Raw genomic sequence first — 115,343 nt, forward strand, 5'->3', positions numbered from 1 at the left:
AAACCGGCCAAGAACTGGGATCAAGAATAAATCCCCCAATGCCTGGCAAATGGTCGCGCTAATTAAGCCCGCAACCAGCGAGTAGTTATTGTTCATTCTTTGTTTGGTCAATTATCGAGTATGACATTTTTGAATATGCCACTACGTTGAGAATACATCGATGCTAAGAATTGAATTTGAGGAGCCGACCGAGTCAGTCTGTAATTGCTGCCAAAATGCGATAGTCAGACTGACACGATTTGTATACAAAGATGACGATGCGTTCGCAGTCTACTATGCACAATATACGCATGGGCACAGCGAGAAGCGTCTCATCGGCATAATCAGCTTAGGCGAGTGGGGCAGCGATGAGGTCGGCGCGGAAGCCAGGTTGGCGTTCCCATTCCAGATTTGGATGAATGGCGACAATTTCCAAGTTGGCTTGGTTGATGCGAGAGACTCCCCCTGGAGCCATGTGACCTTCTTAGGCCGGATACTTGACCGCACAGAAGCGCTGGCACATGAGTGGATTAATGATGTATTCCACATCACTGACCACATGGTTGAGGATGATAAAGAAATCGTGGAGTACTTCAGTTAATATCGGCCAATTTTGGTGGTTTTGAAGGTGACGCCGACTTGCTTGCTCGTAGTGCGTTGGTTTTGAACCCGAGCTATGCGGCAGAGTTCGGCCAAAAGCCGCCGATTCCATTTTTTGAGGAGCTGATTATGACAATGTTGGAACGCGCAATTGCAATTGCAGCAGCGGCTCACGCAGGACAGGTAGACAAGGCAGGACAACCTTATATCTTGCATCCGCTACGGGTTATGTTACGTGTTACATCGGTGCATGAGCGAATGGCAGCAGTGCTTCACGACGTCGTCGAGGACACAAGCGTGTCGCTGCAGCAGCTTATTGCTGAAGGATTTCCGCCACAGGTCATCGCGGCCGTAGATGCACTAACCAAGCGACCTGGTGAATCGCGCGCGCAGGCAGCGCAAAGAGCATCTACCAACTTAATTGGACGCGAAGTGAAATTGGCAGATAACGCGGAGAACATGGACTTAACTCGTATTCAGAACCCATCGGCCCGTGATTTCGCTCGAGTTGAAGAATATAAGGTTGTGCGTGAAATTTTGTTGAAGGGTGGAACTGTAAGTTGAAAGAAGCATTCGGCTTCTGAACTGCGAAAAACGGGCACTCGCTCTTTGTTAAATTCGTAGAAAATCAATATCTAAATACAGAAAAATGGACCATCAATTCCACTTTGATATTCGCCTAAAAGAGCTGGAAGAAAAGGCGACTGGAAGACTCCTTATGGCAGATGTGTTTAATAACACTGCCTTTGACGACTTGTATTCCTATGCCTGTGCAAAAGCAGTCGAACTAAAAACTGAGTTTGTTATCCCCAGACAGTACTTAGCATCCATTTTGGACGCTGCGAATGCTATTCGTAGCCGTGCGGAGTATTTACCTGAGGTGAGATTGCATTTGAACGTTGCTCATAATTTCGATGTGCTTTTAAGTCTTATTGCAAAGGGCGAGGCTCCCGGGGATAGAAAACCTGGGGTGCCGACGATACTTTGAGCTTCAGGGCATTCATATCAGCTAGTAATGGCTGCCTGAAAGTAGAGGTAGATTACCAAATTTGAATGGATAGTTTAGAGAAAACGCTATATCGCCTTTGGGTCGAAATCGACCTGTTGCGGCCGGCTCAAAACGGCCAGAAGCGGTCGTTTCTGAAAGAGCTTTTTTTGCGGAATGCAGCATGCGATGATAAAGACGCGAATCACAATTACATTAATTTGACTCCAAGATGAGAATCTTTCCGCCAGTTGAAGAGAAGATTAAGGCTACATTCCCAGCTCAAGAAGCCGAGGTAGCTATTTCTGCATTGTCTGGTATGACAACGCCGCCTCTCGACAAGGAGTGGACGACGACCCGTGCACGTGTTCAGGTGGCGATTTTTATGTCATCTAAGTCGGACCTTGAAAGACTATTGGTCGGTGTTGCCAGTGCAGAAATTGATTGGCGAGATATTTTAGTGAATGGTGGTCTTGCCGAGTCAAATTGGCCGAGGGTCGCAAAAGATGCAGGCTTTGATATCCAGATAGACGAAACGACCTAGCTTATTTCCAAGTCCGTAATCGGCCAGAAGCGGTCCTCTGGCATCAAGCCATCAAGCTACGGTTCGGTTAAGCCCCAAAACAGACGTTGGGTACTTTCATATAGACGCTTATGAGGATCCACATGATTCAAATGAAACAACCCGAAGACGCACCTCATGCGTTTCAAACCGCCTGGAACAATCACGACATGCAATCCTTCGGAGCACTGTTCCATGAGGATGCGACGTTCGTTAATCGGTTCGGGCACTATGTGCGCGGTGTCGATGAGATCGTCAAGCTGCATGCGCCCATCCACGCAACGATCTACAGCGATTCCATGCTTGAGAACGAGCTAATCGATGTAGTCGCGATCAGCGACGACGCGGCGGTCCTGCACTTCTGGAGCCGCCTCGCGGTCGGAGCGGCTCATCCGGCGGGGCCACACGCTGTCGATACGGTGATCCTTGCCGTGCTGACGCGGCAGGCATCTGAGTGGCGAATCAAGGCACTCGAGAACGTAACTCTGACGAATCCACGCACGGGAGAAATTGTGTTGAGAGACGGACGGGATTCATGATCGAGCGGGAAAAAATTCTTCCGCACCGCACAGGGGCGTAGCGGATACCCGCTTCGAATCGAAAGTGATCGTCTTCTATCGGTCAAAAACATGCAGTCGGAGACATGCACTGGACCCGATTTCGATTGTGACACAACCAAATATCATGCGAAATGATCAAGCTAATTTCATTTTTTCTGCTGCTGATTGCGAGTTATTTTGGCTGGTGGGCCATCACTTATGCCGCCGTAGAGTGGTGGTGCGGGACGTTCCTGCTTGCTGCCTGTGCGGTAGGTCTACTGTTGCGCTGGAAGGCAGCGAAGTACTTTTGGAATACTATCGCTCTTGTCGCAAGTTTGGGCTGGTTGATCTCGATCGTGCGCCTTGTGCTCAAGGGATGGCCTACAGGCGACTATCTTGATACTGTCATTTCGCTCATCCCTGGTGCGTTGCTGTTGACAGTTTGCTTCGCCGGAAGCCAAGCCGTAGCGGCGCACTACCGGGTGAGTGGCAAAACGGAAAAGCCATAACTGATATTTGGTTGCTGTGGGTTGTAGATTCAACCCGCCGCAACCGGCCAAGAGCAGCCGTCCCACTCGACATCATAATTGGGAGATACAGCGCAATGCATTACACCGGCCACCTGAATGGACACGAAGCAATCCTCGCTATTTGTGGTCTTATAGGCGTTTTAATGGTTTCATTTTGGTTTGTTCCAAGAATACCCCGGAGCTTAGAGAAAGAAAAACTAGCTGAGCTCTCGTGTAGAGCTTTTATCGTGTTTGGTCCTTCGTGGTTGAAACAAGGGGGGCAATTTTATCGAGTCTCAGTTTATGAAGATTTTCTTCTGTTCGTGTTTTGGGGTACACAAAAAATCCACTACAGAGATGTCAAGAACCTCGATATTCAAACTGGCAAGAATGTCACGATGACCGTGCATGGAGTGAAGGTCAAGATTTTTGGCTCCAGCGGTCAGATGAGATTGCTTTACTCTCAATTGCAGGTCCGCATTCATTACTAAGCGTCGGAAATCGGCGGCGGAAACGGACGCTCGATAACGGCGTCTAAATTGTCGGTAATCGGCTTTCGTTGTTGGGATTTTCCCTTGCTTATCGGCTGAGGCTTTAATCTATCAAACACGGGAAAATTTTTTAACGTATCCTCCTAAAATCCCATTTTCTGGCTGGATGGAGATCCCATGGCTTTCATATATGACGACATAAATCGCAAAGCTCACGATCCTGAACGAGATGTGACCATCGTGCCTTCGACGAAATTTTATGACACATCGGAATTACCGTATTGCTACGAAAGTAAACAATGCAACTTCACTTTCCTGTCATCTTTCAAGTACGAGACCAAGACAGTTACTCTCAAGAACGGCAAAATTTCTGAAGCAAAAATTCCAATAGAAGCACATATTCAGGAAAAGCCGTTGTGGATGACTTTCGCTTTAAGCGGGTGTGGCATCGAATTCGCCAAACTGCATTACGACTCAGTTAAGAACGCCATCGAAGAGGGGATGTTTTGCTTGGAAATGCACGGCGAAGAATGTTTATCTACCGTTCCAAAATTCAGGGTTGTATTCGTGCCCGATTGACGCCTTTGGACAACGCACATCGTTGCAATCAAAAACAGCAAGACCATCATGCTGAGCGACTGCTTTAGGCAATTCCGAAGGTCCCTTTCGGGTCGTAAGCACCCATCCAGCAATGCCAGATCGGCCAAATGCGGAAGTACATACACTCGCTTTATTTAGCGTTGATTGCGTACCTTATTCATGGCAGCATAGGCAAATTCTTTACGCACGGCAATCTGACCGGGTGTTTGATGCTCAAGCACATGGGGGAATAATGGGATTTGGCAGGAAGTTCCTGGTTTCCGGACTGGCTTATGCGCTCCTCGGACTGGCGTTCGGGATTTGCATGGGCATAGCAGCGCTACGATGAGTACCATTGATAATCTAATAATTTATACCAGGGAAAACAAATCATGAAAAAACAGATATTGAGCATTTCGCCGGTCCAAACTGCCAAGGTAGTAGCCCTTCTTTACTTTGCTATTTCCTTCCCGATCTTTGTTCTGATGAGCCTGTTTTTCCTGATTGTCCCAGGAACCAAAGCGCCAATGATGGTTCCGATGCTCGTGCTTCCCTTTATTTATCTAGTCGTTGGTTTTGTTTTCACCGTTATTGGCGCGTGGGTTTACAACCTCATTGCAAAATGGGTCGGCGGCATTGAATTTACCACCGCAGATATTGAAAATTCCTGACACGAATATTCACGCGGGCCTGCGCAGATAAACTTCCGCGCAGTCCCGCCACGATCAGCCAAGCATGCCTTATGCGTTGAAACGCACCGCTTGCCTTGCCAGCAGGCGCCAATGGCCGCTATCCTTTTTCCACACCATCAGGATTTTCAGGGATACATTGCCTGGCTTGCCTGAGTCGTTGGTGACCGCCACCAGGGTATGACGCACCACTGCGGTATCGCCCGAGATCTTGACGCTCTGATCCGACAGGGCGATGCTGGTGAAGTCTGATGCGCCGCTGACCAGCGCGCCTATGAATTCCGCCTTGTCCTGCACCTTGCCGTTCGAGTGGCCATAGCTCAGTTCGTCCAGCGCCAGCCGGTCAAGCGCTGCGCGGTCGCCGGGATGGAGCATTGCCGCCCGCAATTGCTCGACTTGCTCTGCTACTCTTTCTTCATCGGGGGCTGCAGCCGCTCCGTGGGCGATGCTCATGGAGCAGATCACCGCAGCGCATAAATGCATCCATTTCTTAAACATTCAGATCTCCTTGGTGGCTTGTTTTCTTATCAGTCATCATACAACTTGAAGTGATTTCCACAATGCCGGATTTTCGTCAGTTATTCCAATCAAATAGGTGATTTGACAAGGACGGCACGGACAAGAGATAATCGTTCAAGTTGTATGACAACGTATAACATCAGACGGAAGCATGGTCAAGGGCAGCACCGCCGCAGATACGCGACAATGCCTGCGATCTCTCTCAAATCGACACGGGACACGGCATGAGCGACAAGACAAATAATGTAGAAGGCGGCGCGCGCTACCAGCGTCTGTTATTGACCGGCGCCGGCGGCGGCCTGGGCAAGGTATTGCGGCCAAGGCTGGCGGCGTTTGCCGCCACCGTCAGGGTTTCCGACCTGGCTGCGACGTTGACAGAAGACGGCGCGCCGCATGAAGAAGTACAGCCCTGCGATCTGGCCGACCGCGCCGCGGTCGATGCGCTGGTGGCCGGCTGCGACGCCATCGTGCATCTGGGCGGGGTGTCGGTGGAGCGGCCGTTCGAAGAAATCCTGGAAGCCAACATCAAGGGCGTGTTCCACATATACGAAGCGGCGCGGCGCCATGGCGTCAAGCGTGTCGTCTTCGCCAGCTCCAACCATGTCACCGGCTTTTATCGGCAAGACCAGGTGATCGACAGCCATGACCTGCGGCGCCCGGACGGTTATTACGGCTTGTCCAAATCCTACGGCGAAGACATGGCGCAGCTGTATTTCGACCGTTACGGCATCCAGACAGTCAGCATCCGCATCGGCAATTCCTTCCCGACCGCGAAGGACCGGCGCGCGCTGGCCTGCTGGCTGAGTTATGACGACCTGACGGAGCTGCTGCGCTGCAGCCTGTTTACACCGCAGGTGGGACATACGGTGGTGTACGGGATGTCGGACAATAACGGCGTCTGGTGGAATAACCGCCATGCTGCGCATCTCGGTTATACGCCGCGCGACAGCTCGGAACAATTCCGCGCTGCGGTTGAAGCTCAGCCTCTGCCCGCCGCCGACGATCCTCTGCGGATATACCAGGGCGGTATGTTTACCGTGGCGGGGCCGTTCGATCTGCAATAAATATAGATGATGCGTGGATAATGAATCTATAGTCGTTATATTGCAACCACCGCCAGGCAGCGGTGGTTGCCCGCATCATCAAGCCGCCACGAACTCTCCGTCTACCAAACGCGACAAGCCTGATGGATTGCCATCCTGGAGTTCGATCGGCAGCAGCGCCCCCGGCAAGTCCTGGTAGCACACCGGCCGCAGGAAGCGGTCGATGGCAGTGGCGCCGACCGAGGTGCTGCGGCTGTCGGAGGTCGCCGGGAACGGGCCGCCGTGCACCATCGCATATGACACTTCCACACCAGTCGGAAAACCATTGACCAGGATGCGGCCGGCCTTGCGCTCCAGCGTCGGCAGCAGCTTGCGCGCCAGCGCGTGGTCTTCTTCATCCAGTTGCAGCGTAGCGGTCAGCTGGCCGGCCAGGTGTTCGGCGACGGCGCGCATTTCGTCTTCGTCGCGGCAGGCGACCAGCAGCGAGCTGGGGCCGAAGATTTCATCTTCCAGCTGCTCGGTGGCGAGGAAGGTAGCGGCGTCGGTAGAGAACAGCGTCGCCTGGGCTGCGCATGGCGCTGCCGGCGCCTGGCCCTGGCCGAGCGTATCGACGCCGGCCAGCGCGCCCATGCGCTCGACGCCGGCGACATAGGCGTCGTGGATGCCGGGCGTCAGCATGGTGCCTGCCGCCTTGGTCTTCAATGCCTGCAATGCCGCTTCCTGGAACTGCACCAGATGTTCGCCAGCCAGGCCGATCACCAGGCCGGGATTGGTGCAGAACTGGCCGACCCCCATGGTCAGCGAATCGACGAAAGCCGTGCCGATTTTTGCTGCACGCGCAGCCAGCGCATGCGGCAGCAGGAACATCGGATTGATGCTGCTCATCTCGGCGTACACAGGAATCGGTTCACGCCTTTGCGCCGCTGCGCGCACCAGCGCCAGTCCGCCCTGGCGCGAGCCGGTGAAGCCGACCGCCTTGATCGCAGGGTGGCTGACCAAGGCCTGGCCGACTTCGTTGCCGGCGCCGATGACCAGGGAAAACACGCCTTCGGGCAGTTTGCAGGCAGCGACCGCCTGCTGGATCGCACGTCCCACCAGTTCCGAGGTGCCGGGATGGGCATTGTGGGTCTTGACCACTACCGGGCAGCCGGCCGCCAGCGCCGAGGCGGTGTCGCCGCCGGCCACCGAGAACGCCAGCGGGAAATTGCTGGCGCCGAACACCGCGACCGGGCCGATGGCGATCTTGCGCAGGCGCAGGTCGGAGCGCGGCGGAGTCCGTTCCGGCAGCGCCGAATCAAGGGTGGCGCCGAGGTAATTGCCGGCGCGCAGCACGCTGGCGAACAAGCGCAACTGGCCGACGGTGCGGCCGCGTTCGCCTTCCAGGCGTGCGGTAGGCAGGCCGGATTCCTGCGCGGCGCGTTCGATCAGCGCCGGTCCCAGCGCCAGGATGCCGCCGGCGATTTCTTCCAGGAATTCCGCGCGCTGCTGCGCGGTGGTTGCGCGATAGCTGTCGAAAGCCTGTTGCGCCAGGGTGCAGGCGCGATCTACCTCAGTGACGCCGCCGGCGCCGAAATCCGGGCCGATCTTTTCATTGGTGGCGGGATTGACGGCACGCAGCGTGCCTTCCGCGCCGCGCACTGCAGATTGGCCGATGAGCATTTCACCAGTGATATTCATTGATATTCCTTAGTTCGATTTCTGGCATTTGGTAGGGTGGGCACGTTTTTGTGCCCACGCTGTTGATACGCGTGGGCACAAAAAACGTGCCCACCCTACAGATAGTGCTTTTGTGAGCGCACTGATATTACTGCGGTCCCTGCGCCAGAATCAGTGCCTTCAGCTGTTCCCGTTCTTCCACATTGAGATCAATCAGCGGTGTGCGCACCGGCCCGCCGTCATGGCCGACTATGGTGGCGCCGGCCTTGACGATACTGACCGCGTAACCGGCTTTCTTGTTGCGGATCGCCAGGTAAGGCAGGAAAAAATCGTCCAGCAGGCGGCCGGTGGTGGCGTGGTCGTCGTTCTTGATCGCGCTGTAGAAATCGATCGCCATCTTCGGCAGGAAATTGAATACCGCCGAGGAATACACCGGCACGCCGAGCGCCTTGTAGGGCGCGGCAAACAGTTCCGCTGTCGGCAAGCCGCCGAGATAACTCAGGCGATCGCCCATGCGGCGCCGTATCGACACCATCAGTTCGATGTCGCCGATGCCGTCCTTGAAGCCGATCAGGTTAGGGCAGCGCGCCGCCAGCAGTTCTACCGAATCCGCATTCAGGCGGCAGATGCCGCGGTTGTACACCACCACGCCGAATTTCACCGAGTTGCAGATGGCTTCCACATGCGCGACCAGGCCGTCTTGCGAAGCTTCGGTCAGGTAGTGCGGCATCAGCAGGATGCCTTGCGCGCCGAGGCGTTCGGCTTCCTGCGCGAAAGCGATCGCGGTGCGGGTCGGGCCGCCGGCGCCGGCCAGGATAGGCACTTTGCCGCGGCAGGTTTCGACCGCCACCCGCACCACGTTGGAATACTCCGCGGTCGTCAGCGAAAAGAACTCGCCGGTGCCGCCCGCCACAAACAAGGCGCTCGCACCGTAGGGCGCCAGCCAGTCGAGCCGAGCTGCATAGGTGCTGGGGCGGAATTCGCCTTGCGCATCGAAATCGGTGATCGGGAAGGACAGCAGGCCGGAGGAAAGCGTTTGTTTGAGTTCTTGAGGAGTCATGGTCTAGGGATGAAGTAGTGCTGCGGTTGATAATCGGATGCTTGCGCCGCAAGAAGGCGTCCGGCATCCGGGTGATTGAGTTATCAGTCATCGTACAACAAAGATTTGCAGTATGCAAGCCTGGAAATGTTGTTTGTTTAATTGGAGAGAGAGAAAAACGGCGGCAAAAGGCTGGTAGGGTGGGCACCTGTGCCCACGCGTGAATTCACGCCACGTACATGCCATTCCGATACCACGCGGATGTAATTCGGTTATCTCGGTTACGCGTGGGCACAGGTGCCCACCCTACTGGCCGCTGAGTTACGACGCTAGCGCCATGCTGTCCTGCACCTTGCGCAAACGCTCGCGGCTGTTGCTCAGGTGGGTGCGCATCGCAGCCCGCGCAGTTTCCGGATCCTGGCGCACGATGGCATTATAGATATCTTCGTGTTCGCGGTGGACGCGGTCCAGGTAAGCCGCCGGATCGTCATGCGCCAGCTTGGCGGAATTGATCCGGGTGCGCGGAATGATGGTGGTGCCGAGGTGGGTCAGGATGTCGACAAAATAACGGTTGCCGGTGGCTTGCGCGATGTGCAGGTGGAACTGGACATCGGCCGCGACCGAGTCGCCGTGCTCATGGGCGCTCTTCTGGAAGGCGTCCAGCGCCATCCGCATCTGCGCCAGCTGCTCGTCGCTGCGGCGCGCCGCAGCCAGCCCGGCAGCTTCCGCTTCGAGGCTGATGCGCAGTTCCAGGATGGCCAGGATATCGCGCATGGTGATCACGGTTTCCGGATCGATGTCGAAGTTGCTGGAGCTGCTGGCCGCCAGCACAAAAGTGCCGATGCCGTGGCGCGTCTCTACCAGCCCCGACGCCTGCAGGTGCGAAATCGCCTCGCGGATCACGGTACGGCTGACGCCCTGGGTGCGCATCAGCTCGGATTCGGTCGGCAGCTTGTCCCCCGGCTTGCTGCTGCCGCTGCGAATACTGTCGGCAATATTGGCGACCACGCTCTGCGCCAGGTTGCGATGCTTCTTGCGCGGTGCGCCAGGATCGGGCTGCGCCGTGAGCGATGTATTGAGCGGTGTATTCATAGGTGGGGGCCGCGAGAAAGGTAAATCTAGTTGCTAAAATATTTTTCGCTGATTATACTACGATTCAAGTTGTAGGATGACTGATAACATCACGGTAGTTTAACGCAAGTTAAACATCAAGAATAATAAGAACGGCGCCTTGTAACAAGCCCTCGGCCTGGACCCGCAGCACGCGGTGCGGGCCGCGAGTGGCGGAAGCTGCGCATTCCAGGCCGCTTTGCCGCAGGCGCCGACTCTGGCGAAACAGGAGACGTAAGTGAATAACGATAAAACGGCGGGGCCGGCAATAGCCCCGCGCGGCAAGCTGCGCTACATGATTTTGTTCATGCTGTTTGCGGTGACCACTTTCAATTACGCTGACCGTGCGATTCTTTCCATTGCCGGCACGGCGATGAAGGGCGAGCTGGGCTTCGATGCGGTCACCATGGGTTTCATCTTCTCGGCTTTCAGCTGGGCCTATGTGCTGGGGCAATTGCCGGGCGGCTGGCTGCTTGACCGCTACGGTTCGAAACGGGTGTACGCCGCCAGTATCTTCATCTGGTCGCTGTTCACCCTGCTGCAGGGCGGCGTGCATTTCCTTGGCGTGCTGTGGGCGGTGCCGGCCTTGTTCATGCTGCGTTTCATGGTGGGCCTGGCGGAAGCGCCGTCGTTTCCCGCCAACGGCCGCATCGTCGCCGCCTGGTTCCCGACTACCGAGCGCGGCACCGCCTCGGCGATTTTCAACTCCGCGCAATATTTCGCCACGGTATTGTTCGCGCCCCTGATGGCCTGGATCACGCACGCCTACGGCTGGTCGGAAACGTTCGTGGTCATGGGCGCGGCCGGGCTGGTGCTGAGCATGGTCTGGATGCAGGTGATGTACAGCCCGAAAGACCATCCGCGCATGACGCCGGCGGAACTGGCGCATATCCGCGACGGCGGCGGCCTGGTCGACATGGATCAGGGACTGGGGCAGAGACAAGGACGTGCGGCAGGCAAGGGCCCGCAGGTGAACCGCGGCGTCAAGCTGGGTTATCTCAAGCAGCTGCTCAGCAACCGCATGCTGGCCGGCGTCTACCTCGGCCAGTACTGCATCAATACCATCACCTATTTTTTCCTGACCTGGTTTCCGATCTATCTGGTGCAGGAGCGCGGCATGTCGATCCTGAAGGCCGGCATCGTGGCGTCGCTGCCGGCGATCTGCGGTTTCCTGGGCGGGGTGCTGGGCGGCCTGATTTCGGACCGGCTGATCAAGCGCGGTTTTTCGCTGACCTGGGCGCGCAAGATTCCCATCGTCGCCGGGCTGCTGCTGTCGACCACCATGATCTTGTGCAATTACGTCGATACCCAGTGGATGGTGGTCGGCATCATGGCGCTGGCGTTTTTCGGCAAGGGCGTCGGCGCCCTCGGCTGGGCAGTGGTGGCGGATACTTCGCCGAAAGAAATCATCGGCCTCACCGGTAGCCTGTTCAACATGTTCGGCAACATCGCCGGCATCACGGCGCCGATCGTGATCGGCTATATCATCAAGCAGACCGGTTCCTTCGAGTGGGCGCTGGTGTACGTCGGCGCCAATGCCTTGCTGGCCGTGATCAGCTACCTGGTGATCGTGAAAGACATCAAGCGCGTCGAGCTCAAGCCGCTGGACGATGCAGGGCAGCCGTACAAGAAATTATCTGGAGTGGAATCATGAGCAAGGCAGCAACCGACAGTAACGCGCCGTTGTATATCCGCATGCAGGAGCAAGACAACGTCGCCATCGTCGCCAACGACGGCGGCTTGCCTGCCGGTTCGGTATTTCCCTGCGGGCTGGTGCTGCGCGACAAGGTGCCGCAAGGCCACAAGGTTGCCCTGGGCGAGATTGCCGAAGGCGAGGCGATCGTGCGCTACGGCGTGGTGATCGGTTATGCGCAGCGGCCGATCGCGCAAGGCAGCTGGATTGACGAATCGCTGGTCAGGATGCCGCCGGCGCGGGAACTGAGCAACCTGCCGATCGCCACCCGCACTCCTGCAGTGGCGGCGCCGCTGGAAGGCTATACCTTCGAAGGTTATCGCAACGCCGACGGCTCAGTCGGCACCCGCAACATCCTGGCGATCAGCACCACGGTGCAATGCGTGTCCGGGGTGGTGGAGCATGCGGTCAAGCGCATCAAGGCCGAGCTGCTGCCCGCTTATCCGCATGTCGACGATGTCATCGGCCTGGAGCACACCTATGGCTGCGGCGTGGCGATCGACGCGCCGGGCGCCGAGATTCCGATCCGCACCCTGCGCAACATTAGCATGAATCCGAATTTCGGCGGCCAGGCGATGGTGGTCAGCCTGGGCTGCGAAAAACTGCAGCCGGGACGGTTGTTCCCGCAGGGTTCGATTCCCATCCAAAGCACCGGCGGCAGGGAAGACGGCTTGCGCGTGGTGTGTCTGCAAGATGCAGAGCATGTCGGTTTCGAATCGATGATCGTGTCCATCATGGCCACGGCGAAGGAACAGCTGGCTGAACTGGACAAGCGCCGCCGCGTTACCTGCCCGGCGTCGGAGCTGGTGGTCGGCGTCCAGTGCGGCGGCAGCGACGCCTTTTCGGGCGTGACCGCGAATCCGGCGGTAGGCTTCGCCAGCGACCTGCTGGTGCGCGCCGGCGCCGCCGTGATGTTTTCCGAAACCACCGAAGTGCGCGACGGTATCGACCAGTTGACCGCGCGCGCCGCCAGCGCCGAGGTGGCGCAAGCCATGATCCGCGAGATGGCGTGGTATGACGATTACCTGACCCGCGGCGGCGTCGACCGCAGCGCCAACACCACGCCCGGCAACAAGAAGGGCGGCCTGGCCAACATCGTCGAAAAGGCCATGGGCTCTATCGTCAAATCCGGCAGCAGCGTGATTTCCGGCGTGCTGTCGCCAGGCGACAAACTCAGGCAAAAGGGTTTGATCTACGCCGCCACGCCTGCCAGCGATTTTGTCTGCGGCACCTTGCAGCTGGCGGCCGGCATGAACCTGCATGTCTTCACCACCGGCCGCGGCACGCCCTACGGCCTGGCCGCGGTGCCGGTGATCAAGGTCGCCACCCGCAACGACCTGGCGCGGCGCTGGCACGACCTGATGGACATCAACGCCGGCCGCATCGCCAGCGGCGAGGCCAGCATCGAAGACGTCGGCTGGGAACTGTTCCACCTGATGCTGGATGTCGCCAGCGGCCGCAAGCAGACCTGGGCCGAGCATCACAAACTGCACAATGCCTTGACGCTGTTCAATCCGGCGCCGATCACCTGACAGGATAAAATGCATCAATATTTCTGCCGTCTGTGTCTTTCCCTGGGGTTCATGATGATGAACGTTTCGGCTTTGGCTTCGGCCAAAACCATGGTGTATGTGTCGAACGCCGACAGCCGCGACATTTATGTCATGGAGCTGAGCCAGTCGGACGGCAGCGCCAGCCTGGTGGAGAAGGTGGCGACCGGCGGCACGGTCATGCCGCTGGCGGTCAGCCCCGACCGCCGCTTCCTGTACGCCTCCTTGCGTTCGCTGCCGTATTCAGTCAGCAGTTTCGCCATCGACCGCCAAAGCGGCAAGCTGAGCCTGTTGTCGACCGTGCCGCTGGCCGACAACATGGCCAACCTGGCGACCGACAAGACGGGCCGTTTCTTGCTGGCGGCGTCCTACACCGGCAACAAGATTTCCATCAACCCGATTGCCGACAAGGGCGATGTAGGAGCGCAGCCGCTGGCGGTGATTCCGACCCGGGAAAAAGCCCATGCGATAGCGACCGATCCGGCCAATACCTACCTGTTTGCCAGCAGCCTGGGTGGCGACGTCATCCTGCAATATCGCTTCGATGCAAGCAGCGGCCAGGTCACGCCCAACGTTCCGCCGTATGTGGAAACCAGGCAGGGCGCCGGCCCACGCCACTTCGTGTTCGACCGCCGCGCCCGTTTCGTCTACGGCACCAACGAACTGGACGGCAGCCTGAATACTTATCGCTACGATGCCGGCAGCGGCGTCTTGACATTGCAGGCTTCGGTGTCCCTGCGGCCCAAGGATTTCCAGGGCGCGGCGCTGGCGCCGGCCGACCTGCACCTGACGCCCGACGGTCGTTTTCTGTACGCCTCGGAGCGCACCTCCAGCACGCTGACCGGCTTTGCCGTCGATCCCGATAACGGCGCATTGACCCTGATCGGCACTTTTCCCACCGAGACTCAGCCGCGCGGCTTCAATATCGATCCAGGCGGCCGCTACTTGCTGGCGGTCGGCCAGAAATCGAACCGCATGAGCAGCTACGCCATCGACCAGAACAGCGGCGCCCTGCGTTTGCTGCATCAGTACGATATGGGGGCAAATCCCAACTGGATCGAGATCGTCGACCTGCCATAGCCGATGCGGCTGGCAAGGCCGGCCGCCTATCAATGCATCTGGAACATGCGGCCGGCCCGCCGCGTTGCTGCCGCCAGGTACAGCGGCGACGGCGCGCGCAGGTTTTCGCAATAGCAGGTGTAGACCATCTTGATCACATGGTCGTCGTCGGAAGCGATGGCGGTGGTGAACAGGTCCTGCCAGGTGTCCGGGCTGTCGGCCAGGGTTTCCTCGTCATCGAGTGTCGCATTCGATGTTGCCAGGGGCGGCGCGCCTATCGACACATATGCAGCGCAAAGCGCCACCCACAACTCCGGCAGCAGGCGCTGGACCAGCGCTGCCGGCAAATGGGACAGCACCCGGCGCGCCGCATGCAGGCCGGTGACGATATGCAAGGCGGTGAAATTATTGGTCTGCCAGTACAGGGCAATTACCGCCCGCGCCATGTCGTCCAGCAGCTGCGGCTGTGCCGGCGCGGCCGGCAGCACTGCGTAAAACAGCGGGTAATCGGCCACCGCCCGCAGGCGCGCGACAATCATGCCGCCGGTGAACACCGTGCCATGCAATGCCCGCGACAAAATCGCCAGGCCCTGGTTTACCGAAGCCGCCGGCGCCCGCCGGTGCGATCCGGTGTCGATATGCAGGTTGCCGCACACCAGCGCCGCCAGCCCGGCGGCGATTTCGCTGAGATGCTGCGCTTCCAGGCCGTAGGCAAGCCGGATCAGGGCATGGAATGCGCCGCTGGCCGGTGCAAACGGTATCTTGCCCAGCACTTGTTCAAGCACGGCATCGGCGCCTGCGCTCCAGATCCACTCTTCAAAATATTCGCGCAGGGCGCTAAAAGCGCTGGCGTCGCCGAGGCAGGCCAGCCATGTTTCGCGGCTGACCGCGTTAACTGCCGGCCTGGCGGGCACCGCGAAGCGGCGCTCCCACATGTCAAAAAATTCCTGCAGGCGCTCCGGCTGGGCGCCCATGCCGGCCAGGGCGCACAGCGCCATCGGGCAATGGTTGGTGGTGCCCTTGCCGTCGCTGGCAAAGCGGGCGTTGGCGTCGAGCAGGCGGTGCAGGGTTGGTTCGCGTAGTCGTTGATTCATGTGACGGCCCCAAGATCAGTGGTTGACTGGCGCAGTATGCAAGTTCAAGTAAACTTTAAGTCAACAGGAATTTTGCGGGCGCGCTTATGCTGCTCTTTTGAAGATGACGCTGGCTTTCAATCCCGACAGGCGCCGGGCCTGGCCTAGCTGCACTTCAGCCTGGTGCAGTTCCGCCACCTGCTTGACGATCGCCAGGCCGAGGCCGCTGCCGGTGGCCTGCGGCACCAGGCAACGGTAGAAGCGGTCGAACACGCGTTCCCGTTCGGCTGGCGGAATACCCGGCCCGCTGTCTTCGATTTCCAGCAGGATCTGGTCCTGCCGGGCGCGGATGGTGACGTCGACCTGGCCGCCGCTGGGGGTGTAGCGCACGGCGTTGTCGATCAGGTTGCGTAGCAGGATGTGCAGATGATGCTCCGATCCCATGATGAGGCCGGCATCCAGCTGCTCGACCCCGAGATTTATCTTGCGCGTGCTGGCATAGGGGATCAGGTCGATGGTGACCTCGCGGGCAATTTCATGCAGCTGCAGCGGGATGTGCGGATCGTGGATGCCGGCCGACTCCAGGCGCGACACCATCAGCAATTGCTCGACCAGGTGGCTGGTACGCTTGACGCCGGCCTTCAGGTCCGCCAGCGCGCGGGTTTCGCGCCCGCTGCCCAGCGACTGTTCTACCAGCTGGGTCTGGATCTGCAAGGTGGCCAGCGGGGTGCGCAATTCATGCGAAGCATCGGCGATGAATTTTTTCTGGCTTTCGAGGGCGACGCCCAGGCGCTGCAGCAAGGTGTCGAGCGCATGCGTCAGCGGCCTGATTTCGGCAGGCTGGTCCTGCGTAGCGAGCCGGCCCAGCTTGTCGGGAGTGCGCTTGGCCAGCTCTTGCGACAGGCGGGTCAGCGATTGCAGGCCGGTGCCGACGCTCCAGTGGATGAGCAGGGCCATGATCAGCAAGAAAATCAGCAGCGGTATCAGCGAACGCAGTGCATGCTCGATGGCGATATTGCGCCTGCCGGTCAGCGATTGCGCCACCTGGATCAGGTTGCGGTCGGTCTTGCGGATGAACAGTTTCCACTCGCTGCCGCGCCATCTGGTTTCACTGAAACCCAGGGTTGAAAATCGCGGCAGGACGATGGCTGGATGGGAGTTGTAGCTGAGCTTGCCGTTTTGATCCCAGATCTGCAGGATGCTGTCGTCGCCGTCGTATTTCAGCGCCGGTCCGCTGGTTTCCAGGTCGCTGCCGCTGAAATGCACCGGAATGGCGGAGGCGATCTGGCTCATCTGGTCGTCGTAGATATCGGCCAGCAGGGCGCGGTCGATCAGGTAATCGGCCAGCACAAAGCATGCGCCGAGGATGGTCAGGCCGGACAGCAGCCAGAACAGCAGGCGGTTCCTAATTGACACACGAATTCTCTTCGCCGGCGAGCATATAACCCAGGCCACGAATGTTGCGGATCACCCCCGGGGACAGTTTTTTTCGCAGCGCGTGGATGTGCACCTCGATGGTGTTGCTCTCCACCTCATCGTTCCAGCCATACACCTTGTCGACCAGCTGCGCGCGCGACAGCACGGCGCCCGGTTTCTCGATCAATGCCGCCAGCACCATCAGCTCGCGGCTGCTCAAGGCGATGTTTTTCCCCTTGTAGGCGACGGTATTGCTGGCCGGGTCGAAATGGATGTCGCCGTGCGTCAGCAGCGGGCTGGTGCGGCCGCCGCTACGGCGCAGCAAGGCGCGCACGCGCGCCGCCAATTCATCCAGGTCGAACGGTTTGCTCAGGTAATCGTCGGCGCCGGCGTCCAGTCCTTCGATCCGGTTCAGCACGCGGTCGCTGGCCGAGAGGATGATGACCGGCGTGCCGTTGCTGTCGGAGCGCATTTTCTTCAGTACTTCCAGCCCCGATTTGCGCGGCAGGCCCAGGTCCAGCAGCACCGCGGAATAAGTCTCGGCGGCCAGCGCGGCTTCGGCGGCAATCCCGTCCTGTGTCCAGTCGACGGTGAAGCCATAGGGATAGAACCCTGTGCGGATGCTGTTGCCCAGCATGTAGTCGTCTTCAATCAGAAGTAAGCGCATCGGATCCGCCTTAGTCGACCCTTGAAGATAGCAGCCGATTATGACCAGCGCATGAAATATGCCGCCGATTGACGTAAATCAGACAGATTCCGTACAGCTCATTTTCGCTTAATTTTCAAGGCTTATGCTTCGCCCCGAACTACGGCCAACGGCTACCTGCATGCCATGCGCCGGATATTTTCTTCCGATTTTTTGCGGCAACGATTCTAAAAAGGAAACATCGAAATGAAGCGCCCCAGTTTGAAACCAGGTACCCGGCAGGTCTTGTACGCATTAGTCTGCATGGCTGCGCCGATGATCGCCAGCGCGCAGCAAGTCGCCGCTGCCGGCGATGGCGGCGCCGATGGCGATACCGGTATCGTTGAAATTACCGGCAAGACGGTTACCGCAGCCAAGACCGCGCTGTCGCAGGGTTCGCTGACGGCGCGTTCGGCGCAATCGATAGTGAGCGATGAATTCATCCGCAACCTGACCTCGCCGGTGGCCGATTTCAGCCAGGTGCTGCAGATGACGCCAGGCATGTACAGCTACAGCCCGAACGGCGTCGGCCTGGGCGACACCAAGACGTTCTTCCGCGGCTTTGCCGACGGCGACTATACGGTCAGCTTTGACGGCATCCCGTTCCAGGACACCAACAGTCCGTCGCACCACACCTGGGCATTTTTCCCCAGCCAGTTCCTGGGCGGCGCGGTGATCGACCGCAGCCCCGGCTCGGCCGCCACCGTCGGCCCGGCCAATTTCGGCGGTTCGGTCAACCTGCTGTCGCGCAACCTGGAGCCGGAGCAGCGCATCGGCGTGTTCGATTCCTACGGCTCGTTCAATACCAAGATCTACGGCGCGGAATTTGAAAGCGGCCAGTTCGGCGCCGACGGCGCTTCCAACCTGCTGGTCAATGCGCACCAGATGACATCGGACGGCTACCAGAGCTATAACAAGCAGACGCGCGACGCGGTTTCGCTCAAATATCAATATGCGATCACCAAAGACACGGCGCTGACCTTGTTCGGCTCTTACATCGACCTGAAAGCCAATACCCCGAACATCAAGGGGCCGACGCGGGCCCAGGTCGCGCAGTTCGGCGACGACTACCTGCTCAGCAACAACCCCAAGCAAGCCAACTACTGGGGCTACAATTTCTACCATGTCACTTCGGATTTCGAATACGCAGGCCTCACTTCCAACCTGGGCGGCGGCTGGAAGCTGGACGACAAGCTCTACACCTATGCCTATCACAACCAGCAGAACTACAACGGCAGCACCATCACCGCCACCAGCGCCACCGACAAGCTCAACAGCTACCGCACCTACGGCAACCTGCTGCGGCTTAGCCAGGAATCCGCTTTCGGCATCCTGCGCACCGGCCTGTGGGCGGAAAACGCCGACACCAACCGCTACCAGATTCCGTCCGATCCGCGTACCTGGGTCGATGCGGCGCTGCCGAATTTCCACGAACGTTTCAAGACCACTACCTTGCAGCCTTTTGTCGAATACGAATTCCAGGTCGCCAAGGACCTGAAAATCACGCCGGGCGTGAAGTATTCCTCGTACCGGCAGGACCTGACCCAATATGCCGATAACGGCAAGACCGTCGGCAACTTGGGCGGCCAGCCGAGCGTCCAGCACGCCGTCACCTACAACACGGTGCTGCCTTCGATCGACGTGCATTACATGCTGCAGCCGAACTGGTCGGTCTACGGCCAGTACGCCGCCGGCGATGAAATCCCGCCGAGCAGCGTGTTCGATGTCAAGAACGCCAACGTCACGGCCTTGCCGTCGTCGATCAAGAGCAAGACGTTCCAGATCGGTTCGGTCTGGAAATCGGATAGCTTCACGTTCGACGTCGATGCCTATCACATCAAGTTCGACAACGCCTATTCGTCGTTCACCGACAATGCCGGCAATACCACCTTCTTCGCCAACGGCAGCTCTACTACCCAGGGCATCGAAGCGGAAGGCAACGTAGTACTGGGCGCCGGCTTCAGCCTGTACGCCAACGCCACCTACGGCAGCGCCAAGTTCGCCAGCGGCCAGTGGGTGGCCGGCGCCCCCAGCGACACCGAAACACTGGGCCTGAACTACAACCGCGGCGGCTGGAATATCGGCTGGCTCAACAAGCGGGTCGGCACCATGTACAACGACAACGGCAGCGTGCACCAGGCGGTCAAGATCAGCCCGTTCACCATCTCCAACCTGTTCGTCAACTACACGATCAAGCGTCCGGCGCAATTCGTCAAGCAGGCCAAGATCCAGTTCGGCATCAATAACCTGTTCGACAAGCACAGCATAGTCGGCGTCAACCCGGCCAGCACCAGCAGCTCGGCGCCGGCGCCCGGCGATGCGTTGACACTGCTGCCGGCGCGCAGCCTGTCGCTGGCGCTGAACCTGGATTTTTAAGCAACCAGCGGGGAGCGCCGCTCCCTGCCTTTTTAATTTGAAAGTGCCGTTCATGCGTAAACTCATTGCCTCAATACTGCTCGTGTCTTTCGTCGCCTGCAGTGCGTCGGTGCAAGCGCGCGAAGAAAATCCGTTCATCACGTCGAAGGAAATCGACCTGGTCAAGCTGCTGCCGCCGCCGCCCGCCAACGATTCGCCGCAAACCAAGGCCGAGCTCAGCGAAATCCTCGCCCTGCAAGCCGCGCGCACGCCGGCAATGGTGGCGCGTTCGCAAGCCGACGCCACGGAAGACATCTGGCGTTTTGCCGATGTCATGGGCGTGAAATTCAAACGCGACCAGCTGCCGCTGTTCGCCCAGTTTTTCCAGCGCGTGGTTGATTCGGAAGGCGCCGTGGTCGACACCTACAAGGACATCTGGAAGCGTCCGCGGCCATTCATTTATAGCGAGCTGGTCAAGCCGGTGGTCAAATTGTCGCGCTCCGGCGCCTACCCGTCCGGCCACGCCACGGCCGGTACGCTGATGGGCATCGTCTTGTCCAACATGGTGCCGGAAAAACGCGCCGAGATCATGGCGCGCGCCGCCGAATACGCCAACAACCGCATCATCGGCGGCGTGCACTATCGTTCCGACATCGAAACCGGGCGCATCACAGGCACCGTGATCGCCGCCAGGCTGCAGACCCGGGACGACTTCAACACCGCGTTCGACGCCGCAAAGAAGGAGTTGCGCGGCGTGCTGGAACTGGGACCCGATCCGGCTGACAGCATGTGAACCCGGCCAAGACCCGGCGTTTTATATAAGCCAGCCTTGAGGCCGGCTTATTTTTTAGCCGTCGTTTATACAATCCGCCTGCATTTTTACGACATCTTTATACGCGTTTCCCTAGACTGGTCTCATCAGAGACAGCAGGCGGGCCATCATCACGATTTTCAGCGAAGACGAATTTGCCAAACGGTCAATCATCGCACTCAACCTGGCTGCGCATTGCGCACAGAGCCAGCGCAGGGTGCTGCTGGCTGACGCCACGTCGCTGCAGTATGCATTGGGCTGGAATACTCGGCGCCGGGCTGCCGGCGCCAAGCAGAAGATTACTGTGCGTGGCAGCGCAGACCTGGAGTCGGACCTGGAAAATCCGGCATCCTACTACCGGGTGCATTATCCGGAAACGGTGATCGATGCGGACGGCAGCGACGCGCGCAGCACTAATGCAGCACTGGTCGTCACCGATGTGCTGGTGATTCCGGTCCATTCTCGCCAGGATTGCAACCGGCAGGCGCTGATCGAGCGCATCGAAGCTGCGCGGCTGTTCAATCCTGCGTTGCGCATACTGGTGGTGGAAGTCCAGGCCATCAGCGCTTTCGACGCTGCCGCAGGCGCGGAAGCCAGCCCAGCCCGGGCCCTGGCAAAAGAAATCCTGACCGCAACCCTGGCCGAGACGGTGATCCACGAGTGGATAGACGACCGCAGCCTCTTCGAGCGCGGCCTGAGCGTATTTGAACCAAGCCCGCGCAATGAACGCGCCGTCGCCGAGATCGAGGGCATTTACCAGGAAATCGCAAGGACCAGGATCCAGCCGGTTGCGCAAGCAGCCAACAGCCTGGCGATATTGCATGCCTTGCAGAGAAGGACGCAAGAGAAGGAGCTATGTCACGTCGGCATTGACGTGCTCCAGGAACAGCCGGTTCGCAGCTAGCGCCCTGCCGCATCAAATACGGCAAGATATGCCCATCGGCCATTTAATTAGGGTCAGAGTTGAATTAATTCTTAAAAATTAATTCAACTCTGACCCTAATTAATTATTGCTAAGTTAATTCGACTCTGACCCTAATTAATTGCGGTTAAGCCGGTTCTATGTCGAAGTGGCCTAGGTAGTCCAGTTTTCCTACGGCTACTCCCTGGTTGCGTAGGATGGCATGGGCGGTGGCTACGTGGAAGAAAAAATTCGGCAGGGCGAAGGTCAGCTGGTAGGCGTCGCCTTGCAAAGTGGTTTTGAATTTGCCGAAGGTTAAGGTAACCGGATGCGTGGCGCTGTCTTGCAAATCCGCCGGCTGTACGCTTTCCAGGAAGGTGATTGTCTTTGCAATCCGCTCCTGCAACTCGGCAAATGTCGTCTCGTTGTCTTCAAAGCGCGGCGCCTGGACCGCCGACAGCCGGCCGATTGCGTTCTTCGAGGCGTCGCTGGCGCGCTGGATCTGTCCTGCCAGCGACAGCATGTCCGGCGCCAGCCTGGCGTTGACCATCTCGGCAGGATCGGTGTTGCCGGCTTTGGCGTGGGCTTCGGCCTTGTCCAGGTAGCCGGCAAGCACGCCCAAGCCACGCACGAACACCGGAACGGAGATTTGGTACATCGATAAGGACTGCATGTCGGACTCCTGGAAGGATGGGCATCAAGCCGGGAGCATCATCCTATCCGTTTTGGTCCGACGCTGCATGCCGGGCGGTCTATTTCGGCAGCTGGCGCGACTGCAGGTCGAAAGGCACATTGACCGGGATGGCGGCAGGATCGTCCTTGTGCTGGAACAGCAGCGAATACTTCGATTCGATGAAATATACGCGGTCGCCGACGATCACCCCGGACGATGGATCGTTGAGCCCGGCCACGATGGTTTCCAGGGTTGCGCTGCTGCCGCTTATCTTGGCGATGCTGACCTGGCCGCCATAGGGGCCGGTCTTGCCGAAAGCATTGCTCTCGAAAATCGCCATCCGGCCGGGTGCATAGATGCGTATCGCATCGGCGTTCTTCAGGACCCGCGGCATGTCGATGCGGCTGACCGGACTGGCGTCGCCGTCCTGGTCCACATCGATTTTCAGCACATAAGGCACGGCCGTCAGCAGGCTCACATACAGCTGCCGATCGCCGTCGAGCGCAATGCCGTTGAGGAACATGCCATCGCTGCCGGCGCCCATAGCCGGGTCTTCCTTCCATACGCTCAAGGCCACGGCGCCGGGCAGCAAGCGCAGTACGCGCGGATGGAAGGAGTCGGTGACATACAGCGTGCCATGGCTGTCCTGCGCCAGGTCGTTGCAATAACCCTTGTCGGGCATGAGGTAGCTGGCGCGCGGCGCGCCGCTGGCGAGGTCGTAGCTTTTCAGCGCGCTGGGCGTGGAGGGCACGCTGGTGTAGCCCCAGTTGCCGGAACAGATCCACAGCAAGTGATGGGGGGCGTCGACCAGTACGCCCTGGCCGTTGGCAAGGCCGTTGGAACCGGACGCCACCAGGATTTCCGGCGCCGCCCCGTCCGGTCGCACGCGCGCCACCGCGCCTTGGCGCCAGCTGCCTATGTAAAACGAGCCGTCCGGTCCGGCCGCGACGCTTTCCGGATACCAGTCTGCCGGCAGAGTCAGGGTCGGCGACGCTGTTTCGCCGGCGAGGACGGTACGTTGGCAAAGCAGCAAGGCGGCCAGCAATGCTGCGGCATGCAAAAGGGTAGTCGGCTTCATCTTTTTTCTCCGGTTCAAGGCAGGGACAAGCCATTCTCACTCCGGCGCCATATTTGATAAACTGACCTTTCATTTCTTCACTCGACACTCAGGCTTTGGAATGGACAGATTAACCAGCATGGCAGTCTTCGTACGCGTGGTGGAAAAAGGCAGCTTTGCAGCCGTCGCCGACGAATTTTCGCTCTCCACTACCATGGTCGCCAACCATGTGCGGGCATTGGAGGCGCACCTGGGCGCGCGCTTGTTGGACCGCACTACGCGCCGCCACAGCCTGACCGAGATCGGCAGCGTATACGTCGAGCGCTGCCGCGACGTGCTCAACAGCGTGCAGGCTGCCGACTATGTGGCGGAGGCGTTGCGCGATGTCCCGCGCGGTAAATTGCGGATGACCGCGCCGGTCACCTATGGCGCGCACCGCCTGGTGCCGCTGATCGGCGATTACATGGCCCTGTTCCCGGAAGTGCAGGTGGAGCTGGTCTTGAACGACCGCGTGGTGGACATGGTGGAAGAAGGTTTTGAATTGGCGCTGCGCTCCGGCAGCCTGGCCGGCGCCAACCTGGTTGCCCGTCCGTTGCGCCCATCGCACATGTTTGCAGTGGCCAGTCCGACTTACCTGGCGCGCCACGGCACGCCGCAACATCCATCCGATCTGGCCAGCCACAACTGCCTCGGTTTCATGTCCTGGGGCAAAGACCACGAATGGCGCTTTACCCAGGACGGGCAGACGCTGCCGGTGCCGGTGCGCGGCTCGTTTGCCACCAATAGCGGCCAAGCCCTGCTGGCTGCCGCCGTGAACGGCATGGGCGTGGTGGTGCAAGGGGACATGCTGCTGGAGAGCGCCATCGGCTGCGGCCAGCTGGTGCGATTGCTGCCGGACTGGGAACTGCCGGCACGTCCGGTACACTTGGTCCGGACCCGGGACGCCAGGCCCACCGCCAAGCTGCGCACCTTCGTCGATTTCCTGGTGCAGCGGCTTGGCTGAAATTACAGGTCGAGGCGATAGAACCTGGTATCGAGCCCCATGCGTGGGAAAGCCGGCGGCAGGCCGCTGGCGTCGATCTCGGCAAAGCCATTCTTTTCATAGAAACGATGCGCGGCCAGGAAGGCTGCCGTCGTGCCCAGGAACACCTGCCGTAGTCCTTGCCGGCGCGACCAGCCGAGCAGCTCTTGCAACAAACGATGGGCTACCTGATGCTCGCGGCCGCGGAACGGCGCCTTGACAAACATCTTGCGCAGCGCACCCTGGGCGTTGCCGATATCTTTCAGCGATATGCTGCCGACCACTTCCTCGCCGGCCCGGGCGATCCAGAAATTGCCGTGGCCGCCTTGATAGAAATTGGGGATATCCAGCAGGTCGGGTTGTTCCTGCAAAGTGATTGCGAAGCCGAATTCGGTCTGCTGGATCGGCAGGATCAACGCGATTACGCCGTCGCGATACTGTTCTGAATAGGGACTGATGGTGATCATTTTCAAGCGGTCCATGGTGGAAATAATAAAAGACAGGCAAGCAAGCGCCTGTCTTTTACTTTACATCATGCGTTGATCGCCAGCTCGCGCCGCCGGCAAGGGCAAGGCGCGGCAGGACCGTTACTTGTCCTTGCCGTTGGCCGGCTGCATCGCGAATTTCGGATTGGCCTTGAGCAGGTCCGAGGTGTCGCCGAGGATTTTCGCGGCTTCGTTCAGCAATACGTCCTTGGCGCTTTTTTGCGCTTTCTCAGCCGCCAGCTCGGCGCTCAGGCTGCGTTCGTTGGCTTGCAGGCCATCGTCCTGGCGGTTGAGATCGGCTGCATCGGCAGCATCCTTGTCTTTGCCGTCGCCGCCATCGCCAGCCTTGCCGCGCGCCTTCAGGCGAGCTTCCTGCTGGTTCATTTCAGTGCGGCGGTCGGTTTCGTTAAGCGAGATGACGCGCTTCTTGCGCAGCGTATTCACTTCAGTCACGTCTTCCAGGAAACGCTGGAAGTCCTTGTCCTTTTCGACGCGCGCATCGTGCCGGCTCTGGATCTGCGGCAGCAGGCCCTTTACGTCGCCGACCGGGGTGTAGTCGGCTGCCTTTACCTGCGACCATGGCAAGGCGTTGTCGTAGCTCGATTCACCGAAACTCTCAGGGTCGGAAAAACCCGGCAGGCTGACGTCTGGAGTCACGCCGCGCAGCTGGGTAGTGCCGCCGTTGATGCGGAAAAACTGGGCGATGGTCATCTTCAGTTCGCCGAATTTCGGCTTGTCGTTATGCGACAGTTCGTCAAGGTTGACCATGGTCTGCACCGTGCCTTTGCCGAAACTGCCTTCGCCGACGATGATGCCGCGGCCATAATCCTGGATCGCCGCCGCGAAGATTTCCGAGGCAGAGGCCGAACCGCGGTTGATCAGCACCGCCAGCGGACCGGTCCATGCCGGTGTCGGGATGTCGTCGCCTTCGACGTTGACGTCGCCGCGCGCATTGCGCTGCTGCACGATCGGGCCCTTGCCGACGAACAGTCCGGTCAGGTCCACCGCTTCGGTCAGCGAGCCGCCGCCGTTATTGCGCAAATCCATCAGGACGCTGTCGACCTTCTCTTTTTTCAGTTCGGCCAGGAGCGCCGCCACGTCGCGGCTAGCGCTGCGGAAATTCTTGTCGCCCTTGCGCCGTCCGTCGAAATCTTCATAGAACGCAGGCAGGGTAATCACGCCGACCTTGCGCGTGGTGTCGCCGCTCTTGATGGTCAAGATGGTTTTCTTGGCGGCCTGCTGTTCCAGGCTGATCTTGTTGCGCACCAGGCTGATCAGCTTGTGTTTGCCATCCGGACCGGCGTCGGCCGGCAAGATGTCCAGCCGCACCACAGTGTCCTTGGCGCCGCGGATCTGCTTGACCACATCGTCGATGCGGGTGCCGACCACGTCGACCACGGCGCCCTTGTCGCCTTGTGCGACGCCGACGATGCGGTCGCCGACCGCAAGCTTGCCGGACAATTGCGCCGGGCCGCCCGCCACCAGCTCGCGGATGGTGGTGTATTCGTCTCTTTCCTGCAGCACCGCGCCGATGCCGACCAGGGAAAGCTTCATTGAAATATCGAAATCGGCCGCCGCGCTGGTGCCCAGGTAATCGGTATGCGGTTCAATCGAGGTCGCATAGGCGTTCATGAAAATCTGGAAGACGTCGTCGCTCTTATACTTGTAGGCGCGCGCCAGGGAATTTTCATAACGCTTGCTGAGCGTATCGCGGATCGCCTGGTCCTTCTTGCCGGCCAGTTTCAGGCGCAGCCAGTCGTTCTTGACGCGCTTGCGCCACAGGTCGCGGCTCTCTGCCTCGGATTTCGGCCAAGGTTCCTTGTCGCGCACGAAGGCGAAGTCTTCTTTCTGGCTGAAATCGAACCCCTGCTTGAGCAGTTCGCGCGCATACGTCAGGCGTTCGACGATGCGCTGCTGGTACAGGTTGAAAATGGCAAAGGGGATGCGCAGGTCTTCGCGGTAAATGGCGTCGTCCAGCTTGGTGTTCTCTGCCGTAAACTGATCGATATCGGCTTGCACGAAAAAGAATTTTTCCGGGTCGAGCGACTTGATGTAGCGGTTGATGACCTTGGCCGACAAGGTATCGTCCAGCGGCACCGGCTTGTAATGGAAACGGGTAAGGAATTGCGCGCTCAGGTGCGCCGCCTGCGCTTGCTGCTGCAGCGGCGACAGGACCGGCGGCGGCCCGGCTTCCAGCGCGTGGGCAGCGGTCGAAATTGCCAAGATGACACATAACAGACTGTTTTTTAAGCGCATATAACCTTCAATTCGATATTCGGTGTTGATTTGAGCGGCAAGGGCACTGGCTGGCCCCTTACATTGGAAATGGCCGCCGGCAGGCCGGCGTTGTGCAATTCGACCTGCACGCCGGGCAAGCGTTCAGATTGGCTAATTCTACTTGGCTTTACTTAAGGCTTGCTTAAACACGGGTTTCCGGGCCAGGCCTGCCGTTAATTTTCCCCAATGGCAACTGATTCGGATGCCGGCTTCAGGGCTGGAGCGACGCCAGTTCCCCTTCCAGCTTTGCCGGCTGCAACGCCGTATTCAAGGCATGCGCAAAAACCTCGATGTGCGGTGAAATCATCATCGACTGGTGCGTCCCCGGCACCGGCACCAGGCGCAACAGCATTTCCGGCACCACGGCGCCCCAGCCGCGCAAAGGCTCGTTGACGGTATCGCCCACCGCGCTGTAGAAATGCACCGGAACCCCGATCGGCTGCGCCGCATAGTCGCCGTAGGCGCGGATGATGGTGCGGCTGTTTTCCATCAGCTGCAGCAAGCCCTGCAAGGAGAAACCGGACGGGAACAAGCCGTTGCGCCTGGCCATCTGCAGCAGGGTGGGGACATCGATATCCGGCGCCGCCGCCTTCAGCTTTTCCATCGCCGCTTTCAGCACAGGATCATTGCCGGCAGCCGCTTCCAGCAACGTCAGCATCAGCTGTTTGTCGCCCAGTTTCCATTCGCGTTCGTCGTCGTCGCCGATTGAGCAGTGAGTATCGAACAACCCGATGAATTCCACCTCCTGGCCTTCGTTGATGAACTGCTGCGCAACCTCATAGGCTAGCGCGCCGCCGAACGACCAACCGGCCAGCCGGTAAGGCCCGTGCGGCTGCACCGCCCGCACCAGCCCCACCATGCGCGCCGCCATGCTTTGCACGGTCGACAGTTGCGGCTGATCCAGCGGCACCGGCGGCAGGCCGTATACCGGGATGTCGGGGTTGATATGGGTGGCCAGCATATGCGCGTAAATCAGCAAGCCGGAACCTTCGTGCATCAGGAACAAGGGGCGCTGGCGGCCGCCGGCACGGATCAGCACGGCGCAATTTTCCGTCTCCAGCGGATTCAGCTGTGCGATATGCTCGGCCAGCCCGGCGATGGTCGGATAGGTAAACACATCGCTGGCTGAAACCCGCACGCCTTTTTGCTTGAGCAGGTTCACTACCTGCAGAATCGACAGGGAATGCCCGCCCAGCGAGAAGAAATTGGCGTGGCGGCCGACGCGCTCGATCTGCAGCAGCTCCGACCAGATCCCGGCCAGGACGTTTTCGATTTCTCCTTCCGGCGCCGCATAACCGCCAACCGCATAAGCATCCGCCGCGGGCGCGGGCAGGTGCTTGCGGTCCAGCTTGCCGTTCGGCGTCAGCGGCAGCGCGGCCAGCATCACGTACGCCGCCGGCACCATGTACTCCGGCATATTGACGCTCAAATGGGAGCGCAAGGTTTCGGCGCCGGCTTCTTCCGCATCGGCATTTTCATTGGCGACAATATAGGCAACCAGGCGTTTGTCGCCAGGATTGTCTTCGCGTGCAATCACCACCGCCTCGCGCACCGCCGGATGGGCAACCAGCTTTGCTTCGATCTCGCCCAGCTCGATGCGGAAACCGCGGATCTTGACCTGGAAGTCATTGCGGCCCAGGTGCACCAGGTTGCCGTCGGCCTGCCAGCGCGCCAGGTCGCCGGTGCGGTACAGCAGCGCGCCAGGCCGTCCGGAGAAGCGGTCTGGAACGAACCTTTCTTCAGTCAGCTCGGCCCGGTTCAGGTAGCCGCATGCGACGCCGGCGCCGCCGATATATATTTCGCCTGTCACGCCGACCGGCACCGGTTCGCCATGGATGTCCAGCAAGTACACCTGGGTGTTGGCGATCGGCCGGCCTATCGGTATGGTCGCCTGGCTAGCGTCGACCGCCGCGATTTCATAAGTGGTTGCGTAGGTGGTGGTTTCGGTCGGTCCGTAGCAGTGGATCAGGTGCTCGGGTTTGCCGGCTGCCAGCACGCGCGCAAAAGCCGCCGGGTCGCAGCGTTCGCCGCCGGTCAGCAGATAACGCAGCTTGCCGAATGCCTCCGGCACGATTGCCGCGCATTGATTGAACACGGCCGTGGTGATGAACAGCGCGGTGACGCCTTGGCGGTCCAGCGCATCGGCGAAACGCAGCGGATCGAGGAATACATCCTTGTCGATCACGACGACGCGTCCGCCATTGAGCAAGGCGCCCCAGATTTCCATGGTCGAGGCGTCGAAGGCAGGATTGGCGGCGAAGGCGATGCGGTCGCTGGCGTCGAATGCGGCGTAGCCGTTCTCCAGCACCAGGCGCTTGATGCCGCGCTGCGGCACCATCACGCCTTTGGGCTGTCCGGTCGAACCCGAGGTGTACATGATGTAGGCGATTGCCTCATCGTCACCGGCCGGCGCCAGGTTGTCCGCTGCATATGCCGTTCCCGTGGCGTCATCCAGGTTGATCCTGGCGAGCGCGGCCAGCGCCGGCCAGCTGGCGCCGGCCAGCGTCAGCACGAAGCCGGCGCCGCTGTCGCCTGCCATGAAGATCTTGCGTTCGTCGGGCAAAGCCGGATCTATCGGCACATAGGCGGCGCCGCACTTGAGAATCGCCAGTTCGGCGACGATCAGCTGCGACGAGCGCTCAAGCTGCAATACCAACCGGTCGCCCGGCTTGACGCCCAGCTCGTGCAGATGGTGCGCCAGCCGGTTGGCGCGGCGGTTGAGCTCGGCATAACTGAGCTGCTCGGCGCCATGGACAACCGCGACCGCTTGCGGCGTGCGCGCCGCCTGTGCTTCGAACAGCTGCGGCAGCGCTGCCTGTGGATTGTCGGCCTCGGTGGCATTCCACGTCGTTATTATCCGGCGGCGTTCGTCGGCGCTCAGGATCGCAAGGCGCGCGATTTGCTGCGTATCGTCCTCGACCATTGCTGCCAGCAGGCGCTGCCAATATCCCAGGTAACGCTCCACGGTGCTGCGTTCGAACAGTGCCGTCGCATATTCCAGGACGCCGGCAATCGTGTCGCCCGATTCGCCCAGCGACAAGGTCAGGTCGAATTTCGCCGTCACCTGCTTGAACGGCAGCTGCGTCAATTCCAGGCCGGCCAGGCTCAACCTGCCTTGCGGCGCATTCTGCCAAGCGAACATTACCTGGAACAAGGGGCTATGAGCCATGCTGCGCAACGGGTGCGTATGCTCGACCACCTGCTCGAAAGGAATTTCCTGGTGTTGCTGCGCCGCCAGCGATTGCTGCCTGACGTGGGTCAGCAGCGTTGCCACCGTGGCATGCTCAGGCAGGTGGATCCGCAGCGCCAGCGTATTGACAAAGAAACCGATCAATCCTTCCACTTCCTGCTGGTTGCGGTTTGCGGTCGGGGTGCCGATGACAACGTCGTCCTGCCCGGCCAGCCGGCCCAGCAGCAGGGCCCAGCTGCTCAGCAGCGTCATGTGCAGGGTGGTGCCGTGGCGCTGGCTCAACGCCTTGAGTTTTTTCGCCAGGGTGCCGTCCAGTACGGTGTCTACCCATGCGCCGGCATAGTCTTGCTGCGGCGGACGCTGGTGATCGGTCGGCAGTTCCAGCAAGGTCGGCGCGCCTGCCAGGCTTTCTGTCCAGTACGCCGTATGCTGTGCCAGCACCGTCCCGCTCATCCAGCTGCGCTGCCATGCCGCGTAGTCCGGATATTGCACCGCCAGGGCCGGCAACGGATCGTGTTCTCCTTGCCGGTAGGCGTTATAGAGCGCGCTGATTTCATTGAGCAGCACGCCGATCGACCAGCCGTCCGCAACGATATGGTGCATCGTGATCAGCAGCGTGTGCTGGGTGCGCGTCTCCTGCAGCAGGCGGCCGCGGATCAGCGGGCCCCGGGCCAGGTCGAACGGCGCGGCGGCTTCTTCGGCGAACAGGCGCTCCCTTTCGGCGTCGCGTTCGGGATGGTGCCGCAAATCGTGTTCCAGCAGCTGGAAATGACTGACCTCTGCCGCCGCCACGTGTTGTACCGCGCCGTGGCCTGGCTGCGGGATGAAACTGGTGCGCAGCGCTTCGTGGCGGAACACCAGCCGCTCCAGCGCCTGGACCAGGGCTACCCGGTCCAGTTCGCCGCGCAGCTGCAAGCCCAGCGGAACATGGTACGCCTGGCGCACTTCGCCCATCTGCTCCAGGAACCACAAACGCTGCTGTGCAAACGACAGCAGTTCCCGTTCGGCGCCGACGGTGGCCGTCATCGGCGGCCGGATGCTGGCATCGCTGGCGGACAATGTGGCGGCAAAGTCGGCGAAAAACGGATGCATGAACAGCGTGTTCAATGCCACTTCGACACGGAATGCCTGCCTCAGGCGTGAAATCATCTGCACCGCCAGCAGCGAATGGCCGCCCAGCGAGAAGAAGTTGTCGTGGCGGCCGATGCGTTCGATCTGCAGCAGTTCCGACCAGATGGCCGCCAGCGCGATTTCGGTTTCTCCTTCCGGCGCGGCGTAGGCGCCGGCGGCGTAGGCATCGCCGTCGGGCGCCGGCAGGTTCTTGCGGTCGAGCTTGCCGTTCGGCGTCAATGGCAGCGCCGCCAGCGTGACATACGCTGCCGGCACCATGTACTCGGGCATGCCGGCGCTCAAATGAGCACGCAGGGTCTCGGCATCGACTTCCTGGTTGACGACAATGTAGGCCACCAGCCGTTTGTCGCCGGGACTATCTTCGCGCGCAATCACCACCGCTTCGCGGATCGCCGGATGAGTAGCCAGTTGCGTTTCGATTTCACCCAGCTCGATGCGGAAACCGCGGATCTTGACCTGGAAGTCGTTGCGTCCCAGGTAGACCAGGTTGCCGTCCGCCTGCCAACGGGCCAGGTCGCCGGTCTTGTACAGGCGCGCGCCGGGCAGCGGTGAAAAAGGATCGGGTACAAAACGCTGTTCGGTCAGTTCCGGCCGGTTCAGATAACCGCGCGCTACCTGCACGCCACCGATGTGCAATTCGCCGGCGACCCCGACAGGCGTCGGTTCGCCCACGGCATCGAGGATGTAGACGCTGGTATTGGCGACAGGTTTGCCGATAGGGATAGCGGCCGGGGTTTCTCCTGCGACGCAAGCCCAGGCGGTGACATCCACCGCAGCTTCGGTAGGGCCGTACAGGTTGTGCAGCTGGGCGCGCGGCAACAGTGCATGGAAACTGCGCACCAGCGATGCCGGCAACGCCTCGCCGCTGCACATGACGCGGACGATGCTGGCGCAGCCGGCCGCTTCGTCATGCGCGGCAAACACCTGCAGCATGGATGGCACGAAATGCAGCGTGGTGACGCCGGCGGTACGGATGACCTCGTTCAGGTAGCGTGGATCCTTATGGCCGTCGGGTTTGGCCATCACCAGCTTTGCGCCCACCATCAGCGGCCAGAAGAATTCCCACACCGAGACGTCGAAGCTGAAAGGCGTTTTTTGCAGCACCACGTCATGCTGCTCCAGGCCGTAAGCCTGCTGCATCCACAGCATGCGGTTGACCACCCCGCGATGCTCGTTCATGACGCCCTTCGGCTTTCCGGTCGAACCCGAGGTGTAGATCACGTACGCCAGGTCCGATGGTAACAGATGGCTGCTGGCGGGATTGTGGTCCGGATAGGCATCCCAGTTTGGCGCTTGCAGGTCCAGCACCGGCAAGCTCGATGGAATCGTCGCCCTGACCTGTTGCCAGCTGCCTTCGATTCCTGCCTGGGTCAGCACCACGCGCGGGGCGCTGTCGCTGAGCATGTAGGCCAGACGGTCTGCCGGATAAGCCGGATCCAGCGGCACATAGGCTGCACCCGCTTTCAGCACGCCGAGCAAGGCGACCACCATGGACACGCTGCGTTCGGCGCAGATCGCCACCCGGTCGTCCGGCTGGACGCCCAGTTCGCGCAGGTAGTGCGCCAGCTGGTTGGCGCGGCGGTTGAGTTCCGCATAGCTCAGCTGTTCGCTGCCCTGTTCCACCGCCACCGCTTGCGGCGTCCGCTCGGCCTGCGCTTCGCACAACTGGTGCAGCAGGGATTCGCGCTCCGGATAAATCACCTGGGTCACATTCCAACCGGTCACCAGCTGCCGGCGTTCGGCGGCGCCCAGCATCGGCAGGCGCGCTATCTGCTGCGCATCGTCGGCGACCATCGCTTCCAGCAGCCGATGCCAGTAGCCCAGGTAACGTTCCACTGTCTTTGGTTCAAACAAGGCCGTCGCATATTCCAGCGAGCCGGCAAGTTCATCGCCCGCTTCGCCCAGCGACAAGGTCAGGTCGAATTTTGCCGTTACCTGCCTGACTGCCAGCGGCGTCAATTCCAGGCCTGACAGCTGCAGCTTGCCTTGCGGCGCGTTTTGCCAGGAAAACATCACCTGGAACAACGGGCTGTGCGCCATGCTGCGCACCGGACGGGCATGTTCCACCACCTGTTCGAACGGCACTTCCTGGTGCTGCTGCGCCGCCAGGGATTGCTGTTTGACATGCGCCAGCAGCGAGGCCACCGTTGCGTTCTCCGGCAGGCTGATGCGCAGCGCCAGCGTGTTGACGAAGAAGCCGATCAGGTTCTCGACTTCGTGCTGGTTGCGGTTCGCCGCCGGCGTGCCGACGACGACGTCGTCCTGTCCTGCCAGTCGGCCCAGCAGCAGGGCCCAGCTGCTCAGCAGCGTCATGTACAGGGTGCTGCCGTGACGCTGGCTCAAGGCCTTCAGTTTCCGCGTCAGCGCGGCGTCCAGCCTGGTGTCGATGCTGGCGCCGGCGTAGTCTTGCTGTGGCGGACGCGGATGATCGGTCGGCAGTTCCAGCAAGGTCGGCGCACCGGCCAGGCTCTGTTTCCAGTAGGCGGTCTGCTGTTCCAGCACCGCTCCGCTCATCCAGCGCCGTTGCCATGCGGCGTAATCGGGATATTGCACGGCCAGGGCTGGCAAGGGATCGTGTGCGCCTTGCCGGTAAGCGTTGTAGAGCGCGCTGATTTCATCCAGCAGCAGGCCGGTCGACCAGCCGTCCGACACGATGTGATGGGCGGTGATCAGCAGCGTGTGCTGGGTCCGTGTCTCTTGCAGCAGCAGGCCGCGGATCAGCGGACCCTGGGCCAGGTCGAAGGGCCTTGCCGCTTCTTCCGCAAGCAGGCGTTCCAGCTCGGCCTCGCGCTCCGGATGATGGCGCAAGTCGTGTTCCAGCAGCTGGAAATGACTGACGTCTGCCGCTGCGACGCGCTGGATTGCGCCGTGGCCTTCCCTGGCGACAAAACTGGTGCGCAGCGCTTCGTGGCGGAACACCAGCCGCTCCAGCGCCTGGACCAGGGCTACCCGGTCGAGTTCGCCGCGCAGCTGCAAGCCGAGCGGGATATGGTAGGCATGGCTGACGCCGCCCATCTGCTCCAGGAACCACAAGCGTTGCTGCGCGAACGACAGCAGTTCACGTTCCGCGCCGCTGGCCGCCGTCAGCGGCGGCCGGACGCTGTGGCCGCTGGCCAGCAGTTCCGCGCAAAAATCGAGCAGCGCGGGAAACTCAAACAAGGCGCTGATCGCCACCTCGATATTGAAGGATTGCCTGATGCGCGAAATCATCTGTACCGCCACCAGCGAGTGGCCGCCCAGGGTGAAGAAATTATCGTAGCGGCCGATGCGTTCGACCCGCAGCAGTTGCGACCAGATCGCCGCCAGCGCGGTTTCCGACTCGCCTTCCGGCGCGACATAACCGCTCGCCGCATACGCTTCCGTTTCAGGGGCCGGCAAGTGCTTGCGGTCCAGCTTGCCGTTGGCTGTCAGCGGCAACGCCGCCAGCGCGACATAGGCGGCCGGCACCATGTACTCGGGCATGCCGGCGCTCAAATGCGCACGCAGCGCCGCGGCGTCGATCTCTTCGGCGGTCACGATGTAGGCAACCAGGCGCTTGTCTCCGGGACTATCCTCGCGCACGATCACTACCGCCTCGCGCACCGCAGGATGCGCCGCCAGCCTTGCTTCGATTTCGCCCAGTTCAATGCGGAAACCGCGGAGCTTGACCTGGAAGTCGTTGCGGCCCAGGTGCACCAGGTTACCGTCTTGCTGCCAGCGCGCCAGGTCGCCGGTACGGTACAGCAACGCGCCAGGGCGGCCGCTGAAACGGTCGGCAATAAAGCGCTCTGCCGTCAATTCGTCGCGATTCAGGTAGCCGCGCGCGATGCCGCTGCCGCCGATATACATCTCTCCTGCCACGCCGACTGGCACAGGCTCGCCTTGCGCGTCCAGCAGATATATTTGGGTGCTGGCGATCGGCCGGCCGATCGGTATGGTCGCCTGTGCAGCATCGACCGCGGTAACTTCATACGTGGTCGCATAAGCGGTCGCTTCGGTCGGTCCGTAGCAATGGATCAGGTGCCGCGGCCCGCCGGCTTCCAGCACGCGCGCAAACGCAGCCGGATCGCAGCGTTCGCCGCCGGTCATCAGGAAGCGCAAGCGGCTGAATGCCTCCGGCATGATCGCCGCGCATTGATTGAACACCGCCGTTGTCAGGAACAGCGTGGTGATGCCTTGCTGTTCGAGCGCGCCGGCAAGATGCAGCGGATCCAGGAATATTTCTTTGTCGATCACCACGATCCGACCGCCATTCAGCAGGGCGCCCCAGATTTCCACGGTCGAGGCATCGAAAGCCGGATTGGCGGCGAAGGCGATGCGGTCGCTGGCGTCGAAGGCAGCGTAGCCGTTCTCCAGCACCAGACGCTTGATGCCGCGCTGGGGCACCAGCACGCCTTTCGGCTGCCCGGTGGAACCTGAGGTGTACATGATGTAGGCAATCGTCTCGTCGTCGCCGCCCGGCGTCAGGTTGTCGGCGGCATAAGTGCCGGCGGCGATCTGGTCCAGGTCGATGCGCACCAGCGCGGCCCGCGCCGGCCAGCGGTTGCCGCTGAGCGTCAACAATACGCTGGCGCCGCTGTCGTTTGCCATGAAAATCTTGCGTTCTTCGGGCAAGCTGGCATCTATCGGCAGATAGGCGGCGCCGCACTTGAGAACCGCCAGCATCGCCACAATCAGCGGCAAGGAGCGCTCAAGCTGCAGCACTATCCGGTCGTTGCGCTTGACGCCCAGTTGCCGCAGGTGATGCGCCAGCTGGTTGGCCTGGCGATTGAGTTCGGCGTAACTCAGCTGCGCCGGCCCGTGCACTACTGCCACTGCCTGCGGCGCCTTGGCCGCCTGCGCCTCGAACAGCTGCGGCAGCAGTGGTGCGGGATGCTGCGCCTGGGTTGCGTTCCATTTGCTGACCACCTGATGCCGCTCTTCTGCCGGCATGACGTCGATGCTATTGACGGCGCGTTCCGGCTCCGCCTCCAGCGCTGTCACCAACCCTTCCAGAGCGGCCGCCATGAAACCGCACACGCGCTGTGCGCCGACGGTGGGCGTAACCTGCGCGGTCAGCGCAAAATCCGATCCGAGGTCGTCGATCGACAGGCTCAAGGGGTAGTTGCTGCGCTCTTCGCCCGAGATCTGGGTGATGCCCTGCCAGATCGCCTGCTCGGCCGGGGAGGGTTCGCCCAATACGCTGTGACGATAATTGAGCAAGGCCGAGAACAAGGGCTGCGGCGCGGCAATCGCACTGGCGCGCTGGGCCAGCGCCAGCGAGGCATGCTCGTGTTCCATCAGCTGCGCCAGCAAGGCGTGCGTATGCCGCACGCTGGCTGCCGCTCCCTGGGTATCGATGTTGAGCCGCAGCGGCAGCGTATTGACCAGCAAGCCCATCATGCGGTCGGCGCCTTCGCCGCCTTGCATACGGCCGAACAGCACGGTGCCGAACACCACCTCGCTGCGGTTGGCGACCCGCGCCAGCACTTGCGCCCACGCCAGGTGGCACAGGCTGGCTGCACTGACGCCCAGCTGCCGCGCCTGCTGGCGCAAGCGTCGAGACAAGGTCGCGCTGAGGCGCACATGGCCTTCTTCCAGGCCGCCGCCGTCGCCATGCACTTCCAGCAAGCCGAACGGCGCCGTCGGTTCATCGACATCGGCCAGCATCTGACGGAAGAAGGTTTCATGCACTTCGGTATTTCCACCCAGCCTGGCTTGCGCCACATAATTGCGGAATTGCAGCGGCACCGGCAGCTGTGCTTCCTGGCCCTGCAGATGGGCTGCGATCTCGGCGTGGACCACTTCCAGCGTAGTGTGGTCGCTGACCAGGTGATGCATCAAGGTCAGCAGTACCCAGCGCCGCTGTACGGCATCGTAGGCGAAACTGGTCCGCATCAGCGGCGCCTGCGTCAGGTCGAGGCGGGTGTGGCGCGGGTCGAAACGGGCGCGCAGCTGGCGCGCGACGTCGCCGTCGGCCGGATCGAGTATCAGTTCTTCCTGCACCAGCGGCGCCGAGCGCCAGACCACCTGCAGCGGTTCCGGCACGCCTTCCCAGACGATTGCGGTGCGCAGCACGTCGTGCCGCTGTATCACGCCTTGCAAGGCTGCCAGGTATGCTTCCAGCCGCTGCCGGGTATCGAAACCGGTCAGTCCCACCAGCAGGTAGGGATCGCCTTCCTTGGCCATCAGGTGGTGGAACAGTATGCCTTCCTGCAACGGCGCCAGCGGATAGATATCCTGCACATTGGCGGCGCCGCCTGGAACATTGCCGACAACGCTGGCGATTTCAGCGTCGTTCAGCGTCACCATCGGCAGCATTTCCGGCGTGATGGTTTCGCATCCGGATGGAATCAGGTTGGCGGGGACGTTGACCAGGCGGCTTTCTTCGCCGATAGACGCCGCCAGTCCGGCCAGGGTCGGGGAGGAAAACAGGGCGCGTACTTCGGCTTGCAAGCCTTGCTGGCGCATTCTTTCCATCAGGGTCACGGCGAGCAGCGAATGGCCGCCCAGCGAGAAGAAGTTGTCGTGGCGGCCGATGCGTTCGATCTGCAGCAGGGCCGACCAGATGGCCGCCAGCGCAATCTCTGTCTCGCCTTGCGGCGCCTCATAGCCGCTTACTGCATAGGCGTCGCTGTCCGGCGCCGGCAGGTTCTTGCGGTCCAGCTTGCCGTTGGTCGTCAGCGGCAAGGATTCCAGCGTGACATAGGCTGCCGGCACCATGTAGTCCGGTATGTTGAGGCTGAGGTGCGCGCGCAGCGTCTCGGCGTCGACTTCCTGATTGACCACAATGTAGGCTACCAGGCGCTTGTCGCCGGGACTGTCTTCGCGCGCGATCACCACCGCTTCGCGGATGGCCGGATGAGAAGCCAGTTGCGTTTCGATTTCCCCCAGTTCGATGCGGAAACCGCGGATCTTGACCTGGAAGTCGTTGCGTCCCAGGTAGACCAGGCTGCCGTCCGCCTGCCAGCGCGCCAGGTCGCCGGTCTTGTACAGGCGGGCATCCGGCTCTTGCGAGAACGGATCGGGAATGAAGCGCTGCTCGGTCAGTTCCGGCCGGTTCAGGTAGCCGCGCGCCACGCCGGCGCCGCCGATGTACAGCTCGCCCGGCACGCCTACCGGCGCCGGTTCGCCCTGGACATCCAGCAGATATACGGTGAGATCGGGTATGCGCACGCCGATCGGACTGACGCCGCCGCGTGCGGTATCGGCCGCTTCGATCGGCTGGTAAGTGACGTGCACCGTGGTTTCGGTGATGCCGTACATATTGATCAGGCGCGTGGCGCAGCCCTGGTTTTGCGCGTACCACGGGACCAGGGTGGCCGGTTCCAGCGCTTCGCCGCCGAAAATCACATGCCGCAGCTGATGCGTTTTGGTGCTGCCGCCCTGGGCTGCTATCAGCTGGCGGAAGGCGCTCGGCGTCTGGTTAAGGATGGTTACCTTCTCGCGGCATAACAGGCGGTAGAAATCTTCCGCCGAACGTGCGGTCTCCAGCGGCACTACCACCAGGCGGCCGCCATGCAGCAGCGCGCCCCAGATCTCCCATACCGAGAAGTCGAAGGCAAACGAGTGGAACAGGCTCCAGACGTCTTCTGCGCCGAAATGGAACCAGGCGTCGGTCGCCGCAAACAGGCGCGTCACGTTGCGATGTTCGACCATCACGCCCTTCGGCGCGCCGGTCGAGCCCGAGGTGTAGATCACGTACGCCATGTCTGACGGCGCCAGATGGCTGCTGTCCGGATTGTAGTCCGGATAGGCGTTCCAGGCTGGCGTCCGCAGGTCCAGCACCGGCAGGCCGGCGGCAATCGTTGCTCTTACTTGTTGCCAGCCGCCTTCGATGCCGGCCTGCGTCAATACCACCCGCGGTGCGCTGTCATTCAGCATGTGCGCCAGCCGTTCCGCCGGATAGGCCGGATCCAGCGGCACATAGGCGGCACCTGCTTTCAGCACTGCCAGCAAGCCGACCACCATGGACAAGCCGCGCTCGACGCAGATCGCCACCCGGTCGTCCGGCTGGACGCCCAGTTCGCGCAGGTAATGCGCCAGCCGGTTGGCCTGGCGGTTGAGTTGGTCGTAGCTGAGCTGCTCGGCGCCATGCACCACGGCCGCTGCCTGCGGCGTGTTTGCCGCCTGCGCTTCGAACAGCTGCGGCAGCAATTGCCCAGGATAGCTAGGCTGGTCTGCGTTCCAGCTGCGGACGATCTGATGGCGCTCAGTCGCGGGCAGCACATCGATGCTGTTGATAGAGCGCTCCGGTGTCGTTTCCAGCGCCGCCACCAGGCATTCCAGCGCGGTCGTCATGAAACTGCATACGCGCTGCGCGCCGACGGTTGACGTGACTTGCGCGGTCAAGGCGAAACCAGATCCCAGGTCGTCGATCGACAGGCTCAAGGGGTAGTTGCTGCGTTCTTCTCCCGAAATCCGGGTGATGCCTTGCCAGGCCGCCTGTTCGGCTGGCGCTGTCTCATTCGACATGCTGTGGCGGTAGTTGAGCAAGGCCGAGAACAAGGGCTGCGGCGCGGCAATCGCACTGGCGCGCTGGGCCAGCGCCAGCGAGGCATGCTCGTGTTCCATCAGTTCCACCAGCAAGGCATGGGTGCGCTGCACGCTTGCCGCCGCGCCTTGCGCATCGATCTTGATCCGCAACGGCAGCGTATTGATCAGTAAGCCCATCATGCGGTCGGCGCCTTCGCCGCCCTGCATGCGGCCGAACAGCACGGTGCCGAACACCACGTCGCTGCGGTTGGCGACCCGCGCCAGCACTTGCGCCCACGCCAGGTGGCACAGGCTGGCTGCACTGACGCCCAGTTGCCGCGCCTGTTGCCGCAGGCGCTGCGCCAGCGCGGCATCGAGCTGCATGTGCTTTTCTTCCAGTCCATCGCCGTCGCCATGCACCTCCAGCAAACCGAACGGCGCGGTTGTTTCATCGACATCGCCCAGCATCTGGCGGAAGAAGGTTTCGTGTGTTTCGGTACTGGCGCCGAGCCGCGCCTGCGCCACGTAATTGCGGAACTGCAGGGGGACCGGCAACTGCTCCTCCTGCCCCTGCAAATATGCCGCGATCTCGGCGCGGACCACTTCCAGCGTAGTGTGATCGTTCACCAGGTGATGGATCAAGGTCAGCAGCACCCAGCGCTGCTGACTGGCATCGTAGGCGAAACTGGTCCGCATCAGCGGCGCCTGCGTCAGGTCGAGGCGGGTATGGCGCGGATCGAAGCGGGCCCGCAGCTGGCGTGCGACGTCGCCGTCGGCCGGATCGAGTATCAGCTCTTCCTGCACCAGCGGCGCCGAGCGCCAGACCACCTGCAGCGGTTCCGGCACGCCTTCCCAGACGATGGCGGTGCGCAGCACGTCGTGCCGCTGGATCACGGCTTGCAAAGCTGCCAGATAAGAATCGAGTCGTGCCCGGGTGTCGAAACCGGTCAGTCCCACCAGCAGGTAGGGATCGCCTTCTTTCGCCATCAAGTGGTGGAACAGGATGCCTTCCTGCAACGGCGCCAGCGGATAAATATCCTGTACATTGGCGGCGCCGCCCGGAACGTTGCCGACAACGCTGGCGATTTCAGCGTCGTTCAGCGTCACCATCGGCAGCATCGCCGGTGTGATGAGTTCACATCCTTCCGGAATCAGGCTGGCCGGCACCGCAACCAGCCGGCTTTCCGCGCCGATTGCCGCGGCCAGTCCGGCCAGGGTCGGGGAGGAAAACAGGGCGCGCACTTCGGCTTGCAGACCTTGCTGGCGCATCTTTTCCATCAGGGTCACGGCCAGCAGCGAATGGCCGCCCAGTGAGAAGAAGTTGTCGTGGCGGCCGATGGGTTCGATCTGCAGCAGTTCCGACCAGATGGCCGCCAGGGCGGTTTCGGTTTCTCCCTCTGGCGCGACATAAGCTCGCACGGCATAGGCATCGCCCTCGGGCGCCGGCAGGTTCTTGCGGTCCAGCTTGCCGTTCGGCGTCAATGGCAGCGCTGGCAGCGCGACGTAGGCTGCCGGCACCATATAGTCCGGCACATTGAGGCTGAGGTGCGCACGCAGCGTCTCGGCGTCGACTTCTTGATTGACCACGATGTAGGCTACCAGGCGCTTGTCGCCGGGAGTATCTTCGCGTGCGATCACTATCGCTTCGCGGATCGCCGGATGGGCCGCCAACTGGGTTTCGATTTCGCCCAGCTCGATGCGGAAGCCGCGGATCTTGACCTGGAAATCGTTGCGGCCCAGGTAGACCAGGTTGCCGTCCGCCTGCCAGCGCGCCAGGTCGCCGGTCTTGTACAGGCGTGCGCCAGGCAGCGATGAGAATGGGTCGGGCACAAAACGCTGTTCGGTCAGTTCGGCCTGGTTCAGATAACCGCGCGCCACGCCGGCGCCGCCGATGTACAACTCGCCCGCCACGCCAACCGGCACCGGCTGGCCCAGGCTGTCCAGCAGATACGCCTGGGTGTTGGCAATCGGCCGGCCGATATGCAGGACTTCGTCCGCCGCGGTCAGGCGGCCGGAAGTGGCCACCACCGTGGCCTCGGTCGGGCCGTAATTGTTGACCAGCGAGAACGGCAAGCCTGCCTGCGGAGCGTGGCGCAGGCGATCGCCGCCGGTCAGCAAATGGCGCAGGTGCGGATTGACGATGCCGTTGCTCAAGGCATATTCGGCCATCGGTGTCGGCAGGAAGCTGACGTCCAGCGGCTGCTCGCGCCACCATGCCAGGACGGTGGCGGCATCGTCGTCCTGCAGCGGCAGCAGCAGGGTGGCGCCGACGCTCAGGGTCGGCCAGATTTCCCACACGGCGGCATCGAACCCTAGCCGCGCCACGCAGGAAGTGCGGTGGCCCGCCTGCACATCGAATGCTGCGTTATGCCAATGCACCAGGTTGTTCAGGTTCCGGTGTTCGATCATCACACCCTTCGGCGTGCCGGTCGAGCCCGAGGTGTAGATCACATAAGCCAGGTGGGATGGCGCGAGCTGGCTGCTATCCGGATTGTGCTCCGGATATTCGCTCCAGGCTGGCGCCTGCAGGTCCAGCAGCGGCAGGCTGGCAGGGATTGTCGCCAGCACCTGCTGCCACTCGCCTTCGATGCCGGCCTGCGTCAATACCACCCGTGGCGCGCTGTCGTTCAGCATGTGCGCCAGCCGTTCCGCCGGATACGCCGGATCCAGCGGCACATAGGCGGCACCTGCTTTCAGCACTGCCAGCAAGCCGACCACCATGGACAAGCCGCGCTCGACGCAGATCGCCACCCGGTCGTCCGGCTGGACGCCCAGTTCGCGCAGGTAATGCGCCAGCCGGTTGGCCTGGCGGTTGAGTTGGTCGTAGCTGAGCTGCTCGGCGCCATGCACCACGGCCGCTGCCTGCGGCGTGTTTGCCGCCTGCGCCTCGAACAGCTGCGGCAGCAAGGACGATGGATAATCGGCTTGGGTTGCATTCCAGGCCGTGACGATCTGATGGCGCTCCGCCTCGGCGAGCAACGGCAGCCGGTCGATCATGCAATCGGCGCCGCCGACGACGGCAGCCATCAGCAAGGCCATGCGGCTTTGTATCCTGGCGACTTCATCGCGTGTGAAATGGCGTGTGTTGTAATCGAACACCACCAGCACATCCTGGTCCCGGTGGAAATCCCGCAACGACATGGCCAGCGGCGTCTGCTCGAAGCCATGGTCCAGCTTGACGCCGCTGGCCATGCCGTCGCCCATGGGGAAATCGGTATCGAAAACTTCATACGACAGCGAGACGTCGAACAACTGGCGATAACCGTTTTGCACGACATTGTGGGCGCGGTTGATTTCCACGATAGGGAAGCGCTGGTGGCGGTAGCAGCGGCGCAGTTCTTTTGCGACGGCCGCCATCGCCTGGCTGAACGGTTGCTGGCGGTCCAGCGCGATCGCCACCGGAATGATCGACGAGAACATGCCGAAGGTGTTTTTTTCGCGGGCGTTGCTGCGGTTATGGATAGGCACGCCGATGACGACCTCGTCCAGGTCGTTGGCGCGCGCGAAATAAACGCTGATCAGGGCCAGCATGAAATCCGAGGCGGAAAAGCCATGGGCTGCCGCAAACGCTGTCATCTGCTCGAACAGGGGGCGTTCAATAGACCAGTAGACCTGTTCGCTGGGCGCCAGTGTCTTGGCTGAAAGCGCGCTGTCGCCGGGGACCAGCCGCGCAGGCAGTTGCGTGAAACGCTGGCGCCAGAATTCCTTGTCGAGCGCAAACCGGGCGGAGGAGAAGTAATCCTGATCCTTGGCGATGAAGTCCAGGTAGGAGGGTGCTGCTTCGGCGACTGTCTCATCCAGTCCGAGCAGCCGGTTGTAGGTGCTGGCGATGCTGGCGAAACTCTGCGAGGTGCTGATGCCGTCGGCGACCAGGTGGTGGTAGCACAGCAGCCAGTAATAGCGCGCAGGACCCACGCGTATCAGTTCCATTTTCCATAGCAGCCCGCCGTGCAGGTCGAACGGCTGCTTGAACACTTGCTCCATGCGCTGCCGGGCGCGCAGGTCGCCATCGGCTTCGGCGGAAAAATCCAGCACCGGCAAGTCAAAATCCACCGACGGCAACACTTGTTGCCGCGCCACGCCGCCGGCCTTGACCAGCACCAGCCGGGCAGCATCGTTCTCCATCGCGAAATGGCGGATGGCTTGCTGCAGTACGAGCGGATCGATGGCGGCATCGATTTTTGCCGCCAGGCCGATGTTGTAATAGGGGATGCCGGGATTGAGCAACTGGTCCAGCCAGACCACTTGCTGTACGGAAGAAAGTTCATGGACGGACGTTTGGGCGTCGTTGGCCAGCGCGCCTGGTGCTGCAGATATTTCAACCGGATTCGACATAAAAACCTCTAGGCAGTGTTTTGACAACAATCGAAAAATAAGGAAGCGCTCTGCGTCTCCCGGGCCGCCGCATGCCACGGCTATGTGGCTAGCCGAGGTCGGTTCCGGGTCGAAGCAGGGTCTTAAGGGATGCTGCTGGAGGCGGTTGCCTTAGTGGTGAGAGAGCATGGACAAAGCTGCTGAAGGGTGAGCGCGCGCATGGAATTCTCTTGGCTTGGAAACAAATTTGTGACGGACACCAGTTGCAGTAACCGACCTTTGATGACGGCGGCCGTAAAGGCAGCCAGCCGCAGCATTTACTGGTTACGAAGCAAAAGTGGCAACGATGCTGCAAGTAGGAAGCGGAGCAGCTTTGTTACTTTACAGAAAGTAAAAAACGCCGAAACTGTCACTATTCACAGGTTGTTGCATTGCAGAAAACCCCAGTAAACTAGTGCGCACGCAGTTTTCCGATTGCATTTTTCGCAAGATATATGGCATTTTCCCCGGCGGCCCAGGCAGTCGGCTTTTCCTCCCCCAAGCCACGCCGGATTCCAAAACACAAGCTCCCGCCATGACCGAGATGACCGAAGAACTAGCAGCAGAAACCGCGGTTCCCGCCAGCCAGGCAGGGTTGCCGCCGATACTCATGCATCGCGGTTTCCTGCTGCTGATGCTGGGTTGTTTCGCTGCATTCCTGGGGGAGCAGCTGACCACGGTGGCATTGCCCTGGCTGGTGCTGAAACTGAGCAATGACAGCCTGGCCCTGGGCACCGCCGTGGCGGTGATGGCGCTGCCGAAAATCCTGTTCCTGGTGGTGGCCGGCGTGCTGGTCGACCGGCACTCGCCGCGCACCGTGCTGATATGCGCCTCGGCCGGCGGCATGGTGTTGCTGGCAGGAGTCGGCGTGATGCTGATGTATGACTTGCTGGCGCTGTGGATGATGTATCTGTTTGCCTGCGGGATGGGACTGGCGGGCGCTTTTGCGATTCCGGCCAGGGTCGCCATACTGCCGAGGCTGATCGACCCGCGGCAATTGCAGCCGGCTAACGCAATATTGATGGGCATCACCCAGGTCTCGCTGCTGGGCGGGCCGCTGCTGGCCGGATTGCTGGCGGCGTCGACGGATGGACTGGGATTGGTTTTCTTGCTGAATGCGTGCTGTTTCCTGATCGCCACAGTCACCGTACCGCGCTTGCAGCCGCGTGCGCAACCGGCGCCGGAGCATCAGGCGGCGCTGCTTGCCTCCATCGTTCCAGCCGCAAAATGGCTGTGGTCCGACGGCGTGCTGAGGACGCTGATCGGTTACTGGGCAGTCGTCACCTTGCTGCTGGCAGGGCCGGTGCAGGTCGGGTTGCCGCTCTGGGTGGATCGCCAGCTGGGCGGCGGCGCCTCGGCGTTCGGGATACTGATTGCCGCCAACGGCCTGGGGCAGCTGATCGGCATCGTGTTTTCCGGCCTGCGCGCCCGGAAAGTGGTCCATCTTGGCGTCGCGGTCTGCGTGATCGACGGCCTGGCCGGCCTGGCCGTGTTCGGCATGGGATTCACCCATGTCCTGGAAGTGGGCCTGGCGCTGATGCTGGCGGTCGGCGTGGGCGCCGGCTACGTGCAGGTAGGATTGTTCACCTGGATACAGCGCCGGATCCCGACCGAGCTGCACGGCCGGGTGCTCAGCATACTGATGCTGGTCCTGATCACGATTGCGCCGCTGTCGGCGCTGCTTGCGGGTTACCTGATCCTGTACGTGACGCCGTCCCGGTTGTTCATGTACGGCGGCCTGCTGCTGTCGCTGTTCGCCATGCTCATGCTGCTTCATCCGAAACTGAGGAAACTGCGGAACTAGCATCGCTGCAAATTGGCCGTCGCAAAATGGCAAACGGCGATTCGCTGTAGAATATTTCTATGCAGAAAGGAACTGTCGTCCTGTGCATCGGTCAGACTTGAAACAGACGTGACGCTGTCGTCGGCAGGAAGATGGCGGCGGTGCTTTCTGTTCGTCCTGTATCTGTTTCAGAAACGGAGTTCCACGGTCATGGCAAAAATCCCCCTCCCCGGCAGCGAACGCAGTGCTCCTTTCGACGCCAAAATCGTCGGCAGCGCCGCTCCCGCCGAACAGCTCGAAGTGACGATCGTCTTGCGCCGCAACGCAAGCCAGGAACTGTGCGATATCGTCGACAAGCAATGCACAGGCGAAGCGGCTCAGGCGCATCTTTCACGCGAAGAGTTTGCCCGCAAATTTTCCGCCTCGCCGCAAGACGTGGCCAGGATCACTGCATTTGCACAAGACCACGGCTTGCAGGTGGTGCACGAAGATGCGGCTTGCGCCACGGTCACCCTGAAGGGCACCGTGGCGCAGTTCAACCAGGTATTCGATGTCGACCTGCAGCGCTACGAATCGCACCTCGGCAACTATCGCGGCCGCACCGGCGCGGTCCACATCCCGGCCGAGCTGCAGGATATCGTGACGGCGGTAGTCGGCCTCGACAACCGCCCGCAGGCGCGCCCGCTGTTCCGCCTGCAGCCGCCGATCCGCTTCGCACCGCGTAATGCCGCCACCGCTTCCTTCCTGCCTACCCAGTTTTCGTCGCTATACGATTTTCCCGACAACCTCGGCGCAGGCCAGTGCATAGCCATCATCGAACTGGGCGGCGGTTACCGCGAAGCCGACCAGCAAGCCTATTTTTCAAAACTGGGCATTGCGCTGCCGAAGATCACCGCGATCGCTGTGAACGGCCCGGGCAACCAGCCCAGCGGTGATGCCAACGGCGCCGACGGCGAAGTGGTGCTGGATATCCAGATCGCCGGCGCGCTGGCGCCGGAAGCGCATCTGGTGGTGTATTTTTCGACCAATACCGATGCCGGTTTCCTTAACGCCCTCAACAGCGCGGTGCATGACAATACCAACAAGCCGTCCATCGTCTCGATCAGCTGGGGCAGCGCCGAACCGCGCTGGACGCAGCAAGCCATGCAGGCTTTTAATGCGGCGCTGCAGGCTGCCGCTGCGATGGGCGTGACGGTGTGCGTCGCCTCCGGCGACAGCGGCTCCAGCGATGGCGTGGCCGGCGGCAACCATGTCGACTTTCCGGCATCCAGCCCGTATGTGCTGGCATGCGGCGGCACCCGCCTGCAAGCGTCCGGCCAGGTAATCGAGAGCGAAGTAGTGTGGAACGGCGGCGCCCAAGGCGGCGCCGGCGGTGGCGGTGCCAGCGCGGTGTTTGCGCTGCCGGCCTGGCAGCAGAGCCTGGTGCTGACCGGCAGCGACGGCAAGCGCCAGCCGCTGGCCAAGCGTGGCGTGCCGGACGTGGCCGGCAACGCCGATCCGGTTACCGGCTACCAGGTGTATATCGACGGCACCGATGCAGTAGTCGGCGGCACCAGCGCCGTGGCGCCGCTGTGGGCGGCGCTGCTGGCGCGCATTAATGCAGCCAAGGCGGCGGCCAAGGGCAGCGCGGTCGGGTTCGTCAATCCGCAGCTGTACCGGCAGCAGGCCGCCTTCCGCGATGTCACGCAAGGCAACAACGGTTATTACGCCGCGGCGCCGGGCTGGGATGCCTGCACCGGGCTGGGCAGCCCGGACGGCAAGAAACTGGCAAGCGTACTGTAGCGGCGGTCGACGCTTCCAAGAAGGAGGGATCATGAGCAGCAACCATGCATCAGTCCGCGCCGCCGGCGCAGCTGGCGACCAGCCTTGTTTCGATCCTACCGCCTACGGCACCGGGCCCGGCGATTCGGTGGCCGAGGCCAGCGAAAATGCAGCGATCACCCATCACGGTACGACGATAGGCAAGCGCGCCTATCAGTACACGGCGACCGCCGGCCACCTGGTGGCGGTCGATGCCGGCAGTTCGCAGCCCGCTGCAAAAATATTCTACGTGGCGTTCACCGTCGACGGCCAGGACTTGAATACCCGCCCGCTCACGTTCTTCTATAACGGCGGGCCGGGTTCGTCATCGGTATTTGTATTGCTGGGTTCGTTTGCGCCCAAGCGCATCAAGACCTCCATGCCGGGCTTCACGCCGCCGCCTCCCTATACCCTGGAAGACAATCCGGACAGCTTGCTCGACAAGAGCGACCTGGTATTCATCAATCCGGTCGGCACCGGTTATTCCGCCGCCATCGCACCGTTCAAGAACAAGGATTTCTGGGGCGTCGACCAGGATGCGCGCTCAATCACACAATTCATCAAGCGCTACCTGACCGCCAACGACCGCTGGAATTCGCCGAAATTCCTGTTCGGCGAATCGTACGGCACGCCGCGCAGCGCCGTGCTGTCGTATCTGCTGCATGAAGATGGCGTGGACTTGAACGGCATCACGCTGCAATCGTCGATCCTCGATTACTCCCAGGCCGGCAATCCGATCGGCGCGCTGCCGACGGCGGTGGCTGACGCCTGGTATCACAAGAAAACCCGGCTGACGCCGCCGCCGGCCGACCTGCCGACGCTGATGGAGAGCGCAGCGCTGTTTGCGCGCAGCGATTACGCCAAGGCGCTGGAGAAATTTCCCAAGGCCGATCCGGCGACGCTGAAAAAGCTGAGTGACTTCACCGGCATCGACCAGACCACCCTGACGGCCTGGGGACTCGACATCACCGCAGGCGACAGCCACGGCAGGACGCTGTTCCTGATCAGCCTGCTGCAAAGCCAGGGGCTGGCGCTGGGTTCTTATGATGGCCGCGTGACCGGCGTCGACAGCGGCATCGCCGCCGACATCTCGCCGAATGCGGGCGGCAACGATCCCAGCATGACGGCGGTAGCGGGGGTCTACACCGCGATGTGGAACAATTACCTGAACGACGGCTTGAAGTTCACCTCGAATTCGGCGTTTACCGACCTCAACGACAAGGCGTTCCAGAACTGGGATTTCAGCCACATCGATCCGACTGGCGCGCAAAAAGGCATAGACGCCAAGGGCGACGTCATCCTGTACACGGCCGGCGACCTGGCTGCGACCATGAGCCTGAACGTCGACCTGAAGGTGCTGTCCGCCAACGGCTACTACGATTTTGTCACGCCGTTCTACCAGACCGTGATGGACCTGCAGAAAATGCCGCTGGTCGATGCCGCCGTGCGCAAGAATCTGAGTGCGAAATTCTATCCGTCCGGCCACATGATCTACCTGGAAGCGGCTTCACGCACAGCCTTGAAAGCCGATGTGGCGGCGATGATAGATGCCGCTACCTCGGATCATCAGGCGATGGCGCGGATCAGGAGCCTGCAAACGCTCAAGACGGGTTAGCATCGGCAGTAACTCGCGATGCGCCAGTAAATCGATATAAGCGCCTTCGATCAGCTGTCCGAACCGGACGCCGATCGGCAACGGCTGTTCTGTTCCTTCGACTGTCATCGAGGCTTCACCCGGGCGTCACCGTTGCGTAATATTTCATGTATGGAGTCGGGCCATTCTTACTCTATGGAAACAACATGGCGCACTCAAGTCCTAGGAAATTCCTCAAAAATTCTGTAGCGGCGATGGGTGCATCCATGCTGCCTCCCGCTGTCCAGCAAGTGCTGGCGGCGCCGGCGTCCTGTACACGCCGTGGCGCCTGAACTCCAGCACCGCCTCGGCGCAGTGGCTGTCGGATGTGCCGCATGACCTGAACACCGGCACCGCCGCCTGGAACAAGGGCCGCAACGACAGGTGGATTCCCAACAAGGGCATGAATTCGCACACCTACATGACTTTTCCGTTGGATTTCAAAACAGCATTATGAAGGATCGGGTACTACGGGCATCGACGCCATCTGCCGGTCGGATGCTGTATTGCGCATCGATATCCTATTATCTCAAATCATTTATTGTCAGTCGTCATACAACTGTATGGGAATGAAAAATCCCCGCCTGAGCACTGCCTTCGAAGATGTGTACCTATGGGAAATAAATCCGGTTGCTAAATTATTTTTTGCTGCTTATACTGCGAATCAAGTTGTAGGATGACTGATAACAAAAAATCAGTTGCGCAAACCGGCCAAGACCTGCAGCGCATGCGGTGACGCCAGGCAGTCTCAAGCGCTGGTTCTGCCAAAAACAGGAGACAAGGTGAGTATCGATAAAACGACGGTCAAACTCGAGCGTCTCGGCGACCTGCGCTGCGCCGTGGGCGAAAGCCCGCTGTGGAGCGCGGAAGAAGGCGCCTGGTACTGGGTCGACATTCCGGCCAGGACGGTCTGGCGCTGGCATGCCGGATCCGGTTCGGCGCGCAGCTGGACGCTGCCGGAAATGGTCGGCTGCATTGCACTGAAAGACAGCGGCGGCCTGGTTGCCGGGATGGAAACCGGGATTTTCAGCCTGCGGCTGGGCCAGGCCCAAGCCGCGGTGGCGGAAAAGCTGGCAAGCCCTGCCGGCCTGCGCGAAGGCATGCGTTTCAATGACGGCCGCTGCGACCGCCAGGGGCGTTTCTGGAGCGGCACCATGTTCCTCGACATGGCGGCGGCGCGCGCCGACGGCCATCTGTATCGCTACACCCCACAAGGCCTGTCGTTGCCGATGGTGTCCAAGCTGATCGTCTCGAACGGCCTGGCCTGGTCGCCTGACGGCCGCACCATGTATCTCTCCGATTCGCACGCATCGCGCCAGCTGGTCTGGGCCTACGACTACGACATCGACGACGGCATCCCCAGCGCCCAGCGGATTTTCATCGACATGCACCAGCATCCCGGCAGGCCGGACGGCGCGGCGGTCGATATCGACGGCTGTTACTGGATATGCGGCAACGACGGCAGCTGTGTCCTGCGTTTTACTCCCGAAGGAAAACTGGACCGGAAGATCGACCTGCCGATGACAAAACCCGCGATGTGCGCGTTTGGCGGCGCCGGCCTGGATACCTTGCTGGTGACCTCCATCAGCGCCGGCCTGGCGGCAGACGATCAATGGGCCGGTGCGACAGTGACGTTGCGCCCTGGCGTGGCCGGCATGCCTGAGACGGCATTCCAGACCTGAGCGGCGAGGTAGCGGGGCGCCGCGATTTTTATAAATCACGCAACGATTTTTTGTAAACAAATAGAAACCAGGAGACAGAAAAATGAAGAAATACCTATCCATGCTCTGCATGGCCGGCGCGCTGTCGCTGCCGCTGTGCGCGCCGTCCGCTGTCGCCAGGGAATTCCGCGACGCCGATGTGCAGCCGGCCGATTACCCGACGGTGGCGGCCGTCAACTACATGTCTGACCTGCTCAAGCAGGGCAGCAAGGGCAAATACAGCATCAAGGTCTATCCCAACAGCCAGCTGGGCAGCGAGCCGGATACCGTGGAGCAGGTAAAGCTGGGAGCGATTGAATTCACCCGCACCCACGCCAGCGTGCTCAACGCCATCTGCCCGGAAACGATGCTACCTTCCTTGCCGTTCGTGTTCCGCGACAAGGAACACATGCGGCACGTGCTGGACGGGCCGATCGGCGATGAAATCCTGCGTGCCTGCGAATCACACGGCCTGGTCGGCCTGGCGTTCTACGATTCGGGCGCGCGTTTTTTCTACACAAAAAAGCAGATCAAGAACCTGGCGGACCTGAAGGGCATGAAGATCCGCGTCCCGCAGTCCGAGCTGTCGGTGGCGATGCTGCAGGCGCTGCACGCCAATGCGACGCCGATGGCGACGTCCGAGGTCTACACCGGGATCAAGAGCGGCATCGTCGATGGCGCCGAAAACAACTGGCCTACCTACCAGACCGCGCACCATTTCGAGATAGCGCCCTACGTGCTGCTGGACGAGCATGACATGACGCCGGAAATCCTGTTGATGTCGAAAGTGATCTACGACAAGCTGTCGGCCGACGACCAGAAAATGATCCGCCAAACAGCCAAGGCGTCGGTGCCATACATGCGCAAGCTGTGGGACGAGAAAGAAATCTCCTCGCGCGCCATTGTCGAAAAGGCCGGGGTGCACATCACGGCGGCCAACAAGGCGGAGTTCCAGGCCAGCATGGCCCCGGTCTACGCCAAATTCGTGACCACGCCGGCCATGAAAGACATGCTCAAGCGCATCCAGGAAACCAAATAAGGTCGCCTCTTCTTCCCTGTCAAGGAACCGCTCATGACACATGTCAATAAAGCAGGCGAGGCAATTGACGACAAGCTGCCTATCGCCTTGTTGCCGCCGTTTACGTTTCTTACCCGATGCAATGCCTGGCTGTCGCTGATGTGCATGCGGCTGGCGGTGCTCGGCCTGGTGCTGATTGCGATTGCCGTCTTCGGCCAGATTTTCGGCCGCTACGTGCTCAACAACAGCCCCTCCTGGACCGAGGCGCTGGCCTTGCTCATGGTGCTGTATGTGACCAATATCGGCGTCGCCGTCTGCGTGCGCGACGACCGCCACATGGGCGTCGAACTGCTGACCGGCGCGTTGCCGCCGAAGGTAAGAGTGCCGCTGAAGATTTTCATCCACCTGCTGGTCATCCTGTTTGCGGTGCTGATGATCTGGAACGGCTGGATCCTCGGCCGCCAGATCATCGACTACATGATTCCCAACCTCGGAGTTTCACAGGGCTTGACCTACTGGCCGCTGATGCTGTCCGGCACCCTGATCGTCCTGTTCTCGATTGAGCACATCATCGCATTGCTGCAACGTACAAGGGTCGTTCCATCATGGCATTAACTCTGCTGTCGCTCAGTTTCCTGGTGCTGTTGCTGATCGGCGTACCGATTTCGTTTTCGATCGGCCTGTCGGCGATCGCCACCATATTTTACGAAGGCTTGCCGATCGCCGTGATTTTCCAGCGGATGACAGCCGGCATGAGCGTATTTTCCTTCCTCACCATTCCTTTCTTCATCTTCGCCGGCGAGCTGATGCTGTACGGCGGCATCGCCGACCGCATCATCCAGTGCGCGCGCGGCGTGGTCGGCCACATCCGCGGCGGGCTGGGCATGACCAATGTGCTGGCATGCACCTTGTTCGGCGGCGTCTCGGGATCGCCGGTGGCGGACATATCCGCCATGGGCGCGGTCATGATCCCGATGATGAAGCGCGAGAACTACGATACCGACTATGCGGTCAACGTCACCACCCACTCGTCGCTGGTGGGGGTGCTGATGCCGACCTCGCACAACATCATCATCTACGCCCTGGTCGCCGGCGGCGGCGTATCGATCACCACCCTGATCCTGGCGGGACTGCTGCCGGCGCTGATCCTGACCCTGGCCAACCTTACCGTGGCCTACCTGGTGGCGGTCCACCGCGGCTATCCCGCCGGCACCTTCCTCGGCTGGTCGGTGGCGCTGCGCAGCATCCTGCGCGCGGTGCCGGGGCTGATGGTCGTGATCATCATCATTGCCGGCATCACTTCGGGGGTATTTACCGCGACCGAGTCGGCCGCCATCGCCGTGTTTTATGCGCTGATCCTCACTACCCTGGTGTACCGCAGCCTGAGCTGGGCCGATTTTCTGAAGGCCGCGGTCAAGTCGGTCAAGACTACCGGCGTGATCCTGATGCTGATCAGCATCTCATCGGCGTTCGGCTACCTGATCAGCCTCTACAGCGTGGCCGATACGGTGGGCGACGCGCTGATGGCGGTCAGCACCAACCCGATCGTGATTTTCCTGCTCATCAACCTGGCCTTGCTGCTGTTCGGCACGTTTCTCGACATGGCTGCGCATATCCTGATCTGCACGCCGATTTTCCTGCCGATCTGCGAGCACTTCGGCATGGGGCCGGTGCAGTTCGGCATGATGTTGCTGATCAACTGCTCGCTGGGACTGAATGCGCCGCCGATCGGCGCGGCGCAGATCATCGGCTGCACCATCGGCGGCATCCGCATGGGGGAAATCATGCGCACCATTTGGCCGTTTTACCTGGCGCTCCTGGTCACTCTGTTGCTGGTCACTTTTGTGCCGGGGTTTTCGCTGTGGATACCTGCCTGGTTTGCATGACGTTTTTGTGATGATGAATTCAGCCGGCATCCGCATACGGATGCCGGCAGGACGAGGAAAGTTGCGTCGTACGGCCTAACCTATAAAAAATATCAGTAGATAACGTGCAAAAAAAGCTATTCCTCGGCCGGGGCCTTGATCGACTCCGCCATGCCATGCGCGCAAAGCGCAATCCCAGAGCAATGTGACAATCGGCGACGTCGACCAGTACGTCGGTTATATCTATAGCGCGGCGTGTACCAGCTGGGCCTTGACGCATATTTCGAGCGTGCAAACCCGTTGCGCCGGCATCTGGTAGCATCTTGTCTGGCATTGACTTGTCCTGATGCAGACCTCCCCCAATACAGATAATTCCAGCTGCTGCAGGCTTGACCTCTCTACAACACCCGACACCTATTTCTCACAGGAACTATCATGAGCGTTACTACCCAATGGATCGACGTCAAGGCCGATGACGGCACCTTCGGCGCCTATCTGGCCATCCCGCACACCGGCAAGGGTCCCGGCATCGTACTGCTGCAGGAAATTTTCGGCGTCAACGAACACATCCGCTCGGTCGCCGAACAATATGCGGCCGACGGCTACGTCGTATTGGTGCCGGACCTGTTCTGGCGCAGCGGCGCCCATATTGAACTGGTTTACGACGAGGCCGGCTGGAAACGCGCGGTCGAGCTGATGCAAGCCACCGACTTCGCCAAGGCGCAATCGGATATCGCGCTGACCGTGGCTGCCCTCAAGGCCCGGCCGGAACTGGACGGCAAGCTGGCCGTCATCGGTTATTGCTTCGGCGGCATGCTGGCGTATAACACCGCGGCCAATGGCCTGGTCGATGCGGCAATCGCGTATTACGGCGGCGGCATCCAGAACCAGCTGCAACGCGCCGGCGACATCAATGTGCCGCTGCTGATGCATTTCGGCGGCGCCGACAGCCACATTCCGATGGCTGCCGTGCAGAGCATCGCCGAGCGTTTTGAAGACAATGATGAAGTCGAGGTCCACATCTACCCGGGCGCCGAACACGGCTTCAACTGTTCGCACCGCGCCAGCTACAACCAGCGCGCCGCGGCGGAAGCGCATGGCAATTCCCTGACTTTCCTGAGCGACAACCTGTAAGGCATTTTTTAGCCCCGAAAAAAAACGCCAACCGACGGTTGGCGTTTTTGCGTCCTGTCGCTCTATCCGAGCGCGATCGTTAACGTGGCGCAGGCTCCGTCCGCGGCGGCGCGTTCTTCACATAGCTGTCGAACCAGCGCAGCATTTCATACACCAGCTGCTCGTTCGATTCCATCGCCGCGTACCAGTGCGGTTCATGCGGCAGCAACACCAGGCGCGTAGTGCCGCCGTTGCCGCGGATCGCCTCGTACAGCTTGCTGGCTTGCAGCGGCGTGGTGCCCGGATTGGCGTCGTCCGCGCCATGCACGATGAGGATAGGCGTCTTCATCTTGTCGGCGAAGAAGAATGGCGACACCTTCAGGTAGACATCCTGCGCTTCCCATACCGAGCGCTGCTCGCTCTGGAAACCGAACGGCGTCAGCGTCTTGTTATAAGAGCCGCTGGTGGCGACGCCGGCCCGGAACAGGTCGGAGTGGGCCAGCAGGTTGGCTGTCATCAGCGCGCCATGGCTGTGTCCGGTGACGCCGATGCGGTCGGGATCGGCCACGCCCAGCCGCACCGATTCGTCAACCGCGGCCTTGGCGTCCGCCACCAGCTGCTCCATGTAGGTGTCGTAGGCTTTTTTCGGATCGCCGACGATCGGGAACGCCGCGTTATCGATGATGGCGTAGCCGGCAAGCAGCAGCAGCCGGTACTGCCGCAGCCTAGTGAAGGTTTCTTGCGAGCCCGTGGTCTGGCCGGCCTTCGAGGCATCGGCGTAATCGAGCGGGTAGGCATACAGGATAGTTGGCACGCGTGTGCCTTCCTGGTAGCCGGGCGGGGTGTACAAGGTGAACGACAAATCGAGGCCGTCCGCGCGCTTGTATTTGACCAGGCGTTTCTTGATTTCCCGCACCACTGGCGTCGGATCGGGGATGCGGGTAACGGCGGCGCTGTTCGAAGCAAAGGCCGCTTCCCCGGCTGCGGCGTCGACCGGAGCGCCGAGGGTGCGCAGAAATGCGTTAGGCGGATCGATCACCGACTGGCGCCAGGTCAGGAAGGTATGCGCATCGGCTCCGGCGAAGCCCAGGAACTGCTCGTAGGAAGTCTTGTCGCTGCGGAACAGGCGTTCCGATTTCAGCGTCTTCAGGTCGAGCTTGTCAAGGAAAGGGCGGTCGCCATCCGGCGATGAGCCAACGCCGCTCAGGAAAATCGCATCCCCTTCCTGGCGCAGCACCCAGGAACCGTTCGGCAGCTGGCGCTTCACAGGAACCCCCGGATTTGCATATTTCTCGTCGGTCGACAGGTCCCACAGCAAGCGCTGCGGCTGCTGCGGATCGTCGAGATTGACCAGGAAACTACGGCGCCAGTGGCGGTTGCGATCGTATTCGTGCAGCAGCGCCAGGCCAGGCTGCTCGGTCCAGGAGATACCCATATAACGCTGTTCGGTGCGGGTGATTTCCAGCGGCGCCGAAGTGAACGGCGCCTTCTGCAGCATCAGCTTGTCGCGCGCAGGCACCTTGGTTTTCCAGTCGCCGCCGTCCAGCGCTTCAGCCCAGACCAGCGTCGCCGGTTCGGTGGCGCGCCAGGCAAAGTCGCGCGGGCCGAGCGGAACGCCGCCGATCGGGACCCGGTCCGCCAATGGCAGCGAGGCGATATGCTGCACCGCTATGTTCTGCCGCTTGGCGATATCCCATACTTCCACTTCCTGCGGAAAACGGTCAAAGGTCGTGACGTAGGAATAGGGTTTGCGGATCGAGGTAACCAGCAGATGCCGCCCATCCGGCGCCGGTCCCAGCGACTCATAGCGGCCCGGCGTGCCGACCGGCGTGACGGTCGCGCCGGCGGCGTCAACCAGCGCCAGCTGCGAAGCAGCGTAGTAATCGAACAGGTCTTCGTCGTGCTTGTTGTTCAGCGTGTCGCGGTTTTCGTAGGTGCTGCTCTGTCCTTTGCTGCCGTTCGATTCCTGGATGCTGGGGCCATCGGGGATGGTCGGCTCAGGCGGCGGTGGACCCATGCGCTGGGGGACCAGCTTGACCAACAGCGTTTTCTGGTCGGGCATCCATTGCATCTGGTCTTCCAGCATTGGATTCAGGCGTGCGCCTGGAACCCGGCGTACGGCGCCGCTGCTGGCGTCGCCAATCCAGAGGTCGACCGAGTCCTTGGTGACATTTTCAAAAGCAAAACGTTTACCGTCGGCGCTCCACAGCGGCTTGCCCGGGCAGGCATCTGCGGGCAGCGTTATGTGAGTTTGCGCTCCATCGGCGATATGTACCAGGTCAAAGCTCCTGGCGCAGGGAGTGATGCCGTAGCCGCCCGGTGTATCGTGCTTGCTGTGGTTCCCGGGTTCTACGCGCACGCCCGCCAGGCGCAGGAAAGGCGTCGCCACCCGCGCAATCGACGGATAGTCCTGCCAGGACACCAGCAGCATCCGGTCTCGCGTCGGGCTCACCACCGGCACCGGCGGCGATGGCGCACGCATGACGTCCAGGATTGCTTTGGGCGGCTGGTTGTAGCCGGAGGTGGAATTGGGGGCTGGAGCCGCGGCCGGCGATGGTGCGGCTGCGGGCGCGGCAAGCGTCGTGGTGGCTGCGCCGGCCGCAAGCAGTGAGACCCAGAGACAGGTCAAGGTGGATTTTATTGCCATTAATGTCCTCAGTTTCGATTCGTCTGCAGCAAGGGTTTTGTCAGCTTGTGGCCGACCCTACCGATATTGCCATTTGATACTGGAAAAAGGGCCATTTTTCGCCGGTTTTTTTGAACAATTTGCGCAGTTCAGGATAAACCGCCATTTATGATAATATACGAAACGTATATAAACCGTATAAAAGAAAGCAGCCATGGGCATCGTCAAAATTTCCGATCTAATGCATGACAACCTGCGCACCGCAAGCGATGCGCTGAGCCGATCCATCAATGCCCAGGCTGAACACTGGATGCGCATCGGCATGTTGTCCGAACTGCATCCTGAGCTGTGCCACGGCGAGATCTGCCAGTTGCTGATGCGCGCCAGGCAGGCCGGCGACGAAAGCCTGGCGTTCTTTACGCAGGAGAGCGCGGCTGCACCTGCTGTATCGAAGCCAGCGCGAAAGGCCGCGCGGTGAGCCGGCCGATCCTGAAGTCGGCGGCCGACATCGCCAAGGCGCGCATCGCCGGCGGCCTGGCTGCCGATGTGCTGCGGATGATCGCGGAACATGTGAAACCCGGCGTCAGCACCGAGGAGCTGGACCGCCTGTGCCATGACCACATCGTCCACGTGCAGCAAGCGGTGCCGGCCAACATCGGCTACCACGGCTTCCCGAAGACGATATGCGTCTCGGTCAACCATGTGGTTTGCCATGGCATCCCGTCGCCGCAGAAGATCTTGAAGAGGGGCGATATCATCAACATCGACGTGGCTGTCATCGCCGACGGCTGGTTCGGCGACACCAGCCGCATGTACTTTGTCGGCGAGCCCAGCCCGCTGGCGCGCCGGCTGGTGGAAACGACCTACGAAGCGATGCGGGCCGGCATCCTGCAAGTACGGCCCGGCGCCACGCTGGGAGATGTCGGACATGCCATCCAGACCGTGGCCCACCGCGAGCGCTTCAGCGTCGTGCGCGAGTACTGCGGACACGGCATCGGCCAGATCTACCACGAAGACTTGCAGGTGCTGCACTATGGTAACCGGGGCGAAGGCCTGCGCCTGGAGCCCGGCATGGTGTTTACCATCGAACCGATGCTCAATGCCGGCAAGCGTGAAACCAAAGAACTGGCCGACGGCTGGACCGTGGTCACCCGGGATCACTCCTTGTCTGCACAGTGGGAGCACATGGTTGCGGTGACGGCCGACGGCTTTGAGCTGCTGACGCCCTGGCCGGACGGCACCGGCTCCTATGCCGCGATCGCCTGAGAATTTTTTTCACCCCCGCCACAATATTCCCAATTGTGAAACGTCTTCATTGGTATGAGCCCGCCGAACAGCCCGCAGCCGATGAACGACCAGGACCGAGACATCACTGCGACCGTCTTGCGCGAGCGCGCCAGGCTCGGGAATTTTATCCTGCGCCGGGTGCGCGACCAGGACGAAGCGGACGACATCCTGCAGGATGTATTCCAGGAATTCGTCCAGGCCTATCGCCTTCCCGCTCCGATCGAACAAGCGAGTGCGTGGCTGTTCCGTGTTGCGCGCAATCGCATCATTGACCGCTTCCGCAAGAAGAAAGAACTGTCGGTAAACGAGACGAGCGACGATCCGGACGACCCGGACGGCGAGTACCGGCTCGACCTTGTGCTGCCGGCGCCCGACGGTCCGGAGGCTGTGCACGCCAGGTCGGCATTGCTGGCGGAACTGCAGCAAGCCCTCGATGCACTGCCGGCAAACCAGCGCGATGTGTTCATCGGGCACGAACTCGAAGGACTCAGTTTCAAGGAAATGGCCTCGCAAAGCGGTGTCGCCGTAAACACCCTGTTGGCGCGCAAGCGCTACGCGGTGCTGTATCTGCGTACTCGCCTGCAGACGATTTATGACGAATTTGACATGTAAGTTATTGAGTAAGGAGCAGAAAGATGAAAACGAGATTTCTCTGGAAATTGCTAATGATGCTGGCGGTCGCCGCCGTGCTTGGCGCCGCTGTCATGGTGTTATGGAACCTGGTAATGCCCGGGTTGTTCGCCGGCAGCCGCCCGATTGATTATTGGCATGCGCTAGGTTTGCTGGTGCTCAGCCGGATCCTGTTCGGTGGATTCCGCGGCCACGGCGGGTGGCATGGCCGCCGGCGCTGGCAAAAATGGCAAGCCATGACGGCGGAAGAGCGCGAACAGTTCCGCAAAGACCGCTCGGCGTTTTGCCGGAAAAGCGAAGAATGAGCGCGGCTGAAACCGCGGCCGCCTGCAAGCAGGAACCGGGGATCATCATCCCGGTTGTCAGCCTGAAACGCTGCGAAGGCAAGGGCGATTGCGTCGAGGTCTGTCCGGAAAACGTGTTCCAGATCCGGCGTATCGACGACAGCGATTATCGAAACCTTGGTACATTACAGAAATTCAAATTACGCGTGCACGGCATGAAAGTCGCTTACACGCCAAACGCCGATGCGTGCCGTGCATGTGGTTTATGCGTCAGCGCGTGTCCCGAACATGCCATCACCCTTCAACGTGCCCCAGCCAGCATATGACGCCAGCCAACACCTCGCAGCCTTTGCAGTTTTCCCGTTACCAGAAATTTGTGGTCGGCATGCTGGCATTCCTGCAGTTCGCCGTCATCCTCGATTTCATGCTGATGTCGCCGCTGGGCGCCGTGATCATGCCGGCGCTGGCCATCGGTCCGAAGCAGTTCGGGCTGGTGGTCTCCGCCTATGCGTTCAGCGCCGGCCTGTCGGGATTGCTGACGGCGGGTTTCGCCGACCGTTTCGACCGCAAGAAGCTCCTGCTGTTCTTCTATACCGGCTTCATCCTCGGAACATTGTGGTGCGGTCTGGCGCAAAGCTTCGAGAGCCTGCTGCTGGCGCGCATCGTCACAGGTTTGTTCGGCGGCGTCATCGGTTCGGTGGTGCTGGCCATCTCGACCGACCTGTTCCCGCTGCAGATGCGCGGCCGCGTGATGGGCCTGATCCAGACCGCATTCGCCGCAAGCCAGGTGCTGGGCATCCCGATCGGGCTGTACCTGTCCAACCGCTGGGACTGGCATGTACCGTTCATGGCGATGGCCGCCCTCGGCGTGGTCGGCGGACTGTTCGTGACCTGGCGCATGCAGCCGGTCACCGCCCACCTTGCAGCGCCTCAGGAACATAGCCCGTGGATGCACCTGTTTCATACGGTCACCGAGCCGCGCTACCTGATGGCTTTCGCAACCACGGCATTGCTGACCACCGGCGGCTTCATGCTGATGCCCTTCAGCAGCGCGTATGCGGTGAGCAACCTGGGCATCGACCTGCACAGCCTGCCCACGGTCTACCTGGTCACGGGACTGTGCACCATCTTCTTCGGCCCCATGATCGGCAAGGCCGCCGATACATTCGGTAAATTTCGGGTGTTCATACTCGGCACCGCGCTGTCTATCCTCATGGTGCTGATCTACACGCACCTCGGACCGACCTCCCTGCCTTTGCTTATCGTCGTCAATGCCTTCATGTTCGTCGGGATCTTCTCGCGCATGATTCCGTTCCAGGCACTGGTATCGTCGGTGCCGGCAACTACCCAGCGCGGCTCCTTCAACGCCATCAGCGCGTCGATCCAGCAGCTGTCGGGCGGCATCGCCTCCGTCGTCGCCGGCCACATCGTCACGCTCGGGGCGGATGGCAAGTTGCAGCATTTCGACACGGTCGGCTACGTGGTGGTCGGCACATCGCTGGTGGCGCTGATGCTGCTGTGGCGCCTGCAGCGCAGCCCGGGGAATGGGCCGACGCCGCAGCCGGCGGCCGTCCTTTGATATATCAATTGTTTTAACCACAGACCGATATATTGATGCGCCCAATTTTTCCTGGCCAATTCCTTGCGGCGACCTAGATCGACAGTATGCGCAGCGAACTATTGTCCGCCGCGCGCCTCCGCAAGCGCAATGGTCAAGTGCTGCACTTTCTTTTTCAGCTGATGGCGTTCCTGGGTGAGTTCAACCACCTGCTGCAGCAGGCGGTGGATCTCGATCTGTTCGGGCGTGGCGTCGTCCGGCGGCGGGTCTTGTTCGGGCTTGGGCGGCAGCCGGGCTTCGCGTACCTGCCTTGCCGCCTGGCGCAGTTCCTTCTTGCCGCCGGCAACCGCCGCTACCTGCTTCTCGCTGGGCAAGGACGCTACGGCAGCCGCGGCATTGATGGAAATCAGGCCCGACTTTACCGCGCCCACCAGTTCAGGCGCGGCCGTTTTCTGGATTCTCTCGATTTGTCCCAGTGTCGCGCTGCTCACCCGCGCGGTGCGCGCAACGGCTTCGCGGGTCCATGGCGGTTCGCCGCTGGACTGGGCGGAGGCGTCGGTTCCGGCCGGCTTCGCGGCCGATTGCTGGGCCTGCTCCTGGCGCGCCGCTACGATTTCTTTCTTGCGCAGCGCAAGCACGCCGCGCTGGAAATCCGATACGCTGCGCCGCCCGAGGTGATTGTCGATCATCCACAGGTGCACGTCTTCGATCGATTGAAACGTATGGTTCTGCATGGTGTTGAACGGAATCTCGTGTTTCTGGCAGATACCGTAGCGGTTGTGCCCGTCCACCAGGAGATCGCCCCACAGCACTAGCGCATCGCGGCAGCCTTCGGCCAGCAGGCTGCGTTCCAGCGCAGCGAATTCGTCTTCGGTCAACGGATCGATGTAGGCGCGGAGGTCTTCGTTGATAATGATGGTCATGGCTCAGGAAAAATAAAATGATAGCGTGGTAGTGTACGTCAACGGCAGTCCGTTCCATTCCAGGCTATTGGATGGACTGGATCGGATTTTACCTCGCGCCATGGCATGTTTATTGCCTAAGTTTATTGTTTAAATAATGTGGCATATCCGCTGATTCCGGTGCAGCAAGCATCGGGATGGCCTTAGATAAACATCTTCGTACGGGTGACCTGATGAGATTTGCAAAACTGTTGCTGCTGTGCCTCGCCCTGTGCTTCATGGCAGTGCAAAATGCGCAGGCCGATGCGCTGGCTGACATCCAGAAGCGCGGCGTCCTGCGCATCGCCGTGCCGCAGGATTTTGCGCCGTTCGGGTCGGTCACCTCGGACATGAAGCTGCAGGGACTGGATATCGACGTTGCAACGCTGATCGCCAAGAACATGGGATTGAAACTGGAGCTGGTGCCGGTCACGAGCGCCAACCGCATCGCCTATCTGCAAACACGCAAGGCCGACCTGGCGATTTCCACATTGGGCAAGAATGCCGAACGGGAAAAAGTCATCGCCTTTTCGCAGCCATATTCCCCCTATAACAACAGCGTCTTCGGTCCCGCCAGTCTGAAAGTCTCTGGCCCCGCGGACTTGGCTGGAAAAACCATCGGCGTCGCCCGCGGCACGTTCCAGGACAGCCAGCTGACCGAAACCGCGCCGCCCAGCGCCGTGATCAAGCGCTATGAGGATAACAACGGCATGATCGCTGCCTACCTGGCGGGCCAGGTGCAGCTGGTCGGCACCGGCGATTTTGTTGCCGTTGCGCTGGCGGGGAAAGCGGCCAGCAACAAACCGCAAATGAAATACATCATCCAGGAATCGGCCTGTTATGTCGGCCTGCTCAAGGAAGAGCCGGCGCTGATGGCAAAGGTGAACGCAGCGCTGAGCCAGGCAAAGAAGAGCAATGAATTGAACGCGATCGTGCAAAAATGGCTGAACGTGCCGCTGCCTGGGAAAATGGCAGTTCAGTTTGAATAGAAATACATAGGGGGCTGTCATGGAGATGAAGCGGATCAATGTCGGAAAATTGCGCGCCATCGGATATGAGCCGCGCGAGCGTACGCTGCGGGTCGAGCTCGACGATGGCAGCGTCATAGATTATTCAGGTGTCGGCAATGAAGTCTGGCGGCGGTTGTCGACCTCGGGTGCGGCTTGGAGCTATTACCGCGACAACATAGAAGAAGAATTTACAGGCCGGCGAGGTGTCGCGCGGACCCAAAAGAAACCTAATCCACTTGATGAACTGTTCAAGGCTGCGGGCGATGATGCAGAATCTTGAGCGCCAGGCGGCGCCCATGACAAGCGACATGACAGGTGCCTGAACAGGCACCTGTCATGGATGGGCAGCAACAAGCTTGAGCCATCTAATCATTTCACAACTGTATTTGCAAGATCGACAACCTTAGCCAGCCCGCGCGGTAAGCCACTTATCCGAAGTCAGCGGGGCGCCGACAATCCGCATTTCCCCCAAGCTGCCCAAGAATCCGGTTGCCATGCCTCCCGCCCATTGCCCGCAACCGATCGCCATCTGATCCGCAGCTTTGACATTGCGGACTCCATTCATGCCGGAGTTGTTGCGGAGGACCGGCGCTCCTTCCACATACATGGTGGTGGAATACGAGTCGCTCGGGTTGTTAACGATGGCGATGTGCAGCCATTGTCCTGCAGAGACGCTGCCGGACCAGCATGTCAGGTTTGTGTTTTGATCGACCGGCACGATTTCCCACTGAATCTCCATCAAGTTCGACAAAGCGAACATCAGGCAACAATCTCCATCGTCTGAAGCAAAGCCGGCGAGTTCTGAGCGGGGGCCGAGACGATACAGGATGCCCATCCATCCATTTACGCTAGCGTCGAAGCCGGGATCAATCTTGATGAATGCTTCGACTGTATATCCGTTCGCGAACGGTTCGATATTAAGAGAGGAGTTCGGATCGGTTGTAAAGTAGGAGGCTCTGGTGCCCGTGGAGTTGAGAAAACGCAGGCTTCCTGGGGCCGCCGACAACGGATGGTGATCCTTCGACCAGATCAGATCTCCCGCCATGCCAAGTTCGGTGTGCAGAGAAATCGGGTTGGCGCCGGCGGCTGACGCATCTTTGATTTTCTGTCCCGCCTGATATGGAAAAGCATCGCCTTCGGCCGCCGCTGAATTGAAAAACCGCCAGTGCGCGAGTGTATTAGGCACTTTGGGATAGTCGTCGCTGCCGGTCGGCGGTACAACAGCTTTTTGCGGCGCCTGGTTGTAGTTTGTCAGGATCAAGGACTTCGCTATGTCGGTCAGCGCCTGAGTTGACGTGCCGGCCGGGGTAATGAAATTTTTATTGAAAGATGAAAATCTCTTGGCGAATTGAAAATCCAGAGAAAAATTTTGATTGGCATCTGTTAGCCACGCCACATCAAACTGGTTAAGTGCGCTCGACGGCTTGACAGGAACCCATGGGGAAAATGAACTGGCAGTTATTTTGTTATTGGTGAGATCAAAATCGTACAGCCGCAGCAAGCCGTTGCCGCCCATGTATGCCATCTGATAATCGACCACCATTAAGATGACGTCGTTACCAACGGCGTTCTGTTTGATTTTCGTGCACGACCCGTGATAATGGCCGCTGACCGCCATGAAAATCTGGTCGTTGTTTTTTATGAGTTTGTCCCACAGATAATTCGAGTAGGCGGTGTCGGCCGCGGTAGTGCCATCGCTGCCAATGCCCATCAGTTGATGATTTACCAGGATAACCGGGATCGTGCTGTTGCTCGCTATAACCTGGTTTGCCCACGCGAGAGCGTCATCGGAGGCTCTCCAGGACAGGGAGAGCACGAGGAATTTGTTACCTTCCGCGCTGAAGATATGGTACTCATGGAATCCGGATGAATGCCTGCCGCCGAATGTGGCTTGCTGCTTGGCTCGTTCCGTCGGGAATACTTGCAGATACGGCTGGAAGATGCCTGATCGATGGTTGCCGCCGTCCTGGTAGCCATCGTCGTTGTTAAAGCCCGTAACGCCAATGCCCCAATCCGGCCCCCATTGCATGTCATGGCCAATCGCACCGACGTCGTGATTGCCGGCGCAGATCGAATAGGGACACTTGGCCATTTCGAGGACTTGCATGGCTTGGCTTGCCAGCTCCCACTCCTTGTTGACCTGATCGCTATTCAATTGCCCATTTGCCACCAGATTTGTACTAGCCGTCCACGGCGATGAACCTTCTGCCGTGTAGTACCACGACTGATCTACCACGTCGCCGAGATGAATCGTGAATGGAATTTTCAGATCAGCACTATGTGCAGCAATCCACTGCGTCTGAGTTTTAAACGGATTGCTGTACAGCGGATTAATTGTCTTGTAGAGCTTCTGATATAACTCGCCCATTTTCTCAGAGGCATACCGCGGATAAAATTGCGTATCGGGCAAAATAGGGATTGAAAAACTTGATATGGTCTTGACCGCGGGCGGCGGGGATATTGTTCCACTCGGGGGTGTCGTTCCGGCGGGGGGCGTTGTTCCACCCGGGGATCCCGTTCCGCTGGTGTCGGAGAAACTCGAACCCCCGCTTCCGCAGCCTTGCAAAATCGTACTCACCCCGGCTACGGACATGGCAAGCATTGATTTCAATATTTCTCGCCGTTTTCTTTCGGGAACGGAAGCGAGCTGATCCAGATTCATATCTTTCATTTGGAATTTTTTTTCATTGAGTTGTAAAGGAGCCTACGGAGGAGCTTTTCTCCAGAAAAACAGAGCCCCTTTTTTTATGCTTGGCAATTATAGGTAGCATTTATTACCGGCCAGTTAAAGAGCGCCGAGGTCGGGCGTTACTGTGGTTATTTGTGGAAATTGTTAGTGGGGAAGCATCACGCGCGCATGTCGGGGTGCATGGCAAATGATTATCGACCGGGGGCTGCGGCTCGATGCCACTGCGGATATCTGCAGGAATTTCAGCTAGCGTGGACGTAATGGACCACTCATTGGAACCGCTCGCCCGATGGCGGCGGCGGATAGAAACCTGTCCTCAGGCATATTCCAATTTTGCCAACAACAGACCTTCAATATGTCTTGAGATATTTCATGAAGCCAAATATTGTGCAGCCCGTGAGGACGGATTTGGCCGAAGAAAAAGGAACTGCAGATATGAAATGTGCTGCGGAGCGGCGCTTGAACTTGGGCTGCATGCTGCGCGGTAAAGCGCAGCATGCATTGACCGGATCTGGCTTTGTAGCTTAAGCGATCAAGGCCGCTGCACCGCATCGATGCCAAGGGCGCTGGCATCCGCGGCGCCGTGTCCTGCTGCAATCAGCTGGTCCATCCGGGCCGCGACCGCAGGCAGCGCCGCCATCGGCCGGTTGCCCGTAGTTTCCAGCATCAGCCGCACATCCTTGCGCGCCATCGCCAGTTCAAAACTTGCGGTGAAATTACCCTTTGCCATGTTCAGCCCGCGGCCCGTCACCATCCCGTTCAAGTCAAGCAGCCCCAGCAGCTTGATGGCGTCCTCGCCGTCGACGCCGCTTGCCTGCGCCAGGGTAAGGATGTCGGCGATCACTGCCGAGAGGCCGATGATCATGGCGTTGCCAAACAATTTGTTGACCGCGGCAAGGTCGCTGCGCTCACCCAGGTATTCGAGACGTCCTGTCATCTTGGCGAGATCCGCCTGCACCGATTCGAACAGCGCCTTCGGGCCTGTCACCATCATGATGCCCTGGGCATTGCGGGCGGCCGGCGGCCCCATGAAGACAGGGCAGTGCAGGTATTTCAATCCGGCCGCGTGCAGCCGTTCGGCCCGTTTGGCCGTGAGCGCCGGCAAGGTCGTGGTGTGGTCGATCAAGATTGCGTCGGGCGATAGTCCGCTGCGCGCCGCCTCAATAACTTCATCGACCACGGCGTCGTCCTTCACCACGATATGCACTCGCGCGGCGCCTCGGACTGCTGCGGCGGGCGTTGCAGCAGCCTTCACGCCGAACTGGGCAAGGGCGTGAACCTTGTCGATGGAACGATTCCATGCGGTGACCGAATCGCCGCGTTTTGCGGCGGCCTCAGCGAATGCGCCGCCGAGCAATCCGGTACCGAGAAAAGCGATGTTTGCCATGACTGTATCCTTTTGAAATTAAATCTGAACAGCAGAATGGCAAAATATAACACCGGGACAATTTCGACGAGCGCCGCCAACGCGTTGTTCGCAGATCGTCAATTGTTTGCGGACAATAGTGCGATCCTGGCGGCCGACCAGGGCAGCCTGAACTATGCCGCTGCCGTCAATCGGTACGGCAGGATCGATGTTCCAAGGAAGAGACCGGCTCGAGCGCCGCGCATACCTGCAATACATCAATCAAATTGCCGGCGGGCCGCCGTGCCGTTTCTGCCGGCAGCAGCGCAATGGCATGACCGTTTGCGCTCCGTCCTCATTGAAGGGATTCGGATATCGATTTTTCTGGTTATCATGGGTCTGGCTCAAGCACACCCCCGCGCGTAAAGGCCGGGCAGCGGTAATGAGCGCACATCAACCCCCGGATGGAAAAACAGGATTTCCGGCCCTGACATTTGAGGAGTCCCACGTGACAAACAAGAATGTAATCAAGAATGCATTGTTTTCTGTCTATTGTATTGTTGGCATGTCGATAGCAGCATCTGCCGGCGCAGCCAATGTCAAGATCACTCCCTTGGGCAGCCACGACGGCGAATTCTGCGCGGCGGACCGCGCACTGATTTTTGAAGATCCGGATGGCACGCGGATTCTCTATGACGCCGGCCGCACGGTACGCGGCGGCAGCGATCCCCGCCTGGGTAAGATCGATGGAGTATTGCTGAGCCATGTGCATAGCGACCACTTGGGCGACATACACCAGGCCGAGGCCAATGCAGGAACCTGCGCCACCCCGGATTTTTCGGTAAAGAGCACCCCGTCGTCGGTAACCGAAGAAGTGGTCCTGGCGAAGAAAGCCAAATTGTTCGTCGGCGGCGAAATGGGCGATTTTTTCTCCCGCAGGATCACGGCCGCGGGCGGTAGCGCCGACCAGGTGCTTCTGGTCAGGTTCGGGGGACAGCGAAAAATCGGCGGCCTCACTATCGCGAGCGTCCCGGCGGCGCATTCAAACGGACTGGATGAAAAATTCCTGAGCGGCGCCCTGGCAGAAGGTCTTGCGGCAAACGGCGTGAAGGCTTATATCGGTCCCGCAGGCGGGTTTGTGGTGACTTTTTCGAATGGGCTGGCGGTATACCTGTCTGGCGACACCGGCATCACTGCCGACCAGGACCTGGTGGTGCGCCGCTTCTACAAGCCAAAACTGGCGGTGCTGAATATAGGCGGCATCTTTTCCACCGGCCCGCGCGAAGCTGCGTATGTGATCAACGACCTGGTGCGCCCCAATGGCGTGATTGCTTCGCATGCGAACGAGGCGGCTACCAAGGATGGAAAGTTCGTCGCAGGAAGCAAGTTCCTGGAATTCAAGGCGGCGGTGAAAGTCCCCGTGTATGCGCCTCTTAGCGGCAAGACCATGGAATTCAGCGCGGAAGGGAAATGTGTTGCGGGCTGTTAACCACGCTGCGGGTTGCCGGCCATAGAATAGCTCAACGCGATCCGATTCACGCAAGCAGGCGGCAGTTGTATTGAGCCGTATCCCCACCCAGACCCAGCATTCCTTGAAGGAGTTTTTATGGACCGTCTCACCGTTACCGAAAAAATCATTGCCGCCAAAGTGTCCTCGGGTATCAAGTGGTCGGAAGTCGCCGCCAAGGTCGGGCTGAGCAAGGAATGGGTCACCGCTGCCTGCCTGGGGCAAATGACGCTGAGCGAGAAACAGGCTGGCGTCCTCGCGGAAATTTTCAGCCTGTCCGAAGAAGAGGCCAAGTGGCTGACCGTGACGCCGTACAAAGGCTCGTTGCCAACGGCGGTCCCGACCGATCCGCTCATCTATCGCTTCTACGAATTGGTCAATGTGTACGGGAGTACTTTCAAAGCCCTCATCCACGAAGAATTTGGCGACGGCATCATGAGCGCCATCGATTTCAAGATGGACCTGCAGCGCGAGAACGACCCTAACGGCGACCGCGTGCGCATCCTGATGAGCGGAAAATTCCTCCCTTACAAGCAGTACTGATCCCTATCTGCACCGGAAGACGACATCATGCACATCGCTATCCTTACCTTCGAAGGCTTCAACGAACTGGACTCCCTGATTGCGTTCGGCGTCCTGAATCGGATCAAGAAGCCGGGCTGGCGCGTGTCGATCGCCAGTCCTGCTGCGCGGGTCCGGTCGATGAACGGGGTGGTGCTCGAAGCCCAGGCATCGCTGCGCGAGGCCAGCACTGCCGATGCGGTGATTGTCGGCAGCGGCATACGGACGCGGGAAATTGTCGCCGACGAGGCACTGATGGCGCAGATGCAGCTCGATCCGTCGAAGCAATTGCTGGGTGCGCAATGCTCCGGCACGCTGGTGCTGGCCAAGCTCGGACTGCTGGATGGGGTTCCGGCCTGCACCGACCTGACGACCAAACCCTGGGTCCAGGAAGCCGGCGTGGACGTGCTGAACCAGCCTTTCTTCGCCAGGGGCAACGTCGCCACGGCGGGCGGGTGCCTGGCGTCGCCTTACCTTGCGGCCTGGATCATTGCGCGCCTGGAGGGCACCGAGGCGGCGGCAAGTGCGCTGCACTACGTCGCCCCGGTGGGAGAGAAAGAAGACTACGTAGCGCGTGCGATGCGCAATATCACGCCATACCTGACAGAGACGCGTTACTTCAGCTCGGTCGAGTAGTTCACCGGGATCCATTGCCATGACTTGCCGGCCGCGCGCAGATGGCCAAGGCCCGGGAACGAGATGTGGGCCGCACCTATCAGCGCGCCTTCCTTTGCCGCTGCGGCAAAGACCTTGGCGCGCGCTACGGCCGCGGTTTTCTTGTCCGTGTCGAATTCAATCGTGACAGCAGGGTCCGCGAACTGCACAGCGCCAACGTGGATCAGGTCGCCGGTCACGATCAGCTTTTGCCCCTTGCTTTCGACCACATAACTGGTGTGGCCCGCCGTGTGGCCATAACTCGACCAGGCCTTGACGCCCGGCACGATCTCGCCGCTGCCATCGAACGGCTGAAATTTTCCTGCCGCAATGTAGGGGGTGAGCGAGGCCGTTGCGCCCTGGAACGATCCCTTCGATTCGGCGCTAGCTTGCTCCAGCTTCGCCTTGGACAGCCAGAAGTCGGCATCGCGCTGGTCGGCGTGGACGGTCGCATTGGGGAACACCAGCGCGCCGTTTGCAGCCAGTCCGCCGAGGTGGTCAGGATGCATGTGCGTGAGGAAGATGTCGTCGACCTGCTCGGGCTTGTAGCCTGCGGCTTGCAGGCTCGCCACCAGCTTGCCCAGCGTCGGGCCGAACAGCGTGCCGGCGCCGGTATCGATCAGCACCAGTTTTGTGCCGGTGTTGATCAGGAAACCGTTGACCGAGGTCTCGACCGGCGCATGCAGGAAGGATTTTCCTAGGGCCGCGGTTGTCTTGGCGGCGGGCTCGTCGAGCAGCTTGTCGACCGGCAGGTCGACGGTGCCGTCGCTCAGTGCGGTGACTTCGAAGTCACCGAGCATCACGCGGTAGAAACCCGGCGCCTGGGTCTTGACCTGAGGCGCGGCGGCGAACGCCGCGCCAGGGAAGGCGGCTGTACCCAGCGCCAGGGAGACGGCGAGCGCAGTGCCATGCAGCAGGTGGCGAAGCGGGGAGGAAGTGTGGTTCATTGGTTGGCTTTCATAGGCCTCTCGCGAGGCTGGGTTTGTCAAGATTGCATTGTGCCGGTTTGCAAATTGGGGAACGCCCTGTCGCTTGCAAGTCAAATTTCCTGAGAGCACCGGTCAGAATAGCATTTAGTCAGTATTTGAGTTTTGTGGGAAGGAAAAATCAAGAGGCAGTCAGTTAAGTCTGCCGAGCCGACATTTTTGCTATGCTAGCGTCTTTGCGCCGGCCGGCGTCATTGCCCGGGCCTGCCTATTTACGGAGCAGCATATATGGCCTCTTTGCAAGAGCAATTTCTGAAAGCCGGCCTGGTTGACAAAAATAAAGTCAAACTGGCCAACCAGGACAAGAACAAGCAGAAAAAGGCCGAGCGCCGGAGCGGCACTGCCAGCGTCGATGAAACACGGCTGGCGGCACTCGATACGCTGCGCAAGAATGCCGACCGGGCCCGTGAGCTCAACGCCCAGCGCGACGCGGCCGCCACCCAGAAGGCGATCGTGGCGCAAATTGCCCAGATGGTGCAGAAGAATCGCCAAAGCTTGGGTAAAGGCGACATCGCCTACAATTTTACCTACGACAATAAGATCGAACGGCTGTATGTGTCGGCCGCGGTCCAGGCGCATCTGATCGCCGGGCGCCTGGTGATCATCTGTCTGGGTGAGGCTAGAGAACTGGTGCCCAGGATAATCGCCGACAAGATCGCGGAGCGCGATGCCTCGATCGTGGTGCGGGTCAACAAGACCAGCACCGAAGTCGATGCAGACGATCCGTATGCAGCCTTCCAGATCCCGGACGACCTGATGTGGTAGCTCCGGCGCCTGCCTGGTTCAGCGGCGGAATCCCTCAGGATTTCGCTTTCTTCGCAGGTTTCGACCTGGAGCTGTTGAGCGCGGCAGCCTGGCGAATGAGCGTCTTGAAGGCGGATTCGTCAACTTCTTCCCCTTCGAGGATGTCGATCGCGCGGCGTACGTTGCCGTCGAGGCTGGAGTTGAAGAGACCGGCCGGATCCTTCAGGGATGCGCCCTTGGCGAAGGTAAGCTTCACCTTGTCCTTGTAGGATTCGCCGGTGCAGATGATACCGTCGTACGACCAGACCGGGGTGCCCATCCACTTCCATTCTTCGACCACGTCCGGGGCGGCTTCCTTGACCAGCTTACGCATCCTGCCGAGGGTTTCTCCGCGCCAGTCCCCGAGTTCGGCGATTCTTTGCGAGATGAGCTCCGATGCCGGCAGGCCTTGGCTCGTGTCCGATTTTTTCATGTCCTCACCCTTGAAGAAACATTACGCCAGCTCGGCGACAACCTGGTCCAGGGCAGCAAGGAATTTCTGCCATCCGTACTTGGCGCCCTGGTAGGCCTGCTGCTGGTCCGGCCGGAAGCCCGACTGTTCCATGTGCAGGTGGGTCCCCGTACTGGTCGGAGTAAGGGTCCAGGTGACGACACTCTTGAGACCCATCGCTTCCCAAGTGTAAGACAGCGTTTTGTTCGGCTCGACTGCCAGGACCTCGCAGTCGACAACGCCCCAGTCCGCGCGCAGATCGAAACGGTGCCCCACCACAGGCTGGAAGTCGTTTTTCATCAGCCACTCCTCGATCAAGGGGGCTTGCGTCAAGGCGCGCCAGATCTTCTCGGCGGGGTGCGGCAATTCTCTTTCTACAATCAGCGTTTTGGTGTCGTCGGTCTGCATCATTGATCCATCCTTTTCAACAGGGTTTCCAATTGGTCAAATCGACCATGCCAGAAGGTCGAATAAAAACTGAGCCAGTCAATCAGCGGCGCCAGCGCTTTCGGCTCGGCGCTGTAATACGTCTCGCGTCCGTCGCGCCGGCCGCGCACCAGGCCGGCCAGTTTGAGCGCGCCGAGGTGCTTCGAAATGGCGGGTTGCGACACCCCGGACGGACCGGTCAAGGCATGCACCGTCATTTCACCGCCCCTGCTCAAGCGCTCGAAAATTGCGCGCCTGGTCGGATCTGACAAGTTTTTCAGGACGGCTGTCGGTTCTGTGTGCATTACGAATTCTCGCCTGTGTGCATTGCGTTTCGATTTCCGAGGATGCTGGCAGAAATCATAACCAATTGGTTATGATTGTCAAGGGCCTCATGGATCGCGCGCCATTCATGTTTTTATTGACTTTCAAATAAGTCAGCCTTGCGTCGCAATCTCGGAGGCGAAGTCGCGATAGGAACGGAGAGGGCGCCCCAGGAGCGTAGTCAGACGTTCCACATCGCCGGCTGCGGGGATCATTCCCTCGGTGAGGAAACGCTCGCTCATCAAGCGCATATCGAAGGCCATCCAACTCGGCATGAATTGCCGGAGATTTTTCTCGAAGCCGGCGGTGTCATCCCCCGGATAGGCGATCGGGCGACCCAGGACGCTGGTCCAGATCGCGGCGACATCCGCGCCAGTCAGCGTGTCAGGCCCGACCAGGTTGATGCGGTCAAGAGGAAGCGGGACGCTGGACTGTGCTCGGCGGATAAGCTCGATCGCCGCTACCTCGGCAATATCGCGGGTATCGACCATTGCCAGGCCCTTGCTGCCGATCGGCATCGGATAGATGCCGTATCCGGTCACCACGTCCTTGATCGTGACGTCGTTGCCGATAAAGTAGGCGGGGCGCAGGATGGTGGCGTTGAGCCCCATTTGCTCGATCATGCGCTCAACGCCGAACTTGCCAGCGAAGTGCGGCACGTTCACGTAGAGGTCGCTGTGAATCACCGATAGGTAGACGATGCGCTCGATGCCGGCCTCACGGGCGACATTCAGCGCGATCAGCGCCTGGGTGTATTCGTCCGGCACCACCGCGTTGAGCAGGAATAGCGTCGAGACGCCTGAGAAGGCGCTGCGCAGCGAGTCGACGTCGAGCAGGTCGCCTTGGACGACGTCGACGCCCGCCGGGAAGCTGGCCTTCGAGGGATCGCGGACGAGAGCGCGAACATCGGCGCCGCGTTTCACGAGCTGTTCGACAACTTGGCGGCCGACAGTGCCGGTAGCACCGGTAACGATAATAGTCATGATGATTACTCCTTGGTGTAGTTGGTAAATGTAAAGGGTGTGATAGAAGGCATGGATCAGAGGGCGAAATCCACCACGGTCTTGCCGACTTGCGGCTCAGTCCGATTGCGCTCGATCATCGCGGGAAGTTCGTCGAAGCGCACGACGGCGCCGACCTTTGACTGTAAGCGTCCGTGCGCGACGTCCTCTGCGATCGCTTGCAGCCGTGCGGCATCCGGGGAGCTCATGAACCACAAGCCACGACGTCCTGCGGGGATGCTTGCAAGGATGGCCGGCGATGCGGTGCTGACGATGACGCCATCTTCGGCGAGGACGGACCACGAGCGGCTCAGCACTTCGCCGCCAATGTAGTCAAGCACGAGATCGATGTCTTTTACCGAGGTTTCGAACTGCTCTTTGTCGTAGGCGATGACGTGGTCAGCGCCCAGGCTGCGGACGTAGTCGGCATGCGCCTCCAAGGCGGTGGCAAATACCACGGCCCCGGCCTGATGCGCATACTGCACCGCGAATCCGCCGAGACCGCCAGCCGCGCCCTGGATAAGGATGCGCTGGCCGGCGCGTATCGGGCCAGCAAAATGGAGGCTTTGCCAAGCAGCCACCGAGGCCACGGGCAATGCTGCCGCGTCGACGAAGCTCAGCGAGTCGGGCACCAGGCTGAGGTTGGCCTGGTCTGCCGCTACCAGGTCGGCATAAGCGCCCAATGCGCCGCGTGGCCCCATGACGCGATCGCCTTTGCGTAGCTGTGTGACGCCCGGGCCTACTGCTTCGACCACTCCGGCCAGTTCGATGCCCAGGACGGTCGGCAGTTGCAGTGGAAAGGCGTCTCTGACATAACCTTCCCGGACCTTCCAGTCCAGTCCGTTGATGCCGGCAGCGTGGACGCGGACCAGCACTTGGCCTGCTCCTGCCGTTGGCGCTTCGACTGACGAAATCTTGAGGGCGGCTGGGCCGCCGTATTCGGTAAGAACCAATGCACGGATATTGTTCATGATTAACTCCTTTGAGGTTTGGGTTGACTACGAACAAATAATAGATGGTTCCACATTCAAAACAAAGACTGTAAAATATAGACAGTTCGTTTCAAAAGTGAGACATCATGGATTTCAACGCCCTTGAGGACTTCCAGCTAGTGGCCTCTCACGGAGGTTTTGGAAAAGCCAGCCGCGCCAGCGGCCGGTCTAAGGCGACCCTGTCGCGTCGGGTCGCCGATCTCGAAGAAGCACTTGGCATTCGGCTCATCGAGCGCGGTGCTCGTAGCCTGGAGCTGACCGAAGCAGGCCAGCTGCTGCGAGCCAGAACGGAGGGACCGATGCACGAGGTTGCCGAAGCTGTAGCGGCAGCACGGGATGGCCTGGCGACGCCGCGAGGGCGTCTGCGTATCGCGGCGCCGATCCTGTTTTCGCAGTTGGCGCTGGGGCGTATTGCCGCTCGCTTCCTGCTGAGCTATCCCGAAGTGCAGATCGAAGCTGTGGCCGAGGATCGTCTCGTCAATCTGGTAGACGAGCACTTCGATGTCGCCATCCGTATCAATCCGAGCAAGGACAGCACATTGGTCGGCAGGTGCTTTGCCAAAGACCGGCTGGTCCTTGCTGCCGCGCCATCGGTCCAGATGCCGAAGGGGAATCGCGACAAGCCGTTCCCCGTTCCGGCAGTCGTTACGCCGAGCTATCGCGACGGCGATGTCTGGTCGGTCCGTAATGGTCAGTTCACCGTCGAACCGCGACCTGTTCTGCATCTGTCTTCGCTCCTGATGGTTCGCGATGCGATTGCCGCCGGCGCAGGGGCAGCGATGCTGCCGCAGTCCATCATTGGGAGCATGCTGGAAAAAGGCGAACTGGTGTCGTGGGGAATCGCCGGCGACGAAGTCGAGCTGTGGGTTCTGCACACCTCTCGCCGCTTGCAAAGTCCCAAAGTTCGGGCTTTCGTGGAGTTCATGTGCAAGCAGTACCCTGGCGGATCGTTCACCATTCCCATCCGATAAATTGAATTGGACCGTCCCGCAAATAGCAAACGGATAAAGCCGAGCTTCGCCGCGGCGTGACAATTACTCGGTGCGATGCTGGCCCATGTCGCCATCGAATGGTGCGACTAAATCGAGATGGCTGCTGTACCCATGTCATTACTCAAAAAGCCTGCAGGCAATGTCAAGGTTAACTGTTCCATGCAATGAAAGTCCGGGACAAATTTCGTCTGAAACTTCCAAAAATCGGCATCTTTTTTGACAATGCAATACCAAAGAAAATGTCTGTCCCTCTTCCTAATATGCCTCGAAAGCGCCTCACCTCAGCTCTTCAGCCGAATTTCAAGAAAAGCGGATCCGCGTGGCATAAAAATTGCTGCCAAGCAGCAATGCTGTTTCCACGCGCATAGTTTAAATAACAGCTATCGCCCGACAGGCACAGCGACGCTTGTTTGGAGAATCTAATGTTTAGCGCGCGTTTGAATTTATTAGGTACGCCGGAATTCCACAATGCTGAAACCGGTCAGAAAATAAAACTGGGATATGCAAAGCTAGTCCTTCTATTGGCATATCTTGCGCTGGAACCCCGAGCCCATACGCGCGAATCGCTTGCCGATTTGTTATGGCCGGAATTGGATGAGCATGACGCCAAGGCCAATCTGCGCCGGGCGCTGTTCAATCTGCAGCAGGCGTTTGTGCAGGGAGGACTGGAAAAATCGCTGGTCTATGCGGATCGCGGCGTCGTCCGCCTTGCCAAAGAGCGCTTTTGGATCGATGCGGCCGAATTCGAGAATTGGGAAAAAATCGACTGCATCAAATTAACCGATCAGCAACTTGACCTTTACAGAGGGCCATTGCTGGACGGGATTTTTCCTGTCGGCGAGAGGCTTGCCAACTGGTTGCAGCTCAGGAGAGAACAATGCGAGCGGAAAAATATTGCATTGCTTGAGCATGCCGTGGTCTTGCACGCAAATGCGGGCGAATTTGATGTCATGGAACGGCGGTGCCAACAGCTCATTTCGGCGGATTTCCTCAGTGAATTGGCGCATTCCCGTCTCATGCACATGCATCTTGAGATGGGCAATCAGGCCGCGGCCCGAAAAATATACGATGCATATTGCAGCATGACCCTGCAACACCTCGGAACTTCTCCCTCAAACGAGATCACCTCGCTGTTCGACAAATCCGCATTTCAGCCGCTGGCAACAACGCAGCCAGCAGGGTCCAATCTTGTTCCTGGAAAATTTCCGGCGTCCGAAACGAGGCGAGAATATCGTTTGGTTTCCACCCTCTACATCGAGCTGTTCCCACTTGTCCATTATGATCGTGAGGCATGGCTTCAGGTGAGCGCGGCGGCCATCGTGCGCTTGCGCGGATTGCTCTCGAAATACTGCGGCACCTTCCGGCAACAGTCGAATTCTGTCGTCATCGCCTATTTCGGTTATCCGATTTCAAACGAATTCATCACGGAATGGTCCTTGGCCGCCGGGCTATCCATCCGCCAATGCATTGCGCAAGAGTTCCATCATGTCGGAATCCGCAGCGCAGTGCATGCCGACATGATGATGACAGGCCCGGGATATACCTTGCCAGACATACTGGGGGAATGCACTACGATTGCCCGCCGCCTGGCGGAGTCAGCCTCGACAGGAGCACTCCTTGCGTCGGCAGAGACCCGGCATGGCATTGCATCGGTGTTTGACATGAAATCCCTTGACGGCGCTCCGCATGATGCTTTTGAGGTGCAAGCGCTGCGAGAGCCTCACGAAATACGCAAAGGCGAGCCGTCCCGCCGGTCCAATTTCGTGGGACGCTCGAATGAGCTCAAAGCGCTGGACCTGGCGTGGGAAAAAGCTTCTGTCGAGGGGGGAGCGTGTGTGCAGCTGATCGGGGAAGCGGGGGTCGGCAAGTCTCGCCTGGTACGGGAATTCCTTGGCACAAAAAAAATACAGTTCGACAATGAGTATCGTGTTTGTTTTCATATCGAAAATTTGCTGTCGCCGTTGCATCCCATTCTTGCACTGGCCCGTTTGCTTGGTAAGCCCTCGCGTCGCGCGGCCTCAGACGACAGTGCCGGCTTGACATCGGCCAGTGTACTTCCTGATAAGGTCTCCGTGGATGACAGTGAGTCAACCCTGTTGTCGGATATCCTGAGTACACATGAAAAATATGCTCGCGGCTATTCCATCCTTGAGCGAGAAAAATTGTTCTCTTCGATTGTCGGCAGCCTGAAAAGAAATCACAAAAAATTACTGGCCGTACTGGTGTTTGAAGATATTCAATGGGCCGATAAAGTTTCGCTCGACTTCATCGCCTGGCTCAGAGAGAACAGAAATTCACTGGGCATATTTTTGTTGCTTACCTCCAGAAAGCATCCGAAATTATCAGGCTCAGCTCTGAGTCCCGGCATCTCGATGGAAATAAAGCCGCTTAACATGGCTGAGGCAAGCAGGATGGCGTTGCAGTTTCCTCAGTTTTTCGAGGCGTCGTCGACATGGCGGCCTCTGCTGCTCAGAATGGCAGATGGCATTCCGCTATTTCTTGAAAAACTGCTTCAAAACCCCAGTCCTGAAGGCCACTTCACCTGCCCGAAGGCGCTGCGCAACCTCTTGACGGAGAGGATAGACAGGCTCGGAGAGATCCGCCAGGTATTGTGTCATGCCTCGTGCATAGGTTTCCGGTTCGGCTTGCATGTCTTGGCCGAAATCGAATCGGTCAGTGTCCGCAAATGCCAGCAGTCGATCAAGGCGCTGCTCGCTTCAGGCTTGATTGAACAGCGGCCGGAGCCGGGCCATTTCCAGTTTCGTTACAGGCTGGTGCGAGAGGTCGCGTATAGCATGTTAACGTTTGAAGAACGGCAACGGATCCTTGCAAGGATAGCTAAGCCCGATCCATTGCAAGCCGCGCTTGACTATCGATGACGGCTTGCGTCATGTACTTCTCAATTATTCCTTCCTGATGAAAAACCGATAACGGCGGCAAGAAACGACACGCTGTTATCTATGAAAAATAGAGTGTCCATCAAGCTCGTCCTGCATGTCCCTCATTCCGGCGTTGTTTCCTGTATGCATTACGAGACAGATTGTTAATCATTGTTAAAAATATTAAAACGCCATCCGAATTTCCGGATTTTTCTCTGGCTATGGACGTTTTATGGATGATGGGTGGTGACACTGAAGGTAACAAGAGGTAACAACTAAAACATTGCGGCTTAGTCCGGCGACAGCGTTAAAGCGTCATCGTCAGTGAAATTCTTGCAACCCGATTACCGTATCGAAATCGGGATAACTGGGGAGGAAACGATCAATGTATTTCTTTAATTACTGCTTCAAAAAAACGTGTTCTTTTGCGTTCAATCACTGCTCCGGCGACAGGCTTTTCTCCCCGCCGAGAGACGGCTGAATCGCCCTCGCATGATTCCAGGCCGCTTATCTCATCGATACAACGATAGCTAACCGGCGCCATTTCCAGACAGATTGTCCAGGTCCCATGAGTCCCTGCTGGGTTTTCAGCGGAGACGGGGACGGCTGTCGAAAAAAATCCATCAGGCTTCATCGCAATAAGCAAGCCGATGGAAGGCAAGTTTTTGTAAAAAATGTGCTCAATATGCCGACCTCGTGCCCAGAGCTTTTGCGCGCCTGCATTTCGAGTCCGTTGCTGTTCCCATATTCCCTAAACCAAGGAGATGTTATGAACAAGATTCACAGCAAGGTCTGGAGTCCCGCGCGGAACCAGTTCGTGGTCGCGTCGGAGATCGCCGCATGCCCTCGCGGCGGTGCGCCAGGACAAGGCGGGCGGCGCGCATTGTTGCGCAGCCGGAGTCCGGCCGTGTTCGCTGCGCTGGTGGCGTCGGGATGGCTCGGATGGGCTTCGCTGGCGCAGGCGCAGGCGCAGGCGGTGGATTGTTCCACGGCGCCTTATAACTTCTACAACGGCACGGCATCGTGCATGGGGTTTCAGTCCGCGGCCACCGGTGTTGGAGCCACCGCGCTAGGATCGCTTGCGCATGCCAACGTGCTGGGCGGATTGGCTGTAGGTTACAACGCTCTTTCCAACGCGCAAAATGGGATATCCCTGGGCTTCCAGGCCTATACCAACGCCATCAATTCCATTTATCTGGGAGCGCGTACTGCTGCCGGCACCGGTGCGCTTGCCGGCGGCGCGATCGGCATCGGCACGGATGTCACGGCTTCCGGTCCCAATTCCGTTGCCTTGGGAACGCTTGCGATCGGCGCCGGCACCAACAGCGTTGCTGTTGCCAACAGCAGCTCGGTGGACGCGAACTCGGTCAACAGCATCGCCATTGGTTATTTAACCAAGGTCACCAATTCCAACAATGCCGTTGCTCTCGGCTCGGGCTCGCTGGTGAGCGGAGGGACCCATGGGACAGCCGTCGGCTGGCAAGCCTATGCGTCGGCCCTCAATGCAGTCTACCTGGGCGCCCGAACTGCCGGGACTGGTGCATCGGCCGAGTCGGCCGTGGGCATCGGTACGGATGTGAGCGCGTCAGGGATCTATTCCATCGGTATGGGTTTGGGAGCAAAAGCGAGCCAGGGCGACGCGATTGCCATCGGCAGGCAGGCAGTGGCCACTGGCATCAACTCCATCTATTTAGGTTCGCTCCAGAGCGGCATCGCCGGCAGCGGCGCCACGGCGAATAATGCGATTGCTGTCGGCACAGATATCACCGCCAGCGGGGTGGGGGCGCTAGCATTAGGCAACTTTACAGTTGCGTCGGGCGTGAACAGTGTTGCATTGGGCGCCAGCTCTGCGACAGCCTCGGATGCCTTATCGATGGGCCGCCAGGCCAATGCGTCGGCTGCCAACACCATAGCGATTGGGCTGGCGTCGACGGCGCAAGCGGCTTCTACCATCGCCTTTGGCGACAGCAACACTGTCGCCGCTGCGGCCGGGACGGGCTCCATCGCCGGCGGCCACAACTCACAAGTGAAGGGCGGCACTGGCGCCGTCGCGCTGGGCGAGGGGCAGACCGTCACCGGCAACGGCGCGGTGGCGATCGGCGATCCGAACGTCAGCAATGGCAACGGCGCAGTGACGATGGGCGCCAACAATGTCGCCGCGGGCGACGCCGCCGGCGCAACGGCGGCGGCAGGCGCCGTGGCGATCGGCAACAACAACCAGGCCATCGGCCAGGGCTCGGTCGCGCTCGGCAATGCGAGCAAGGCATTGGCTGCCGGCGCGCTGGCTTTAGGTGATACAGCCACAGCGAACAACGCCAAGGACGTCGCGCTGGGTTCCGGTTCGACAACGGTGACGGCTGTCGGCACCGGCAGCATCACAATTGGCGGTACGGTCTACAATTTTGCCGGCACCAACCCGACTAGCACGGTGAGTGTGGGCGCAGTGGGAAGCGAGCGCACCATCACCAATGTCGCGGCCGGCCGCATCTCTGATACTTCGACCGATGCCATAAACGGCAGCCAGCTGTATGCCACCAACCAGGCCGTCCAGGCGATTGCGGCCAGCACGCCTCTCCACTATTACAGCGTGAACGACGCCGGTACGCAGCAGGCGAACTATATCAACAACGGCGCCACCGGCAACAACTCGGTAGCGGCAGGCGTTGCGGCGAGCGCTTCGGGAAATCGATCGATTGCGATGGGCTTCCAAACTCAGGCGAGCGCGACGCAGGCTCTCGCCATCGGCGATGGAGCAACGGCTTCGGGCAGTCAGGCAACTGCGCTCGGCGTGGGCGCGGTGAGTTCTGGCGTGAGCGGATCGACCGCGGTTGGCGCGAATAGCATAGCGAGTGGAGTCAATAGCGTGGCGGCGGGTGTGTTCTCGAGCGCGACTGGCGCCACCTCCGCGGCCTTTGGCCCAGGTGCGCTCGCTGCGGCTGCGCGCTCCACCGCATTCGGACCTTCGGCACAGGCGAATGCCGCATCTACCGTGTCCTTTGGCGACACGTCGGTGGTGGCCGCCGCAGCGGGCCCCGGCTCTATCGCCGGCGGCCACAACTCGCAGGTAACCGGCGGCACCGGCGCGGTGGCGCTAGGTGAAGGCCAGGTCGCCAATGGAAACGGTGCGGTGGCGATCGGCGATCCCAATAGCGCGATTGGTACCGGTGCGGTGACAGTTGGCGCCAACAACACGTCGAATGGACAAGGAGCGATTGCTCTCGGCAATTCCAACAGCGCAACGGGACAAGGTTCTATCGCCTTGGGTAACGCCTCGACTGCTGCCGTCGCCGGCGGCATAGCACTTGGAGATACGGCGAATGCGGCGCTGGGTAACGGCGTGGCGATCGGCGCCAATTCAATAGCCGGCAACGCCAATGATGTGGCGCTCGGTGCGGGTTCAACTACAGCGGCGCCACACACCGGCGTCACCGCTCAGTTTGGCGGTACGGCGGCAGGCATTGCCAATGCTGCCAGCGGTGTGGTGTCGGTTGGCGCTGGGGGTAGCGAGCGTCAAATCCAGAACGTCGCGGCAGGCGTGATTTCTGCGACGAGCACCGATGCCATCAATGGTTCGCAGCTGAATACGGTCGTCACCGGCATCAATAACCTGGGCACGACCACGGCCGGCACCCTGGGCGGCGGCGCTGCCTATGATCCGGCGACCGGCAATGTCGCCGGCTTCAGTCAGCCGATCAATACTGTTAGCGCTACCGGCGCAGTGACCGGGCCGACGGCGCAGACCACGGTCGCAGGGGCGTTGACGGCGCTGAATACGAATGTCGACAACACGGCCAATATCGCGGTCAAGTACGATGCGGTGGGCGGCAGCAAGATCACCCTGGGTGCGACCGGGGGCGCCGGCGCCGGTGCGCCGGTAACGATCACCAACCTGGCGCCGGCGGCATTGAATCCAACCAGCACCGACGCGGTCAATGGTTCACAGTTGTATGGCACCAACCAGAATGTGACGAATCTCACCGACGGCAAGATAGGCCCGTTTGTATCCGACAATAGCGTGACGGCGGTGCAACCGGTGTCCAGCGGCGCCAACGCCAGCGCCGGCGGCTTCGGCGCGACGGCGACGGGCGCGGCCTCGACAGTGGTGGGCAACCAGGCCACCGACAATGGCAACGCCAACGCAACGGTATTGGGCCAGGGCGCCAGCATCGCGGCCGGCACCGCCGGCAGCAATGTGGCGCTGGGCCAAGGCAGCACCGTGGCGGCGGCAGCAGTGCCGACTACCGGCGCGACCATCGGCGGCACGGCTTATACCTTCGCCGGCGGTGCGCCGGCGGGTGTGGTGTCGGTCGGCAGCGCCGGCAACGAGCGTCAGATCACCAACGTGGCGGCAGGTCAGCTGAGCGGTACAAGCACCGATGCGGTGAATGGCAGCCAGCTGTTTGCAACCAATACGCAAGTGACGGCCAATACCACGGCGATCACCAACATCAACAATGGCGGCGGCATCAAGTATTTCCACGCTAGTTCGACGCTGGCCGATAGCACTGCTACCGGTACCGACAGCGTTGCAGTCGGTCCTACTGCAAATGCCTCGGCCACCGATGCGATGGCGCTGGGTCATGGCTCGGCAGCTACCAATGTAGGCGCGGTAGCCCTGGGCGCCGGCAGCACGACGACCGCTGCCGTTGTTACTACAGGAACCACCATCAACGGCACTGCGTACAATTATGCAGGCACTGCGCCGACCAGTACGGTGAGCATCGGCAATGTCGGTAATGAGCGGACGATCACCAATGTGGCCGCCGGCCAGGTCAGCGGAACCTCTACTGATGCAGTGAACGGTTCGCAATTATTCGCTACCGATACCGCTGTCACCAGCCTCGGCAACACGGTCAACAACATCACCAACGGCAAGGCTGGTCCATTCGTCTCGGACAACAGCGTGACGGCGGTGCAACCGGTGTCCAGCGGCGCCAACGCCAGCGCCGGCGGCTTCGGCGCGACGGCGACGGGCGCGGCCTCGACGGTGGTGGGCAACCAGGCCACCGACAATGGCAACGCCAACGCAACGGTATTGGGCCAGGGCGCCAGCATCGCGGCCGGCACCGCTGGCAGCAATGTGGCGCTGGGCCAGGGCAGCACCGTGGCCGCGGCAGCGGTGCCAACCACAGGGGCGACCATCGGCGGCACGGCTTATACCTTCGCCGGCGGAGCGCCGGCGGGTGTGGTGTCGGTCGGCAGCGCTGGCAACGAGCGTCAGATCACCAATGTGGCGGCCGGTCAGCTGAGCGGTACAAGCACAGATGCGGTGAATGGCAGCCAGCTGTTTGCAACCAATACGCAAGTGACGGCCAACACCACGGCGATCACCAACATCAACAACGGTGGCGGCATCAAGTATTTCCACGCTAGTTCGACGCTGGCCGATAGCACTGCTACCGGTACCGACAGCGTTGCAGTCGGTCCCACTGCAAATGCCTCGGCCACCGATGCGATGGCGCTGGGTCATGGCTCGGCAGCTACCAATGCAGGCGCGGTAGCCCTGGGCGCAGGCAGCACGACGGCGGCGGCGGTAGCCACCACCGGCGCCACCATCAACGGCACCACTTACGCTTTTGCCGGCGCTGCGCCGACCAGTACGGTGAGCGTCGGCAGTGTGGGTAACGAGCGGACCATCACCAATGTGGCGGCCGGACAGCTGAGCACTAGCAGCACCGATGCAGTCAACGGCAGCCAGCTGAACGCAACCAACCTGGCGATTGCCGCGAGCAAGACCCATTACTACAGCGTCAACGACGGCGGCACCCAAGGCGGCAACTACAATAACAACGGCGCCACCGGAGTGGATGCCCTGGCAGCTGGCGTCGGATCCTCGGCCGCGGCGCTGAACGATGTCGCCATCGGCAATCTGGCAGCAGCTTCGGGCGGGTCATCGATTGCCATCGGCGACGGCGCCCAGGCGTCCGGCGCCAACAGCATCAGCATCGGCACCGGCAATATCGTCAGCGGCGCCAGCAGCGTGGCGATCGGCGATCCGACCACCATTACCGGTACCGGCAGCTTCTCCGTCGGCAACAATAACAATATTGCCTCGAACAATACCTTTGTGTTCGGCAGCAATGTGACGGTGCCCACGGGTTTCGACGGTTCCGTGGTGCTGGGCAGTGGCAGTGCGGCAGCGGCGGCGAATCCTGTTTCCAGCGGCACGGTCAATGGCACGACCTACGGCGGCTTTGCCGGCGCCACGCCGACTTCCACCGTATCGGTAGGGGCAGTTGGAGCGGAACGTCAAATCACCAACGTGGCGGCGGGCCAGCTCACGGCGACCTCAACCGATGCCATCAACGGCTCCCAGCTCTATTCAGTGGCGAGCGGCCTCGGCACCGCAATCAGCAACCTGAGCACTGTCGTCAACGCCAACCAGTTCCCGATTGCTTCCAGCGAAGGCAAGGCATTTAGCGGTGCTATCGGCGCGGCCGGCAGCAATTCGCTGGGCATGGGCACCAATGCCGTGGCAACCGGCCAGAATGCGACCGCCGCCGGCCAGGGATCGGTGGCCAACCAGGCTAACACCACCGCACTCGGCCAAGGCGCCCAGGCAACTGCTGCCAACAGCACCGCACTGGGCCAAGGAGCGGTTGCCGGCACCGGCAACAGCGTGGCGATCGGCAGTGCTTCGGCCACCACCGCAGCCGTGGCGACCGCCGGCACCACCATCCGCGGCACCGCCTATTCCTTCGCCGGCGGTGCGCCAGTGGGAACGGTGAGTGTCGGTTCCGCCGGAAATGAGCGGCAGATCCAGAATGTTGCGGCGGGACAGTTGAGCGCGACCAGCACCGATGCCATCAACGGCAGCCAGCTGTATGCGACCAACAGCGCCATCAACAACCTGACTAACGTCGTGACGTCTACCCAGGTCAAATATTACAGCGACAATTCCAGCGGCGGCGGCAATGTCAACAATGACGGAGCGACCGGAGCCGACGCCATGGCCATGGGTAAAAACACCACGGCCACTGCCACCAATGCAGTCGCCATGGGTCCGGGTGCGAGCGCAACGGCCAGCAACGGCGTGGCAATCGGCGCCGGTTCGACGGCGGATCGCGCAGGCTTGGGCGGCGCCAAGGAGTCGTTCTCCAATGCGGCGGTGGCGTCGACGCAAGGCGCGGTCTCGGTCGGCAGTGCCGGCAATGAACGCCAGATCACCAATGTCGCGGGCGGAACGCAGGCGACGGATGCGGTCAATGTGCGGCAATTGCAGGCGGTGCAGGCGGGCGGAGTGCATTACGACACCAACACCGACGGTTCGACCAACTACAGCAGCGTCACGATGGGCAACGGCGGCAGCAGTCCTGTGGCGATTCATAACGTCGAAGCCGGTACTGCAGCCACCGACGCGGTCAACGTCTCGCAACTCAATACCGGCCTGAGCAGCGCGGTGCAGCAGGCCAACCAGCATGCTGACGGGCTGGCCATGCAGTTGCAGAACAATATCAACGACGTTGCCAAGAAAGCGTATGCAGGTGTCGCGGCAGCCATGTCGATGGAGAGTGCGCCGTATGTGCCTGGCAAGATCACCTACTCTGCAGGATATGGCTACTACCAGAACCAGAATGCGATTGGCATATCGTTGCGCCGTACCGCTGATAACGGTCGCTGGGCCCTTAGCGGCGGCGTCTCCGGCACCACTTCCGGCGGTGTAGCCGCCAGGCTGGCAGTGTCTGGGGTTCTCAATTGAACGCAAGGCAGGGTGGATGCTTAGGCAAGTGGATCTCTGTGGCCGCCGCGCCACAGAGACAATCTTTCGATTCCTATTTTTTTCAGGACTAATGTATGCGACATTCTTCCAGCAATTTCCGTCGGGCTTTATGCATAAGCGTACTTTATTGCATGAGCTTTTCCGCCACGGCGGCCGATGCCGGCGAAACGAATTTTCCGGCGCTTGACAGTTCCTACCTGAAGACCGGGGATTTTATCGGCCCGGACCACGTAAAACGCGTGAGGCCAGGCCAGCACAAAGACCAGGTGCGCCGCGAGCTCGGCAACCCGCATTTCAGCGAAGGCATCTTCAACGTGCGCGAGTGGGATTATGCGTTCAATTTTTATACGGGCAAGGGCAATGAGTACGTTACCTGCCAGTTCAAGGTGAAGTTCGACTCCGACAATCGGGCTACGTCTACCCATTGGAAGGACCCGGACTGCGAAAAATACATCAATCCGCCCCCAGCCAAAGATGCGCCGATGATAGAGAAAGTCTTGCCGCGCCGCGTGGAGTTGGGTGCAGACGGCCTGTTTGCATTTGGCAAATCGGACCTCGGCAACCTTGATCCGGCAGGACGCAGCAAACTCGACGATCTGGCAAACCGTCTCAAGCAGGACGAAGTCAAATTGTCGTCGGTAGTCGTGACCGGGCACACGGACCGGATTGGCTCTGAAGAGGCAAACCTTGCATTGTCGCAGGCAAGGGCCGATACGATCCGCAATTATTTAATACAGAAAGGTCTGGACGGCCGCCTGGTGCGGGCATATGGCGCCGGCAAAGCCAAGCCGGTAGTGCAATGCCCGGGCCAGAAACTGACGCCGCAACTGGTGCAGTGCCTGCAACCGAACCGGCGCATCGAGATCGAAATCGTCGGCGAGCAATAAGCCTGAACGGCCTACTCTTGCGCCGAGAGACGGCTTTTCTTGCAGCAGGCAGACGCGATTTGCCTGCCTGTCTGCAGGGCGCTGGCGAAATCGGCGTCAGACATTTGCGCGCCAGCGTTGCGCCTTAGCTGTTCTTCCGACAAAACGCTGTTTCTCGCATCTGCCTCGGCTACCTTGTAGGCGAGGGATAGTCTGGCGTCGCGCGGCAGCAGTTCGCCGGCGTCATACACTTGCGATAGCAATGCCAAGGCAAATGGTTCTCCTTGTCCCGCAGCGGATTTCAGGTCCGTGACGGCTTCGGTTTTCCATTGTTGCACTACCGGATCCTCTGCGCTTTTTGCCAGGTCGGTGTCGCGGCCGTACGGCCCTTCCATGAAATAGTCAATCTGCGCCTCGACTTTTCCCGCGCGCGCGGCCACAGCCAGGAAGGAGAGGCGCTCCTGGAGTTGCGCCGGATTGACGCCTTCGCACAATGCCAGCATTTTTTTTCGTTCTGCCTGAAATTGTTCAAGCTCGGCGGTGCTGCGATAGGCGGGAGCGGGTTCGTCGTTGCTCGCGCAAACTGCTGTCGCCTGGTAGACATTGTAGGCCGCGTCTTTATCGCCGGCCCTGGCCAGGCTGTTCCATTTGGAGATGTATTGCTGCGCCGTCAGCCCGCCCAGGTCGACCTGGCGGCCGTTGCGCGCATACACCGGGGCCAATGGAAGAGGAAGGGTGGCGCGGCCATTTCCCTGGCCTGCGCTTCCCGTAGCAAACGGCGATATCAATTCGCCGCCATGAAGGGATTGGGTGGAAGCAGGATCCTGGCTGGCGGTTTTCAGGCTCAGCCTTTCGCCGGAGCTCCCTGTCGCCGACAGATACATTCCAAGGCATGCACCGGCTACTGCGAGCAGCAGCGAATAACGGATGGTCGGGTTCACGACATCGGCAAGACGTAGAGAAATGGTTAACCATGGACTGGCGGCGATGACTGTTTTCCATAAAACATCATCGCGCCAGACAGTTCGCTACAGGCCTGATGCCGGTACAGCGTATCCGGCATCAGGAGTCAGGCAGGCCGCTTAATTCCACAAATAGCAATATGCCTCGCTGGCTTCCAGGTTGCCGCCTTCGCTGCCATCAGCCAGCACGTTCTTGATGAAGCCATTTGGGTGTGCTTGGTCCGGCGTGACGTTGCAGTTGTCATGGACCCAATGGATGCCATAGCCGCTGGTATACAGCTGGCCGCACATTTCCACTTTGTCGCCTAGCTTGAATGCTGCAAGCGACTTCGGTATCGAAGTCGAATTCTTTTGGTAATCCTTGGCGTAGACGTTGTCCATGGCAACGTCGTAAGTCCGGCCATCCTTGTCCGCTTTTACGCTGATATGCGTATGCGAGAGCTTGACGCCCTTGAGCGCCTTGCCGTCCGCAAATGTCGGCTTGGCGTTGACGGTGCCCGTGAGATAGCTGCCGGCGGCAGCGTCGCAATCCGTTTGGCCATCAGCCATGGCGTACATTGCCTGAGTCAGCAAGCATAGGGAAACCAGGAATTTTTTCATTTGCCTTTTCTCCTTCATGTTTCTATAGGTCGATCGGTTAATAAAGCAGGGGTTTTTTGCTTCCACCGTGGCGCGGTACGGATTTTGTCCGGCAGCGCCTTATCCTCGAGCGAGCCAGGGTATCACCTTGGCAGCCAGCAGAAAATAACAGTTATTTATTACCTAATGATGACTGGGGGAAACATTTTTGTTGTGTTGGTGTAGTCCTGACTATGCGTTCTGGCTTGTTGGTGATCACGAAGCCTTTCTGGCCTGCCGATGATCAGGCAGAAGCACGACGGCCTTCCCGTTCGGCCCCCAGGATCTCGCTTACAAAATCGATGAAAGCCTGCACCTTCGCCGCAGGCAGATGGCGCGACGGATAGAGCGCATACAGCGCGTATTTCTCCCCCGCATAGTTCGGGAGAAGTTCGACCAGCAAGCCTTCGTCGATGAGTTCCTGTACGCCGCCTGCCTTGATGCGCGCAATGCCGGCGCCGGCCAGGCATGCGCTGAGCAATGTGCCAGCCTCGGTAACGAGGAGCCGGCCAGAGGTCTTTGCTGCAATGGTCTTGCGGCCAGAGCGGTACTCCCACTCGAGCGGCAGGCCCGTCATGGTGTTGCGCATCTGGATGCACTCGTGGTCGGCAAGATCCTCAGGTGTTTCGGGTCGCCCATGTTTTTTGATATAAGCCGGCGCGGCGACGGTTACGGTACGCGTCTCAAGCAACTTGCGCCCGACCAGAGAGGAAGAGGGCGGCTGTCCGAAGCGCACCGCGACATCAAAGCCTTCGGCAACCAGGTCACCCAATTGTTCGCGCGCAACCAGATCCAGCGAGAGATCGGGATATCGATCCAGGAATCGCGTGATGTGGGGCGCAAGCATCCTGCGTGAGAAGAAAGAATCGACATTTACTCGCAGGCGTCCTCTCACGGCCACGGACGCCCCGGCTGTCAGGGCCACGGCATCACCGATACTGGCCAGCAACGGACCGATTTCCTCATAGAGGCGGCGGCCTTCATCCGTCAGCTTGACCGAATGTGTGGTCCGGTCAAACAGGCGCACTCCGATGCTCGACTCGAGCCGTCCCACCGCCCGGCTCACGCCGGACGGAGACAAGCCCAGAACATCCGCCGCGCGCGCAAAACTTCCGCTTATAACAATTGCGGAAAGCACATTGATATTGGCAAGCATGCGTCCATCGAAGCTCATTTCCGGCCTTTCTTGTTCGTGCGTAAACGTCATCAATGATATGACACAGAGTCGATTCCATCAACAAGCGTGGACGACTATGATGCAATCCATCGCAATCGATAACCGCAGTTCGCGCTTTCGAACCGGTCACCCAATCTTGATGGAGCTACCCATGACACAAAGTTTTAGCCGCCGCGACATACTGAAAAGCGCCTCGGGCCTGCTCGCCGCCGCAACAATGGGCGGGCTGCTGGACAAGCGCGCCGTTGCCGCCGATGTAACCCCACGGGCATCAGGGAAGTACATTCCCAATCATGCGTTTGCTCCGGTCGATCGTGCTCTTCAGCAGGCGGTTGACCGCAAAACGGTTGCCGGCGTCGTGGCCCTGGGTGCGACCGACAAAGGTATCGTCTATCAAGGGGCGTTCGGCAAGGCAGACCTGGATGCCGGTACGCCAATATCGATGGACAGTGTCTTCTGGCTGCTTTCCATGAGCAAAGCCATCACGGCTACCGCCTGCATGCAGCTCATCGAACAAGGCAAGCTACAGATCGACCAGCCTGCCAGCCAGGTCCTGCCGGAGCTCAAGGCTCCCATGGTGCTGGATGGCTTCGATGCCGCAGGCAAACCAAAGCTGCGGCCAAGCAAACGTCCGATCACGGTGCGCCATCTGCTGACCCATACCTCAGGCTATACCTATCCTGTCTGGAGTGAAAACATCCTGCAGTACGAAAAGGTGACCGGTATGCCCGATATCGCCTATTCGATGAACGGAGCATTCACCGCGCCGCTTGAATTCGATCCGGGCGATCGCTGGGAATACGGCATCAGCCTGGACTGGGTCGGCAAGCTGGTCGAGGCCGTCAGCGACCAGTCGCTCGAAGTCTATTTCCGGGAAAAGATCTTCAATCCGCTGGGCATGGGCAACTCGGGTTTCCTCATCAGTAGCGCGCAAAAGAAGCGGGTCGCGACAATGTACAACCGCCAGCCGGACGGCTCGCTTAAATCCGCGCCGTTCGAGATGAACCAGCGCCCGGAATTTTTCAGCGGAGGAGGCGGCTTGTTCAGCACACCGCGCGACTATATGGCCTTCCTGCAAATGCTGGTGCGCGGCGGCACATTCAACGGCTCCCGTATCCTGAAACCGGAGACCGTGGCGATGATGTTCAAAAATCAGATCGGCGACCTGAATGTCGTGGAAATGAAATCCGCCCAGCCGGCTTATTCAAACAGCTTCGACGAGTTCCCCGGCATGGGGCATAAATGGGGGCTGTCGTTCGACCTCAATACGCAACCGGGACCACACGGGCGCAGCGCCGGCAGCGGCAGCTGGGCCGGCCTCCTCAACTGCTACTACTGGATTGATCCGGTCAAGCATGTGACCGGCGCGTTGTTCACGCAGCTCCTGCCTTTCTTTGATGAACGCGTGGTGAATCTATGGGGCCAGGTTGAAGAGGGCATATACGGCGGCCTCCGCCGCTCCTGATATCCACGCCGCATTCACGACATGATCATTGATGCGGCAGGTTAGTTAATCGTCTTTACGAGAAAGAAACATCATCATGTACGCTATTACTGGAATTACCGGAAAAGTCGGCGGCGCACTCGCGCAAGCGTTGCTCGCCGCGAACCTGCCTGTGCGCGCCGTTGTGCGCGACGCCGTCAAAGGCCAGGTCTGGGCGGCCCGCGGCTGCGAAGTCGTTCTCGCTGAGATGGACGATGCGGCGTCCCTCACTGCCGCGTTCAAGGGCGCCGAGGGCGTCTTCATTCTGCCGCCGTCGGAATTCGATCCATCGCCAGGCTTTCCCGAGGCGCTTCTGGTCATCAATGCCGTCAAGGCAGCACTCGATTCGGCAGGTCCGGGCAAGGTTGTCTGCCTGTCGACAATCGGGGCACAGGCTACCCAATCGAACCTGCTTACTCAACGCACCCTCATGGAGCAGGCGCTGGGTGAGCTGTCGCTGCCGATCGCGTTCCTGCGGCCGGGCTGGTTCATGGAGAACGCGTTGTGGGACGTAGACCCGGCACGCAGCGGCGTTATTCCGAGTTTTTTGCAGCCTCTCGACAAACCGGTGCCGATGGTGGGAACAGCAGATGTCGGGCGGGTCGCTGCTGAATTACTCCAGCAAGATTGGAGCGGCCGCCGCATGGTTGAACTGGAAGGGCCGCGTCGCGTTTCGCCAAACGACATCGCCGCCGCATTTGCAGAGATCCTTGGCCATCCGGTGCATGCCGAGGCGGTTCCGCGCGAGACCTGGGGCGCCTTGTTCCGGTCGCAAGGCACGCAAGACCCTATGCCGCGCATCCAGATGCTGGACGGATTCAACGAAGGCTGGATCAAATTTGAAGGCAGCGATGCCGAGGTGATCAAGGGTGAAGTCGAGCTCGTGAAGGTCTTGCGCGGACTTGTCGCAGCTGGGCAATCTCATCAATGAACCGGAGGCAGGCATGGAATACAGTAAGCTAGGCCGGTCAGGCCTGCGCGTCTCGCGCCTTTCGCTGGGGGCGATGACCTTTGGCGCGGGCAGCGGGATCTGGGGGCAGATTGCCGGGCTCGATCGAGCGCAGGCGGCCAGCCTTGTGGCGATGGCGGTCGACCAGGGAGTCAATCTGATCGATACCGCCGATGCCTATTCGCAAGGGAAGTCGGAAGATATCGTCGGGCAGGTCATTGCCGATCTCGGTCTCGATGAGACGCGCATGCTGGTCGCGACCAAGGTCCGGCTGCGCACCGGTCCCGGGCAAAACGACGTCGGCCTCGGCCGCTCGCACATCATGCGCTCGGTAGAGACCAGCCTGAAACGCCTAGGCCGCGATCATATCGATCTGTTCCAGCTGCATGACCGCGATGCACTTGTGCCGATGCAGGAAACGCTGCGCGCCCTGGACGATCTGGTGACGCAAGGGAAAGTCCGGCACATCGGCGTGTGCAACTTCAGCGCGGGCGACCTGGAGCGCGTGCAGGGGATCACGGCGCAGACGCATGGGGCCGCCGTCACGAGCAACCAGGTTTATTACTCGCTGGCGGCGCGCGACATTGAATGCGAAATCGCGCCGGTAGCGCGGGCGAACGATGTTGCCCTGATTGTCTGGAGCCCTTTGTCGGGCGGATATCTGACCGGCAAATACACGCCGGGAGCTGATGGCGCAGAGAAGGGGCGCCGCGCCAATCTCAATTTCCCGCCGATCGATCCGGCCAGAGCCGATCCCATCGTGCTCGAACTGCGGCAAGTGGCTGCCGAACTCGGCGCGACACCGGCGCAAGTTGCATTGGCGTGGACCCTGGGCCGGAGCGAAGTGACATCGATCACGATCGGCGCACGTTCCCCGGATCAGATCGCCAATAACCTGGCAGCGGCGCAACTGCTTCTGTCGATCGAGCAAAGGGAACGTCTGGATTGCGTGTCGGAGCCGGAAAAGGCATATCCATACTGGATGCAGCAGTTTCACGACAGGGATCGCGTATTGCCTTGATGAATGACGGGCAAGCCGGTAATCAGCATCGGATCCTGAGTGAAGAGCCTTGGAGCTTGAAATACCTTTGCATCATCACCGCAAGACGTCAGTCTATAAATGCATATAGCTCCAGAAGCCTGCCGTCGCGTGTGACCGCTATGTCGACGCCAGTCGTGGCGAACTTAATGTAAGCAAATCTACATGCAAGTTAAGGATTTTGGTATTCCACCGCACCCACGTCGATAATATTCTGAACCCGGGCATGTCCGTTGAAGTCAGCTTCGCCATTTGGAGGAATGCCACTGGATGAAAAATAACGCAGCCAGATCGGCGATGTCTAGCCGGTGACATTTGCGCTGACTGCGCCGACATCAATAGCCGGTGACGTACTCTGTGTGCTCAAATCGCCAGTGGCTGCAGATACGTATTTTGGATCCGCAACAATTCTTGTACCAGGAAGATTGGAAGATTCGGTACTGGTTCCCCACCAGAGATTCTTGCCCCATACATTTTGACTGTGGCCGGTGCCGGCGTCGTCGTAACTTTCGTCGGCCGAGCCTTTGCCGAAAATAATGTTATTGCTGAAATTGCTGTACGTAACCTTGAACTGAAATGTGATTTCAGTTCCCCAGCCCTTGTTTTTATAAAACGAATTATTGTGCACGTTGATGCGCCGCGATCCGCCTGTTGAACTTGAATAACCGCCTACCGACAGCCCGGCGTCGCGATTGTTGAAAACAAAATTGTTCATCATCATGATATCTTCAGTTGCCTTGCCGGCGTGTTCACTCGCAAACTCGAAACCTATATCGTTGCCTGTCGAAATATTGCGTTCAAATACGATATAGCGACCGCCGTCAACATAGAATCCCGCTGCCGATCCTTGTCCGCCATACCATGGATTTTTTACGCTGCTGTTATTCGTTGCCGTGTTGCCTCTGACGATGCCATTGCGCGCCCGGTCCTTTTCCCCGCAACTGGCGCATTCGTTTTCATATCCGATAAAGTCGAAGCCAATATTGTTATTGCCGTGCACGTCGTTGTTGAGAACTTCGAAGCGATCAACATTGCCATTAACAACAAGCGCTTCACTCGCCTGCAAGACATTGTCGTACACCTCGTTTTTTTTTAAAAGCAGGTCGGTAATGCCATTGGCGTGCGTGCCAAATACGGCCAGGCCATGCGCTCCCACGGGACAAGGATCCTTGCAAGTGCTGGTGTTCTTGATACCGTGAATCTTATTTCCGAGAATCTGGATATTGGAGCCGTAACCGGTCACGAGAATGCCTACCGGCGTGTTGGAACCGTTGTAGGTGAAATTGGCGATTTCAAATCCATCGATCTTGATATAGCTGGAATTTTTGATGGAGATCAAGCCTTCGCGACCCGCGGGAACAAGTCCCGCGCCGGTGATGACCGCGCCGGCATCACCTTTGATAGTGATGAAATTATCCGCGTTGCCGTTCTTTCCGGAGATTACAATCTTTTGATTGTAGGTGCCGGCCTTCACTTGCACGATGTCGCCGGCAACGGCTGAATTGACTGCGGTTTGAATCGATTGTCCAGGATTGACGATGATGGTGGCCGCTTGCGCTCCGCCAAAAATATTGGCAATCAGGATCCCGCTGAAGAAAAATGATTTCCTGGCTACATGTTTCATGCGAATTTCCCTTTGCTTTGATTTAGATAGATTATTCAACACTGAGTGAACGATGTCTCAATCGTCATTGCCCAATGGAGCTGCATGATTCAACCGGCCAATGTCTTAGTCTATATGCTCGCGCATATGTGCCAAGTCAGCTAATGAAGAGCCGCTGACGCAAGTCGTTCAAAAGCCAGGTTCCGACCGGTCCAAGAGGTTTGTCGCGGATATGCGCCGCATATATCAGTAGGCGCGTGCCGGGCACGATTTTTTGATCCTGGGTTTCCAGAAGCATTAATCTTCCGTCTTTTAACATCGGCTCTACGATGTGTTTCGGCATCTTGCACCAGCCGAGTCCCGCCAAAAGAAAATCAAGCCGTCTTCCATTGTCGACGAAGCGCCATAGCCTGGGGCCGACGACACCGTAATTCGGTCCATCTTGGGCGATAGGGTCAGATAAAACCAGCTGGACATGCGCTGCGAAGTCTGTCGTTTCAAGCGGTCGATCGATCTTGGCCAAAGGATGATCGGGAGCCGCGACGGGCAGCAATTGCAAGTCCATCAATGGATACGCCATCAGGTCGTCAGGAACAGACGGCAGCAAGAGACACACGCCCAGCGTGGCGCTTCCTTCGCGCAGCCGGCGTTCGGCGCCACCTAAACCTTCCGTCCGGAAAGTCACGGGGACATCAATGTAGGCCTCGCGCAAGGCGCGCAGGCTTGCGATCAGCGGTTGCGAGGGGATCAACGGGTCGATTGCCAGCGGCAGCTCGGCTTCCAACCCGGCGCGTGATCCGAGCGCGAGCGACTCAAACCGTTCCGCACTGAAAAGCACCAAACGCGCCTGATCAACCATCATTCTGCCAATCGCGGTAAGGCGAGGCTTGTGTTCGCTGCGGTCGAAAAGGATGACCCCTTGCGTATCCTCAAGCGTCCTGATCATTTGACTGATTGCCGACTGCACCCGTCCCAGGCGTCGCGCGGCTGCTGAAAAGCTGCCTGAGTCGGCAATGGCCACCAGCACTCGCAGCTGATCCAATGTGAGCGAACCTATCAATCCATCACCTCAAATGATAAATATCATCACATTTTAATCACTTCCGCGAATACTTTCCAGGCATTACGATGGCGCATCCTTTTTTTACTGGAGTTGAAAAATGACGAATCTTCTTGTGATTGAGGCGAGTCCACGGGGCAAGAATTCTGTTTCACACAACATGGCCGCTGAATACGTTGATGAATGGCGACACGCTAACCCCGATGGCAAGGTTATCCGGCGCGACCTTACGCACACTGCCTTGAAGTTCACGGACGCGCCTTGGCTCGCCGCGTATTTCACGCCGCCGGAGAAACAGTCAACCGAGATGAAAGATGCGCTGAAACTATCGGACGAGCTCGTCGAAGAGCTTTTGAGCGCTGACGTTGTCGTCATCGGCACGCCTGTCTACAACTACAATGTCCCGGCTGTTTTGAAGGCTTGGTTCGACCATGTGGTGCGGAAAGGCATCACCCTTGGTTTTTCGGGCGAAGGACTTTTGAAAGGCAAGCGTTGCACGGTCTTGCTAGCTTCGGGCGGTGTCTATACGGTGGGGTCGCCGATTCGAGAGCGAGACATCGCAACGCAGTGGCTTCGCCTCATCTTGAATGTTCTCGGCATTGAGAATGTCGAATTTGTACCGGCAGGCGGTACAAAGGTGATCGACCTGGGTGAACAGTCTCGAGCCGAATATATGGAGCCGATAATCCCGTTAATCCGAGAGGCCGTGAATCCGTAAGGTCATGGGGCGTCACGTTGCGTACAGGCGGCGCTACCTTTTTTAATCAGCGCCGCGGAGAGGTGTGTCAAATGGCGCCGGACCGGTTGAGGCGCGTTCTATCAATTGCGGCGTTGCCGTGACACGCATTGCGGCCGGTTGGCCCGGCTTGCCGATCAGGTCGAGCAGCAGAGCGACAGCCATTTCGGCGGCGCTGACCGTGGGTACGGCCACCGTCGTCAGGGCCGGACGGGAAAGGCGCGCCCATTGAATGTCGGTGATGCCGATAATCGAAATATCCTGAGGCACCTTCAATCCCATATCAGCCGCGGCGTTTAACGCGCCAAGCGCCGGCAGATCATTGCTGGCAAAAATGGCGGTCAGCCGCGGATGCGCTTCGAGCAAGGCCTTCGTGCTTTCATAACCGGCTTCTACCGAGTCTTCGATATAACGGGTCCGGTTCTGCGGATGTTTTTGTCCCGCTGCAGCGCAGGCGGACAGATATCCCTTGTAGCGTTCGGCGTGTATGCCGTTCATCTTGCTGCCGACCAGCGCGCCGATATGCCGGTGGCCCAAGCCGATGAGATGGCGTCCGGCAATCGCGCCCGCTTCAAAAAAATCCACGGCGATGCACGGCAGTTCAGGTGGCGCATCCAACTTTTCCCACATGCAGAGCACCACCGGAGCGCCACGCTGCTCGGTTTTCTTCAGGTCGTCGATGGACAGGTTGGCATTCATCACCAGCACGCCATCGGACAAGGTGCCTGCGATCTGGTCAAGATAGGCGCGGCCGGTTGCGGGATCGTCATTGGTGTTGCAGACAATCAGAAATCGTCCGTTGGCGCGCGCTGCGCGTTCGGCGGCTAGTGCAAATTCGGGATAGAAGGGGTTCGCAATGCTGGACACCATCAGGGCCAGTGTCGGCGCGCATCCTTCCGCCAGCGCACGCGCGGTGAGATGCGGACGATATCCCAACTGTTCGACTGCCGCGAGAACGCGCAGGCGGGTCTGCTCGCCGACCTTGCCGCGTTTGCGCAGGACGTTGGAGACTGTCGCGGACGTCACGCCGGCCAGGTGGGCGACTTCAGAAAGGGTGGGCATGGAGTGGAGGAAAATTTGGGCTCTCGTATTCAACCGTCTATCATCGACGTTGTCAACGTGGATATCGGTATGGACTGAAGCGCCAGGCCGATGACAGCGCTCTGGGCCGGAAAATGTTGTTGCAAACCCACCGTTACGCTGCGCCGCAATTTCGATTGCACAGAAAAAAGAAGGTTGGTATTATCAAGCGAAACGATCGACACCAACAGCGTGATTCTCAGAATAACAATGTGGAGACAACATCAATGAAGTTAAAAAAAGAGCAGCGCCATTTTTTTTGCAGCAATAGGTTAAGCGCTTAACCTTTTAATCTTTTCCCCATTCAAACCAGGCGGCATGCAGGCCATCAGCTGGTTCAAGCCGATTGAACGGCTGGGATCGCGGCGCTGACCGACCTTACTTGTTTGGGCAATTTCACAGTCTAGTTTTGTCAACTTCCGCAAGGAAAGGGACCTATGGCCAGCATTTCTTTGCGTTCGCTGCAAAAATCCTATGGCAGCGCCGCTCCCATCATCCGCAATGTCGACCTCGAAATCGGCGAGCATGAATTCTGTGTATTTCTGGGCCCGTCCGGCTGCGGCAAATCTACTTTGCTGCGCATCATTGCGGGCCTCGAAGATCCGAGCGAGGGCGAGCTGCTGATCGACGGCAAGCCAATGAACGATGTGCCGTCGGCGCAGCGCTCGGTGGCCATGGTGTTTCAGAGCTATGCGCTGTTTCCGCACATGACGGTATTCGAAAACATGAGTTTCGGTTTGACCCTGGCCAAATTGCCGAAGGCGGAAATCGAACAAAAGGTGAGGGAGGCCGCGCGCATCTTGCAGCTTGAAGAACTGCTGCAGCGAAAGCCGAAGGAATTATCCGGAGGCCAGCGCCAACGGGTGGCGATCGGTCGCGCCATCGTCCGCCGGCCGGGCGTGTTCCTGTTCGACGAGCCGCTGTCCAACCTCGACGCTACCTTACGCAGCCAGACTCGGATCGAGATCGCGCGCTTGCATCGGCAATTCGAGCGCGCCAGCGTGATTTATGTGACGCATGACCAGGTCGAAGCGATGACCCTGGCCGACCGTATCGTGCTGCTGCACGCCGGCGCCGATACCGCGGCTTTCGGCAGCGTTGCGCAAGTGGGTACGCCGATGGAGCTGTATCACCATCCGAAGAATCGTTTTGTCGCCGGCTTTATCGGCTCGCCGCGGATGAACTTCATACCGGCAGTGGTGACCCGTATCGGTCTCGGCGAGGTGGCGGTGCGGCTGCCAGATACAGACGAAACAGTGCAGGTGCACGCGTTCGATCAGTCGTTGCAGCAAGGACAAGCGGTGACGCTAGGCATTCGCCCCGAACATCTCGACAGCAGCGACACGGCATCTGCCGGTCTGACGCGGGAAGTGATCCTGGTCGAACGCCTGGGGGAGCAGACCTACGTCCATTTGGAGCAGCCGGGCGGCCAGCCGCTGGTCGCCAAGGCGCCGGGAAACACTCCGATACAGCGCGGCGAGCGCTTGCGCTTCGGCATTCCCGCCGCCTGCGCTTTTCTGTTCGACGCCAGCGGCGTCGCCATTGCCAAGCCTGCGGCTGTGGCAATGGCTGCCTGACAGGCGTTATCACATCAAATATAACAACGACCACAGCAACGATCACAACCACGGAGTGAGATTCATGTCGATACGATTAGGGGTTTGCTATTACCCTGAACACTGGTCCGAAGAGATCTGGAGCAGCGATGCCCAACGCATGACGGCGCTGGGCATCAAGCAAGTGCGCATCGGCGAATTCGCCTGGAGCCGGATCGAACCGTCGCCGGGAGAATATCAATGGGACTGGCTGGACCGCGCGATCCAGGTGCTGGCCGATGCCGGCCTGGAAGTAGTCATGTGCACGCCGACGGCGACGCCGCCGAAGTGGCTGATTGACCAGCACGCGGATATCTTGCCGGTAGATGCCAACGGCAGGGCGCGGGGTTTCGGTTCGCGCCGCCACTACGACTTTTCTTCGCCGTCGTATTTCAAGGAATCGCAACGCATCGTCACTCTCCTGGCCGAACGTTATGGCCGGCATCCGGCGATTACCGCCTGGCAGGTGGATAATGAATACGGTTGCCATCATACCGTGGTGAGTTATTCGGCCGCGGCGCAACAAGGGTTTCGCCGCTGGCTGCAGCAGCGCTACCAGACCGTAGACGCACTTAACCAGGCCTGGGGCACCGTATTCTGGAGCGCCGAGTACCGCAGTTTCGACGAAATCGATGCGCCGGTCGGTACCGTGACCGAAGCGCATCCTTCGCATCGCCTGGATTACCGCCGCTTTGCGTCCGATGAGGTGGCGCGCTATAACCGCATGCAAGTCGAGATACTGAGAGCGCACGCGCCAGGACGTGTGATGGTGCACAATTTCATGCAAATGTTTACCGAATTCGACCACTATCCGGTGGCGGCCGATCTCGACGTCGCCAGCTGGGACAGTTATCCGCTCGGCGCCCTGGAGGAGTTGTGGTTCGCGCCGGAAGTCAAAGCCCGCTGGCTGCGCACCGGCCATCCCGATTTCGCGTCGTTCAATCACGATTTATACCGGGGCATGTCGGCGCAACCGTTCTGGGTGATGGAGCAGCAGCCGGGACCGGTGAACTGGGCGCAATGGAATCCGAATCCTCTGCCGGGCATGGTGCGCCTGTGGAGCTGGGAAGCCTTTGCGCATGGCGCCGGCTGCGTCTCCTACTTCCGCTGGCGGCAAGTGCCGTTCGCCCAGGAACAGATGCATGCAGGCCTGAATACGCCTGATAATCGCCTCGATGTCGGCGGCCATGAAGCGCAGCGCGTGGCCGAGGAAATACAGCAGGTCGAGCTGGCGGCGGGAGCGCTGCAGCAACCGCGCGGCAAGGTCGCGCTGCTGTTTGATTACGCCGCCAAGTGGCTGTTCGAGATTCATCCGCAGGGGGCGGATTTTCATTATCCGCAGATCGCCTTCGAATATTATTCCGCCTTGCGTTCGCTCGGCTTGGATGTGGATATTGTTCCGCTCAGCGCAAAGCTTGATGACTACGCCATGATCGTGGTGCCGCCGTTGCCGGTGCTGCCGGCCGACCTGGCCGCCCGCCTGAAGGCGAGCGGGGCGCAGGTATTGTTGGGACCGCGTAGCGGCTCCAAGACCGAGTCCGTGCAAATACCGGCCAATCTGCCGCCAGGGCCTGTGCAGGAAATACTGCCGATGCGCGTATGGCGGGTCGAATCGATGCGGCCCAATATAAGCGAACCGGTCGAGTGCGGCGGACGGCACGGTAAGGCATATCACTGGCGCGACCTGATCGAGGCCGGCGACAATGTAAAGGTGATCGCCGCCTTCGGCGACGGCCATCCTGCGATAGTGCAACATGAACGCGTGCACTATCTGGCCGGCGTGTTCGACGCCGATTTCACCTGCGATTACTTCGAGCGCACTGCGCTTGCTGCCGGCCTGGCGCCGGAGCGCTTGCCGGAAACCTTGCGCATCAGCCATCGCGGCGGGTTGACGTTCGCTTTCAACTACGGGAGTCAGTCGTGTGTTGTGCCGCACGGCGAGCATGCTGAATTCATTGTCGGCGCCAGCCCGCTTGCGGCACAGGGAGTCGCCATCTATCGCAGTCGGAATTAAGAATTTGGCAAGCAGATTGTTTTTTATGAACCATAATAATTAGGAGACAAATATGAAAAAGCTGTTTTGCACGAGTTTACTGGCAGCCTTGCTGGTTTCAGCATTGGGTTCGGCTGCGGCCGGCACCCTGGCCGTGAATATCGCCTACAAAGGCGCCAGCCAACGCGCGGTGTGGCAATCGACGCTGGACGAATTCAAGAAGGCCAACCCGGATGTCGATATCAAGGCCGCATTCGTGGAAGAGGAGGCGTACAAGGTGCAACTGCCGGGCTGGCTGTCGACCCAGGCGCCGGACGTCATCAATTGGCATAACGGCGAGCGCATGGCGTTTTACGCCAGCCGCGGCTTGCTGGAAGACCTGAGCGAAGACTGGAAGAAAAACAAATGGGACGAGGTCTATGCCTCGACCAAGGATGCTTCGTCTTACAAGGGCAAGCAATACGCGCTGCCGACTGTATATTATTCCTGGGGCTTGTTTTATCGCAAGGATGTGTTCAAGACCGCCGGCATTGCCGGAGAACCGAAAACCTGGGAAGAGTTGCTCGACGCCTGCAACAAATTGAAGGCGGCCGGCGTTACCCCATTCGCGGTCGGCGGCCGCGATTCCTGGACCTTGGCAGGCTGGTTTGATTATCTGGATTTGCGCCTGAACGGCAATGTTTTCCATCAGCAGCTGATGGCCGGTGAAATTCCTTATACCGATGCGCGCGTTAAAAAGGTGTACACCGCCTGGAAAACCCTGATCGACAACAAGTACTTCATCGATAATTCGCTGTCTTACGATCTCGACGGCGCCCAGCCGTTCCTGTTCCAGGGCAAGGCGGCCATGATGCTGATGGGGACTTTCATCGCCAAGGGATTTCCGCCAAAACTGGCCGCCAACATGGGATATTTCCAGTTCCCGATCATCGACGCCAAGATTCCTACCGCCGAGGACGGCCCGGCAGAATCGATCCATATCCCGAGCAAGGCGCGCAACAAGGTTGACGCCCATCGTTTCCTCGCCTTTGTCGGCACCCCGGCGATCAGCGCCAAGCTTGCAGAAGGGCTGGGATCGTTGCCGGCCAATAGCAAATCGCCGGAACCGACTGAATCGATTTCACGCATCGGCTTCCAGATTCTGTCGAACACCAAAGGCGGCATCGCACAATTCTATGATCGCGACATGACCAAGGAAATGGCGGACGAGGGCATGAAGGGCATGCAAAAATTCATCAGCGATCCAGCCAAGCTCGATGAAGTGCTCAACGAACTTGAACAAAGCCGCAAGCGCATCTACAAGAAGACCTGAGCTTGACCGATAACGGATGCTCGTCAGTATCCGCGAAGGGGCAAGCGCTGGAATGCCGTGCGGTTGCCCCTCGTGCAACATTTTTTGTACCGTAAACTGCTCATCGGGAGTCGATTGCCATGCCCGCCCAAACGCCTGCCATTACGCCAGCAAGGCCGCAGCCCTCCGATCTTGCGGCGGCCGGCAAGCCGCGCCGCCGCAGCACCGCCTCCAGAAGGAACCGCGCCGCGATCTGGTTCCTGGCGCCGGCCTGCCTGATGACGGCGGTGTATGTGCTATATCCGATCTTTTACACAATTTATCTCAGTTTCTTTAATTGGGACGGCATGATGAAACCCGAGTTCATCGGGCTGGCGAACTATGTCGAGATGCTGCACGCACCGACATTTCATGTCGCGTTAAAGAACAACCTGACCTGGCTGCTGCTGTTCTTGCTGGCGCCGCCGGCCGGCCTGATCGCGGCGCTCTACCTGAATCAGAAAGTGCGCGGCATACGCTTGATCAAGGCATTGTTTTTTGCGCCCTTTGTTTTGTCGGGGGTAGTGGTCGGGCTGATCTTCAGCTGGTTTTACGATCCGACGTTTGGCTTGCTGACGCTCTTGCTGGGGCATGGCGTACCGGTATTGGGAGACCCGCGCTATGTCACGTTCGGCATCATCTTCGCCGCGCTGTGGCCGCAGACAGCGTACTGCATGATCCTGTTTCTCACCGGGCTGACCTCGATCAACGCCGACCAGGTAGAGGCGGCGCGCATGGAGGGAGCCAAAGGCTGGAGCATGCTGCGCTATGTCATTCTGCCGCAACTGAGGTCAACTACCTTCATGGCGTTTGTGGTGACCATCATCGGCGCACTGCGCAGTTTCGATCTTATTTCCGTCATGAGCAGCGGCGGTCCCTTCGAAAGCTCGACCGTGCTGGCTTATTACACTTATGACCAGGCCATCAAATACTATCGCCAGGGCTATTCGGCGGCGATTGCCGTCACGCTGTTCGCCATCATGCTGATCTACATCGTTTATCAATTGCGCCGCCTGCTGCGCGACGAACGCTAAGGGAGTTGCCATGTTTCCCATGCCCATAGAAAAATGGAAGGCGTCCAACCGCATCCTGTACAAACTGTCGTTGCCGGTCGCCTTGCTGATATGGCTGCTGCCGATATTGGCAGTGCTGGTGACTTCGGTACGTTCGACCGACGAACTGATGGAAGGCAATTACTGGGGCTGGCCTAAAGATTTCGCCATGCTGGCTAACTATCGCGAGGCGCTTACCGCGTCGCCGATGTTGCATTACTTCTGGAACAGCTGCCTGATCACGATACCGTCGGTGATCGGCGCCATTGCATTGGCCGCCATGGCCGGTTATGCGCTGTCGACTTACAAATTCCGGGGTAATACGCTGTTGTTCGCCACCTTCGTGGCATGCAATTTTGTGCCGCAACAGATCCTCATGATTCCCGTGCGCGAAATCTCCGTGTCGCTGGGTTTGTTTAATACGGTGAGCGGCCTGATCCTTTTCCATGTCGCCATGCAAACCGGCTTTTGCACGCTGTTCCTGCGCAACTTTATCAAGCAATTGCCTTACGAAATGATCGAAGCGGCGCGCATCGAGGGGGCAGGCGAGTGGACGGTTTTCTATCGTATCGTGCTGCCGCTGATCAAGCCGGCGCTGGCGGCGCTGGCAGTCCTGGTTTTTACGTTTGTCTGGAACGACTATTTCTGGGCGTTGTGCCTGACCCAGGGCGACGATGTGGCGCCGATCACGGTTGGGGTGGCGGCGCTCAAGGGACAATGGACCACCGCCTGGAATCTGGTCTCGGCCGGATCGGTCTTGGCGGCGATACCGTCGGTACTGTTGTTCTTTCTGATGCAAAAGCAGTTTGTCGTCGGTCTTACGTTCGGGGCTAGCAAGGGCTGACTACGCGCCGTTACCAAAAGAGCAGCTGGCGGCGACCAAGAAAAAATAATGCGGCCGGAAGCGGCGGTTCGCCGCATCCCCATGCGATATCAATTCAGAAAGCGGACCGGGAAGATGACATATTGACCAGACTGCCGGCGCATTGTGGCCTATCGAAAAAATGCCACCTCTCATCATTTCTTACAAGAGAACAGCGTTTTATCTGATTTTCTTTACCCGCATCCAGGAATAAATTGACGTTTCCGAATGTCGTTCGGCGTTGCTGCCGATCCGCTTGGCATCGGCCCGGGGGCAATACAGCCAAGCACCGGCCGATCTTGTGCAAGTTATTTTCAAGCAGAATTTCCGATTCAGTTCCTGGAGAACCTCATCATGGGCGCCATATACACATTGCATCCGCAGCATCAATCGCATCAGCCCGGCTCCGAAGCGGCCATGGAGCCCACGCCTCGATCCGATCCCCTGGCCCGTAAGACTGGCGGTAAACTCGCCGATAAGGTTGCGCTGATTACTGGCGGCGACAGCGGCATCGGCCGCGCTATTGCATTGGCTTATGCGGCAGAAGGCGCCAGCGTCGCAATTGTGTATCTGGATGAGCATGCCGACGCCAAAGAAACCATGTACATGGTCGAAGAGCTGGGCGGACAGTGCCTCTTGCTCGATGGCGACGTTGGCGATGAAAATTCCTGCATTCGCATGGTCGAGCAAGTCATTGCAAAATTCGGCAGGCTCGATATCTTGGTCAACAATGCAGGCCAGCAATTTCCACAGGCGCACATCGAAGATATTTCCGCGGAACAGCTTGAGAAAACTTTCCGCACTAATATTTTTTCCATGTTTTTCATGGTCAAGGCGGCAAAACCTTATTTGCGCGCCGGCGCCAGGATCATTAATACCGCATCCGTGACCGCTTATCGCGGCAGCGAGCGCCTGCTCGACTATTCAGCAACCAAAGGCGCCATCGTGGCGTTCACGCGTTCGCTCGCGCAACAGTTGCTGGAGGATGAAATCCATGTGAACGCCGTTGCGCCAGGTCCGGTCTGGACACCTCTGATACCGGCAAGCTTTTCGGCTGACGAGGTAGCGCGCTTCGGCAAGGATGTCCCGATGAAAAGGCCGGGGCAGCCGAACGAGGTGGCCCCCTGCTATGTATTCCTGGCTACCGAGGGGGCGTCTTACATGAGTGGCCAGGTGCTGCATCCGAATGGCGGTGAAATAATCAATGGCTAAGACTGGCGGATTCCTGCAATTCATTTGTTTGCCGCAGGAATGCCGCTTTGACCTTAAAAATTCATTTCCATGAAAATCCCCGAACCAGGCGATCGCAAAAAAGAATTAACGGCGCGCCGAAATCAGAAAATGGCGCGATCCTTGCACGCCTATATGCGAGGCACTACGGCGCACTATTACGAATGGTTAAATGGACAACGCAGCGATCTGCTGCCGCGTGGCCCGGATATCTGGATTTGCGGCGACTGCCACCTGGGCAATCTCGGACCTCTGGCGAACGCCAGCGGTCAGGTCGACGTGCAAATCCGCGATTTCGATCAGGCAGTCATCGGCAATCCGGCATATGACCTTGTCCGGCTGGCCATGTCGCTTGCCGCAGCTGCGCGCGGTTCCATGCTGCCGGGGATAGTTACCGTGCATATGCTTGAACATCTGATGGAAGGTTACGAACAAGCTCTTATCCAGCGCGGCAAGCGCACTGTCGTTCAAAAACCTGAGGAGATAAAGACCGCCGTACGGGGCGCCGACCAGCGCTCATGGAAAAAAATGGCAAAGCAGCAAGTCATCGATGCGCAACCCGCTATCCCCCTGGGCAAGAATTTCTGGCCGCTATCGCAGGATGAAAAAAATAGCCTGGCCACATTGTTCGAATCCAGGGAGGTACTGCATTTGATCGCCACCCTGAGGTCGCATGAAGATGACGGCAAGCCGAAGATACTGGATGCGGCGTACTGGGTAAAAGGTTGCAGCTCGTTGGGCCCCTTGCGTTATGCCGTATTATTGCAGACCAAAGGGGAAAAACCCTGCCTCATCGATATCAAGGAGGCGGTCCGGGCTTTGGCCCCCCACGCCGAGGATGCCGTAATGCCGCGCGATAATGCGCGGCGCGTATTGGACGGCGCCCGTCATCTGTCCCCGGCCTTGGGCAAGCGCATGGCTCCTCATCATTTGGCAGGGCACAGCGTATTTGTAAGAGAATTGCTGCCACAAGATCTCAAGCTGGACATCGATCAATTGCACAAAGAAGACGCTATCACGATGGCCCGTTACCTGGCCTATGTGGTCGGCCGGTCGCATGCAAGCCAGATGGACATGGCAACGCGCAAAGAATGGCGGCGCGAACTCGGACTTGATCGCAGAAAATCGCTTGCCGCGCCATCCTGGTTATGGAGTTGCGTTGTCAAGCTCATTGCGCATCAGGAGACCGGATATCTGGAGCACTGCCGCAAATATGTTTCAGGCGCCGAAACCAGACCTTGAAGCGTATCTGCCAACGTATGTTTAGTTTTTTTCGTCTATGTAGCATGGTTTGGACAGGGGATCGAAGTCACGCCAGTCTCCATCGGCAATTGTGCCATTTCCGCGCTCCATGTCGGTGGCTCCCAGCGCCTTCAATAATGCAGTCGCGGCGCTCTCCTGGCGATCGTCGGCCACTGCTACTGCGACGCGCATTCCGGATTTTCGTATTTCCTGGCGTGAATCGTTGTCTTTGGCATCCTTGCCGCGGCTATCCTTGGTGGCATCCAGGCTACCCACCAAGCCGCCAAGATGCGCGCCGACAAGAGAACCCAGCACCGGGCCAATGACAGGGACTACCGCAGCGCCGACGCCGGCGCCCATGCCTGCGCCGACCGCCGCGCCTGCGGCAAGTCCTGTGTCCGTCTTTTCGGCGCCGGGCGATTTGTCGCGATCGCCGCCGATAGGATAGATGTCATGCTGGCCGGCCGGGTTCAGATAGAAGCTGCAGATGGCCTCACGTGGATATCCGGCTTGCACCAGTTTAGAGACAGCGTAGTGGACATCGTCCTGGAGCTGGAATCTTCCAAAAATGATTGATGACATTATATTTTCTCCTCAATGATGAATGCATCTGAATACGGGTTCAATTACGGCGCCATTCCAGCAGTAAAATACCTATGCCAGGCATATTGCAATTCCCCGTTGCCGGTTTCAATAGTCTTCTCGCAGGCAGTTTGTCGCTGCCTTGCTTAACAATTTTTACCAGAAAAAATCCCTGTGAATGCATGGCGCATATCGGAGGAAAAAATGGAAATTCTTGAAAAAATATTTGGTTCCTCCAGCGATCTCACCGCGCTTCAAATGTCGGCAAGAGCTTTCCTTATTTTTATCCTTACTCTTTTTTTCCTGCGTTTAAGCGGCAGACGCTCGCTAGGCCACAGAAGCGCATTTGATTTATGCATCACTGTACTTCTGGGAGCCGTATTGAGTCGCGCTATTGTCGGTGCTTCGCCAATGATCCCTACTCTATGTGCGGGGGCAACACTGGTGATTCTTCATAGAGTGATCGCCTTCGCATGCAGAGAATCGAATTATTTAGACGACATCATCAACGGCTCAGCCCGCACCCTTGTATATCAAGGAAAAATCGATCGGCGGCAGATGAGAGCCGGCTTGATTACAGACGCCGATTTGTTTGAAGCCGTTCAAAAAAAAATTGGGAAAAAGGATCTCTCAAACATTGAAAAAGTGATACTTGAACGTAATGGGGAAATGACAGTAATTCCTCTGGCGCCGGGATCCAGTCGATAGCCTCTGCCTTCGAACACGTCTCCCGTTCCGCCGACATAACAACATAACTTCAAATTGGCTAACGTTCTGTACGCCAACCAACAAAAAACGCCTGTTATATTTTCAGTTTGTTTCACTCCGATCGCGCGGGAAATTAGTTCTTTACAAGCCCTCGTTTTTTGCCAAAAATAAAAAGAAAAATCTACGCTCAAGAATGGATCAGGCATTCATGTGACAGCACGCTGCGATAACCTCATGCATCGATATTGAAGAAGGAGAAAATCAAATGATGAAAAACATGCTCATTGGTCTGGCTATGACCGCAAGTATTCTAGCCGGCTGTAAAAGGAGCGACGATACTCCGTCAGCGCCGCGCACCGACGCGCCGCAGCCGCCAGCCATGACACCGGCGCCGGCGGCGCCATCCTCATCGTCATCGGCCGCCGGCACGTCAGAGGCCTCTTCGGACGCTAGTTCAATGGGCCGTTCGGGGGAGGCAAGCCGCTCCCCCAAGACACCTGGTCCGAATGCAGGAAGCTGATGCGGCTTTACATGACAACACACATCGCCACGTACTGCATTTTTAAAGTGCACTGACGCACAGACTCCAGTTTGATCAGACGCTATTCTGAATTCACGGTCATTCACCGCTCGCTTAAGGGGGTGACCGGAACCACCGGAAAAACGGAAACGCGATACTGCGCACCGTCAATTGACGGTCGCGGAAATTCACGAATGCGTAGTCTAATCATTTCAGATATGGAGAAAACCATGAGCCTCAATTATGAAGACCGTGACACTTACGGCATGTATAAAATCCATTCCAGCGACGGTCCTGGTCCAAGCTTGATGGGAGCTAACACGCTGGTCGGCAACGATGTCTATAACCGGCAGGATGAGAGTCTGGGCGACATCAAGGAAATCATGCTCGACGTGCAGAATGGAAAAGTATCTTACGCCGTACTGTCTTTCGGCGGTTTTCTTGGCATGGGAGAAAAATTGTTTGCCGTCCCCTGGAACGCGCTCACACTAGACCCAGCCAACAAGCGCTTCATCCTCGATGTGGGAAAGGAGCGACTGAAAGACGCCCCTGGTTTCGACAAGGATCGTTGGCCGGACATGGCGGATCAGAGCTGGACCCGGGAGATACATGCCTATTATGGGACGACTCCCGACTTGGATGACACGCGAATATAATGCGTGCGGTTCGCCTAAGCGGCGTGAATTTCTTGCACGGATCGCCTTTGCTCACGCAAAGGCTTTTTTATGAACGGTGCTAAACGAAACCGTCAGGATAGACCTGTTTTCCGGCGGGGCGTCAGACCCAGCGGTACTTCAGCATCCTGCTAGGGCAAAGTGTCGCGTTTGGCGAAGATGCTTGCCATTTCCGCCATGTGCTCGGTGCCCCAGGTGCACAGCGGGACGATCGCGTCAGCCAGGCTGCGGCCGAGCGGCGTCAGCGCGTAGTCCACGCGCGGCGGTACTTCCTTGTAGTCGGTCCGCACCAGCACGTGATCGGCTTCCAGATCCTTCAACTGCTGGATCAGCACCTTGTTGCTGACGCCCTGGGTCAACCGCTTGAGCTCGCCGTAGCGCTTCGGGCCGTCGCGCAGGAAAAACAGGACCAGCGGCTTCCACTTGCCCGAGATGATGCGGAGCGTGGCGTCGAGCCCGCAGGAGAAGCCGCCGGTACCGCAGGTTTCATGGGGTGTCGTCATTTTTTTGATGGTTACCTAAAAGTGCATACTTGACCTCAGGTTACCAGCGCCGCATAGTATCGTCAAGTAAGCAGTTTTCCTGCTTCCGTACAACTCCAAGGAAGGATGCACGATATGAACAGACTGAATGGAAAGACCGCCGTGATCACCGGTGGCGCTACCGGTATCGGCCGCGCCGCAGCAAAGCGCTTCATCGAGGAGGGCGCTTTCGTCTTCATCTTTGGCCGCCGGCAGGAAGCGCTCGACGCCGCTGTGGCCGAGCTCGGGCCTAATGCCCGTGCGGTGAAGGGCTCGGTCTCCGATCTGGCCGACCTCGACCGGCTCTACGCGGCGGTAAAGGCCGAGCGAGGAACCCTCGACGTCGTCTTCGCCAATGCCGGGGCGGGAAGCCAGCTTGCGCTCGGCAAGATCACCGCCGAGCACATTGACGAAACCTTCGACACCAATGTGAAGGGTACGATCTTCACGGTCCAGAAGGCGCTGCCGCTGATGGGCCAGGGCGGTTCGATCATCCTGACCGGATCCAGCGCCGGCACCACGGGCGCCCCGGCAATGAGTGCCTACAGTGCGAGCAAGGCGGCAGTGCGCAATCTCGCGCGGACCTGGGCGGAGGACCTGAAGGGAAGCGGCATCCGGGTAAACGTGCTGTCGCCCGGGGCGACAGCGACCGAACTCGCGAAGGAAGCGCTAGGCGAGGAGGGCCAGAAGGTGTTCGCCGCGATGACCCCGCTCCAGCGCATGGCCGATCCGGCGGAGATCGGCGCCGCGGCTGCCTTTCTGGCCTCGCCGGACAGCAGTTTCATGACCGCCAGCGAGGTCGCCGTTGACGGCGGCCTGGCGCAACTCTGATATACCACGCCCGGCCGGCGCTCCATTCGATATCCGGAGCCCGTAGGGCGTGCTAAACCCAAGGAGAATATATGAGCTACGCAATTATCGGCTTCGGCAATATCGGCCAGGCCCTGGCCAAGGCGTTTGCCCGCAACGGCATCGAAGTATCCGTTGCCACCACGCGCAACCCGGAAAGCTTCGCATCCGCCGCGGCCGCGATCGGACCCGCGATCATTCCCAAAACGCTGGCGGAAGCGGTCAAGGCGGACGTCGTCTTTTTAGCGGTCCGTTTCGAGTCGCACCAGGATGTCGCAAAGGCGCTGCCCAACTGGCAGGGCAAGACTATCGTCGATGTGACCAATGCCTATGGCGTGCCCCCTGAGGAACTGGGTGGACAACCTTCTTCCAAGGCCGTCGCGCAGGCCTTCACTGGCGGACGGCTGGTCAAGGGCTTCAACCATTTGGGCGCTGCCGTCCTTGACCAAGATCCGGCCGTACATGGTGGCAGGAGAGTCGTATTCCTGGCGAGCGACGATGGCGACGCCGTAGCGGAAATTAGTGCGCTTGCGGAAAATCTCGGTTTCGCGCCGATCAAGCTTGGCGGGCTTGCGGACGGTGGACTGCTTGTGCAGGCGCGCGGAAATAGCTGGGGACAACTGATCTTTAAGGACCTGGTCAAGTTCGACTGATGAATCGCAATCGCAAATTTCGGTGCGATGCCGCCTCTGTCGGCCAGGCGCGGACAGAGGCGGTAGCCCAGCTGCCGGAATAGGCTGAATACCGCATCGCTGTAAGTGCTGGTGTCGGAGATGATCTGCGTGGGTTGCAATTCGGTCTAAGGCCCGACTCGGGTGGTGCTCGGCAGCTTGCGCAGAACAGTAGGTCCCCGATTTATCCAACGCTGCCGACGCTAAGCGAGCCCTTCTGCGCTCAACGCCTTGATCACCGAAGGCAAGCTCTTCATCCGCGTCAGATGATTGCTGAGCGGCTGAGGTAACTCGACGCCCATCATGGCGGCCCATGACAGCATGACAAACAGATAGCAGTCGGCAATCGTCATCTGCTCGCCCACCAAAAACGCTTTGTTGCCCAACTGCTCGCTGATGGTGCCGAAGCGCATAAGCAGTGTCTGTGCGGCCTTCTCCTTTTCCTGCGCGGTTCCACCACGGAAAAAAGGTATGAAGTTGCGATGGATCTCGGTGGTCATGAAAGTCGTCGCTTCCAGAGCGCGCCAGCGCTCCGCACCGCCTTTAGCCAGAAGCTTGCCCGACTTTTCCGCGATGTAGACAAGAATGGCCAGGTTCTCAGTCAGGATCGTACCGTCGCCCAGATCGAGCGCTGGGGTATAACCCTTGGAGTTAATAAGATTGAAGTCCGCGCCGTCGTCGGTACGCCGGTCGCGTCCAACTTTGACGAGCCGGTGGGGTATTTCCGCCTCGATCAGGGCGATGTGTGAAGCTTGGCTGCAGGCGCCGGGAGCGTAGTAGAGAATCATGGATGTCCTTTGCGTTAAGTCAGGAATGTTGACCAGGACTTAGTATGAGACTATCTGAGCTTCGGCAAAAACGCATATTTTTGAGGCCAAGTCATATGAATGTGACCACACTGCCCACCGGCCGTCACTGTCGCCAAGTGAGTGAAGTGCTCAACCGGGTCGGCGACAAATGGAGCATGCAGGTGATCGTGGTGCTGCGCGATCAGCCGCGCCGCTTTAACGATCTGCGGCGTCAGGTCAACGGGATTTCGCAACAGATGCTGACACGCACGCTAAAGGTGCTCGAGCGCGACGGCTTGGTCGAACGCACGGTGCGCACCACCTCGCCACCGCAGGTCGACTATGCCCTGACGCCATTCGGACATTCGCTTTCCGAACCGGTGCGGGAACTGGCCATATGGGCGCTCGCGAACTTGGATACCCTGTACGACAATCGGCTGCGCTACGACGCAAACAACGAAGCGAATGACGACACAAACCAAGCATGAAGCCAGTGTTGCCTTGAGTCCGGTGGCATCGCATTGCCAGGCGATGGCATCACACCGCTGATACGCGGCGTGTTTTTCAAACAGGCGAAAGCTGCGCGATGCAGTTCCAGGGCAGGAAGTCGTCGTTAAGATCCAAGCAGCATGACGTAGGGTGGGCAGATATTCTGCCCACGCTGTATGCACTTATGACCGACGTTCCGCGTGGGAACTTAGGTCTGAATGAACTTCTCAAGTGGGTAGTGATGCTTGATAAACGGCGATTTGATGACAATGTAGCTGAAATACTTTTCGATGCGCAGGTTCTGCTCCAGCAGCGATTCGATTACGCTCTGGTAATGCACGACGCTGCGGGTCATGAACTTGAGCAAGTAGTCGTAGCCGCCGCTGACCAGGTGGCATTCGATGATCTCGTCGACGTTGCGCAGGTAGGCCTCGAACTTGGCGAAGTCTTCGCGCCGGTGATCCGATAGGGTTACTTCGGTAAAGACGATCTGTACATCGGCTAGCTTTTCCAGCCTGATATAGGCGCCATATCCGCTGATGTAGCCGGCCTTTTCCAGGCGCTTTACACGGATCAGGCAGGGGCTGGGCGACAGACCTACGGCATCGGCCAGAACTACATTGGTAATGCGGCTATTTTGCTGCAGGTGACACAAGATTCTCAGGTCGATCCGGTCCAGCTTTAACGCGCCGTTAGTCATCATGTTGTCTCGAGTTATTCAACTCATCTGGTCTGCCAGGTTCGTCCCGAAGCCGACAGACCAGATGTTGTAGAGCATTTTATACTCTCCGGCCATTTTTGCCACGTCCTGCCGGTCCGCTTTACGTGGGCGAGCAGCCTTACCTGAGGGCCTGGCGTACTTCGGGCTGCTCCAGCACTTCATCGAGCAGGGCCTTCAGGCGCGCGAACATGAGTTCGAAGTCGGCCTGGGTAAAGCACAGGGCCGGCGCGAAGCCCAGGATGTTGTCGCCAAAGGCGCGGAACACCAGGCCGTGTTTGTAGGCAGCCTGGAAGATCCTGTCGTGCAGTTTCAGCTCGGGGGCGAAACGCGCCTTGCTACCCTTGTCGGCCACCAATTCAAGCGCGCCCAGGAGGCCGCGGCTGCGCGCATCGCCCACCAGCGGATGGGAAAGCAGGGCGCGCAGCCCAGCGGCGAAATGCGGTTCCATCGCTCGGCCGTTCTCCAGCAAGCCACCTTCTTCGTACAAGCGCAGCACCTCCAGTGCGACGGCGGCGCTGACCGGATGGGCAGAATACGTCTGGCCATGGCCGACCACGGTGGCCAGCGGCGCTCCATCGGCGATGCCCCGGTAGACGCGATCCGACATCATCACGGCGCCCATAGGTGCATAGCCGGCAGTCAGACCTTTGGCCATGGTCATCAGATCCGGCTGCACATCTTCATCCAGGCAGGCGAACATGGGGCCGGTGCGGCCGAAACCGGTGATGACTTCATCGACCACGAACAGGACGTCGAGCTCGTTGCAGGCCTGCTGCATGGCCTTCAACCAGCCCCTGGGCGGCACGATCACGCCGCCCGAGCCTTGGACCGGTTCGCAGAAGAAAGCCGCCACCTGGTCCGAGCCCAGCTCGGCCACTTTGTCGCGCAGCGCGTGCACCGAGGCGGCGATGATGGCGGCATC

Annotated in this window: 94 protein-coding genes and 1 pseudogene (2 of these 95 cut by a window edge); 60 read left to right on the forward strand and 35 right to left on the reverse strand. The window is 59.7% G+C overall.

Translation table 11 applies throughout. The features are described from left to right. The 10 genes from CFU_RS01170 to CFU_RS25015 all read left to right on the forward strand — a co-directional run. Positions 1–62, forward strand: partial view of a hypothetical protein gene (locus tag CFU_RS01170; protein ID WP_014004221.1) — the 3' end only. The gene continues 313 nt to the left of window position 1, outside the view; only the last 62 of its 375 coding nucleotides appear in the window; the start codon falls outside the window, past its left edge; the stop codon is at positions 60–62. A gap of 98 nt (positions 63–160) precedes the next feature. Beyond that, positions 161–580 (forward strand): hypothetical protein, encoded by a 420-nt coding sequence (locus CFU_RS01175; RefSeq protein ID WP_041741048.1) that lies wholly within the window; start codon positions 161–163, stop codon positions 578–580. A gap of 38 nt (positions 581–618) precedes the next feature. Beyond that, positions 619–1,143: an HD domain-containing protein gene (locus CFU_RS01180; RefSeq protein WP_238531381.1), complete on the forward strand. Its 525-nt coding sequence runs from the start codon at positions 619–621 to the stop codon at positions 1,141–1,143. 85 nt (positions 1,144–1,228) lie between these two features. Next, positions 1,229–1,567 (forward strand): hypothetical protein, encoded by a 339-nt coding sequence (locus CFU_RS01185; protein WP_041741049.1) that lies wholly within the window; start codon positions 1,229–1,231, stop codon positions 1,565–1,567. A gap of 229 nt (positions 1,568–1,796) precedes the next feature. Further along, entirely contained in the window at positions 1,797–2,108 is a 312-nt protein-coding gene (locus CFU_RS24275) for a hypothetical protein (RefSeq protein ID WP_148264731.1), read from the forward strand. 131 nt (positions 2,109–2,239) lie between these two features. Next, positions 2,240–2,665: an SgcJ/EcaC family oxidoreductase gene (locus CFU_RS01190; protein ID WP_238531382.1), complete on the forward strand. Its 426-nt coding sequence runs from the start codon at positions 2,240–2,242 to the stop codon at positions 2,663–2,665. 152 nt (positions 2,666–2,817) lie between these two features. Then, the gene (locus CFU_RS01195; protein ID WP_041741051.1) at positions 2,818–3,174 is read left to right on the forward strand and encodes a hypothetical protein; all 357 of its coding nucleotides are present in this window, start codon (positions 2,818–2,820) and stop codon (positions 3,172–3,174) included. Between the two features lie 95 nt (positions 3,175–3,269). Further along, complete coding sequence (locus CFU_RS01200) at positions 3,270–3,665, forward strand: hypothetical protein (protein ID WP_148264732.1); 396 nt, start codon at positions 3,270–3,272, stop codon at positions 3,663–3,665. Positions 3,666–3,842: 177 nt separating this feature from the next. Continuing rightward, a complete protein-coding gene (locus CFU_RS01205) occupies positions 3,843–4,244 on the forward strand; it encodes a hypothetical protein (protein ID WP_041741053.1) in 402 nt (133 codons plus the stop codon). 392 nt (positions 4,245–4,636) lie between these two features. Beyond that, entirely contained in the window at positions 4,637–4,915 is a 279-nt protein-coding gene (locus tag CFU_RS25015; RefSeq protein ID WP_041741054.1) for a DUF3566 domain-containing protein, read from the forward strand. 69 nt (positions 4,916–4,984) lie between these two features. Here CFU_RS25015 and CFU_RS01215 read toward each other — a convergent pair whose 3' ends face one another. Beyond that, positions 4,985–5,431 (reverse strand): nuclear transport factor 2 family protein, encoded by a 447-nt coding sequence (locus CFU_RS01215; RefSeq protein WP_014004224.1) that lies wholly within the window; start codon positions 5,429–5,431, stop codon positions 4,985–4,987. 245 nt (positions 5,432–5,676) lie between these two features. Here CFU_RS01215 and CFU_RS01220 point away from each other — a divergent pair, with 245 nt between their 5' ends. Then, positions 5,677–6,516: an NAD-dependent epimerase/dehydratase family protein gene (locus tag CFU_RS01220; protein ID WP_014004225.1), complete on the forward strand. Its 840-nt coding sequence runs from the start codon at positions 5,677–5,679 to the stop codon at positions 6,514–6,516. 78 nt (positions 6,517–6,594) lie between these two features. On the opposite strand, the gene CFU_RS01225 is transcribed toward CFU_RS01220, so the two are convergent. The 3 genes from CFU_RS01225 to CFU_RS01235 form a co-directional block, all read right to left on the reverse strand. Further along, positions 6,595–8,172: an aldehyde dehydrogenase (NADP(+)) gene (locus CFU_RS01225; RefSeq protein WP_014004226.1), complete on the reverse strand. Its 1,578-nt coding sequence runs from the start codon at positions 8,170–8,172 to the stop codon at positions 6,595–6,597. A 127-nt stretch (positions 8,173–8,299) separates the two neighbouring features. Next, positions 8,300–9,211 carry a 5-dehydro-4-deoxyglucarate dehydratase gene (gene kdgD, locus CFU_RS01230; RefSeq protein WP_014004227.1) on the reverse strand — a complete coding sequence of 304 codons (912 nt, stop codon included), beginning with the start codon at positions 9,209–9,211 and terminating at the stop codon, positions 8,300–8,302. A 300-nt stretch (positions 9,212–9,511) separates the two neighbouring features. Beyond that, positions 9,512–10,282: a FadR/GntR family transcriptional regulator gene (locus CFU_RS01235; protein WP_014004228.1), complete on the reverse strand. Its 771-nt coding sequence runs from the start codon at positions 10,280–10,282 to the stop codon at positions 9,512–9,514. 313 nt (positions 10,283–10,595) lie between these two features. On the opposite strand from CFU_RS01235, the gene CFU_RS01240 reads away from it, so the two are divergent. From CFU_RS01240 to CFU_RS01250, 3 genes are read left to right on the forward strand one after another with little or no spacing between them, the layout of a single operon-like run. Then, on the forward strand, positions 10,596–11,954 hold the full coding sequence (locus CFU_RS01240; protein ID WP_041742895.1) for an MFS transporter: 1,359 nt from the start codon (positions 10,596–10,598) through the stop codon (positions 11,952–11,954). Then, entirely contained in the window at positions 11,951–13,525 is a 1,575-nt protein-coding gene (gene garD, locus CFU_RS01245) for a galactarate dehydratase (RefSeq protein WP_014004230.1), read from the forward strand. The genes CFU_RS01240 and garD overlap by 4 nt, the downstream gene beginning before the upstream one ends. 51 nt (positions 13,526–13,576) lie before the next feature. After that, positions 13,577–14,623, forward strand: a complete 1,047-nt coding sequence (locus tag CFU_RS01250) for a lactonase family protein (protein WP_148264733.1) — start codon at positions 13,577–13,579, stop codon at positions 14,621–14,623. A 29-nt stretch (positions 14,624–14,652) separates the two neighbouring features. Here the strand turns inward: CFU_RS01250 and CFU_RS01255 are convergent, their stop codons facing one another. The 3 genes from CFU_RS01255 to CFU_RS01265 form a co-directional block, all read right to left on the reverse strand. Then, positions 14,653–15,696 carry a questin oxidase family protein gene (locus tag CFU_RS01255; RefSeq protein WP_014004232.1) on the reverse strand — a complete coding sequence of 348 codons (1,044 nt, stop codon included), beginning with the start codon at positions 15,694–15,696 and terminating at the stop codon, positions 14,653–14,655. 84 nt (positions 15,697–15,780) lie between these two features. Next, positions 15,781–17,091, reverse strand: coding sequence for an ATP-binding protein (locus CFU_RS01260; protein WP_041741055.1), 1,311 nt, complete (start codon positions 17,089–17,091; stop codon positions 15,781–15,783). Beyond that, positions 17,081–17,758, reverse strand: coding sequence for a response regulator transcription factor (locus CFU_RS01265; protein WP_014004234.1), 678 nt, complete (start codon positions 17,756–17,758; stop codon positions 17,081–17,083). The genes CFU_RS01260 and CFU_RS01265 overlap by 11 nt, the downstream gene beginning before the upstream one ends. A gap of 225 nt (positions 17,759–17,983) precedes the next feature. Between CFU_RS01265 and CFU_RS01270 the strand changes: the two genes are divergently transcribed. The 3 genes from CFU_RS01270 (at position 17,984) to CFU_RS01280 (ending at position 21,846) form a co-directional block, all read left to right on the forward strand. Then, a complete protein-coding gene (locus tag CFU_RS01270; RefSeq protein ID WP_014004235.1) occupies positions 17,984–20,152 on the forward strand; it encodes a TonB-dependent receptor domain-containing protein in 2,169 nt (722 codons plus the stop codon). A gap of 52 nt (positions 20,153–20,204) precedes the next feature. Then, complete coding sequence (locus CFU_RS01275; protein WP_041742897.1) at positions 20,205–20,924, forward strand: acid phosphatase; 720 nt, start codon at positions 20,205–20,207, stop codon at positions 20,922–20,924. A gap of 235 nt (positions 20,925–21,159) precedes the next feature. Beyond that, positions 21,160–21,846, forward strand: coding sequence for a hypothetical protein (locus tag CFU_RS01280; RefSeq protein ID WP_014004237.1), 687 nt, complete (start codon positions 21,160–21,162; stop codon positions 21,844–21,846). Positions 21,847–21,991: 145 nt separating this feature from the next. Here the strand turns inward: CFU_RS01280 and CFU_RS01285 are convergent, their stop codons facing one another. Together CFU_RS01285 and CFU_RS01290 are read right to left on the reverse strand one after the other, a co-directional pair. Further along, positions 21,992–22,516, reverse strand: a complete 525-nt coding sequence (locus tag CFU_RS01285; RefSeq protein ID WP_014004238.1) for a DUF1993 domain-containing protein — start codon at positions 22,514–22,516, stop codon at positions 21,992–21,994. Between the two features lie 79 nt (positions 22,517–22,595). Next, positions 22,596–23,594, reverse strand: coding sequence for an SMP-30/gluconolactonase/LRE family protein (locus CFU_RS01290; RefSeq protein ID WP_238531383.1), 999 nt, complete (start codon positions 23,592–23,594; stop codon positions 22,596–22,598). Positions 23,595–23,694: 100 nt separating this feature from the next. Here CFU_RS01290 and CFU_RS01295 point away from each other — a divergent pair, with 100 nt between their 5' ends. Further along, complete coding sequence (locus CFU_RS01295) at positions 23,695–24,576, forward strand: LysR family transcriptional regulator (RefSeq protein ID WP_014004240.1); 882 nt, start codon at positions 23,695–23,697, stop codon at positions 24,574–24,576. A 2-nt stretch (positions 24,577–24,578) separates the two neighbouring features. Here the strand turns inward: CFU_RS01295 and CFU_RS01300 are convergent, their stop codons facing one another. The 3 genes from CFU_RS01300 to CFU_RS01310 all read right to left on the reverse strand — a co-directional run bounded on the left by CFU_RS01300 (position 24,579) and on the right by CFU_RS01310 (position 44,445). Beyond that, the gene (locus tag CFU_RS01300; RefSeq protein WP_041742899.1) at positions 24,579–25,061 is read right to left on the reverse strand and encodes a GNAT family N-acetyltransferase; all 483 of its coding nucleotides are present in this window, start codon (positions 25,059–25,061) and stop codon (positions 24,579–24,581) included. A gap of 120 nt (positions 25,062–25,181) precedes the next feature. Next, entirely contained in the window at positions 25,182–27,335 is a 2,154-nt protein-coding gene (locus tag CFU_RS01305; protein WP_014004242.1) for a carboxy terminal-processing peptidase, read from the reverse strand. Positions 27,336–27,567: 232 nt separating this feature from the next. Continuing rightward, a complete protein-coding gene (locus CFU_RS01310) occupies positions 27,568–44,445 on the reverse strand; it encodes a non-ribosomal peptide synthetase (RefSeq protein WP_050808442.1) in 16,878 nt (5,625 codons plus the stop codon). Positions 44,446–44,998: 553 nt separating this feature from the next. On the opposite strand from CFU_RS01310, the gene CFU_RS01315 reads away from it, so the two are divergent. The 3 genes from CFU_RS01315 to CFU_RS01325 all read left to right on the forward strand — a co-directional run bounded on the left by CFU_RS01315 (position 44,999) and on the right by CFU_RS01325 (position 49,661). Continuing rightward, entirely contained in the window at positions 44,999–46,267 is a 1,269-nt protein-coding gene (locus tag CFU_RS01315) for an MFS transporter (RefSeq protein ID WP_050808443.1), read from the forward strand. 189 nt (positions 46,268–46,456) lie between these two features. Continuing rightward, a complete protein-coding gene (locus CFU_RS01320; protein WP_041741056.1) occupies positions 46,457–48,028 on the forward strand; it encodes a S53 family peptidase in 1,572 nt (523 codons plus the stop codon). A 31-nt stretch (positions 48,029–48,059) separates the two neighbouring features. Continuing rightward, the gene (locus CFU_RS01325) at positions 48,060–49,661 is read left to right on the forward strand and encodes a S10 family peptidase (protein ID WP_148264735.1); all 1,602 of its coding nucleotides are present in this window, start codon (positions 48,060–48,062) and stop codon (positions 49,659–49,661) included. 213 nt (positions 49,662–49,874) lie between these two features. On the opposite strand, the gene CFU_RS24290 is transcribed toward CFU_RS01325, so the two are convergent. Beyond that, the gene (locus CFU_RS24290; RefSeq protein WP_148264737.1) at positions 49,875–50,084 is read right to left on the reverse strand and encodes a hypothetical protein; all 210 of its coding nucleotides are present in this window, start codon (positions 50,082–50,084) and stop codon (positions 49,875–49,877) included. 377 nt (positions 50,085–50,461) lie between these two features. Between CFU_RS24290 and CFU_RS01330 the strand changes: the two genes are divergently transcribed. The 5 genes from CFU_RS01330 to CFU_RS01350 all read left to right on the forward strand — a co-directional run bounded on the left by CFU_RS01330 (position 50,462) and on the right by CFU_RS01350 (position 55,396). Continuing rightward, positions 50,462–51,361, forward strand: a complete 900-nt coding sequence (locus CFU_RS01330) for an SMP-30/gluconolactonase/LRE family protein (RefSeq protein ID WP_238531384.1) — start codon at positions 50,462–50,464, stop codon at positions 51,359–51,361. Positions 51,362–51,443: 82 nt separating this feature from the next. Further along, positions 51,444–52,418 carry a TRAP transporter substrate-binding protein gene (locus CFU_RS01335; protein WP_014004249.1) on the forward strand — a complete coding sequence of 325 codons (975 nt, stop codon included), beginning with the start codon at positions 51,444–51,446 and terminating at the stop codon, positions 52,416–52,418. Between the two features lie 33 nt (positions 52,419–52,451). Next, complete coding sequence (locus CFU_RS01340; RefSeq protein WP_014004250.1) at positions 52,452–53,012, forward strand: TRAP transporter small permease; 561 nt, start codon at positions 52,452–52,454, stop codon at positions 53,010–53,012. Next, the gene (locus CFU_RS01345) at positions 53,003–54,283 is read left to right on the forward strand and encodes a TRAP transporter large permease (RefSeq protein ID WP_014004251.1); all 1,281 of its coding nucleotides are present in this window, start codon (positions 53,003–53,005) and stop codon (positions 54,281–54,283) included. Before CFU_RS01340 ends, CFU_RS01345 begins: the two co-directional genes overlap by 10 nt. A 414-nt stretch (positions 54,284–54,697) precedes the next feature. Continuing rightward, the gene (locus tag CFU_RS01350; protein ID WP_014004253.1) at positions 54,698–55,396 is read left to right on the forward strand and encodes a dienelactone hydrolase family protein; all 699 of its coding nucleotides are present in this window, start codon (positions 54,698–54,700) and stop codon (positions 55,394–55,396) included. A gap of 79 nt (positions 55,397–55,475) precedes the next feature. Here CFU_RS01350 and CFU_RS01355 read toward each other — a convergent pair whose 3' ends face one another. Then, entirely contained in the window at positions 55,476–58,022 is a 2,547-nt protein-coding gene (locus tag CFU_RS01355; protein ID WP_014004254.1) for a S9 family peptidase, read from the reverse strand. Between the two features lie 193 nt (positions 58,023–58,215). On the opposite strand from CFU_RS01355, the gene CFU_RS01360 reads away from it, so the two are divergent. The 6 genes from CFU_RS01360 to CFU_RS01385 are packed head-to-tail and all read left to right on the forward strand — an operon-like array spanning position 58,216 to position 61,781. Next, positions 58,216–58,479, forward strand: coding sequence for a ParD-like family protein (locus CFU_RS01360; protein ID WP_014004255.1), 264 nt, complete (start codon positions 58,216–58,218; stop codon positions 58,477–58,479). Beyond that, positions 58,476–59,267 (forward strand): type I methionyl aminopeptidase, encoded by a 792-nt coding sequence (gene map / locus CFU_RS01365; protein ID WP_041741057.1) that lies wholly within the window; start codon positions 58,476–58,478, stop codon positions 59,265–59,267. Before CFU_RS01360 ends, map begins: the two co-directional genes overlap by 4 nt. Positions 59,268–59,321: 54 nt before the next feature. Beyond that, on the forward strand, positions 59,322–59,900 hold the full coding sequence (locus CFU_RS01370) for an RNA polymerase sigma factor (RefSeq protein WP_014004257.1): 579 nt from the start codon (positions 59,322–59,324) through the stop codon (positions 59,898–59,900). Between the two features lie 23 nt (positions 59,901–59,923). Continuing rightward, positions 59,924–60,223: a hypothetical protein gene (locus CFU_RS01375; protein WP_014004258.1), complete on the forward strand. Its 300-nt coding sequence runs from the start codon at positions 59,924–59,926 to the stop codon at positions 60,221–60,223. Beyond that, positions 60,220–60,528 (forward strand): 4Fe-4S dicluster domain-containing protein, encoded by a 309-nt coding sequence (locus tag CFU_RS24295; protein ID WP_041741058.1) that lies wholly within the window; start codon positions 60,220–60,222, stop codon positions 60,526–60,528. Before CFU_RS01375 ends, CFU_RS24295 begins: the two co-directional genes overlap by 4 nt. Continuing rightward, positions 60,525–61,781 (forward strand): MFS transporter, encoded by a 1,257-nt coding sequence (locus CFU_RS01385; RefSeq protein WP_050808444.1) that lies wholly within the window; start codon positions 60,525–60,527, stop codon positions 61,779–61,781. The genes CFU_RS24295 and CFU_RS01385 overlap by 4 nt, the downstream gene beginning before the upstream one ends. A 98-nt stretch (positions 61,782–61,879) precedes the next feature. On the opposite strand, the gene CFU_RS01390 is transcribed toward CFU_RS01385, so the two are convergent. After that, positions 61,880–62,683 (reverse strand): hypothetical protein, encoded by an 804-nt coding sequence (locus CFU_RS01390; protein WP_014004260.1) that lies wholly within the window; start codon positions 62,681–62,683, stop codon positions 61,880–61,882. A gap of 212 nt (positions 62,684–62,895) precedes the next feature. On the opposite strand from CFU_RS01390, the gene CFU_RS01395 reads away from it, so the two are divergent. Further along, positions 62,896–63,690 (forward strand): transporter substrate-binding domain-containing protein, encoded by a 795-nt coding sequence (locus tag CFU_RS01395; protein WP_041741059.1) that lies wholly within the window; start codon positions 62,896–62,898, stop codon positions 63,688–63,690. Positions 63,691–63,709: 19 nt separating this feature from the next. Next, complete coding sequence (locus CFU_RS01400; RefSeq protein WP_041741060.1) at positions 63,710–63,991, forward strand: KTSC domain-containing protein; 282 nt, start codon at positions 63,710–63,712, stop codon at positions 63,989–63,991. A 123-nt stretch (positions 63,992–64,114) separates the two neighbouring features. Here CFU_RS01400 and CFU_RS01405 read toward each other — a convergent pair whose 3' ends face one another. Continuing rightward, positions 64,115–66,382: a LamG-like jellyroll fold domain-containing protein gene (locus CFU_RS01405; RefSeq protein ID WP_014004262.1), complete on the reverse strand. Its 2,268-nt coding sequence runs from the start codon at positions 66,380–66,382 to the stop codon at positions 64,115–64,117. 390 nt (positions 66,383–66,772) lie between these two features. Here CFU_RS01405 and CFU_RS24760 point away from each other — a divergent pair, with 390 nt between their 5' ends. Continuing rightward, entirely contained in the window at positions 66,773–66,928 is a 156-nt protein-coding gene (locus tag CFU_RS24760) for a hypothetical protein (protein ID WP_190275212.1), read from the forward strand. Positions 66,929–66,932: 4 nt separating this feature from the next. Here CFU_RS24760 and CFU_RS01410 read toward each other — a convergent pair whose 3' ends face one another. After that, on the reverse strand, positions 66,933–67,787 hold the full coding sequence (locus tag CFU_RS01410; RefSeq protein ID WP_014004263.1) for an NAD(P)-dependent oxidoreductase: 855 nt from the start codon (positions 67,785–67,787) through the stop codon (positions 66,933–66,935). Between the two features lie 36 nt (positions 67,788–67,823). Between CFU_RS01410 and CFU_RS24765 the strand changes: the two genes are divergently transcribed. From CFU_RS24765 to CFU_RS01430, 4 genes are all read left to right on the forward strand, one after another. Further along, positions 67,824–68,171, forward strand: a complete 348-nt coding sequence (locus CFU_RS24765) for a hypothetical protein (protein ID WP_041741061.1) — start codon at positions 67,824–67,826, stop codon at positions 68,169–68,171. 82 nt (positions 68,172–68,253) lie between these two features. Continuing rightward, on the forward strand, positions 68,254–69,234 hold the full coding sequence (locus CFU_RS01420) for an MBL fold metallo-hydrolase (protein ID WP_041741062.1): 981 nt from the start codon (positions 68,254–68,256) through the stop codon (positions 69,232–69,234). Positions 69,235–69,351: 117 nt separating this feature from the next. After that, positions 69,352–69,795 (forward strand): cyanase, encoded by a 444-nt coding sequence (cynS, locus tag CFU_RS01425; protein ID WP_014004265.1) that lies wholly within the window; start codon positions 69,352–69,354, stop codon positions 69,793–69,795. A 27-nt stretch (positions 69,796–69,822) separates the two neighbouring features. Beyond that, entirely contained in the window at positions 69,823–70,449 is a 627-nt protein-coding gene (locus tag CFU_RS01430; RefSeq protein ID WP_014004266.1) for a DJ-1/PfpI family protein, read from the forward strand. On the opposite strand, the gene CFU_RS01435 is transcribed toward CFU_RS01430, so the two are convergent. Then, positions 70,428–71,414, reverse strand: a complete 987-nt coding sequence (locus CFU_RS01435) for an MBL fold metallo-hydrolase (protein ID WP_041741063.1) — start codon at positions 71,412–71,414, stop codon at positions 70,428–70,430. The two genes, CFU_RS01430 and CFU_RS01435, sit on opposite strands and share 22 nt — an antisense overlap. Positions 71,415–71,681: 267 nt before the next feature. On the opposite strand from CFU_RS01435, the gene CFU_RS01440 reads away from it, so the two are divergent. After that, on the forward strand, positions 71,682–72,218 hold the full coding sequence (locus tag CFU_RS01440) for a DUF2058 domain-containing protein (RefSeq protein WP_014004268.1): 537 nt from the start codon (positions 71,682–71,684) through the stop codon (positions 72,216–72,218). A gap of 34 nt (positions 72,219–72,252) precedes the next feature. On the opposite strand, the gene CFU_RS01445 is transcribed toward CFU_RS01440, so the two are convergent. The 5 genes from CFU_RS01445 to CFU_RS01465 all read right to left on the reverse strand — a co-directional run bounded on the left by CFU_RS01445 (position 72,253) and on the right by CFU_RS01465 (position 75,409). After that, the gene (locus CFU_RS01445) at positions 72,253–72,669 is read right to left on the reverse strand and encodes a DUF1801 domain-containing protein (protein WP_014004269.1); all 417 of its coding nucleotides are present in this window, start codon (positions 72,667–72,669) and stop codon (positions 72,253–72,255) included. 21 nt (positions 72,670–72,690) lie between these two features. Continuing rightward, positions 72,691–73,098 carry an SRPBCC family protein gene (locus CFU_RS01450; RefSeq protein ID WP_014004270.1) on the reverse strand — a complete coding sequence of 136 codons (408 nt, stop codon included), beginning with the start codon at positions 73,096–73,098 and terminating at the stop codon, positions 72,691–72,693. Next, complete coding sequence (locus CFU_RS01455; RefSeq protein WP_014004271.1) at positions 73,095–73,418, reverse strand: ArsR/SmtB family transcription factor; 324 nt, start codon at positions 73,416–73,418, stop codon at positions 73,095–73,097. The genes CFU_RS01450 and CFU_RS01455 overlap by 4 nt, the downstream gene beginning before the upstream one ends. Before the next feature lie 132 nt (positions 73,419–73,550). Further along, positions 73,551–74,420 (reverse strand): SDR family oxidoreductase, encoded by an 870-nt coding sequence (locus tag CFU_RS01460; RefSeq protein WP_014004272.1) that lies wholly within the window; start codon positions 74,418–74,420, stop codon positions 73,551–73,553. A gap of 56 nt (positions 74,421–74,476) precedes the next feature. Continuing rightward, a complete protein-coding gene (locus tag CFU_RS01465) occupies positions 74,477–75,409 on the reverse strand; it encodes an NADP-dependent oxidoreductase (RefSeq protein ID WP_014004273.1) in 933 nt (310 codons plus the stop codon). 107 nt (positions 75,410–75,516) lie between these two features. Here CFU_RS01465 and CFU_RS01470 point away from each other — a divergent pair, with 107 nt between their 5' ends. The 4 genes from CFU_RS01470 to CFU_RS01485 all read left to right on the forward strand — a co-directional run bounded on the left by CFU_RS01470 (position 75,517) and on the right by CFU_RS01485 (position 87,908). Then, complete coding sequence (locus CFU_RS01470) at positions 75,517–76,401, forward strand: LysR family transcriptional regulator (RefSeq protein WP_014004274.1); 885 nt, start codon at positions 75,517–75,519, stop codon at positions 76,399–76,401. A 443-nt stretch (positions 76,402–76,844) separates the two neighbouring features. Further along, positions 76,845–79,301: an AAA family ATPase gene (locus CFU_RS01475; protein WP_041741064.1), complete on the forward strand. Its 2,457-nt coding sequence runs from the start codon at positions 76,845–76,847 to the stop codon at positions 79,299–79,301. A gap of 769 nt (positions 79,302–80,070) precedes the next feature. Further along, positions 80,071–87,000, forward strand: a complete 6,930-nt coding sequence (locus CFU_RS01480) for an ESPR-type extended signal peptide-containing protein (RefSeq protein WP_041741065.1) — start codon at positions 80,071–80,073, stop codon at positions 86,998–87,000. A gap of 152 nt (positions 87,001–87,152) precedes the next feature. Further along, positions 87,153–87,908, forward strand: a complete 756-nt coding sequence (locus CFU_RS01485; protein WP_050808446.1) for an OmpA family protein — start codon at positions 87,153–87,155, stop codon at positions 87,906–87,908. An 11-nt stretch (positions 87,909–87,919) separates the two neighbouring features. On the opposite strand, the gene CFU_RS01490 is transcribed toward CFU_RS01485, so the two are convergent. From CFU_RS01490 to CFU_RS01500, 3 genes are all read right to left on the reverse strand, one after another. Next, complete coding sequence (locus CFU_RS01490; RefSeq protein WP_014004278.1) at positions 87,920–88,828, reverse strand: hypothetical protein; 909 nt, start codon at positions 88,826–88,828, stop codon at positions 87,920–87,922. Between the two features lie 141 nt (positions 88,829–88,969). Further along, entirely contained in the window at positions 88,970–89,449 is a 480-nt protein-coding gene (locus CFU_RS01495; RefSeq protein ID WP_041741066.1) for a hypothetical protein, read from the reverse strand. A 262-nt stretch (positions 89,450–89,711) separates the two neighbouring features. Further along, entirely contained in the window at positions 89,712–90,641 is a 930-nt protein-coding gene (locus CFU_RS01500; protein WP_041742907.1) for a LysR family transcriptional regulator, read from the reverse strand. A 79-nt stretch (positions 90,642–90,720) separates the two neighbouring features. Between CFU_RS01500 and CFU_RS01505 the strand changes: the two genes are divergently transcribed. The 3 genes from CFU_RS01505 (at position 90,721) to CFU_RS01515 (ending at position 94,097) form a co-directional block, all read left to right on the forward strand. Continuing rightward, entirely contained in the window at positions 90,721–92,109 is a 1,389-nt protein-coding gene (locus tag CFU_RS01505; RefSeq protein ID WP_238531385.1) for a serine hydrolase domain-containing protein, read from the forward strand. Positions 92,110–92,185: 76 nt separating this feature from the next. Continuing rightward, positions 92,186–93,058 carry an NmrA family NAD(P)-binding protein gene (locus tag CFU_RS01510; RefSeq protein WP_014004282.1) on the forward strand — a complete coding sequence of 291 codons (873 nt, stop codon included), beginning with the start codon at positions 92,186–92,188 and terminating at the stop codon, positions 93,056–93,058. Positions 93,059–93,071: 13 nt separating this feature from the next. Further along, positions 93,072–94,097, forward strand: coding sequence for an aldo/keto reductase (locus tag CFU_RS01515; protein ID WP_041742908.1), 1,026 nt, complete (start codon positions 93,072–93,074; stop codon positions 94,095–94,097). 319 nt (positions 94,098–94,416) lie between these two features. On the opposite strand, the gene CFU_RS01520 is transcribed toward CFU_RS01515, so the two are convergent. Both CFU_RS01520 and CFU_RS01525 read right to left on the reverse strand, forming a co-directional pair. Continuing rightward, positions 94,417–95,739: a hypothetical protein gene (locus CFU_RS01520; protein WP_050808447.1), complete on the reverse strand. Its 1,323-nt coding sequence runs from the start codon at positions 95,737–95,739 to the stop codon at positions 94,417–94,419. A gap of 136 nt (positions 95,740–95,875) precedes the next feature. Continuing rightward, a complete protein-coding gene (locus CFU_RS01525; protein WP_014004285.1) occupies positions 95,876–96,778 on the reverse strand; it encodes a LysR family transcriptional regulator in 903 nt (300 codons plus the stop codon). 100 nt (positions 96,779–96,878) lie between these two features. Between CFU_RS01525 and CFU_RS01530 the strand changes: the two genes are divergently transcribed. Then, a complete protein-coding gene (locus CFU_RS01530; RefSeq protein WP_014004286.1) occupies positions 96,879–97,496 on the forward strand; it encodes an FMN-dependent NADH-azoreductase in 618 nt (205 codons plus the stop codon). 42 nt (positions 97,497–97,538) lie between these two features. On the opposite strand, the gene CFU_RS01535 is transcribed toward CFU_RS01530, so the two are convergent. Continuing rightward, positions 97,539–98,576 (reverse strand): LacI family DNA-binding transcriptional regulator, encoded by a 1,038-nt coding sequence (locus CFU_RS01535; RefSeq protein WP_041741068.1) that lies wholly within the window; start codon positions 98,574–98,576, stop codon positions 97,539–97,541. A 455-nt stretch (positions 98,577–99,031) separates the two neighbouring features. Here CFU_RS01535 and CFU_RS01540 point away from each other — a divergent pair, with 455 nt between their 5' ends. The 7 genes from CFU_RS01540 (at position 99,032) to CFU_RS01570 (ending at position 107,898) form a co-directional block, all read left to right on the forward strand. Beyond that, on the forward strand, positions 99,032–100,171 hold the full coding sequence (locus CFU_RS01540) for an ABC transporter ATP-binding protein (RefSeq protein WP_014004288.1): 1,140 nt from the start codon (positions 99,032–99,034) through the stop codon (positions 100,169–100,171). 64 nt (positions 100,172–100,235) lie between these two features. Further along, positions 100,236–102,203: a beta-galactosidase gene (locus tag CFU_RS01545; RefSeq protein ID WP_041742910.1), complete on the forward strand. Its 1,968-nt coding sequence runs from the start codon at positions 100,236–100,238 to the stop codon at positions 102,201–102,203. Positions 102,204–102,255: 52 nt separating this feature from the next. Beyond that, entirely contained in the window at positions 102,256–103,494 is a 1,239-nt protein-coding gene (locus tag CFU_RS01550) for an ABC transporter substrate-binding protein (protein WP_014004290.1), read from the forward strand. Between the two features lie 119 nt (positions 103,495–103,613). After that, positions 103,614–104,546 carry a carbohydrate ABC transporter permease gene (locus tag CFU_RS01555; RefSeq protein WP_014004291.1) on the forward strand — a complete coding sequence of 311 codons (933 nt, stop codon included), beginning with the start codon at positions 103,614–103,616 and terminating at the stop codon, positions 104,544–104,546. A gap of 10 nt (positions 104,547–104,556) precedes the next feature. Then, complete coding sequence (locus tag CFU_RS01560) at positions 104,557–105,408, forward strand: carbohydrate ABC transporter permease (protein WP_014004292.1); 852 nt, start codon at positions 104,557–104,559, stop codon at positions 105,406–105,408. Positions 105,409–105,780: 372 nt separating this feature from the next. Then, positions 105,781–106,638: an SDR family oxidoreductase gene (locus CFU_RS01565; RefSeq protein WP_041741069.1), complete on the forward strand. Its 858-nt coding sequence runs from the start codon at positions 105,781–105,783 to the stop codon at positions 106,636–106,638. A 69-nt stretch (positions 106,639–106,707) separates the two neighbouring features. Then, complete coding sequence (locus CFU_RS01570; RefSeq protein WP_014004294.1) at positions 106,708–107,898, forward strand: DUF2252 family protein; 1,191 nt, start codon at positions 106,708–106,710, stop codon at positions 107,896–107,898. A 21-nt stretch (positions 107,899–107,919) separates the two neighbouring features. On the opposite strand, the gene CFU_RS01575 is transcribed toward CFU_RS01570, so the two are convergent. Continuing rightward, entirely contained in the window at positions 107,920–108,480 is a 561-nt protein-coding gene (locus CFU_RS01575) for a membrane protein (RefSeq protein WP_014004295.1), read from the reverse strand. A gap of 204 nt (positions 108,481–108,684) precedes the next feature. Here CFU_RS01575 and CFU_RS01580 point away from each other — a divergent pair, with 204 nt between their 5' ends. Continuing rightward, the gene (locus tag CFU_RS01580; protein WP_041741070.1) at positions 108,685–109,188 is read left to right on the forward strand and encodes a DUF421 domain-containing protein; all 504 of its coding nucleotides are present in this window, start codon (positions 108,685–108,687) and stop codon (positions 109,186–109,188) included. 750 nt (positions 109,189–109,938) lie between these two features. Further along, the gene (locus tag CFU_RS01590; protein WP_041742911.1) at positions 109,939–110,364 is read left to right on the forward strand and encodes a PRC-barrel domain-containing protein; all 426 of its coding nucleotides are present in this window, start codon (positions 109,939–109,941) and stop codon (positions 110,362–110,364) included. A 149-nt stretch (positions 110,365–110,513) separates the two neighbouring features. Here CFU_RS01590 and CFU_RS01595 read toward each other — a convergent pair whose 3' ends face one another. Continuing rightward, a complete protein-coding gene (locus CFU_RS01595) occupies positions 110,514–110,885 on the reverse strand; it encodes a winged helix-turn-helix transcriptional regulator (RefSeq protein ID WP_014004298.1) in 372 nt (123 codons plus the stop codon). Between the two features lie 114 nt (positions 110,886–110,999). On the opposite strand from CFU_RS01595, the gene CFU_RS01600 reads away from it, so the two are divergent. After that, positions 111,000–111,734: an SDR family NAD(P)-dependent oxidoreductase gene (locus tag CFU_RS01600; protein ID WP_041741072.1), complete on the forward strand. Its 735-nt coding sequence runs from the start codon at positions 111,000–111,002 to the stop codon at positions 111,732–111,734. A 71-nt stretch (positions 111,735–111,805) separates the two neighbouring features. Then, positions 111,806–112,405: an NADPH-dependent F420 reductase gene (locus CFU_RS01605; RefSeq protein ID WP_014004300.1), complete on the forward strand. Its 600-nt coding sequence runs from the start codon at positions 111,806–111,808 to the stop codon at positions 112,403–112,405. Between the two features lie 86 nt (positions 112,406–112,491). On the opposite strand, the pseudogene CFU_RS25475 reads toward CFU_RS01605, so the two are convergent. After that, positions 112,492–112,545: pseudogene (locus CFU_RS25475) on the reverse strand (hypothetical protein); the annotation flags it as partial. A gap of 81 nt (positions 112,546–112,626) precedes the next feature. Continuing rightward, positions 112,627–113,211, reverse strand: a complete 585-nt coding sequence (locus tag CFU_RS01610; protein ID WP_014004301.1) for a glutathione binding-like protein — start codon at positions 113,209–113,211, stop codon at positions 112,627–112,629. Positions 113,212–113,306: 95 nt separating this feature from the next. Here CFU_RS01610 and CFU_RS01615 point away from each other — a divergent pair, with 95 nt between their 5' ends. Continuing rightward, positions 113,307–113,699, forward strand: coding sequence for a winged helix-turn-helix transcriptional regulator (locus CFU_RS01615; protein WP_041741073.1), 393 nt, complete (start codon positions 113,307–113,309; stop codon positions 113,697–113,699). Between the two features lie 209 nt (positions 113,700–113,908). Here the strand turns inward: CFU_RS01615 and CFU_RS01620 are convergent, their stop codons facing one another. Beyond that, a complete protein-coding gene (locus CFU_RS01620) occupies positions 113,909–114,403 on the reverse strand; it encodes an Lrp/AsnC family transcriptional regulator (protein WP_014004303.1) in 495 nt (164 codons plus the stop codon). A gap of 136 nt (positions 114,404–114,539) precedes the next feature. Beyond that, on the reverse strand, positions 114,540–115,343 hold the 3' portion of the coding sequence (locus CFU_RS01625; RefSeq protein ID WP_041742913.1) for an aspartate aminotransferase family protein. 573 nt of this gene lie beyond the right edge of the window; the window shows 804 of its 1,377 coding nt (coding positions 574–1,377); its start codon lies off the right edge, out of view; its stop codon occupies positions 114,540–114,542.

This window comes from Collimonas fungivorans Ter331 (assembly GCF_000221045.1).
GTDB lineage: Bacteria > Pseudomonadota > Gammaproteobacteria > Burkholderiales > Burkholderiaceae_D > Collimonas > Collimonas fungivorans_A.

What these genes read in the sequence shown, in the direction of transcription:
- CFU_RS01410 (WP_014004263.1), bottom strand. Translation starts at nt 67,787, where the DNA reads ATGGCAAACATCGCTTTTCTCGGTACCGGATTGCTCGGCGGCGCATTC.
- CFU_RS01555 (WP_014004291.1), top strand. Translation starts at nt 103,614, where the DNA reads ATGCCCGCCCAAACGCCTGCCATTACGCCAGCAAGGCCGCAGCCCTCC.
- CFU_RS01505 (WP_238531385.1), top strand. Translation starts at nt 90,721, where the DNA reads ATGATGCAATCCATCGCAATCGATAACCGCAGTTCGCGCTTTCGAACC.
- CFU_RS01275 (WP_041742897.1), top strand. Translation starts at nt 20,205, where the DNA reads ATGCGTAAACTCATTGCCTCAATACTGCTCGTGTCTTTCGTCGCCTGC.
- CFU_RS01455 (WP_014004271.1), bottom strand. Translation starts at nt 73,418, where the DNA reads ATGCACACAGAACCGACAGCCGTCCTGAAAAACTTGTCAGATCCGACC.
- garD (WP_014004230.1), top strand. Translation starts at nt 11,951, where the DNA reads ATGAGCAAGGCAGCAACCGACAGTAACGCGCCGTTGTATATCCGCATG.
- CFU_RS01435 (WP_041741063.1), bottom strand. Translation starts at nt 71,414, where the DNA reads ATGAACCACACTTCCTCCCCGCTTCGCCACCTGCTGCATGGCACTGCG.
- CFU_RS01460 (WP_014004272.1), bottom strand. Translation starts at nt 74,420, where the DNA reads ATGACTATTATCGTTACCGGTGCTACCGGCACTGTCGGCCGCCAAGTT.
- CFU_RS01485 (WP_050808446.1), top strand. Translation starts at nt 87,153, where the DNA reads ATGAGCTTTTCCGCCACGGCGGCCGATGCCGGCGAAACGAATTTTCCG.
- CFU_RS01220 (WP_014004225.1), top strand. Translation starts at nt 5,677, where the DNA reads ATGAGCGACAAGACAAATAATGTAGAAGGCGGCGCGCGCTACCAGCGT.
- kdgD (WP_014004227.1), bottom strand. Translation starts at nt 9,211, where the DNA reads ATGACTCCTCAAGAACTCAAACAAACGCTTTCCTCCGGCCTGCTGTCC.
- CFU_RS01440 (WP_014004268.1), top strand. Translation starts at nt 71,682, where the DNA reads ATGGCCTCTTTGCAAGAGCAATTTCTGAAAGCCGGCCTGGTTGACAAA.
- CFU_RS01205 (WP_041741053.1), top strand. Translation starts at nt 3,843, where the DNA reads ATGGCTTTCATATATGACGACATAAATCGCAAAGCTCACGATCCTGAA.
- CFU_RS01550 (WP_014004290.1), top strand. Translation starts at nt 102,256, where the DNA reads ATGAAAAAGCTGTTTTGCACGAGTTTACTGGCAGCCTTGCTGGTTTCA.
- CFU_RS01595 (WP_014004298.1), bottom strand. Translation starts at nt 110,885, where the DNA reads ATGACGACACCCCATGAAACCTGCGGTACCGGCGGCTTCTCCTGCGGG.
- CFU_RS01300 (WP_041742899.1), bottom strand. Translation starts at nt 25,061, where the DNA reads ATGATCACCATCAGTCCCTATTCAGAACAGTATCGCGACGGCGTAATC.
- CFU_RS01445 (WP_014004269.1), bottom strand. Translation starts at nt 72,669, where the DNA reads ATGAAAAAATCGGACACGAGCCAAGGCCTGCCGGCATCGGAGCTCATC.
- CFU_RS01185 (WP_041741049.1), top strand. Translation starts at nt 1,229, where the DNA reads ATGGACCATCAATTCCACTTTGATATTCGCCTAAAAGAGCTGGAAGAA.
- CFU_RS24290 (WP_148264737.1), bottom strand. Translation starts at nt 50,084, where the DNA reads ATGCCCTTGTTGGGAATCCACCTGTCGTTGCGGCCCTTGTTCCAGGCG.
- CFU_RS24765 (WP_041741061.1), top strand. Translation starts at nt 67,824, where the DNA reads ATGGCAAAATATAACACCGGGACAATTTCGACGAGCGCCGCCAACGCG.
- CFU_RS01530 (WP_014004286.1), top strand. Translation starts at nt 96,879, where the DNA reads ATGACGAATCTTCTTGTGATTGAGGCGAGTCCACGGGGCAAGAATTCT.
- CFU_RS01620 (WP_014004303.1), bottom strand. Translation starts at nt 114,403, where the DNA reads ATGATGACTAACGGCGCGTTAAAGCTGGACCGGATCGACCTGAGAATC.
- CFU_RS01495 (WP_041741066.1), bottom strand. Translation starts at nt 89,449, where the DNA reads ATGAAAAAATTCCTGGTTTCCCTATGCTTGCTGACTCAGGCAATGTAC.
- CFU_RS01615 (WP_041741073.1), top strand. Translation starts at nt 113,307, where the DNA reads ATGAATGTGACCACACTGCCCACCGGCCGTCACTGTCGCCAAGTGAGT.
- CFU_RS01240 (WP_041742895.1), top strand. Translation starts at nt 10,596, where the DNA reads ATGATTTTGTTCATGCTGTTTGCGGTGACCACTTTCAATTACGCTGAC.
- CFU_RS01480 (WP_041741065.1), top strand. Translation starts at nt 80,071, where the DNA reads ATGAACAAGATTCACAGCAAGGTCTGGAGTCCCGCGCGGAACCAGTTC.
- CFU_RS01510 (WP_014004282.1), top strand. Translation starts at nt 92,186, where the DNA reads ATGTACGCTATTACTGGAATTACCGGAAAAGTCGGCGGCGCACTCGCG.
- CFU_RS01355 (WP_014004254.1), bottom strand. Translation starts at nt 58,022, where the DNA reads ATGGCAATAAAATCCACCTTGACCTGTCTCTGGGTCTCACTGCTTGCG.
- CFU_RS01340 (WP_014004250.1), top strand. Translation starts at nt 52,452, where the DNA reads ATGACACATGTCAATAAAGCAGGCGAGGCAATTGACGACAAGCTGCCT.
- CFU_RS01315 (WP_050808443.1), top strand. Translation starts at nt 44,999, where the DNA reads ATGACCGAGATGACCGAAGAACTAGCAGCAGAAACCGCGGTTCCCGCC.
- CFU_RS01320 (WP_041741056.1), top strand. Translation starts at nt 46,457, where the DNA reads ATGGCAAAAATCCCCCTCCCCGGCAGCGAACGCAGTGCTCCTTTCGAC.
- CFU_RS01290 (WP_238531383.1), bottom strand. Translation starts at nt 23,594, where the DNA reads ATGAAGCCGACTACCCTTTTGCATGCCGCAGCATTGCTGGCCGCCTTG.
- CFU_RS01250 (WP_148264733.1), top strand. Translation starts at nt 13,577, where the DNA reads ATGATGATGAACGTTTCGGCTTTGGCTTCGGCCAAAACCATGGTGTAT.
- CFU_RS01215 (WP_014004224.1), bottom strand. Translation starts at nt 5,431, where the DNA reads ATGTTTAAGAAATGGATGCATTTATGCGCTGCGGTGATCTGCTCCATG.
- CFU_RS01375 (WP_014004258.1), top strand. Translation starts at nt 59,924, where the DNA reads ATGAAAACGAGATTTCTCTGGAAATTGCTAATGATGCTGGCGGTCGCC.
- CFU_RS01325 (WP_148264735.1), top strand. Translation starts at nt 48,060, where the DNA reads ATGAGCAGCAACCATGCATCAGTCCGCGCCGCCGGCGCAGCTGGCGAC.
- CFU_RS01285 (WP_014004238.1), bottom strand. Translation starts at nt 22,516, where the DNA reads ATGCAGTCCTTATCGATGTACCAAATCTCCGTTCCGGTGTTCGTGCGT.
- CFU_RS01545 (WP_041742910.1), top strand. Translation starts at nt 100,236, where the DNA reads ATGTCGATACGATTAGGGGTTTGCTATTACCCTGAACACTGGTCCGAA.
- CFU_RS01565 (WP_041741069.1), top strand. Translation starts at nt 105,781, where the DNA reads ATGGGCGCCATATACACATTGCATCCGCAGCATCAATCGCATCAGCCC.
- CFU_RS01195 (WP_041741051.1), top strand. Translation starts at nt 2,818, where the DNA reads ATGATCAAGCTAATTTCATTTTTTCTGCTGCTGATTGCGAGTTATTTT.
- CFU_RS01590 (WP_041742911.1), top strand. Translation starts at nt 109,939, where the DNA reads ATGAGCCTCAATTATGAAGACCGTGACACTTACGGCATGTATAAAATC.
- CFU_RS01575 (WP_014004295.1), bottom strand. Translation starts at nt 108,480, where the DNA reads ATGTCATCAATCATTTTTGGAAGATTCCAGCTCCAGGACGATGTCCAC.
- CFU_RS01560 (WP_014004292.1), top strand. Translation starts at nt 104,557, where the DNA reads ATGTTTCCCATGCCCATAGAAAAATGGAAGGCGTCCAACCGCATCCTG.
- CFU_RS01225 (WP_014004226.1), bottom strand. Translation starts at nt 8,172, where the DNA reads ATGAATATCACTGGTGAAATGCTCATCGGCCAATCTGCAGTGCGCGGC.
- CFU_RS01370 (WP_014004257.1), top strand. Translation starts at nt 59,322, where the DNA reads ATGAGCCCGCCGAACAGCCCGCAGCCGATGAACGACCAGGACCGAGAC.
- CFU_RS01395 (WP_041741059.1), top strand. Translation starts at nt 62,896, where the DNA reads ATGAGATTTGCAAAACTGTTGCTGCTGTGCCTCGCCCTGTGCTTCATG.
- CFU_RS01605 (WP_014004300.1), top strand. Translation starts at nt 111,806, where the DNA reads ATGAGCTACGCAATTATCGGCTTCGGCAATATCGGCCAGGCCCTGGCC.
- CFU_RS01175 (WP_041741048.1), top strand. Translation starts at nt 161, where the DNA reads ATGCTAAGAATTGAATTTGAGGAGCCGACCGAGTCAGTCTGTAATTGC.
- CFU_RS01580 (WP_041741070.1), top strand. Translation starts at nt 108,685, where the DNA reads ATGGAAATTCTTGAAAAAATATTTGGTTCCTCCAGCGATCTCACCGCG.
- CFU_RS01515 (WP_041742908.1), top strand. Translation starts at nt 93,072, where the DNA reads ATGGAATACAGTAAGCTAGGCCGGTCAGGCCTGCGCGTCTCGCGCCTT.
- CFU_RS24760 (WP_190275212.1), top strand. Translation starts at nt 66,773, where the DNA reads ATGAAGCCAAATATTGTGCAGCCCGTGAGGACGGATTTGGCCGAAGAA.
- CFU_RS24295 (WP_041741058.1), top strand. Translation starts at nt 60,220, where the DNA reads ATGAGCGCGGCTGAAACCGCGGCCGCCTGCAAGCAGGAACCGGGGATC.
- CFU_RS01430 (WP_014004266.1), top strand. Translation starts at nt 69,823, where the DNA reads ATGCACATCGCTATCCTTACCTTCGAAGGCTTCAACGAACTGGACTCC.
- CFU_RS01465 (WP_014004273.1), bottom strand. Translation starts at nt 75,409, where the DNA reads ATGAACAATATCCGTGCATTGGTTCTTACCGAATACGGCGGCCCAGCC.
- CFU_RS01540 (WP_014004288.1), top strand. Translation starts at nt 99,032, where the DNA reads ATGGCCAGCATTTCTTTGCGTTCGCTGCAAAAATCCTATGGCAGCGCC.
- CFU_RS01390 (WP_014004260.1), bottom strand. Translation starts at nt 62,683, where the DNA reads ATGACCATCATTATCAACGAAGACCTCCGCGCCTACATCGATCCGTTG.
- CFU_RS01360 (WP_014004255.1), top strand. Translation starts at nt 58,216, where the DNA reads ATGGGCATCGTCAAAATTTCCGATCTAATGCATGACAACCTGCGCACC.
- CFU_RS01520 (WP_050808447.1), bottom strand. Translation starts at nt 95,739, where the DNA reads ATGAAACATGTAGCCAGGAAATCATTTTTCTTCAGCGGGATCCTGATT.
- cynS (WP_014004265.1), top strand. Translation starts at nt 69,352, where the DNA reads ATGGACCGTCTCACCGTTACCGAAAAAATCATTGCCGCCAAAGTGTCC.
- CFU_RS01350 (WP_014004253.1), top strand. Translation starts at nt 54,698, where the DNA reads ATGAGCGTTACTACCCAATGGATCGACGTCAAGGCCGATGACGGCACC.
- CFU_RS01475 (WP_041741064.1), top strand. Translation starts at nt 76,845, where the DNA reads ATGTTTAGCGCGCGTTTGAATTTATTAGGTACGCCGGAATTCCACAAT.
- CFU_RS01405 (WP_014004262.1), bottom strand. Translation starts at nt 66,382, where the DNA reads ATGAAAGATATGAATCTGGATCAGCTCGCTTCCGTTCCCGAAAGAAAA.
- CFU_RS01600 (WP_041741072.1), top strand. Translation starts at nt 111,000, where the DNA reads ATGAACAGACTGAATGGAAAGACCGCCGTGATCACCGGTGGCGCTACC.
- CFU_RS01610 (WP_014004301.1), bottom strand. Translation starts at nt 113,211, where the DNA reads ATGATTCTCTACTACGCTCCCGGCGCCTGCAGCCAAGCTTCACACATC.
- CFU_RS01450 (WP_014004270.1), bottom strand. Translation starts at nt 73,098, where the DNA reads ATGATGCAGACCGACGACACCAAAACGCTGATTGTAGAAAGAGAATTG.
- CFU_RS24275 (WP_148264731.1), top strand. Translation starts at nt 1,797, where the DNA reads ATGAGAATCTTTCCGCCAGTTGAAGAGAAGATTAAGGCTACATTCCCA.
- CFU_RS25015 (WP_041741054.1), top strand. Translation starts at nt 4,637, where the DNA reads ATGAAAAAACAGATATTGAGCATTTCGCCGGTCCAAACTGCCAAGGTA.
- CFU_RS01265 (WP_014004234.1), bottom strand. Translation starts at nt 17,758, where the DNA reads ATGCGCTTACTTCTGATTGAAGACGACTACATGCTGGGCAACAGCATC.
- CFU_RS01295 (WP_014004240.1), top strand. Translation starts at nt 23,695, where the DNA reads ATGGACAGATTAACCAGCATGGCAGTCTTCGTACGCGTGGTGGAAAAA.
- CFU_RS01470 (WP_014004274.1), top strand. Translation starts at nt 75,517, where the DNA reads ATGGATTTCAACGCCCTTGAGGACTTCCAGCTAGTGGCCTCTCACGGA.
- CFU_RS01200 (WP_148264732.1), top strand. Translation starts at nt 3,270, where the DNA reads ATGCATTACACCGGCCACCTGAATGGACACGAAGCAATCCTCGCTATT.
- CFU_RS01570 (WP_014004294.1), top strand. Translation starts at nt 106,708, where the DNA reads ATGAAAATCCCCGAACCAGGCGATCGCAAAAAAGAATTAACGGCGCGC.
- CFU_RS01235 (WP_014004228.1), bottom strand. Translation starts at nt 10,282, where the DNA reads ATGAATACACCGCTCAATACATCGCTCACGGCGCAGCCCGATCCTGGC.
- CFU_RS01345 (WP_014004251.1), top strand. Translation starts at nt 53,003, where the DNA reads ATGGCATTAACTCTGCTGTCGCTCAGTTTCCTGGTGCTGTTGCTGATC.
- CFU_RS01500 (WP_041742907.1), bottom strand. Translation starts at nt 90,641, where the DNA reads ATGAGCTTCGATGGACGCATGCTTGCCAATATCAATGTGCTTTCCGCA.
- CFU_RS01310 (WP_050808442.1), bottom strand. Translation starts at nt 44,445, where the DNA reads ATGTCGAATCCGGTTGAAATATCTGCAGCACCAGGCGCGCTGGCCAAC.
- CFU_RS01400 (WP_041741060.1), top strand. Translation starts at nt 63,710, where the DNA reads ATGGAGATGAAGCGGATCAATGTCGGAAAATTGCGCGCCATCGGATAT.
- CFU_RS01255 (WP_014004232.1), bottom strand. Translation starts at nt 15,696, where the DNA reads ATGAATCAACGACTACGCGAACCAACCCTGCACCGCCTGCTCGACGCC.
- CFU_RS01190 (WP_238531382.1), top strand. Translation starts at nt 2,240, where the DNA reads ATGAAACAACCCGAAGACGCACCTCATGCGTTTCAAACCGCCTGGAAC.
- CFU_RS01270 (WP_014004235.1), top strand. Translation starts at nt 17,984, where the DNA reads ATGAAGCGCCCCAGTTTGAAACCAGGTACCCGGCAGGTCTTGTACGCA.
- CFU_RS01385 (WP_050808444.1), top strand. Translation starts at nt 60,525, where the DNA reads ATGACGCCAGCCAACACCTCGCAGCCTTTGCAGTTTTCCCGTTACCAG.
- CFU_RS01335 (WP_014004249.1), top strand. Translation starts at nt 51,444, where the DNA reads ATGAAGAAATACCTATCCATGCTCTGCATGGCCGGCGCGCTGTCGCTG.
- CFU_RS01305 (WP_014004242.1), bottom strand. Translation starts at nt 27,335, where the DNA reads ATGCGCTTAAAAAACAGTCTGTTATGTGTCATCTTGGCAATTTCGACC.
- CFU_RS01535 (WP_041741068.1), bottom strand. Translation starts at nt 98,576, where the DNA reads ATGCCCACCCTTTCTGAAGTCGCCCACCTGGCCGGCGTGACGTCCGCG.